General features: G+C 74.6%; 112 protein-coding genes, 1 pseudogene and 2 riboswitches (2 of these 115 running past the window's edge). Of the genes and pseudogenes, 63 read left to right on the forward strand and 50 right to left on the reverse strand.

Annotation, left to right across the window (positions count from 1 at the left end; all coding sequences use genetic code 11):
• Positions 1-289 carry the end of a lytic polysaccharide monooxygenase gene (locus tag OKX07_RS01005; protein WP_265630005.1) on the forward strand. Its footprint begins 812 nt before the window's first position, so the window shows 289 of its 1101 coding nt (coding positions 813-1101); its start codon lies beyond the left edge, outside the window; the stop codon is at positions 287-289.
• Between the two features lie 260 nt (positions 290-549).
• Complete coding sequence (locus OKX07_RS01010) at positions 550-2472, forward strand: NHL domain-containing thioredoxin family protein (RefSeq protein WP_265630006.1); 1923 nt, start codon at positions 550-552, stop codon at positions 2470-2472.
• A gap of 78 nt (positions 2473-2550) precedes the next feature.
• On the opposite strand, the gene OKX07_RS01015 is transcribed toward OKX07_RS01010, so the two are convergent.
• On the reverse strand, positions 2551-3981 hold the full coding sequence (locus OKX07_RS01015) for a sensor domain-containing diguanylate cyclase (RefSeq protein ID WP_265630007.1): 1431 nt from the start codon (positions 3979-3981) through the stop codon (positions 2551-2553).
• Positions 3982-4234: 253 nt separating this feature from the next.
• On the opposite strand from OKX07_RS01015, the gene OKX07_RS01020 reads away from it, so the two are divergent.
• Complete coding sequence (locus tag OKX07_RS01020; RefSeq protein WP_265630008.1) at positions 4235-5449, forward strand: lytic polysaccharide monooxygenase; 1215 nt, start codon at positions 4235-4237, stop codon at positions 5447-5449.
• 103 nt (positions 5450-5552) lie between these two features.
• Here the strand turns inward: OKX07_RS01020 and OKX07_RS01025 are convergent, their stop codons facing one another.
• From OKX07_RS01025 to OKX07_RS01035, 3 genes are all read right to left on the reverse strand, one after another.
• Entirely contained in the window at positions 5553-5780 is a 228-nt protein-coding gene (locus tag OKX07_RS01025) for a hypothetical protein (protein ID WP_265630009.1), read from the reverse strand.
• Positions 5781-5824: 44 nt separating this feature from the next.
• Complete coding sequence (locus OKX07_RS01030) at positions 5825-6841, reverse strand: hypothetical protein (protein WP_265630010.1); 1017 nt, start codon at positions 6839-6841, stop codon at positions 5825-5827.
• 239 nt (positions 6842-7080) lie between these two features.
• Positions 7081-7368 carry a DUF6458 family protein gene (locus tag OKX07_RS01035; protein WP_265630011.1) on the reverse strand — a complete coding sequence of 96 codons (288 nt, stop codon included), beginning with the start codon at positions 7366-7368 and terminating at the stop codon, positions 7081-7083.
• Between the two features lie 171 nt (positions 7369-7539).
• Between OKX07_RS01035 and OKX07_RS01040 the strand changes: the two genes are divergently transcribed.
• From OKX07_RS01040 to OKX07_RS01075, 8 genes are all read left to right on the forward strand, one after another.
• On the forward strand, positions 7540-7998 hold the full coding sequence (locus tag OKX07_RS01040) for a hypothetical protein (RefSeq protein WP_265630012.1): 459 nt from the start codon (positions 7540-7542) through the stop codon (positions 7996-7998).
• Positions 7999-8061: 63 nt separating this feature from the next.
• On the forward strand, positions 8062-9921 hold the full coding sequence (locus tag OKX07_RS01045) for a family 43 glycosylhydrolase (protein ID WP_265630013.1): 1860 nt from the start codon (positions 8062-8064) through the stop codon (positions 9919-9921).
• A gap of 39 nt (positions 9922-9960) precedes the next feature.
• On the forward strand, positions 9961-10512 hold the full coding sequence (locus tag OKX07_RS01050; RefSeq protein WP_265630014.1) for an NUDIX domain-containing protein: 552 nt from the start codon (positions 9961-9963) through the stop codon (positions 10510-10512).
• 149 nt (positions 10513-10661) lie between these two features.
• The gene (locus OKX07_RS01055) at positions 10662-11627 is read left to right on the forward strand and encodes a sugar phosphate isomerase/epimerase family protein (RefSeq protein WP_265630015.1); all 966 of its coding nucleotides are present in this window, start codon (positions 10662-10664) and stop codon (positions 11625-11627) included.
• Positions 11624-12514 carry an NAD(P)-dependent oxidoreductase gene (locus OKX07_RS01060; protein WP_265630016.1) on the forward strand — a complete coding sequence of 297 codons (891 nt, stop codon included), beginning with the start codon at positions 11624-11626 and terminating at the stop codon, positions 12512-12514. The genes OKX07_RS01055 and OKX07_RS01060 overlap by 4 nt, the downstream gene beginning before the upstream one ends.
• A complete protein-coding gene (locus tag OKX07_RS01065) occupies positions 12508-14427 on the forward strand; it encodes a dihydroxyacetone kinase family protein (protein ID WP_322746810.1) in 1920 nt (639 codons plus the stop codon). The genes OKX07_RS01060 and OKX07_RS01065 overlap by 7 nt, the downstream gene beginning before the upstream one ends.
• Entirely contained in the window at positions 14424-14891 is a 468-nt protein-coding gene (locus OKX07_RS01070; protein WP_265630017.1) for a ribose-5-phosphate isomerase, read from the forward strand. Before OKX07_RS01065 ends, OKX07_RS01070 begins: the two co-directional genes overlap by 4 nt.
• 257 nt (positions 14892-15148) lie before the next feature.
• A riboswitch (guanidine-III (ykkC-III) riboswitch) is annotated at positions 15149-15217 on the forward strand.
• Positions 15218-15229: 12 nt separating this feature from the next.
• Positions 15230-15559: a DMT family transporter gene (locus OKX07_RS01075; RefSeq protein WP_265630018.1), complete on the forward strand. Its 330-nt coding sequence runs from the start codon at positions 15230-15232 to the stop codon at positions 15557-15559.
• A gap of 18 nt (positions 15560-15577) precedes the next feature.
• On the opposite strand, the gene OKX07_RS01080 is transcribed toward OKX07_RS01075, so the two are convergent.
• From OKX07_RS01080 to OKX07_RS01090, 3 genes are read right to left on the reverse strand one after another with little or no spacing between them, the layout of a single operon-like run.
• On the reverse strand, positions 15578-15979 hold the full coding sequence (locus tag OKX07_RS01080) for a PIN domain-containing protein (RefSeq protein ID WP_265630019.1): 402 nt from the start codon (positions 15977-15979) through the stop codon (positions 15578-15580).
• On the reverse strand, positions 15964-16221 hold the full coding sequence (locus OKX07_RS01085; protein WP_265630020.1) for a type II toxin-antitoxin system Phd/YefM family antitoxin: 258 nt from the start codon (positions 16219-16221) through the stop codon (positions 15964-15966). The genes OKX07_RS01080 and OKX07_RS01085 overlap by 16 nt, the downstream gene beginning before the upstream one ends.
• A 43-nt stretch (positions 16222-16264) precedes the next feature.
• The gene (locus OKX07_RS01090) at positions 16265-18142 is read right to left on the reverse strand and encodes an ABC transporter ATP-binding protein (protein ID WP_265630021.1); all 1878 of its coding nucleotides are present in this window, start codon (positions 18140-18142) and stop codon (positions 16265-16267) included.
• A gap of 150 nt (positions 18143-18292) precedes the next feature.
• On the opposite strand from OKX07_RS01090, the gene OKX07_RS01095 reads away from it, so the two are divergent.
• The 3 genes from OKX07_RS01095 (at position 18293) to bla (ending at position 20409) form a co-directional block, all read left to right on the forward strand.
• Positions 18293-18832, forward strand: coding sequence for a MarR family winged helix-turn-helix transcriptional regulator (locus OKX07_RS01095; RefSeq protein ID WP_265630022.1), 540 nt, complete (start codon positions 18293-18295; stop codon positions 18830-18832).
• 99 nt (positions 18833-18931) lie between these two features.
• Positions 18932-19390, forward strand: coding sequence for a VOC family protein (locus OKX07_RS01100; protein ID WP_265630023.1), 459 nt, complete (start codon positions 18932-18934; stop codon positions 19388-19390).
• A gap of 44 nt (positions 19391-19434) precedes the next feature.
• Positions 19435-20409: a class A beta-lactamase gene (bla, locus tag OKX07_RS01105; protein ID WP_265630024.1), complete on the forward strand. Its 975-nt coding sequence runs from the start codon at positions 19435-19437 to the stop codon at positions 20407-20409.
• 161 nt (positions 20410-20570) lie between these two features.
• Here bla and OKX07_RS01110 read toward each other — a convergent pair whose 3' ends face one another.
• Positions 20571-21446 carry a metal-dependent hydrolase gene (locus OKX07_RS01110; RefSeq protein WP_265630025.1) on the reverse strand — a complete coding sequence of 292 codons (876 nt, stop codon included), beginning with the start codon at positions 21444-21446 and terminating at the stop codon, positions 20571-20573.
• A gap of 404 nt (positions 21447-21850) precedes the next feature.
• Between OKX07_RS01110 and OKX07_RS01115 the strand changes: the two genes are divergently transcribed.
• The 7 genes from OKX07_RS01115 (at position 21851) to OKX07_RS01145 (ending at position 30690) form a co-directional block, all read left to right on the forward strand.
• Positions 21851-23305 carry a pyridoxal phosphate-dependent decarboxylase family protein gene (locus tag OKX07_RS01115; RefSeq protein ID WP_265630026.1) on the forward strand — a complete coding sequence of 485 codons (1455 nt, stop codon included), beginning with the start codon at positions 21851-21853 and terminating at the stop codon, positions 23303-23305.
• Positions 23302-24663: a lysine N(6)-hydroxylase/L-ornithine N(5)-oxygenase family protein gene (locus OKX07_RS01120; RefSeq protein ID WP_265630027.1), complete on the forward strand. Its 1362-nt coding sequence runs from the start codon at positions 23302-23304 to the stop codon at positions 24661-24663. The genes OKX07_RS01115 and OKX07_RS01120 overlap by 4 nt, the downstream gene beginning before the upstream one ends.
• Positions 24660-25289 (forward strand): GNAT family N-acetyltransferase, encoded by a 630-nt coding sequence (locus tag OKX07_RS01125; RefSeq protein WP_265630028.1) that lies wholly within the window; start codon positions 24660-24662, stop codon positions 25287-25289. Before OKX07_RS01120 ends, OKX07_RS01125 begins: the two co-directional genes overlap by 4 nt.
• Positions 25286-27151, forward strand: a complete 1866-nt coding sequence (locus OKX07_RS01130; protein WP_265630029.1) for an IucA/IucC family protein — start codon at positions 25286-25288, stop codon at positions 27149-27151. The genes OKX07_RS01125 and OKX07_RS01130 overlap by 4 nt, the downstream gene beginning before the upstream one ends.
• 2 nt (positions 27152-27153) lie before the next feature.
• Positions 27154-29343, forward strand: coding sequence for a penicillin acylase family protein (locus OKX07_RS01135; protein ID WP_265630030.1), 2190 nt, complete (start codon positions 27154-27156; stop codon positions 29341-29343).
• Positions 29340-29966, forward strand: coding sequence for a GNAT family N-acetyltransferase (locus tag OKX07_RS01140; protein WP_265630031.1), 627 nt, complete (start codon positions 29340-29342; stop codon positions 29964-29966). Before OKX07_RS01135 ends, OKX07_RS01140 begins: the two co-directional genes overlap by 4 nt.
• Before the next feature lie 115 nt (positions 29967-30081).
• Positions 30082-30690 (forward strand): hypothetical protein, encoded by a 609-nt coding sequence (locus tag OKX07_RS01145; RefSeq protein WP_265630032.1) that lies wholly within the window; start codon positions 30082-30084, stop codon positions 30688-30690.
• A 108-nt stretch (positions 30691-30798) separates the two neighbouring features.
• On the opposite strand, the gene OKX07_RS01150 is transcribed toward OKX07_RS01145, so the two are convergent.
• Positions 30799-31443 carry a response regulator gene (locus OKX07_RS01150; RefSeq protein WP_265630033.1) on the reverse strand — a complete coding sequence of 215 codons (645 nt, stop codon included), beginning with the start codon at positions 31441-31443 and terminating at the stop codon, positions 30799-30801.
• On the reverse strand, positions 31440-32636 hold the full coding sequence (locus tag OKX07_RS01155; protein WP_265630034.1) for a sensor histidine kinase: 1197 nt from the start codon (positions 32634-32636) through the stop codon (positions 31440-31442). The genes OKX07_RS01150 and OKX07_RS01155 overlap by 4 nt, the downstream gene beginning before the upstream one ends.
• A 157-nt stretch (positions 32637-32793) precedes the next feature.
• On the opposite strand from OKX07_RS01155, the gene OKX07_RS01160 reads away from it, so the two are divergent.
• Positions 32794-33516 carry an ABC transporter ATP-binding protein gene (locus tag OKX07_RS01160; RefSeq protein ID WP_265630035.1) on the forward strand — a complete coding sequence of 241 codons (723 nt, stop codon included), beginning with the start codon at positions 32794-32796 and terminating at the stop codon, positions 33514-33516.
• Positions 33513-34400, forward strand: a complete 888-nt coding sequence (locus tag OKX07_RS01165; RefSeq protein ID WP_265630036.1) for an ABC transporter permease — start codon at positions 33513-33515, stop codon at positions 34398-34400. The genes OKX07_RS01160 and OKX07_RS01165 overlap by 4 nt, the downstream gene beginning before the upstream one ends.
• A 475-nt stretch (positions 34401-34875) precedes the next feature.
• Here OKX07_RS01165 and OKX07_RS01170 read toward each other — a convergent pair whose 3' ends face one another.
• Positions 34876-37173 carry a (Fe-S)-binding protein gene (locus OKX07_RS01170; protein ID WP_265630037.1) on the reverse strand — a complete coding sequence of 766 codons (2298 nt, stop codon included), beginning with the start codon at positions 37171-37173 and terminating at the stop codon, positions 34876-34878.
• 176 nt (positions 37174-37349) lie between these two features.
• Positions 37350-38864: a phytoene desaturase family protein gene (locus OKX07_RS01175; protein WP_265630038.1), complete on the reverse strand. Its 1515-nt coding sequence runs from the start codon at positions 38862-38864 to the stop codon at positions 37350-37352.
• Positions 38865-39267: 403 nt separating this feature from the next.
• Here OKX07_RS01175 and OKX07_RS01180 point away from each other — a divergent pair, with 403 nt between their 5' ends.
• Genes OKX07_RS01180 through mnhG form a run of 6 tightly spaced genes read left to right on the forward strand, consistent with a single transcriptional unit; the run spans position 39268 to position 46021 of the window.
• Positions 39268-42381: a Na+/H+ antiporter subunit A gene (locus tag OKX07_RS01180; RefSeq protein WP_265630039.1), complete on the forward strand. Its 3114-nt coding sequence runs from the start codon at positions 39268-39270 to the stop codon at positions 42379-42381.
• 11 nt (positions 42382-42392) lie between these two features.
• Positions 42393-42935, forward strand: a complete 543-nt coding sequence (locus OKX07_RS01185) for a Na(+)/H(+) antiporter subunit C (protein ID WP_265631769.1) — start codon at positions 42393-42395, stop codon at positions 42933-42935.
• Positions 42932-44539, forward strand: coding sequence for a Na+/H+ antiporter subunit D (locus OKX07_RS01190; RefSeq protein WP_265630040.1), 1608 nt, complete (start codon positions 42932-42934; stop codon positions 44537-44539). The genes OKX07_RS01185 and OKX07_RS01190 overlap by 4 nt, the downstream gene beginning before the upstream one ends.
• Positions 44536-45108, forward strand: coding sequence for a Na+/H+ antiporter subunit E (locus tag OKX07_RS01195; protein ID WP_265630041.1), 573 nt, complete (start codon positions 44536-44538; stop codon positions 45106-45108). The genes OKX07_RS01190 and OKX07_RS01195 overlap by 4 nt, the downstream gene beginning before the upstream one ends.
• Positions 45105-45638: a monovalent cation/H+ antiporter complex subunit F gene (locus tag OKX07_RS01200; RefSeq protein WP_265630042.1), complete on the forward strand. Its 534-nt coding sequence runs from the start codon at positions 45105-45107 to the stop codon at positions 45636-45638. Before OKX07_RS01195 ends, OKX07_RS01200 begins: the two co-directional genes overlap by 4 nt.
• Positions 45635-46021 (forward strand): monovalent cation/H(+) antiporter subunit G, encoded by a 387-nt coding sequence (gene mnhG / locus OKX07_RS01205; RefSeq protein ID WP_265630043.1) that lies wholly within the window; start codon positions 45635-45637, stop codon positions 46019-46021. The genes OKX07_RS01200 and mnhG overlap by 4 nt, the downstream gene beginning before the upstream one ends.
• A gap of 98 nt (positions 46022-46119) precedes the next feature.
• Here mnhG and OKX07_RS01210 read toward each other — a convergent pair whose 3' ends face one another.
• The 3 genes from OKX07_RS01210 to OKX07_RS01220 form a co-directional block, all read right to left on the reverse strand.
• Entirely contained in the window at positions 46120-47073 is a 954-nt protein-coding gene (locus OKX07_RS01210; protein ID WP_416220809.1) for a cation diffusion facilitator family transporter, read from the reverse strand.
• Complete coding sequence (locus OKX07_RS01215; RefSeq protein WP_416220810.1) at positions 47028-47414, reverse strand: ArsR/SmtB family transcription factor; 387 nt, start codon at positions 47412-47414, stop codon at positions 47028-47030. The genes OKX07_RS01210 and OKX07_RS01215 overlap by 46 nt, the downstream gene beginning before the upstream one ends.
• Positions 47415-47479: 65 nt before the next feature.
• Positions 47480-47758 carry a DUF4235 domain-containing protein gene (locus tag OKX07_RS01220; protein ID WP_265630045.1) on the reverse strand — a complete coding sequence of 93 codons (279 nt, stop codon included), beginning with the start codon at positions 47756-47758 and terminating at the stop codon, positions 47480-47482.
• A gap of 77 nt (positions 47759-47835) precedes the next feature.
• Positions 47836-47957: riboswitch (TPP riboswitch) on the forward strand.
• An 82-nt stretch (positions 47958-48039) separates the two neighbouring features.
• Here OKX07_RS01220 and OKX07_RS01225 point away from each other — a divergent pair.
• From OKX07_RS01225 to OKX07_RS01240, 4 genes are all read left to right on the forward strand, one after another.
• Positions 48040-49125 carry a thiamine ABC transporter substrate-binding protein gene (locus tag OKX07_RS01225; protein WP_265630046.1) on the forward strand — a complete coding sequence of 362 codons (1086 nt, stop codon included), beginning with the start codon at positions 48040-48042 and terminating at the stop codon, positions 49123-49125.
• Positions 49126-49135: 10 nt separating this feature from the next.
• Positions 49136-50869, forward strand: a complete 1734-nt coding sequence (locus tag OKX07_RS01230) for an ABC transporter permease (protein WP_265630047.1) — start codon at positions 49136-49138, stop codon at positions 50867-50869.
• Positions 50866-52023 (forward strand): ABC transporter ATP-binding protein, encoded by a 1158-nt coding sequence (locus OKX07_RS01235; protein WP_265630048.1) that lies wholly within the window; start codon positions 50866-50868, stop codon positions 52021-52023. Before OKX07_RS01230 ends, OKX07_RS01235 begins: the two co-directional genes overlap by 4 nt.
• 68 nt (positions 52024-52091) lie before the next feature.
• Complete coding sequence (locus OKX07_RS01240; RefSeq protein WP_265630049.1) at positions 52092-52844, forward strand: hypothetical protein; 753 nt, start codon at positions 52092-52094, stop codon at positions 52842-52844.
• Between the two features lie 63 nt (positions 52845-52907).
• On the opposite strand, the gene OKX07_RS01245 is transcribed toward OKX07_RS01240, so the two are convergent.
• Positions 52908-53426, reverse strand: coding sequence for a MarR family winged helix-turn-helix transcriptional regulator (locus OKX07_RS01245; RefSeq protein ID WP_265630050.1), 519 nt, complete (start codon positions 53424-53426; stop codon positions 52908-52910).
• Positions 53427-53482: 56 nt separating this feature from the next.
• On the opposite strand from OKX07_RS01245, the gene OKX07_RS01250 reads away from it, so the two are divergent.
• Positions 53483-54070, forward strand: a complete 588-nt coding sequence (locus OKX07_RS01250; protein ID WP_265630051.1) for an NADPH-dependent FMN reductase — start codon at positions 53483-53485, stop codon at positions 54068-54070.
• A 4-nt stretch (positions 54071-54074) separates the two neighbouring features.
• Here OKX07_RS01250 and OKX07_RS01255 read toward each other — a convergent pair whose 3' ends face one another.
• Positions 54075-55190: a GNAT family N-acetyltransferase gene (locus tag OKX07_RS01255; protein WP_265630052.1), complete on the reverse strand. Its 1116-nt coding sequence runs from the start codon at positions 55188-55190 to the stop codon at positions 54075-54077.
• A gap of 81 nt (positions 55191-55271) precedes the next feature.
• Between OKX07_RS01255 and OKX07_RS01260 the strand changes: the two genes are divergently transcribed.
• The 8 genes from OKX07_RS01260 (at position 55272) to OKX07_RS01295 (ending at position 60015) form a co-directional block, all read left to right on the forward strand.
• Positions 55272-55931, forward strand: coding sequence for a hypothetical protein (locus tag OKX07_RS01260; protein WP_265630053.1), 660 nt, complete (start codon positions 55272-55274; stop codon positions 55929-55931).
• Positions 55932-55972: 41 nt separating this feature from the next.
• Positions 55973-57202 carry an Nramp family divalent metal transporter gene (locus tag OKX07_RS01265; protein WP_265630054.1) on the forward strand — a complete coding sequence of 410 codons (1230 nt, stop codon included), beginning with the start codon at positions 55973-55975 and terminating at the stop codon, positions 57200-57202.
• A 203-nt stretch (positions 57203-57405) separates the two neighbouring features.
• Entirely contained in the window at positions 57406-57900 is a 495-nt protein-coding gene (locus tag OKX07_RS01270; RefSeq protein WP_265630055.1) for an Asp23/Gls24 family envelope stress response protein, read from the forward strand.
• A complete protein-coding gene (locus OKX07_RS01275; protein WP_265630056.1) occupies positions 57897-58211 on the forward strand; it encodes a hypothetical protein in 315 nt (104 codons plus the stop codon). Before OKX07_RS01270 ends, OKX07_RS01275 begins: the two co-directional genes overlap by 4 nt.
• 68 nt (positions 58212-58279) lie before the next feature.
• Positions 58280-58459 carry a DUF2273 domain-containing protein gene (locus tag OKX07_RS01280; protein WP_265630057.1) on the forward strand — a complete coding sequence of 60 codons (180 nt, stop codon included), beginning with the start codon at positions 58280-58282 and terminating at the stop codon, positions 58457-58459.
• Positions 58452-58871: an Asp23/Gls24 family envelope stress response protein gene (locus OKX07_RS01285; protein WP_265630058.1), complete on the forward strand. Its 420-nt coding sequence runs from the start codon at positions 58452-58454 to the stop codon at positions 58869-58871. The genes OKX07_RS01280 and OKX07_RS01285 overlap by 8 nt, the downstream gene beginning before the upstream one ends.
• Complete coding sequence (locus tag OKX07_RS01290; RefSeq protein ID WP_265630059.1) at positions 58868-59437, forward strand: DUF6286 domain-containing protein; 570 nt, start codon at positions 58868-58870, stop codon at positions 59435-59437. The genes OKX07_RS01285 and OKX07_RS01290 overlap by 4 nt, the downstream gene beginning before the upstream one ends.
• Positions 59434-60015: a hypothetical protein gene (locus tag OKX07_RS01295; protein ID WP_265630060.1), complete on the forward strand. Its 582-nt coding sequence runs from the start codon at positions 59434-59436 to the stop codon at positions 60013-60015. Before OKX07_RS01290 ends, OKX07_RS01295 begins: the two co-directional genes overlap by 4 nt.
• Positions 60016-60050: 35 nt before the next feature.
• Here OKX07_RS01295 and OKX07_RS01300 read toward each other — a convergent pair whose 3' ends face one another.
• The 3 genes from OKX07_RS01300 to OKX07_RS01310 form a co-directional block, all read right to left on the reverse strand.
• On the reverse strand, positions 60051-61322 hold the full coding sequence (locus OKX07_RS01300) for an RNA polymerase sigma factor (protein ID WP_265630061.1): 1272 nt from the start codon (positions 61320-61322) through the stop codon (positions 60051-60053).
• A gap of 136 nt (positions 61323-61458) precedes the next feature.
• Entirely contained in the window at positions 61459-61800 is a 342-nt protein-coding gene (locus tag OKX07_RS01305) for a YciI family protein (RefSeq protein ID WP_265630062.1), read from the reverse strand.
• Positions 61797-62177, reverse strand: coding sequence for a YciI family protein (locus OKX07_RS01310; RefSeq protein WP_265630063.1), 381 nt, complete (start codon positions 62175-62177; stop codon positions 61797-61799). Before OKX07_RS01310 ends, OKX07_RS01305 begins: the two co-directional genes overlap by 4 nt.
• 162 nt (positions 62178-62339) lie before the next feature.
• Here OKX07_RS01310 and OKX07_RS01315 point away from each other — a divergent pair, with 162 nt between their 5' ends.
• The 6 genes from OKX07_RS01315 to OKX07_RS01340 all read left to right on the forward strand — a co-directional run bounded on the left by OKX07_RS01315 (position 62340) and on the right by OKX07_RS01340 (position 68336).
• Positions 62340-62900 (forward strand): type 1 glutamine amidotransferase domain-containing protein, encoded by a 561-nt coding sequence (locus tag OKX07_RS01315; RefSeq protein WP_265630064.1) that lies wholly within the window; start codon positions 62340-62342, stop codon positions 62898-62900.
• Between the two features lie 155 nt (positions 62901-63055).
• Positions 63056-64552, forward strand: coding sequence for a hypothetical protein (locus OKX07_RS01320; RefSeq protein WP_265630065.1), 1497 nt, complete (start codon positions 63056-63058; stop codon positions 64550-64552).
• Positions 64553-64641: 89 nt separating this feature from the next.
• Positions 64642-65145 carry an NUDIX domain-containing protein gene (locus OKX07_RS01325; protein ID WP_265630066.1) on the forward strand — a complete coding sequence of 168 codons (504 nt, stop codon included), beginning with the start codon at positions 64642-64644 and terminating at the stop codon, positions 65143-65145.
• A gap of 115 nt (positions 65146-65260) precedes the next feature.
• Positions 65261-65467, forward strand: a complete 207-nt coding sequence (locus OKX07_RS01330; protein ID WP_265630067.1) for a hypothetical protein — start codon at positions 65261-65263, stop codon at positions 65465-65467.
• A gap of 111 nt (positions 65468-65578) precedes the next feature.
• Complete coding sequence (locus tag OKX07_RS01335) at positions 65579-67447, forward strand: DUF6895 family protein (protein WP_265630068.1); 1869 nt, start codon at positions 65579-65581, stop codon at positions 67445-67447.
• 178 nt (positions 67448-67625) lie between these two features.
• Positions 67626-68336, forward strand: a complete 711-nt coding sequence (locus tag OKX07_RS01340) for a DUF3800 domain-containing protein (protein ID WP_265630069.1) — start codon at positions 67626-67628, stop codon at positions 68334-68336.
• 146 nt (positions 68337-68482) lie between these two features.
• Here OKX07_RS01340 and OKX07_RS01345 read toward each other — a convergent pair whose 3' ends face one another.
• From OKX07_RS01345 to OKX07_RS01360, 4 genes are all read right to left on the reverse strand, one after another.
• A complete protein-coding gene (locus OKX07_RS01345) occupies positions 68483-68863 on the reverse strand; it encodes a hypothetical protein (protein WP_265630070.1) in 381 nt (126 codons plus the stop codon).
• Between the two features lie 54 nt (positions 68864-68917).
• On the reverse strand, positions 68918-69517 hold the full coding sequence (locus OKX07_RS01350; RefSeq protein ID WP_265630071.1) for a YdeI/OmpD-associated family protein: 600 nt from the start codon (positions 69515-69517) through the stop codon (positions 68918-68920).
• A 78-nt stretch (positions 69518-69595) separates the two neighbouring features.
• A complete protein-coding gene (locus tag OKX07_RS01355) occupies positions 69596-70141 on the reverse strand; it encodes a DinB family protein (protein ID WP_265630072.1) in 546 nt (181 codons plus the stop codon).
• 35 nt (positions 70142-70176) lie between these two features.
• A complete protein-coding gene (locus tag OKX07_RS01360; protein WP_265631771.1) occupies positions 70177-71457 on the reverse strand; it encodes an MFS transporter in 1281 nt (426 codons plus the stop codon).
• A gap of 74 nt (positions 71458-71531) precedes the next feature.
• Here OKX07_RS01360 and OKX07_RS01365 point away from each other — a divergent pair, with 74 nt between their 5' ends.
• The 4 genes from OKX07_RS01365 to OKX07_RS01380 all read left to right on the forward strand — a co-directional run bounded on the left by OKX07_RS01365 (position 71532) and on the right by OKX07_RS01380 (position 76526).
• Positions 71532-72164 (forward strand): maleylpyruvate isomerase N-terminal domain-containing protein, encoded by a 633-nt coding sequence (locus OKX07_RS01365; protein WP_265630073.1) that lies wholly within the window; start codon positions 71532-71534, stop codon positions 72162-72164.
• 121 nt (positions 72165-72285) lie between these two features.
• On the forward strand, positions 72286-72699 hold the full coding sequence (locus tag OKX07_RS01370; protein ID WP_265631772.1) for a BLUF domain-containing protein: 414 nt from the start codon (positions 72286-72288) through the stop codon (positions 72697-72699).
• 144 nt (positions 72700-72843) lie between these two features.
• Positions 72844-74739 (forward strand): ABC transporter ATP-binding protein, encoded by a 1896-nt coding sequence (locus OKX07_RS01375; RefSeq protein WP_265630075.1) that lies wholly within the window; start codon positions 72844-72846, stop codon positions 74737-74739.
• Positions 74736-76526, forward strand: coding sequence for an ABC transporter ATP-binding protein (locus OKX07_RS01380; protein ID WP_265630076.1), 1791 nt, complete (start codon positions 74736-74738; stop codon positions 76524-76526). Before OKX07_RS01375 ends, OKX07_RS01380 begins: the two co-directional genes overlap by 4 nt.
• 48 nt (positions 76527-76574) lie before the next feature.
• On the opposite strand, the gene OKX07_RS01385 is transcribed toward OKX07_RS01380, so the two are convergent.
• The 3 genes from OKX07_RS01385 to OKX07_RS01395 form a co-directional block, all read right to left on the reverse strand.
• Positions 76575-77048 (reverse strand): GNAT family N-acetyltransferase, encoded by a 474-nt coding sequence (locus tag OKX07_RS01385; RefSeq protein ID WP_265631773.1) that lies wholly within the window; start codon positions 77046-77048, stop codon positions 76575-76577.
• A gap of 81 nt (positions 77049-77129) precedes the next feature.
• Positions 77130-78902, reverse strand: a complete 1773-nt coding sequence (locus tag OKX07_RS01390; protein ID WP_265630077.1) for a putative bifunctional diguanylate cyclase/phosphodiesterase — start codon at positions 78900-78902, stop codon at positions 77130-77132.
• Positions 78903-79010: 108 nt separating this feature from the next.
• Positions 79011-79817 (reverse strand): SDR family oxidoreductase, encoded by an 807-nt coding sequence (locus OKX07_RS01395; RefSeq protein WP_265630078.1) that lies wholly within the window; start codon positions 79815-79817, stop codon positions 79011-79013.
• A gap of 131 nt (positions 79818-79948) precedes the next feature.
• Between OKX07_RS01395 and OKX07_RS01400 the strand changes: the two genes are divergently transcribed.
• Genes OKX07_RS01400 through OKX07_RS01410 form a run of 3 tightly spaced genes read left to right on the forward strand, consistent with a single transcriptional unit; the run spans position 79949 to position 81431 of the window.
• A complete protein-coding gene (locus tag OKX07_RS01400) occupies positions 79949-80488 on the forward strand; it encodes a universal stress protein (protein WP_265630079.1) in 540 nt (179 codons plus the stop codon).
• Positions 80476-81072: a CrcB family protein gene (locus OKX07_RS20365; protein WP_322746812.1), complete on the forward strand. Its 597-nt coding sequence runs from the start codon at positions 80476-80478 to the stop codon at positions 81070-81072. The genes OKX07_RS01400 and OKX07_RS20365 overlap by 13 nt, the downstream gene beginning before the upstream one ends.
• Positions 81069-81431: a fluoride efflux transporter FluC gene (locus tag OKX07_RS01410; RefSeq protein ID WP_265630080.1), complete on the forward strand. Its 363-nt coding sequence runs from the start codon at positions 81069-81071 to the stop codon at positions 81429-81431. The genes OKX07_RS20365 and OKX07_RS01410 overlap by 4 nt, the downstream gene beginning before the upstream one ends.
• A gap of 124 nt (positions 81432-81555) precedes the next feature.
• Here the strand turns inward: OKX07_RS01410 and OKX07_RS01415 are convergent, their stop codons facing one another.
• From OKX07_RS01415 to OKX07_RS01460, 9 genes and pseudogenes are all read right to left on the reverse strand, one after another.
• A complete protein-coding gene (locus OKX07_RS01415) occupies positions 81556-82863 on the reverse strand; it encodes a cellulose binding domain-containing protein (RefSeq protein WP_265630081.1) in 1308 nt (435 codons plus the stop codon).
• A 152-nt stretch (positions 82864-83015) separates the two neighbouring features.
• Positions 83016-83663 carry a class I SAM-dependent methyltransferase gene (locus tag OKX07_RS01420; protein WP_265630082.1) on the reverse strand — a complete coding sequence of 216 codons (648 nt, stop codon included), beginning with the start codon at positions 83661-83663 and terminating at the stop codon, positions 83016-83018.
• Positions 83660-84124: a GNAT family N-acetyltransferase gene (locus tag OKX07_RS01425; protein WP_265630083.1), complete on the reverse strand. Its 465-nt coding sequence runs from the start codon at positions 84122-84124 to the stop codon at positions 83660-83662. Before OKX07_RS01425 ends, OKX07_RS01420 begins: the two co-directional genes overlap by 4 nt.
• A gap of 123 nt (positions 84125-84247) precedes the next feature.
• On the reverse strand, positions 84248-84877 hold the full coding sequence (locus tag OKX07_RS01430) for an FMN-binding negative transcriptional regulator (RefSeq protein ID WP_265630084.1): 630 nt from the start codon (positions 84875-84877) through the stop codon (positions 84248-84250).
• Positions 84878-84983: 106 nt separating this feature from the next.
• Positions 84984-87029 carry a glycoside hydrolase family 11 protein gene (locus OKX07_RS01435; RefSeq protein WP_322746813.1) on the reverse strand — a complete coding sequence of 682 codons (2046 nt, stop codon included), beginning with the start codon at positions 87027-87029 and terminating at the stop codon, positions 84984-84986.
• Between the two features lie 293 nt (positions 87030-87322).
• On the reverse strand, positions 87323-88594 hold the full coding sequence (locus tag OKX07_RS01445; RefSeq protein ID WP_265630085.1) for a cellulose-binding protein: 1272 nt from the start codon (positions 88592-88594) through the stop codon (positions 87323-87325).
• 514 nt (positions 88595-89108) lie between these two features.
• Positions 89109-89792, reverse strand: a pseudogene (locus tag OKX07_RS20370) (glycoside hydrolase family 11 protein); the annotation flags it as partial.
• A 391-nt stretch (positions 89793-90183) separates the two neighbouring features.
• Complete coding sequence (locus tag OKX07_RS01455; protein ID WP_265630086.1) at positions 90184-91203, reverse strand: polysaccharide deacetylase family protein; 1020 nt, start codon at positions 91201-91203, stop codon at positions 90184-90186.
• 117 nt (positions 91204-91320) lie between these two features.
• Complete coding sequence (locus OKX07_RS01460) at positions 91321-92331, reverse strand: glycoside hydrolase family 11 protein (protein WP_322746815.1); 1011 nt, start codon at positions 92329-92331, stop codon at positions 91321-91323.
• A 350-nt stretch (positions 92332-92681) separates the two neighbouring features.
• Here OKX07_RS01460 and OKX07_RS01465 point away from each other — a divergent pair, with 350 nt between their 5' ends.
• Positions 92682-92963, forward strand: coding sequence for a sulfurtransferase TusA family protein (locus OKX07_RS01465; RefSeq protein ID WP_265630087.1), 282 nt, complete (start codon positions 92682-92684; stop codon positions 92961-92963).
• A 48-nt stretch (positions 92964-93011) separates the two neighbouring features.
• Here the strand turns inward: OKX07_RS01465 and OKX07_RS01470 are convergent, their stop codons facing one another.
• The 3 genes from OKX07_RS01470 to arsM all read right to left on the reverse strand — a co-directional run bounded on the left by OKX07_RS01470 (position 93012) and on the right by arsM (position 96135).
• Complete coding sequence (locus tag OKX07_RS01470) at positions 93012-93380, reverse strand: DoxX family protein (protein WP_265630088.1); 369 nt, start codon at positions 93378-93380, stop codon at positions 93012-93014.
• Between the two features lie 90 nt (positions 93381-93470).
• Complete coding sequence (locus OKX07_RS01475) at positions 93471-95225, reverse strand: cellulase family glycosylhydrolase (RefSeq protein ID WP_416220811.1); 1755 nt, start codon at positions 95223-95225, stop codon at positions 93471-93473.
• A gap of 145 nt (positions 95226-95370) precedes the next feature.
• On the reverse strand, positions 95371-96135 hold the full coding sequence (gene arsM / locus OKX07_RS01480) for an arsenite methyltransferase (RefSeq protein WP_265630091.1): 765 nt from the start codon (positions 96133-96135) through the stop codon (positions 95371-95373).
• Between the two features lie 104 nt (positions 96136-96239).
• Here arsM and OKX07_RS01485 point away from each other — a divergent pair, with 104 nt between their 5' ends.
• Both OKX07_RS01485 and OKX07_RS01490 read left to right on the forward strand, forming a co-directional pair.
• The gene (locus tag OKX07_RS01485; protein ID WP_265630092.1) at positions 96240-96620 is read left to right on the forward strand and encodes an ArsR/SmtB family transcription factor; all 381 of its coding nucleotides are present in this window, start codon (positions 96240-96242) and stop codon (positions 96618-96620) included.
• A gap of 76 nt (positions 96621-96696) precedes the next feature.
• Entirely contained in the window at positions 96697-97470 is a 774-nt protein-coding gene (locus OKX07_RS01490; RefSeq protein WP_265630093.1) for an SAM-dependent methyltransferase, read from the forward strand.
• Positions 97471-97530: 60 nt separating this feature from the next.
• Here OKX07_RS01490 and OKX07_RS01495 read toward each other — a convergent pair whose 3' ends face one another.
• The 3 genes from OKX07_RS01495 to OKX07_RS01505 are packed head-to-tail and all read right to left on the reverse strand — an operon-like array spanning position 97531 to position 99598.
• The gene (locus OKX07_RS01495; protein ID WP_265630094.1) at positions 97531-98007 is read right to left on the reverse strand and encodes a nitroreductase/quinone reductase family protein; all 477 of its coding nucleotides are present in this window, start codon (positions 98005-98007) and stop codon (positions 97531-97533) included.
• The gene (locus OKX07_RS01500; RefSeq protein WP_265630095.1) at positions 98004-98510 is read right to left on the reverse strand and encodes a MarR family winged helix-turn-helix transcriptional regulator; all 507 of its coding nucleotides are present in this window, start codon (positions 98508-98510) and stop codon (positions 98004-98006) included. The genes OKX07_RS01495 and OKX07_RS01500 overlap by 4 nt, the downstream gene beginning before the upstream one ends.
• Before the next feature lie 32 nt (positions 98511-98542).
• Positions 98543-99598, reverse strand: a complete 1056-nt coding sequence (locus tag OKX07_RS01505; protein WP_265630096.1) for a helix-turn-helix transcriptional regulator — start codon at positions 99596-99598, stop codon at positions 98543-98545.
• A gap of 100 nt (positions 99599-99698) precedes the next feature.
• Between OKX07_RS01505 and OKX07_RS01510 the strand changes: the two genes are divergently transcribed.
• Positions 99699-100121 carry a VOC family protein gene (locus tag OKX07_RS01510; protein ID WP_265630097.1) on the forward strand — a complete coding sequence of 141 codons (423 nt, stop codon included), beginning with the start codon at positions 99699-99701 and terminating at the stop codon, positions 100119-100121.
• 17 nt (positions 100122-100138) lie between these two features.
• On the opposite strand, the gene OKX07_RS01515 is transcribed toward OKX07_RS01510, so the two are convergent.
• Positions 100139-101302 (reverse strand): PQQ-dependent sugar dehydrogenase, encoded by a 1164-nt coding sequence (locus OKX07_RS01515; RefSeq protein ID WP_265630098.1) that lies wholly within the window; start codon positions 101300-101302, stop codon positions 100139-100141.
• A gap of 118 nt (positions 101303-101420) precedes the next feature.
• Between OKX07_RS01515 and OKX07_RS01520 the strand changes: the two genes are divergently transcribed.
• Both OKX07_RS01520 and OKX07_RS01525 read left to right on the forward strand, forming a co-directional pair.
• The gene (locus OKX07_RS01520; protein WP_265630099.1) at positions 101421-102137 is read left to right on the forward strand and encodes a TetR/AcrR family transcriptional regulator; all 717 of its coding nucleotides are present in this window, start codon (positions 101421-101423) and stop codon (positions 102135-102137) included.
• A gap of 181 nt (positions 102138-102318) precedes the next feature.
• On the forward strand, positions 102319-103146 hold the full coding sequence (locus OKX07_RS01525) for a hypothetical protein (RefSeq protein ID WP_265630100.1): 828 nt from the start codon (positions 102319-102321) through the stop codon (positions 103144-103146).
• Between the two features lie 211 nt (positions 103147-103357).
• On the opposite strand, the gene OKX07_RS01530 is transcribed toward OKX07_RS01525, so the two are convergent.
• Together OKX07_RS01530 and OKX07_RS01535 are read right to left on the reverse strand one after the other, a co-directional pair.
• On the reverse strand, positions 103358-104959 hold the full coding sequence (locus OKX07_RS01530; RefSeq protein WP_265630101.1) for an ABC transporter permease: 1602 nt from the start codon (positions 104957-104959) through the stop codon (positions 103358-103360).
• The gene (locus OKX07_RS01535) at positions 104956-105852 is read right to left on the reverse strand and encodes an ABC transporter ATP-binding protein (protein WP_265630102.1); all 897 of its coding nucleotides are present in this window, start codon (positions 105850-105852) and stop codon (positions 104956-104958) included. Before OKX07_RS01535 ends, OKX07_RS01530 begins: the two co-directional genes overlap by 4 nt.
• Positions 105853-105925: 73 nt before the next feature.
• Here OKX07_RS01535 and OKX07_RS01540 point away from each other — a divergent pair, with 73 nt between their 5' ends.
• Positions 105926-106513, forward strand: a complete 588-nt coding sequence (locus OKX07_RS01540) for a TetR/AcrR family transcriptional regulator (RefSeq protein WP_265630103.1) — start codon at positions 105926-105928, stop codon at positions 106511-106513.
• Positions 106514-106530: 17 nt separating this feature from the next.
• Here the strand turns inward: OKX07_RS01540 and OKX07_RS01545 are convergent, their stop codons facing one another.
• The 4 genes from OKX07_RS01545 to OKX07_RS01560 all read right to left on the reverse strand — a co-directional run bounded on the left by OKX07_RS01545 (position 106531) and on the right by OKX07_RS01560 (position 108614).
• A complete protein-coding gene (locus OKX07_RS01545) occupies positions 106531-107085 on the reverse strand; it encodes a dihydrofolate reductase family protein (protein ID WP_265630104.1) in 555 nt (184 codons plus the stop codon).
• A 20-nt stretch (positions 107086-107105) separates the two neighbouring features.
• Positions 107106-107573: a type II toxin-antitoxin system RatA family toxin gene (locus OKX07_RS01550; protein ID WP_265630105.1), complete on the reverse strand. Its 468-nt coding sequence runs from the start codon at positions 107571-107573 to the stop codon at positions 107106-107108.
• A gap of 52 nt (positions 107574-107625) precedes the next feature.
• On the reverse strand, positions 107626-107862 hold the full coding sequence (locus OKX07_RS01555) for a VOC family protein (RefSeq protein WP_265630106.1): 237 nt from the start codon (positions 107860-107862) through the stop codon (positions 107626-107628).
• A 236-nt stretch (positions 107863-108098) separates the two neighbouring features.
• Positions 108099-108614 carry a DUF4274 domain-containing protein gene (locus OKX07_RS01560; RefSeq protein WP_265630107.1) on the reverse strand — a complete coding sequence of 172 codons (516 nt, stop codon included), beginning with the start codon at positions 108612-108614 and terminating at the stop codon, positions 108099-108101.
• A 197-nt stretch (positions 108615-108811) separates the two neighbouring features.
• On the opposite strand from OKX07_RS01560, the gene OKX07_RS01565 reads away from it, so the two are divergent.
• Positions 108812-110326, forward strand: a complete 1515-nt coding sequence (locus OKX07_RS01565) for a SulP family inorganic anion transporter (protein ID WP_265630108.1) — start codon at positions 108812-108814, stop codon at positions 110324-110326.
• 43 nt (positions 110327-110369) lie between these two features.
• Here OKX07_RS01565 and OKX07_RS01570 read toward each other — a convergent pair whose 3' ends face one another.
• Positions 110370-111183 carry the 3' portion of a ribonuclease J gene (locus OKX07_RS01570; RefSeq protein ID WP_265630109.1) on the reverse strand. Its footprint extends 866 nt past the window's final position, so 814 of the gene's 1680 nt are visible here — the last part of the coding sequence; its start codon lies off the right edge, out of view; its stop codon occupies positions 110370-110372.

Genomic DNA, 111183 nt, shown 5'->3' on the forward strand with positions numbered 1-111183 from the left:
GACCCAGGCGCCGGGTGGTGCCTGCACCGCGACGGTCAAGGCCGCCAACACCTGGTCCGGCGGCTGGCAGGGTGAGGTCGTCGTGACCGCGGGTTCCGCCGCGATCAGCGGGTGGAAGGTCACCGTCGGTGGCGCGACCATCTCGCAGGTCTGGAGCAGCACGGCCAGCGGCAACGTCCTGACGAACGCCTCCTGGAACGGTTCGCTGGGTGCCGGTGCCAGCACGTCGGCCGGCTTCATCGCGTCGGGTGCTCCCGGTGCGCTGACCGCCACCTGCGCCGTGGCCTGACGCACCACCCCATGACCCGCCGGTCCTCGACCGACGGCAGCACCCCGCGGGGCACGACCAGCGGGTAGCAGGACCATGACGACCGGGCACGGCCATCCCTCCGGCTGTGCCCGGTCGTCGCACGTCGTGCGTCACCGCCCTCCGCCGAGTGCGGGGGATACGGCTCGAGTGCAGGGGAAACAACACCCGCACTCGGGCCGTATCCCCCGCACTCGCGTGGCAGGGGGGCTTGAGGAGGGATGGCCGGCGCGTCGGGGAGAATGTGCGGCGTGACGTCGACCCGTGCCACCCGGCTGCCCCGTGTCCGTGCCTCCGAGCTCGTCGGGCGGGGCTGGCTCAACACCGGCGGCAAGGACGTCGCGCTCGCGGACCTGCGCGGCAAGGTCGTCATCCTCGACTTCTGGACGTTCTGCTGCATCAACTGCCTGCACGTCCTGGACGAGCTGCGGGAGATCGAGGCGCAGCACCGCGACGTGCTCGTCATCATCGGCGTGCACTCGCCCAAGTTCGTCCACGAGGCGGACCCGGTGGCGCTCGCGGCGGCCGTCGAGCGGTACGAGGTGCACCACCCCGTGCTCGACGACCCGGACCTCGTCACGTGGCAGGCGTTCACGGCCCGCGCGTGGCCGACGCTCGTCGTCATCGACCCCGAGGGCTACATCGTCGCGCAGATGGCCGGCGAGGGGCACGCGCACGCGGTCGAGACGCTCGTGCGGGACCTCGTCGTCGAGCACGAGGCGAAGGGCACGCTGCACCGCGGCGACGGCCCGTACGTCGCGCCCGCACCGGAGCCGACGACCCTGCGGTTCCCCGCCAAGGCCGTCGAGCTGCCGGGCGGGACGTTCCTCGTCGCCGACGCGGGGCACCACGCGCTCACCGAGGTCGCGGCCGACGGCGAGACGCTGCTGCGGCGCATCGGCACGGGGGAGCGCGGCCTGGTCGACGGCGGCCCGGACGACGCGCGGTTCAGCGAGCCGAACGGCCTGTGCCTCGTGCCGGACGAGCTGCGCGGGCGCCTCGGCTACGACGTGCTCGTCGCCGACACCGTCAACCACGCGCTGCGCGGCGTGCGCCTGGCCGACGGGCACGTGACGACGGTCGCCGGCACGGGTGAGCAGTACATGGTGGGCGCGGTCGACAACGTCGCCCCGCTGACCGCCGGCGAGCCGGCACCTGTCGAGGGGGGCGTCGGCGACCAGTGGGCGCCGCGCCAGGTCAAGCTGTCCTCACCGTGGGACGTCGCGTGGTCGCCGCAGCTCGCGGCGTTCGTCGTCGCCATGGCCGGCAACCACACGCTGTGGGCGTTCGACGACGAGCAGGGGTCGCTGCGCCACCTCGCCGGGACGATGAACGAGGGGCTCGTCGACGGCGCGCCGCAGGACGCCTGGTACGCGCAGCCGTCCGGGCTGTCCGTCGCCGCGGACGGGCGCGTGTGGCTCGCGGACGCCGAGACGTCGGCCCTGCGGTGGCTCGACCCGGCCGACGGGTCCGTGCACAGCGTCGTCGGGACGGGCCTGTTCGACTTCGGTCACCGCGACGGCACGGGCGACCAGGCCCTGTTCCAGCACCCGCTGGGCGTCGCCGCGCTGCCCGACGGGTCCGTCCTCGTCGCCGACACCTACAACGGCGCGCTGCGCCGCTGGGTCCCGGGGGCGGACGGCGGCACGGTCTCGACGCTCGCGACGGACCTCGCCGAGCCGAGCGGGCTCGTCCTGCCCGCGGGCGACGCCGACCACGTGCTCGTCGTCGAGTCCGCCGCGCACCGCCTGACGCGCGTCCCGCTGCCCGCGGGCGCCGGCACGCAGGTCGACGGCGGCGCGCACCGCACGCAGCGGCCCGTCACCGAGATCGGCACGGACGTCGCGCTCGAGGTCGTGTTCCACCCCGCCGCCGGGCAGAAGCTCGACGACCGGTGGGGCCCGTCGACGTCCCTGCAGGTCGCGGCGACGCCGCCCGGGCTGCTGCTCGACGGCGGCGGCGACGACGTCGCGCTGACCCGCACCCTGCGCCTCGACCCGACCGTCGGCGAGGGCGTCCTGCACGTCACCGCACGCGCGGCGAGCTGCGACGCCGACCCCGCGATCGAGCACCCGGCCTGCCACCTGGCCGCACAGGACTGGGGCGTCCCGGTCCGCATCACGACCGGCGCCCCGACCACCCTGACCCTCCCCCTCCACGGCTGACCGGCACGAGGGACGAAGTGTGAAGGGTTGTTGCCGGGATCCGGCAACAACCCTTCACACTCTTGCGTGAGCTCGCGGTCAGGTCGACGCGGCGTCGTCGATCGCGATCGCGACGAGCGCGCGCAGGGCCGTCTGGACCTGACGGCCCGTCGACGCCGCTGCCGCGACCGCGACCTCGACCACCCACTCGTCGCGCTCGACCGTGAGCATCCGCGTCTCGGACGCGTCCGCCGGGCTTCCGCCGCGCGCGACCGTCGTGAACGTCTCCGACCCGGGCATGCGCTCGCGGACCGACCACGAGTCGCCGCCGAGCGTCTCGGTCGCGGCCGCGGCGAACGCGCACAGCCGCGGCACCACGGCGGGGGCCGCCGCGCCGATCGCGACCGCACCGCCCGCGGTCAGCCGCTCGACGGCCTGCACGGGGTCGGCGATGGGCGGGGTCGTGCGGGCACGGGCACGCGCCCGGCGCCGCTTGGCCTGGTACTGCGCCTGGTCCGCGCGGCGGAACAGGTGCCGCGCCTCGACCGAGCCCATGACGGCGGTCGACGCGATGCCGTAGGAGATCGCCGCGCCGTGGGGCAGCGGGAACTTCGCGACCGTCGTGGCCATCGTCGTCGCGACGACCTCGCGCGGCTGGTCCACCGTCACGAGGCAGAACTCGTCGCCGCCGATGCGCGCGGCAGTCGCCCCGGGGATCGCGTCGGCCGCGCGGCGCAGCACGTCCGCGACGGCGCGCAGCAGGTCGTCGCCCGCGTCGTGGCCCAGCTCGTCGTTCACGCGCTTGAGGCCGTCGACGTCGCACATCACGACGCACGTCTCCCGGCCCGAGCCCAGCGCGGCCTCCGCGGCCTGGTCGGCGGTCCGCCGGTTGGCCAGCCCCGTCAACGGGTCGTCCGCGATCATGTGCCGCATCTGCTGCTCGAGGTCGACGCGGGCGATCGCGCCCGCCGCGAGGGCGACCAGCACCTCGGCCGTCGCGACGTCGTCGGCGTGGAACAGCGGGGAGTCGAAGTCGCGCACCACCGTGAGCTGACCCCACACCGCGTCGTTGACGACGACGGGTGACGTCAGCGCGGAGGCGGCACCGACCTCGCGCAGCAGCTCGACCTCGACGCGGTCGCCCGCCGTCGTGTCGCCGGGGCGCACCGACCGGCCCTGGGCGTCGAACGCGTGCGCGACCCAGCTCTCGCGGTTGCGCAGCAGCGCGCGCAGCGCGGGGCGCTCGTCGGCGCGGTACGTGGAGCTGAGGAACTGGTGCCAGCGGGGGTCCTTGCTGGGCGGCTCGAGGTGCACGACGCGGCAGGTCTCCTGGGAGATCCGGGACACCGCGCACGCGTCGGCGCCGAGCACGTCGACCGCGGCCTGGGCCGCTGCCTCGACGACCTCCTCGATGCGCCGGCAGGCGTCGAAGCGGTGGGCGGCGACGGACAGCCCGCGCACGCCACCGAGGTCCGCAGCCGAGAGACCGCCCCGGTGCGCACCCTTGGCAGCCATGCCCCGTCGCGTCACGAGGCCATCATCGGGCCTCCACCCCCTATCCGCCGAGTGGCGTTCATGAGAGGTCGATGAGATCACTCGTCCGCGTGGCGGTCCCCACCGTCCCGAGAGAGGGGTGTTCCTCGTGCTGGAAACGTTTCGAGGCCTTGTCGGGGGCAGTCCCGGTCCCCACCCTGAACGCCACGTCCTGAACGCACGTCGCACCACCAGGTGCGCAGCCCCCGGCGGCGACCGACGCCGCTCGCGTGAGAGGGAACCCCCCGCCATGCCTCGACACCCCACCCGACGACGTGTGCTGGGCGGCGTCGCCGCCACCGCGCTCGTCGCGACGGCCCTGGTCGTCATCCCCACCGCTGCCCAGGCGCACGGCGGCCTCACCAACCCGCCCACGCGCACCTACGCCTGCTACGAGGACGGCCTGGCCGGTGGCCAGGCCGCCGGCGAGTCCGGCAACATGAAGCCGCGGAACGCCGCGTGCATCAACGCCTTCAACGACGGCAACTACTCGTTCTACAACTGGTTCGGCAACCTCCTCGGCACCATCGCCGGTCGCCACGAGACGATCGCGGACGGCAAGGTCTGCGGGCCCGACGCCCGCTTCGACGCCTACAACTCCCCGTCGTCCGCCTGGCCCACGACCCGGGTCACCGCCGGTCAGAGCATGACGTTCCAGTACGCCGCCGTCGCGCGTCACCCCGGCTGGTTCACGACGTGGATCACCAAGGACGGCTGGAACCAGAACCAGCCGATCGGCTGGGACAACCTGGAGCCCGCACCGTTCGACCGCGTGCTGAACCCGCCGCTGCGTGAGAGCGGCCCCGCCGGCCCCGAGTACTTCTGGAACGTGAACCTGCCGTCGAACAAGTCCGGCAAGCACGTCCTGTTCAACATCTGGGAGCGCTCGGACAGCCCCGAGGCGTTCTACAACTGCGTGGACGTCGACTTCGGCGGTGGCGGTGGCGTGACCCCGACGCCGACGCCCACCCCGACGCGGACGTCCACCCCGACGCCCACGCCCTCGGTGACGCCGACGTTCACGCCGACGCCCACCCCCACGCCGACGCGGACGTCGACCCCGACGCCCACGCCGTCCGTGACGCCGACGTTCACGCCGACGCCTACCCCGACCCCGACGCCCACCCCGACCCCGACGGTGCCGACGGACTCGGTGTGCGAGGTCGAGGTCGACGTGTCGAACGCGTGGCCCGGCGGCTTCCAGGGCAACGTCACCGTGTTCAACGCGACGATGGAGCCCGTCAACGGCTGGGACGTCACGTGGACCTTCGGCGGCAACGAGAAGGTGCTCCAGGCCTGGAGCTCGACCGTGACGCAGACCGGCGCGACCGTGTCCGCCAAGAACGTCGCGTGGAACTCGACGATCGCGCACCACAACGCGGTGTCGTTCGGCTTCATCGGCTCGGGCACGCCCCAGGCCGTGACGGCGGCGACTCTCAACGGCAACGCCTGCATCGTCCGCTGACACCCGTCGGCTGACCGCAGCGACGAGGCGCCCGCACCCTGGAGGGTGCGGGCGCCTCGTTCTGCGTGGCGTCAGGCGTGCGAGACGTCAGGAGTGCGTGACGTCAGGCCTGGGCGGTGACCGGGCCCGTCGGGCGGACGTGCACGGCGACACCGTGCACGCGCGCCGGCAGGTCGAGACGACGCGCGGCGACCGCGTCCCCCTGCACCCGGACCAGCAGGCCGTAGCCGTCGGCGTCGGGGGCGATCCCGATGCCGCTCACACCCGCACGGCCGCCGAGCACGGCCTTCAGCTCGTCCTTGGCCCGGCGGGCCTCGTCGAGGTCGGCCACTGCGCACCTCCTGTGCGCCCCGGGTGCGCGGGCCGCCGCCCGCGTCAGGCGAGCAACGTCGCGTCGAGCGCCCCGAGGACGGCATCGATGGGGTTGACGTACGTCAGCCCGCGACCATTGTCCCCCCCGGTCTCCGACCCGGCAAAGAGCAGCCCCAGCGCGACCCCGTCCTCGCGGTACACCAGCGACCCCGAGTCCCCGCCGCGGGAGAAGGGGGTGCGGCCCGTCCCCTCGATCTCGATCTGGTCGTCGAACCGCAGGTTGCCCAGGTCGTCGCCGTACCCGACGACGACGTCGTCGAGCTCGATCGCGGTGACGCGCCCCGCCGTGACGGAGGTCGTGCGGCCGATCTTGCCGACGTTCTCGCCACCCAGCGCGCGGGCCGTCGTCGTCACGGACCCGACCGGGTACGTCGCGTCGACCTCGTCGTCGTCGAGGAGCGCCAGCGCGGCGTCGACCAGCGCGGTCTCACCCGCGGCGAGCGGCACGAACGCCGCGAGGGTGCCGACGCGGTCGGCCGGGACGCGGCCGCCGTCCGCCGGACCGGGCTGCAGGATCAGGTCGCCCGCGCTCGCACCGGGGACGCCGGCCAGGACGTGGTGGTTGGACAGCGCGTGCAGCACGCCGCCGACCTGCACGAACGCTCCCAGCGTCCCGGCGGTCACGTCGCGGTGCGCGATCGAGACACCCGGGCGCAGCGGGCGGGCCCGGCCCGTCTCACCGAGCGCCTGCGCGGTCACCACGGGGGGTCGCGGGCCCGGCACCGGCCCGCCGAGGCGGATCCGGGGCGCGCTCGCGAGCGGCCGGATGCGGCCCGTCCGGCGCACGTCCACCCCGGGGCCCAGCTCGGCGGCGACCTTGCGCGCGATGCTGCGCACCCCCGGCAGGCCCAGGCGGTAGCGCAGCGCGATCGCGTAGCCGCCGTCCGCGCGCGGCGCGAGCCCCACGGACAGCAACGACCCCGACGTCACGGTCGTCGACGCCCGCACCGCCCGTCCCGCCAGCATGCGTGCCATCGCGGCGGCGTGCGCCTTCGCCTCACGTGCCTCGTCGTGGTCCATGCGGCCCCCTTCGTCGTCGCCCCCTGCCCACGTGCCGCGGGCCACCCGCGCCGACCGGGGTCGGTGCACGGGTCGCCCATTGTGTCCGGCTCGTCCGACATGTGCCGGGCGTGACCGCACGGCGGACCCGGGCCCGCGCCGCGGGTGCGCCGCCCGGGCACGACGAGGCCGGGCACGACACCCGGGCACGACGACGCCCCGCCCGGTCGTGCGTGGGCGGGGCGTCGGTCGCGCGGTCGTCAGGCGGTCGGGGGCAGCGGGGGCTCCTGCCGGCGCTCGACGGTCTCACGGTGCACCGTGGTCGTGCTCGGGGGCAGCGGGGGCTCCTCCCGGTGCTCGACGACCTGCCGGTGCGTGGTGTTGGCGCGCTGCGAGTTCATCACGATCGCGAGGACCAGCATGAGGGCACCGGCACCCATGCAGATGTAGCCGATGACCGTCAGGTCGATGCCCTCGAGCCGGTCGGAGATGCCGAACGAGAGGATCGCCCCGACTACCAGGAGTGCGATGCCGCCACCGATGCCCATGTCGCTCCTTCGTCGTGCGTCTGAGCGGGCCGTCGCGGTCCGCCTGCGTCGAGAGTCTGGTCCCGGTCGGCGGGTCCCGCACCTCGAACGGGCCAGCAGCGGCCGTCCGGGTGACGGGTCGGGGCAGCGGCTCGGGGTGCCGACGGACGCCGGCACCGGTAGACACGACGCATGGGAGTCGTCATCCGCTCGGCCCTGCTGGGCCTCGCCACCGGGGGTCGGTCGTCGGTCGCCCTCGCCGTCCCGGTGCACGTCGCGACGCGCGGCCGCGACGACCGGACCTCGCGGGCGCTGCGGCTGCTGACGGTGCTCGCCGTCGCCGGTGAGATCGTCGCCGACAAGCTGCCCGCCACGCCCAGCCGGCTGGCGTCGCCGCAGATCGCCGCCCGGCTCGTCGCGGGGGCCGCGGGTGCGGCCGCGCTCGCGGTCGTCGAGGGGCGGCGGCTGCCCGCGGTCCTCGGTGCGGTCGTCGCCGGTGGGGCCGGTGCGTTCGCCGGGTCCGTCGCGGGGGCGTCGTGGCGGCAGTGGGCGGCCGACGACGGCCCCGCCGCGCTGCACCCCGACGTGCGCGCCGCGCTCGTCGAGGACGTCGTGGTGCTGACCACGGCGCGCGCGCTCGTCGGTCGCTGAGAGGCGACCGAGACGTTTCGGGGGGTGTCGGTCGAAGCGCTTGCTCGCTACCGTCCGGGACTCATGGTCGTCGTCGCAGCACTCGCCCCCCGTCCCTGCCGACGTGCCTCCCGCCGCGCCGTCGCGCGCCGCGCCGTCGCCGCCGCGGCCGGGGTGCTGACGGCGCTCGCCGGGCTCGTGGTCCCCGCGGCCGCCGTCGCGCCCGCGACCACCGCCGCGCCGCCGAGCGTCCCCCTCCCGGACGGTGCCCTGGCCGTCGTCGGCGACACGACGCCGGTCCACGACCCCGCGCTCGTCGTCGAGGGCGACACGTGGCACGTCCTGGGGACCGGGCGCGCGAACCGGGAGAACGGCGGCACGATCCAGCACTGGGTGTCCCGCGACGCGGGCGTGACCTGGGGGTACGCGCGCACGATCTGGCCGACGATCCCGGCGTGGCTCGACCAGCGCATCACCGGACTCGACAACCTGTGGGCGCCGGAGGTGGTCGAGCACGACGGGACCTACTACCTGTACTACTCGGCGTCGCGCTTCGGCACCAACACGTCGGTCACCGCGCTGGCGACCAACACCACCCTCGACCCGGCCGACCCCGCCTACCGGTGGGTCGACCAGGGCGAGGTGATCGCGTCCCCGCAGTCCGGGCTGCCGGGCGGCATGGCGTTCAACGCGATCGACGCGGGCGTCGTCGAGGCGGACGGGAAGCCGTACCTGGTGATCGGCTCGTTCTGGCACGGGATCTTCCTGGTCGAGCTGTCGTGGCCCAGCGGCAAGCCGGTGGCGGGATGGAGGTCGACCGCGCGGCACCTAGCCGGTGGCCGCCCCGACGGCAACCCCGTCGAGGCGCCGTACCTGTACGCGCGCGACGGCTGGTACTACCTGTTCGTGTCGTTCGACGCGTGCTGCAGGGGGACCGACTCGACGTACAGGATCGCGGTCGGACGCTCGCGGTCGGTGACCGGCCCGTACCTCGACCGCACCGGGCGCAACCTCGCCACCGGGGGCGGGACGGTGCTGCTCGACCGGCACGGCGTGCAGGTCGGCCCCGGCGGACAGTCCGTGTCCCAGGACGTCCTGGCGTACCACTACTACGCGTCGAACGCGGCGGGCGTGCCGACGCTCGGGCTGCAGAAGCTGCGGTGGGTCGACGGCTGGCCCGTCGCCGACACGCGCGCCGCCGCGCCGGCCGTCACGACGCAGCCCGCAGACGCGTCCGTGGGCGTCGGCGGGACGGTCGCGGTGACGCTGGGCGCGTCCGGCGGGCCCGCTCCCGTGGCCGTGTGGCAGGCGTCCACCGACGACGGCCGCACCTGGGCGTACGTCGGCAATCAGCGCGTCGTCGACGGACGGTCGACGCACACGCTGCGCGACGTGCGCGTCGGGACGCAGGTCCGCGCGTATCTCGTCAACGCGAGCGGCACCGTCCTCACGCGCGCCGCGAGCGTGCGGACGACGGCCGCGACGCCGACCCCCACGCCTTCCCCGACGCCCACCCCCTCCCCGACCCCGACGCCCACCCCCTCCCCGACGCCCACCCCCACTCCGACGCCCACCCCCTCCCCGACGCCCACCCCGACCCCCACCCCGACGCCCACCCCCGCACCGGGCGGGACGTGCGCGGTCCGCTACACGGCCGCGAGCTGGGGCGACGGATTCACGGCGTCCGTGCGGCTGACGAACACGGGGGCGTCGGCGCTGACGTGGCGGCTCACGTTCGACCTGACCGCCGGGCAGCGGGTGACGCAGGGGTGGAGCGCGCAGTGGACGCAGTCCGGGGCGACCGTGCAGGCCACGGGCGCGTCGTGGAACGCGACCCTCGCGCCGGGCGCGTCCGCCGAGGTCGGCTTCAACGGCTCGCACACGGGCCACAACCCTGCTCCCACGTCGTTCGCCGTCGACGGTGTGCCCTGCAGCGCGGCCTGACGTGTCGGACGCCCTGCCCGCGCGGGTAGGTTCGGCGTCATGGGCTGGCAGACCGTCTCCTCGCGCGTCGTGTACGAGAACCCGTGGATCACGGTCCGCGAGGACGACGCCGTCGCACCCGACGGGAGCCCGGCGGCGTACGGCGTCGTCGAGCTGCGGCCGTCGGTGTTCGTCGTCGCGCTGACCGACGACGACGAGGTCGTGCTCGTCACCACCGACCGCTACACGACCGGGCCGGGATCCGTGGAGGTGCCCGCGGGCGGCACGGACGGGCAGGAGCCGCTGGTCGCGGCGCAGCGCGAGCTCGCCGAGGAGGCCGGGCTCGTCGCCCGCGACTGGACGCACGTCGGCACACTCGACGCGCTCAACGGCATCGCCCGGGCCGTCGAGCACGTGTTCGTGGCCCGGGGCCTCGCGCCGGTGACCGACGCCGCCGCGACCGCGCACGAGCAGGCGGCCGAGGGCATCACGGCCGTGAGGACGGTCCCGTTCGCCGACGCGCTGGCGATGGTCCGCTCCGGTGGGCTCCGCGACGGCGAGACGGTGGCCGCGCTCGCGCTCGCGGCCCTCCACCTCGGTCGCCTCGCCTGACGTGCGGCCGTGGGTCGGCTAGCGTGAAAGACGCAGCCCGGTGGCCGAGCTGGCCTCGACGACGAGGACGGAGGCTCGACGACGAGCAGCACCCTGCGGCCCCGCGCTGACGTCCCCCCGCTGGAGACAACCGAAGAGGTCCCGTCCGCATGAGCACGCCCGACACCCGTCCCACCAGCGCGCAGTGGCCGATCGCCGCCGCGATGCTCCCGTTCCCCGCGTCGCAGGACGCACCCGCGGACACCTGGGTCGACCACCTCGCGGAGGTCGCGTACGAGGGGTTCACCGAGGTGGACCTGACCGACTCGTGGGTCCGCGCCGGGGACCTGGCGCCCGCGCGCGTCGACGAGCTGCGTGACGCGCTGACGAGCGTCGGGCTCGACCCCGTCGCGCTGTCGGCGATCCGCCGCTCGGTGATCGACCCCGTGACGGGGGACGACAACCTCGCCTACTCGCACCGCACGATCGACGCGGCCGCCGCGCTGGGCGTCCGCGTCGTCAGCGTCGGGCTGCACCGGCCGCTGCTGCCCGCGCAGCGCGAGGCCTTCTGGTTCTGGACCGAGCAGGGCCCGGTCGACTCCAACGACGTCGACACCTGGGACCTGGCGGTCGGCCGGCTGCGCGAGCTGGGACGGCACGCCGCCGAGGTGGGCGTCGCCCTGTCGCTCGAGATGTACGAGGACACCCTGCTCGGCAGCGCCGCGTCGGCCGTGCGGCTCGTCCACGACATCGCCGACGACAACGTCGGCCTCAACCCCGACCTGGGCAACCTGTTCCGGCTGCACGGGCCCGTCGAGGACTTCCAGGCCGCCGTCGCCGCGTGCCTGCCCGTGTCGAACTACTGGCACGTCAAGAGCTACTACCGCGACGAGGACCGCGAGGCCGGCACGTACGTCGCGCTGCCGGCCCCCATGGAGATGGGTTCGGTGAGCTACCGCACGGCCATCCGCACGGCCGTCGACGCCGGGTTCACCGGCCCGTTCTGCGTCGAGCACTACGGCGGCGACGGGCTGTCGGTCTCGGCGCGCAACGCGCGCTACCTGCGCCGCATGCTCGCGGTCGCCACGGGCGAGGCCCGCGAGTCCGTCCTGCACGCGGTCGGGGGTGCACGATGAGCGCCCGTGTCGCCGTCCTCGGCCTCGGTGCGATGGGCCTGCCCATGGCGACGGCCCTCACCGGTGCGTTCGACGTCGTCGGGTTCGACGTCGCCCCGGAGCGCGTCGCGCTCGCCGTCGAGGCGGGGGCCACGGCCGCCGCCACGGTCGCCGAGGCGTGCCGCGGCACCGACGTCGTCGTCGTCGGGGTGCGGGACGGGGCGCAGCTCGACGCGCTCGTCCTCGGTGCGGGCGGCGTCGCCGACTCGCTGCCGACCGGCGCCGTGGTCGTCGTGACCTCGACCGTCGGGGAGTCGGCCGTCCGCTCCGTCGCCGACGCGCTCGCGGCCCGCGGCATCCGCTGCGTCGACGCGCCCGTGTCCGGCGGGCCCGTCCGCGCCGGCACCGGTGACCTGCTCATCATGGTCGGCGCCGACGACGAGGCCCTCGCGGCGGCCCGGCCGGTGCTTGAGGCCCTGTCGTCGTCGCTCACCGTCGTCGGCGGCATCGGTGCAGGTCAGCAGCTCAAGACCGTCAACCAGCTGCTCTGCGGCATCCACACGGCCGCGGCGTCCGAGGCGCTCGCGCTCGCGCACCGCCTGGGGCTCGACCTCGACGCGTGCATCGAGGTGCTGTCGCAGGGTGCGGCCGCCTCGTTCATGCTCGCCGACCGCGGCCCGCGCATCGCCGCCCAGCTGCGCGGCGAGACGCCGCCGCTGCGCTCGCGGCTCGACGTCATCGGCAAGGACATGGGCATCGTCGGCGACCTCACGCGGCAGCTCAAGATCGCGACGCCCGTCGCCGCGGCCGCCGAGCAGCTGTACCGGACCGTGTCCGCCGCGGGGCACGACGCCTCCGACGACTCGGTCGTCGCGACGCTGCTCACCGCGCAGGAGCAGGCGTGGTGAGGCCCCTGGCCGACGACCCGGCCCAGTTCGTCGACGACGCGCTCGACGGGTTCGTCGACCTGTACGCCGACCAGGTGCGGCGCGTGCCGGGCGGGGTGGTGCGGGCCGTGCCGGCGCCGCGGTCGCAGGTCGCCGTCGTCGTCGGCGGGGGGTCGGGGCACTACCCGGCGTTCTGCGGGCTCGTCGGGCCGGGGTACGCGGACGGTGCGGTGGTGGGCAACGTGTTCACGTCGCCGTCGACCACCGACGCGGTGTCCGTGGGCGCCGCCGCGGCCGGCGACGCGGGCGTCGTCCTGCTCACCGGCAACTACGCGGGCGACGTCATGAACTTCACGCTCGCGCGCGACGAGCTGCGCCGGCGCGGAGTGCCCTGCGAGTACCTCGTCGTCACCGACGACATCGCGTCCGCGCCCGTCGACGAGGTGTCGCGGCGGCGCGGGATCGCGGGCGACCACGTCGTGTTCAAGGTCGCCGGGGCTGCCGCTGCGGAGGGCGCGTCCTTCGACGAGGTCGTCGCCGCTGTCCGGCACGCCAACGACCGCACGCGCACGCTCGGCGTCGCGTTCGACGGCTGCACGCTGCCCGGCGCCGACGCGCCCCTGTTCACCGTGCCCGACGGGATGGTCGGGCTGGGGGTCGGGATCCACGGCGAGCCGGGGATCGGTGAGGTGCCCGCGTGCACCGCGTCCGAGCTCGCGACGCTGCTCGTCGACCGGCTGCTGGGCGAACGCCCCGCGGGGTCGGGGCCGCGCGTCGGGGTGGTCCTCAACGGACTGGGGCGGACCAAGTACGAGGAGCTGTTCGTGCTGTGGCGCGCCGTCCGCGCGCGCCTCGACGCCGCTGGCCTGCAGGCCGTGCAGCCGGACGTCGGCGAGCTCGTCACCAGCCTCGACATGTCGGGGTGCTCGCTGACGCTCGTGTGGCTGGACGACGACCTCGAGCGGTGGTGGTGCGCGCCCGCGCACACGCCCGCGTACCGGCGGGGGACGGTGGGCGCGGCCGGGACGGTCGGCGGTGCACCGGGTGGGTCGACGGGCGCGGGAGCCGTCGCGGCGGGGGACGCCGCCCCCTCGGACGCGGGCGCGTCGGACGGGGGTGCGTCGAACGGGGGTGCGTCGGACGGGGGCGCGTCGGACGAGGCGGGGTCGGACGAGGGCACGTCGCAAGCGGGCGTGTCGGACGAGGTCGCGTCAGGCCTGCCCACGTCGGGCTCGCCGACGTCCGGAGGCGCGCCGCGCGTCGTCGATGCGGCGGACGCCGCCGAGGCGCCGGTCGTCGTGGCGGCGCTGGGACGCGTCGTCGCGGTGCTGACGGAGCTCGAGACGGAGCTCGGGCGGCTCGACGCCGTCGCGGGCGACGGCGACCACGGCCGCGGCATGCTGCGGGGGGCCTCGGCTGCGGCCGAGGCAGCCGTGGCGGCGGCCGACGCGGGGCACGGCGCAGTCGCCTGTCTCCGGGACGCCGGCCGCGCGTGGGCCGACCGTGCCGGTGGCACGTCCGGCGTGCTGTGGGGTGCCGGCATCGGTGCCGCTGCGCACGCCCTGGCGGCGCGGCCCGTCGCCGATCCGTCGACGCGTGCGGCCGCGGCCGTCCGCGCGGGCGTCGCGGCCGTGGTCGCGCTCGGCGGGGCGAAGCCGGGCGACAAGACGATGGTCGACGCGGCCGAGCCGTCCGCGGCCGCGCTCGAGACCGCCGCCGCAGCCGGTGACCCGCTCGACGTCGCCTGGGACGCCGCTCTCGCCGCCGCGCGCGCCGCGGCGCAGGCCACCGCCGAGATGCGCCCCCGGCTGGGCCGCGCGCGTCCGCTCGCCGAGCGCAGCGTCGGCACCCCCGACCCGGGTGCCGTGTCCTTCGCGGCGGTCCTCGCGGCCGTCCGGCCCACCGGGGCATCCGAGGAAGAGGAGACGTCATGAGCGTGGCGAGGATCGTCGTCGGAGCCGACGAGGCAGGGCTCGCGTACAAGGACGTCCTGGCGGACCTGCTGCGGGCCGACCCGCGCGTCGAGGTCGTCGAGGACGTCGGCGTGCACGACGGTGACGACACCGCGTACCCGCACGTCGCGGTTGCGGCGGCGCGGCGCGTCGCGGACGGGAGCGCCGATCGCGCGCTGCTGGTGTGCGGCACGGGCCTGGGCATGGCGATCGCCGCCAACAAGGTGCCCGGGGTGCGGGCGGTGACCGCGCACGACGCGTTCTCCGTGCAGCGTTCGGTGCTGTCGAACGACGCCCAGGTGCTGTGCCTGGGGCAGCGCGTCATCGGTGTGGAGCTCGCCAAGACCCTCGTCCGCGAGTGGCTGGACCACGAGTTCGACCCGACGTCCGCGTCGGCCGCCAAGGTCGACGCCATCCGCGCCTACGAGCCCACCGACCCCACCTGACCCACCCGTCCCCCAACAGTCCGCGAGAGAGCAATCCAGCTCAGCCCCGCCGAGCCCCCACCCCCACCCCCGCGAGAGAGCAATCCAGTTTCACCGTCCCGAGCGCGGTACTCAGCAGCCGACCGCGGTACTCGTTGGTACCGCGCTCGGCGGTCGAGTACCGCGCTCGCCGGGGCTGTGCGGGCTCCGCAGGGGTGGAGGGTGGTGAGGTGCCGCACCATCCGGGCCGGGTGGGCGGTCGCGTGCGAGCATGGTGGTGGGCCCGCGTCAGCGCAGGTCCCCGGACGAGGGGCGCCGTACCCGGAGAGCGACAAGACGGCAGCCACCGGAGGTCTGCCGTGTCCGCCACGTCGGTCGCCTGGATCGTGCTCGTCGTGTCCGGGGTGCTGGAGGCCGTCTGGGCCACCGCCCTCGGCCGGTCCGAGGGCTTCACGCGTCTTGCCCCGACCGTCGTCTTCGGCGTCGCCCTGCTCGCCTCGATGGGCGGCCTGGCCTACGCGATGCGCGAGCTCCCGACCGGCACGTCGTACGCCGTGTGGGTCGGCATCGGAGCGTCGATCACCGTCGCCTACGCGATGGCGACGGGCGCCGAGACTGCGAGCCTGGTCAAGATCCTGCTGATCCTCGGGATCGTCGGCTGCGTCGTCGGCCTCAAGCTCGCCCACTGACGCCCGCGTGGGGTCGGGTCAGCGCGGGGTGTCGGAGCGCACACCCGGCAGGTCCGCGAACCGGGCGCGGGCGTCCAGCGACAGCACCGCGCGGTCGTCCTGTGCGGCGTGCGCCGCGATGATCAGGTCGTGGGCGCCGCGCGGCGTGCCCGTACGTCGGACGGCGGCGAGCAGACGCGCGTGCTCGGCGGCCGTCCGTTCGGTGTAGTCCAGCACCGTGAGGGTGTCCGTGATGACGGTGAGGACCCGGGCGCGCTCGGCGGCGCGTGCGGGGGTGTCGGCCAGCTCGATGCCGGTGCGGAACTCGGCGACGGTGATCGCCGCGATGGCGAGGTCGTCGTCGTCGAGCTGGGTGGTGTCGAAGCGGCCGCGCACGTAGGCGATCAGCGTCGTGGTGTCGAGGATCAGGCGTCGGCCCACGGGTCCCGCTCGGGCTCGGTGAGCAAGGCTGTCGCGGCGGCGATGTCGGCCTCGAACGCGTCGTCCAGGCGGGGGGTGTCCCGCAGCGCGGTCCGCAGCGCGCGGCCGGTGGTCGCGGCCACCGGCCGCAGCTCGGCGACGACGTGGCCCGCGCGGGTGATGCGGACGGTCTCCCCGCGCTCGACGGCGTCGAGCAGGTCGGAGAACCCGCGCGAGGCGTGGGTCGCTGTCAGGGTGCGCACGACAGCAGGGTATCCGATTATCTGATTCGTGCCCAGGTGCTGATCACGCAGCCGTCGGGCTCGGCGCGAACTGGGTGCGATAGAGGTCCGCGTACAGGCCGCCGCCCGCGAGCAGGGCGTCGTGCGTGCCCGTCTGGACGACGCGCCCCCCGTCCACCACGACGATGAGGTCCGCCTGGCGCACGGTCGACAGCCGGTGCGCGATGACGAGCGACGTCCGCCCGACGAGCGCCTCGTCGAGCGCGGCCTGCACGGCGGCCTCGGACTCGGAGTCCAGGTGCGCCGTGGCCTCGTCGAGCACGACGACGTCGGGAGCCTTGAGCAGCAGCCGCGCGATCGCGAGGCGCTGGCGCTCGCCGCCGGACAGGCGGTAGCCGCGGTCCCCGACGACGGTGTCGATGCCGTCGGGCAGGGACGCGACGAGGTCCCACACGTGGGCGCCGCGCAGGGCGCGCTCGATGTCGTCGTCGGTCGCCTCCGCGCGGGCGAAGCGCAGGTTGCCGGCGATCGTGTCGTGGAAGAGGTGCGCCTCCTGGCTGACGACGCCCACGGTGTCGCGCAGGGAGGCGGTCGTGACGTCGCGCAGGTCCACGCCGGCGATGCGGACGGCGCCGCGCGTCGGGTCGTACATGCGGGTGACGAGCTGCGAGATGGTCGTCTTGCCGGCGCCGGACGGGCCGACGAGCGCGACCATCGACCCGGCCGGCACCTGGAACGTGACGTCGTGCAGCGTGTCGGCGACGGCGTCGCGGCTCAGCGTCGCCACGGACTCGAGCGACGCGAGGGAGACCTCGCCGGCGGACGGGTAGCGGAACGCGACGTGGTCGAGCTCGAGGGTCGCGCCGCGGGTGGCGACGGCTGCGCGCAGGTCCGACGCGTCGGGCTTCTCGGCCACCGTCGGCTCGAGGTCGAGGACCTCGAGGACCCGCTCGAACGACACGAGCGCCGTCATGACGTCGACCTGGACGTTGGAGATCGCGGTGAGCGGGCCGTACAGGCGCCCGAGGTACGCAGCGAGCGCGACGACGACGCCCACGGTGAGCTCGCCGCGGATGGCGAGCAGGCCACCGACGCCGTACACGATGGCCGTCGCGACCGCGGCGACCGTGGTCAGTCCGATGCGGAACCACGTCGAGTACAGGGCGCGCTTGACGCCGATGTCCCGGACGCGGCCCGTCTGCTCCGCGTAGGCGGAGGACTCGCGGTCGGGGTCGCCGAAGATCTTCACGAGGTGCGCGCCGGCGACGTTGAACCGCTCGGTCATGGTCTGCGACGCCTCGGCGCCGAGCTCGTAGGACTCGCGCGTGATCGCGGCGATCTTGCGTCCGAACCACCGTGCGGGCAGCACGAACACGGGGACCAGGACGAGCGACAGGAGCGTGAGCTGCCACGACATCGACAGCATCGCGGCGAGCACGAAGACGACGGTGAGCGAGTTGCTCACCACGTTGGACAGCGTGGACGTGAACGCCTGCTGCGCACCGAGGACGTCGCCGTTGAGGCGCTGCACGAGCGCGCCGGTCTTGGCGCGGCTGAAGAACGCGAGCGGCATGCGCTGCACGTGGTCGAAGACGGTGGTGCGCAGGTCGTGGATGAGGCCCTCGCCGATGCGCGCGGACACCCAGCGCTCGGCCACGCCGAGGATCGCGGACACGACGGCCAGCCCTGCGACGACGGCGGCGATCCCGACGACCGTGCGGGTGTTGCCCGTCGCGATGCCGTCGTCGATGAGCCGCTGGAACAGCAGCGGGGTGAGCGCGCCGGCGGCGGCGCCGAGCGCGATGAGGACGAGGAAGACCGCGAGCTGAGCGCGGTAGGGGCGGGCGAACGTGAGGATGCGGCGCAGCGTGCCGGCCGCGAGGCGCTGACGCGCGACGCCGCGGTCCTGGCTGAAGCCGCGCATCCCGCGGCCGCCGGGCATGGGTCCAGGGTGGGTCAAGGGGACCTCCAGGGGTCGGAGGGCGCGGTGCGAGCCGCGCAACATGCTGAGGTTACCTCACGATGAGCAATGTTCACCTCTTGGGTATTCCCGGGTAGCCTCGGTGCCGTGCCAGGACGGGGAGGTGACGACGTGCCCGACGCCCCGTCGCGCCACGACGCGGCCCATCATGACGCTCCCCGCCACGATGCGGCGCGTCACGACGCAGCCCACCACGGCGCGGCCCACCGCGCGCGTCGGGACCCCGCCCGGCTCCCCGAGCCGTCCGAGGAGCTGCTCGAGCTCCTGCACGACGTGCTGCGCACCGCGCGCCGGGACGCCGCCGAGCGGCTCGGCCACGACATCACCCCCGGCCAGCTGCGCCTGCTGCGCACGCTCGACCGGTGCGACTGCCCGCGCAGGCTCGGGGAGCTCGCGGCCGCCCTCGACGTCGCGCCGCGGTCGGTGACGTCCAAGGTCGACCAGGCGGAGCAGGACGGCTGGGTCCGCCGCGTCCCCGACCCGGACGACCGCCGCGCGACGCTCGTCGAGATCACGGACGCCGGCCACGACCTGCTCGACCGGCTGTCGGCCCGGCGGCACGAGGGGGTGCGGGCGCGGCTCGAGGTGCTGGACGCCGATGAGCAGCGCACGCTGCTGGACCTCTTGCGCCGGGTTGCGAACGCCCCCTGACCCCGGATCGATGGAGCGCCTTCCACCGGCCCGCCACTGTCGCGTCCGAGGGCGCTCCAGTCATGCCTGTGTCGGCGGTCGGTGGCAGCATCGTGCGCCATGAGCGACGACGACCTCGCAACCGCACCCGCGCACAGCGCCGGGTCGTCGGCAGGGCGGCGGCCGATCCTGCGCGCCACGTCCGTCACGATCAGCACCGCGCACCCGCACGAGGCCGCCCACTTCTACGCCCGGCTCCTCGGGGGGCGAGTGGTGGTCGAGGAGGAGGCCGCCCCCGACGATCCCACCGGCATCACGTGGGCCCAGGTCAAGCCGCCCGAGGGCGAGGACGGGTTGACGATCAACCTGGAGCACGAGCGCGAGTGGTCGCCGCCGGTGTGGCCCGCCCGGGCCGGGGAGCAGCGCTCGACGCAGCACCTCGACGTGCAGGTCGACGACCTGGACGCCGCCGTCGCGTGGGCGCGGGAGTGCGGTGCGCGCGAGGCGGACGTCCAGCCGCAGGAGGAGGTCCGGGTCCTGCTGGACCTCGACGGCCACCCGTTCTGCCTGTTCCTCTGATGCGCCCGGCCGCGACCCAGCCGTCCCCTGCACAGAGGTCCCCGATGTCTCACGCGTCCGGTCCGAGCCGCCGGGGTGTCCTGCAGGTCGGCGCGCTCACGCTGCTGGTCGCTGCGTGCACCCCACAGCGCGGCCAGCGCGCGTCGTCGTCGCCCCCGACGGGGACGTCGACGCCGTCCGCGACGCCCGCCGCCGCCCCACCCGTCCTCGATCTCACGGCCGCGCTCGCGGACGTGGAGGCCCGGCACGGCGTGCGCCTCGGGCTGCACGCGGTGGACACCGCGCAGGGCCGCACGACCGGCCACCGGGCCGACGAGCGGTTCGCGTTCTGCTCGACGTTCAAGCCGCTCGCGGCGGCGGCCGTGCTGGCGTCCCGCGGGGTCGCAGGCATCGACGAGCCGGTCCCCGTGACGGCGGACGACCTCGTCGACTTCTCGCCGGTCACCGGGGAGCGGGTGGGCGGCACGATGACGTGGCGTGAGCTCGGCGACGCGGCGGTGCGGTACAGCGACAACACCGCCGGCAACCTGCTGCTGCGCGGTGCCGGTGGGCCTGCGGGTCTCACCGCGTACCTGCGCGGCATCGGTGACGAGGTCACGCGCAGCGACCGGTGGGAGCCGGACCTCAACGCCACGGCACCCGGCGACGAGCGCGACACGAGCACGGCCCGGGCGCTCGCGCAGACGTACCAGGCGCTCGTCCTGGGCGACGTGCTGAGCGCGCCCGAGCGCGACGTGCTCACCGACTGGCTGGTCCGGAACACGACGGGCGACGCACTCGTGCGCGCGGCAGCACGCCCGGGCTGGACCGTCGGCGACAAGACGGGCGCCGGCGCGTACGCCACGCGCAACGACGTCGCCGTCGTCTGGCCGGGGCCGCTCGGGACGCCGTGGGGCGCGCCGGTGGTGCTCGCGATCTGCACGGACCAGCCGTCTCCGGACGCCGAGCGCACCGACGCACCGCTCGCCGAGGCGGCCGCCGTCGTCCTGGACGCGCTGCTGGCGGCACGGACCGCCTGACGCGCACACCCGGCGATCCCGCCGGCCGGTATCGAGGTCGTGAGGCCGCGACCCACGGATCCGGTGGCTCATCGCCCGTGATGGGCTCACGAACCCGTGTTCGGCGGCTTCCCCGGGGGAATGAGCCGCCGAAGTGCGAGGTCGGCCGCCGGGGACGGGCCTCAGGTGAGCAGCGGGACCGTCAGGACCGTCGCGCCGACGACCGTCGCCGTGCCGACCAGCACACCGGCGGCCTCCCACGCCCGGGCCATCACCGCGTCGGCGTCGTACCCCAGTGCGGTCAGCGAGCCGACGACGACCGCGGCGCCCACGCCGTACGCCGCGTAGACCGCCAGCGGGCTGACCAGGATCCGCTCGCGCCACGAGCCCGTCCGCCCCAGGATCGGCACCGCGAAGTTGCCGCCCCGGCTCCACAGGTCGTTGAGCAGGGGCGTCGCCCGCCACCAGCGCGGCGGGCGCGGCTCCCACGGCCACAGCAGCGGCACGCCGCCGTCGGTCAGCATGTCGCCGGCGATGTGCACGGCGGCGCCCAGCCCGACGGCCACGGGCAGCCAGTCCCACTCGGTCGGCGCCGCCACGGTGATGAACCCCGCGAGCCCCAGCGCCAGCGCCCAGGCGTCGAGCCGACGCCGCGCGAGCCCCAGTGCGCGCGCGGCGAAGGCCACCAGCAGCAACGACAGCAGCCCCGCCCCGGCAGCGAGCTCCCCGAGCGTCTCCGTCGCGACGGTCACCTGCCCCGCTGCCCACGCGATCCCGACGAGCACAGCAACGCCCAGTACCGAGTGCGTGCCGTTGCGGTGCCCGCCCGCGAGGTGCCCGACGACGTCGCACACCCACTCGGAGACCGGCGGCAGCGAGTGCGCGATCGTCGCGTCGTGGTGGTCGGCGTCGGGTGCGAGGGCCGCGCCCGCGCACACCAGGGCACCCGTGACGACCCCGAGCGGCGACACCGGGTACCAGCCGAGCGTGTACGGCGCGGTCGACGCGACCGCGACCCACGCGGCCGCCCCGCACAGGGCGTGGTGGGCACCCTTCACCGGGTGGCCGGACCGATTGCGGGCGGCATGGGGTTGCGGTTCTCGGCGGGGCGCACGTAGAGCCTCCGGTGCGGCGGCTGCGGGTCACCGCAGGTCAGCGGGCTGGAAGTCGCCAACTTCAGCCGTCCGGGTGACACGCGTCAAGCGCCCGGTGTGTCCGGTGTGGGCGTGTCGTCCGGCGAGCGCGGCACACGACTGCCGAGCGCGGTGGGTACCAGTACCGCGCTCGACCGTCGAGTACCGCGCTCGGGGAGGGTGGCTTCTCTGCAGTCGGACGGCCGTCCTGTTCCTCGCGGACGGACCTTGACGCCTCGCCCGATTCACGTAGGTTAGCCTCGCCTCACTTAGGCATGCCTCACACGCTCCCGCACGCGGGACGCGTCCTGCGCAGGGGAGAACGACACGTGCACGAGCTGCTGTCCGCCGCGAGCGCCGACGCCTACGTCGACGCCATGCGCGGCACCGTCGACCGGGTCGCCGCCCGGTTCCGCACCACCACCCAGCCGTTCTCGGGTGCGAGCCGCGAACACCTCCAGGCGTTGGTCGACGCGGTCGACCTGGACGGCCCGGGTCAGGGGACGCCCGCCGCGCTGCGCGAGATCGACGAGCTGTTCGCCCAGCACGCGGTCTGGTTCCACGACCCCGCGTACGTCGCGCACCTGAACTGCCCGGTCGCCGTGCCGGCGGTCGCCGCGGAGGCCGTGCTCGCCGCGATCAACCCCAGCGTCGACACGTACGACCAGTCGACGGTCGGCACGCTCATGGAGCGGCGGATCGTCGCCTGGACCGCCGCGCGCATCGGCTTCCTCGCCGGCGGCGGGGTGTTCACGTCCGGCGGCACGCAGTCGAACCTGCAGGCGCTGCTGCTGGCGCGGGAGCACGCGCTCGCGACGACGCCGGGCGTCGACCTGCGCGACCTCGTCGTGCTCGCGACCGCGTCCAGCCACTTCTCGGTGCAGCGCTCGGCGTACCTGCTGGGCCTCGCGCCCGACGCGGTCCGCCTCGTCCCCGTCGACGAGCGCGGCCGCATGCGCCCCGACGCGCTGCGCATCGCGCTGCGGCACGTGGCGGACGCCGGCCGGCACGCCGCGGCCGTCGTCGCGACGGCCGGGACGACGGACCGCGGGTGCGTCGACCCGCTCGCCGGCATCGCGGACGTGTGCGACGCGGCCGACGTGTGGCTGCACGTCGACGCCGCGTACGGCTGCGGGCTGCTCGTCAGCCGCACCCGGCGGCACCTGCTCGACGGCATCGAGCGCGCCCGCTCCGTGACGGTCGACTTCCACAAGGCGTTCTTCCAGCCGGTGTCGTCGTCCGCGCTGGTCGTGCGGCACGCCGCCGACCTGCGGCTCGTCGCGCACCACAACGACTACCTCAACCCCGCGGGCGAGGACGAGCCCAACCAGGTCGACGTGTCCCTGCAGACGACGCGCCGGTTCGACGCCCTCAAGCTGTGGGCGACGCTGCGCGCCCTGGGGGCGGACCGCATCGGGGAGATGGTCGACGCGACGATCGACCTGGCGGCGGCCGTCCACACGCTCGTCGACGCCGACCCCGACCTGCAGCTGCTGGCGCCCACCGACCTGTCGACCGTGATGTTCCGCTACCAGCCTGCCGGCCTCACCGACGCGCACGCCGACGCGCTCGTCGCGCAGGTGCGCCGCGTCCTGTTCGACTCGGGCCGCGCGCTCGTCGCCCGCACGACGCTCGACGGTCGTCCGTGCCTCAAGCTCACGCTGCTGGACCCGGGCCGGACCGTCGCGGACGTGCGGCACGTGCTCGAGCTGGTCCGGCAGGCGGCCGCGGCGCTGCTCGAGGGCCACGACCTGCTGCGCCCGGCCGTGGCGGTGGCGCGATGAACGCGGACGCCCCCGTCCACGACCTCGTCGGCGTCGGCATCGGCCCGTTCAACCTGGGCCTCGCCGCCCTGGCCGCGCCGCTCGACCTCGACGCCGTGTTCCTAGACCGCGCCGCGGAGTTCCGCTGGCACCCGGGCATGATGCTCGACGGCGCGACGATCCAGGTGCCGTTCCTCGCCGACCTGGTGACGATGGCCGACCCGACGAGCCCGTACTCGTTCCTCAGCTGGCTCAAGCACACCGGGCGGCTGTACCCGTTCTACATCCGCGAGAGCTTCTACCCGCTGCGCGCCGAGTACGACGCGTACTGCCGGTGGGTCGCCGGCCGGCTCACCACCCTGCGCTGGGGGCGCACGGTCACGTCCGTCGAGGTCGACCCGCACGACGCGGACCTGTACGTCGTGCACGCGCGCACCGCCGATGGCGTCGAGTCCTACCGGACGCGGCACGTCGTCCTGGGCGTCGGCACGCAGCCCGTCGTGCCGGCGGCGCTGCGGGGGCTCGACGGGCCCGTCGTGCACTCGTCGCAGTACCTGCCGCACCGCGACCGGCTGCGCGCGGCCGGGTCGGTGACGGTGGTCGGCTCGGGGCAGTCGGCCGCGGAGATCTACCGCGACCTGCTCGACGCCACCGGCCCGGGCGGCCCGCGGCTGGACTGGGTGACCCGCTCGCCGCGGTTCTTCCCGATGGAGTACACCAAGCTGACGCTGGAGATGACGTCGCCGGAGTACACCGACCACTTCCACGCCCTGCCGACGCCCGTGCGGGACCGGCTCGCGCGCGAGCAGCGGGCCCTGTCCAAGGGCATCAGCGCCTCCCTCGTCGACGACATCTACGAGACCCTGTACCGCATGAGCGCCGCGGGCCCCGTGCCGACGACCCTGCTGACGGACACCGAGGTGCTCGACGCGACCTGGGACGGCGCGCAGTACACGCTCCGGCTGCGGCACGGGCAGCTCGACGTCGAGCACGAGCGCACCACCGAGGCCCTCGTGCTGGCCACGGGCTACGCCGCGCAGGTGCCGGACGTCGTGGCACCCATCGCCGACCGCCTCGACCACGACGAGCACGGCCGCCTGGCCGTCGCCCGCGACTACTCCGTGGACGGCGGGCGCCGGCGCGTCTTCGTGCAGAACGGCGAGGAGCACACCCACGGCGTCACCGCCCCCGACCTGGGGTTCGGCGCGTGGCGGTCGTCGACGATCCTCGCGGCGGTGTGCGGACGTGAGGTCTACCCGCGCGAGCAGCGCATCGCGTTCCAGGAGTTCGGCGTGCCGGCGGGGATCGCGCCCGGTACCCCACCGCCGCCGGCCGGCACCGTCGCGTCCGTCGCGTTCGCGGGCGGGGTCGCCCCGTGACGTCCTGGCGCTCCATGGAGACCGAGCCGCTGTCGGCGCAGACGGTCCGCGACGAGGCGTGGAAGCGGATCGGCCCGATCCGCCTCGACCGCGTCGTGCCGGAGCGCGACGCGCAGGTGCTGCACCACTGGCTGACGCACCCCGCGTCGGCGTTCTGGCAGATGCAGGGCCTGGGGCTCGACGACGTCCTGCGGTACGAGCAGCGGCTCGCGGACTCCACCGACGAGCACGCGTGGATCGGCCGGGTCGCCGCACGCCCCACGTTCATGGTCGAGACGTACGACCCGGCACGCGTGCTGCTCAAGGGCGTCTACCGCTCGCGCACCGGCGACGTCGGCATGCACCTGCTCGTCGCGCCGCCCTCGGGCGCCGCGCTGCACGGGCTCACCGACGCCGTGATGGCCGCCACGCTGCGGTTCTGCTTCGGCACGCTGCGCGCCCAGCGTGTCGTCGTCGAGCCCGACGTGCGCAACACCGCCATCGCCGCCAAGAACGCCGCCGCCGGGTTCCGGGTGGTCCGCGAGATCGAGCTGCCCGGCAAGCGCGCGGCGCTGTCGGTGTGCACGCGCGAGGACTTCGCGGCCAGCCGGCTCGGCGCCACCACGACCGACGAGGACCACCGATGACGCTCACCGACCTGCCCGTCGCGCCACCGGCGACCCGTCGACCGCCGCACCCCGCCGACCACCTCACCCCGGAGCACCTCGCGGCCGCGCAGCGCCACCTCGTCGCGAAGGCACTCGCGGAGCTCGCGCACGAGCGGCTGCTGGTGCCGCGGCTCGACCGGGCCTCGGCCGCCGCGCCCGTGTCCGTCGCCGCCGCGTCCGCCGACGACCCCACGCGCCCGTACGTCCTCGCGCTCGACGCCCCCGACGGCAGCGCCGTCGTCTACCGGTTCCGGGCACGCCGGCTCGCGCTCGAGCACTGGGCGATCGACCGCGCAACCCTGACCCGCGAGGTCGCAGGCCGGCCCGCGCCGCTGGACGTCCTCGACCTGGTGCTCGAGCTGCAGCCGCTGCTGCAGGTCCCGGACGAGCTGCTCGCGCTGTACCTGGAGGAGCTGTCCTCGACGCTCGCCAGTGCCGCGTACCGACGCGCGCACGGCGGCCCGTCGAGCGCCGCGCTGCTGCACGCCGACCTGGCGACCGTCGAGCAGGCCATGACCGAGGGCCACCCGTCGTTCATCGCCAACAACGGGCGCATCGGCTACGGCGTCACCGACCACGACGCGTACGCCCCCGAGGCGGGCCGGCCCGTGCGCCTTGTCTGGCTCGCCGCCCGACGCGCCGTCAGCCACGTCGCCACCGGCGCCGGGCTCACCGAGGACGCGCTGTACCGCCACGAGCTCGACGACGCCACGCGCGCGCGCTTCGCGGACCGCCTGCGCGACCTCGACCTCGACCCCGACGACTACCGGTACCTGCCCGTCCACCCGTGGCAGTGGGAGCACCGCGTGGCCGTGACGTTCGCCCCCGACGTCGCCCGACGCGACCTCGTCCTGCTCGGCGAGTCCGACGACACGTACCGCGCGCAGCAGTCGATCCGCACGTTCCTCAACGTCGACCGCCCCGACCGGCACTACGTCAAGACGGCCGTCGCGATCCAGAACATGGGGTTCCTGCGCGGGCTGTCGTCGGCGTACATGCGGGCGACCCCGGCGATCAACGACTGGGTCGCCGACCTCGTCGACACCGACCCCGAGCTCGCGGCCTGCGGCGTGCGCGTGCTGCGCGAGCGCGCGTCGATCGGCTACACGGGCGACGTCTACCACCGCACGCCACGCCCCAACGCGCACCGCAAGATGCTGGCGGCGCTGTGGCGAGAGCAGCCGTTCGCGTTCCTGGCCCCCGGGCAGCGGGCGACGACGATGGCCGCGCTGCTGCACCGCGACGCCGCGGGCGACGCCTTCGCGACCGCGGCCGTCCGGGCGTCGGGGCTCGACCCCGCCGAGTGGCTGCGCGCCTACCTGCGCGTCTACCTGCGCCCGCTCGTGCACTGCCTGCGCGCCCACGACCTGGCGTTCATGCCGCACGGCGAGAACGTGCTGCTCGTGTGGCAGGACCACGTGCCCGTCGGCGCGCTGCTCAAGGACATCGGCGAGGAGGTCGCGGTCCTGTCCGACCGCACCCTGCCGGCCGCGGTCGAGCGCATCCGCGCGGTGGTCGACGACGACGAGAAGGCCCTGGCGATCTTCACCGACGTGCTCGACGGCGTCCTGCGGCACCTCGCGGCGATCCTGGTGACCGACGGCGTGCTCACCGAAGACGCGTTCTGGGGCGTCGTCGCCGAGACCATCGACGCGCACCACGCCGACCACCCGGACCTGCCGTCCGGCGTCGACCTGCGCGCGCCCCGGTTTGCGCACTCGTGCCTCAACCGCCTGCAGCTGCGCAACACCCTGCAGATGGTCGACCTGGCCGACCAGTCGGCGTCGCTGATCTACGCCGGGACGCTCGCCAACCCCGTCGCGCGCGACGAGGGCGCCTGACGATGCCGTTCGAGGTGTTCCGCGACGCCTGGGGCGTGCCGCACGTGCGCGCGTCCGACGAGCTCGCCCTCGCCCACGGGCAGGGGTGGGTCACGGCGCGCGACCGCACGTGGCAGGTGCAGACCGACCGCTGGCGCGCCGAGGGGCGCCTGGCCGAGCACCTCGGCGAGGCGGGCGTCGCCTGGGACGTCGTCGCGCACCGCCTGCGCCTGCCGGACACCGCGCAGCGCGCGTACGCGGCGCTCGGCGACGAGGACCGCGCGTGGGTCGACGCCTACACGGCCGGGGTGAACGCCGGGCTCGCGTCGGCGCCGCGGCCCGTCGAGGTCGACGAGCTCGACCGCGTCCTCGGCGGCACCACCCTCGACGACCCGTGGCCCGCGTGGGCGCCGCTCGGCGTCTTCCTCGTCGACCACGCCCTGTTCTCCACGTTCCCGCGCGTGCTGTGGCACGACCACGTCGTGCGCGCCGCCCGGCACTCCGGCCACCCCGGGCTCACGGACGTCGACCCGCTGGACCTCGTGCGGCTGTTCGACCCCGCGTCCGACGGGCCGAGCAGCGGCTCCAACGCGTGGGCGCTGCACGGCGCGCGCACGCAGTCCGGGGCGCCGCTGCTGGCGGGCGACCCGCACCGCGTCCTCGAGCTGCCCGGCCCGTACCAGCAGATCCGGCTCGCGTGCCCGCAGTACGACGTGCTCGGCCTTGCCTTCCCCGGCGTGCCCGGGCTGCCGCACTTCGGTCACACCGGCGGCGCCGCGTGGGGCATCACCAACGCCGCCGCGCACGCCGCCGAGGTGTACCGCGAGCTGCTGAGCCGCGTCGACCACGGCTGGGAGGCCCTCGGACCGGACGGCTTCGAGCCCGTCGAGCGGACGTCCGCGCACGTGCTCGTCCGCGGCGGCGAGCCGCTCACCGTCGACGTGCTGGAGACCGCGCGCGGTCCCGTGGTCGTGCGCGGCATGCCGCCCGGGCGCGCGATCGACCAGGACGACGTCACGACGGGTGCGGTGCCGCAGGTCGGGCTGGAGGAGGCGCGGTCCGTGCGCCTGCAGCCGCGCGTCGAGGCGGACCTCGGCTTCGCGTCCCTGCGCCCGCTGCTGCGTGCCCGCACCGCGCACGACGTCGCCGCCGCGCTCGCGGGGTGGGTCGACCCCGTCAACCGCGTCCTGGCCGCCGACGCGGACGGCACGGTCCTGGCGTTCGACGCGGGCCTCGTCGCCGACCGTGAGCCCGACGACCGGCAGCTGCCCCTGCGCGCGTGGGACCCCGCGCACGCCCCCCGGCCGTGGCGGGCGCTCACGCCGCCTCGCGAGGTCACCGACGTCGCGGTCGACGCGAACGAGTGGCCCACCGCCGCGGACCGCGACCACGGCAGCGTGTACGCCCCCGACCGCGCCGTCCGGCTGGCGCACCTGCTGGCCGAGCGACCCGTGTGGCGCGTCGCTGACCTGATCGACGTCCACGGGGACACGCACTGGGCCGGCGCCGGGCGTCTGCTGCGGCACGTCGTCGACCTCGACGGGCTGAGCCCGGCGGGCGGCGCGGTCCGCGACCACCTGCTCGCGTGGGACCTGCACATGGACGCCGAGTCCCCGCAGGCCGCGCTGCTCGCGGACCTGCGCGCCGCGCTCGTCGTCCGGCTCGTCGCGGAGCCGGTCGTCGTCGCGCTCGCCGCCCCGCACCACGCCGGCCCCGCGTTCGACGCCTGGTTCAGCCTGTGGGGTCGGGTAGGGGCGGCGCTCGACGGCCTGCTCGGCCGCGCCGACCTGGGCATCGACGGGCCGGCGCACGTGCGGGCCGCGCTGGAGGAGGTCGCCGCGCGGCCCGACGGCGGCACGTGGGGCGGCCGGCACACCGTGCTCCCGGCGCACGTGCTGGCCGACGTGCCGGGGGCGCACGTGCCCGCCGTGCCCGCGCTGCCGCTCGGCGGCGACCAGGACACCGTCCGCTGCACCGGGACCGTGCCCGGCGTGACCGACCGGGCCTTCCGGGGGTCGGTCGCGCGGTGGGTGTGGGACCTGGGGGACCGGTCGCGCAGCCGGTGGGGGGTGCCGTTCGGCACCAGCGGTGACCCCCGCAGCCCGCACTTCGCGGACCAGCACCCGACGTGGGCCGTCGCGGGGACGGTCGAGGTCGTCACCGACTGGGAGCGGCTGACACCCGAGGCGCTGCCCGCGGGGGTGGGGTCGTGAGCGTCGGGGCGACGGGGGTGACGGCAGCAGCGGTGACGGGGCTGACGTCAGGCTGGGCGAGGCTGCCCGGCGGGACGGTCCTCGACGAGCGGGCAGTCGACGGCCTCGGCCTCCTGACCACCGCGCTGCTGGACCTCGACGCCGACCTGCCGACGCTGCACGCGTGGTGCACGGCGCGGGGCACCGGGTTCTGGGGGCTGGGCGACCTGGGCGTCGACGACCTGCGGGACACGTACGCGGGGCTGGCCGCGATCGACCACCACCACGCGCTGCTCGTCCGTCTCGACGGCACGCGGGTCGCACTCGTGCAGGCGTACGAGCCGGCGCTCGACCCGGTGGGCGAGGTGTACGACGTGCAGCCCGGTGACCTGGGCGCGCACGTGCTCATCGGTGCCAGGCCCCCGCGTCCGGTCGCCGGGTACGCACCGCGGTTGGTGCGGGAGATGTGCCAGGTGCTCGCGGACCGGACGGGTGCGACGCGGATCGTCGGCGAGCCGGACGCACGCAACACCGCGTTGCTGCGCGTCGTGGAACGCGTCGGCTTCGTCCTGGGCCCGGAGGTCGACCTGCCCACCAAGCGCGCGCGCCTGACGTCCTACGAGGTGACGCCTGCCGGCCGCTGACTGCGGCGTTCAGCCCGACGCCTGACGTGCCGATGCCACCACGATGCGGCAGCCTGAGCCGCTGTCAGGCGTGCTCACGCAGCCCGCTCGAGCCGAAGAGAGTCCGGGGACCCTCATGGAGAAGTCGCACGCATCCAGGACGGCGCTGTGGCTGGTGGTGGCCGTGTGCCTCGGGGCGCTCCTGGCGTACGGGGTGATGCGAGCGTTTCCCGACCTCTCCCTCTTCGGCTCGGGCTCCGAGGAGCGTGACACCCGGGTCGTCAGCTCGATCACCCGGGAGGAGCAGGTCGTGCTCCTGAGCCTGGGGATCGAGGGCATCGCCGAGCAGACCGAGCGGGGCTCGTTCCTCGGCATGGACGTCCCCGGGAGCGGGCGATCGTCGTTCGTGCAGTACGGGTTCAACGCCAAGCTGGGCATCGAGGGCGGGGACGTGCGGATCGTCCAGACCGGTGAGGACGAGCTGCTGATCTCCATCCCCGAGTTCATCTTCATCGGGCATGACGACGAGAGCTTCCGGACCGTCGTCGAGGACAACGGCGTCCTCAGCTGGGTGACCCCGGAGATCGACGTCGTGGAGATGATCAACACCATCCTCGACGAGGACGCTCAAGGGGAGTACGTCGAGGAGAACACGGAGATCCTGGAGGACCAGGCCAGGGTCTTCTACACCTCGATCGTCGCGGGCATCGACCCGACGATCACCCTCAGCTTCGAGTTCCGCTGAGGTACGTCGCCCGTCCGGCCGGGAAGTGGTCACCGCCGTGATGCCGCAGTCGTGAAGTGGGCACCTGTGTGACCACTCCGCGACCGCCAGGGCCCAGATCACCAGTGCTCAGAGCAGTCCCAGCTCCAGTGCGCGCAGCGCCGCCCGGGTCCGGTCGCGGACGCCCAGCTTGAGCAGCACGGCCGATACGTGGTTCTTCACGGTGCCGGGTGCCAGGTGCAGCGCGTCGGCGATCTCGCGGTTCGCCCAGCCCGCGGCGACGAGCCGCAGCACGTCGAGCTCACGCGGCGTCAGCGGCTCGGGACGGTCGATGCCGTCGAGCGGCGCGGCGGGCCGGTCGACCAGTGCGCGCAGCAACCGCTCGGTGACGGCCGGCTGCCACAGCCGCCCGCCCGACGCGACCGCCCGCACCGCGTCGAGCAGCTGCTCGAGCGTGACGTCCTTCAGCAGGTAGCCGCGGGCTCCGGCGGACAGCGCACGGGCGACGAGCGCGTCGTCGTCGAACGTGGTCAGGACGAGCACCGGCGTCGGGTCGTCGCGGTCGCGCAACGCCGCGAGCACCGCGATGCCGTCACGCCGCGGCATCTGCAGGTCGAGCAGCAGCACGTCGGGCCGGTGCGCGGCGACGAGCGCGAGGGCCGCGTCACCGTCGTCGCCCTCCGCGACGACCTCGACGTCGTCCGCCAGCGCCAGCAGCCCCGCGATGCCGCGCCGGACGAGGGTCTGGTCGTCGGCCAGCACCACGCGGATCACGTCGGCACCCGCGCCACGAGCCCGAAGCCGCGGCCCGGGCCGGGGTCGACGTCGAGCGTGCCCCCCAGCGCCTCGATGCGCTCGCGCATGCCGCGCAGCCCGTGACCGGGGGTCCAGGCGGTCGCGCCACCGCCGTCGTCGCGCACCTCGACGACCGTCGCCGCGCCGTCGTCGGACCGCGCCACCCGGACGTCGAGGTGGGTGGCGCCCGCGTGCCGCAGCGTGTTGGTCGCGGCCTCCTGCACGCAGCGCACGACGACGACGCGGTGCGCCTCGGCGAGCGGCAGGCCGGGCTCGACGTCGAGCGCGACGTCCAGCCCCGGGACGTCCAGCACGTCCCGCAACGCCTCGGTCAGGCCGCTTGGCGCCGTGCGCAGCTCACCCACCACGGCCCGCACGTCCTGCAGCAGGTCCTTGGCGACGCCGCGTGCCCGCACGACGTGGGTGCGGGCCTCGTCGCCGGCGGTGTGCGTCGCGATCTCGAGCTCGAGGGCGAGCGCGGTGAGCTGGTGCCCGACGACGTCGTGCAGGTCGCGCGCGATGCGCAGGCGCTCGGCGTCGCGGGTGGACGCGCCGAGAAGGGCGCTGGTGGCGCGCAGGTCCGCGTGCGCCGCGGCCAGCTCGGCGTGGGCGGCCGCCAGCGACGCGTGGGCGGCGTCGGCGTCCGCCCGGGCGCGGGCCTCGCGGTCGGCGGCACGGACGACGGCCGTCGCGAAGAACTGGAACGCGCCGTACACGGCCGTCGTGAACGCGGCCCCGAGCAGCTCACGCCCGCCGAGCAGACCGCCGACCGCGATGACGACGGTCTGCGCCGCGATGAGACGGGTCACGCCCGCCGGTCGGTACGCGTCCGTCGCGCTGACCGCCGTGACCACGAAGAGCACGGGCGTCCACTCGGCCGCGGGGTGCGCGAGCCACGCCACCGACGTCGCCACCGCACCGACCGCCACCAGCACGCTCGACGGGGGCCGGCGGCGCACCGGACCGACGTCGAGCGCGAACGTCGCGACGACCACCAGGTACGCCACCCACCACACGACGCCACCGGTGCCGAGCGGGTCGGGTGCGAGCACGTCGAGGGCGAGCTGCGCGACGCCGACCGCGGCCACGGCGACGGCCCCGGCGCCCGCGCCCGTGTCCGCCCCGGACCGGGACCGGCGGGCCCCGGGCGCGTCGTCCGGATCGCCGCCCACGCGCCGATGCTAGGTCCGGCCCCCGGCCGCTGTCCCCTGCCGGAGGTCATGGTCCGCACCGGTGACGTCCGGCACGTCCGCCGGGGCCGCCCGCTGCCTAGCGTCGAGAAGGACAGGCGGCCCGTCCGGGCGACCTGCGAAGCAGGGGAGGTGCGCGATGCCGGCCGTGCTGGAGCTGCACGACGTGCGCAAGGAGTACGCGGGGGTGCCCGCGCTCGACGGGCTCGACCTGGAGGTCGGGGCCGGTGAGGTGGTCGCGCTGCTCGGGCCCAACGGCGCGGGCAAGACGACGACGTTCGAGCTGCTGCTCGGGCTGGCGCGCGCCACGTCCGGCGACGTGCGCGTGCTGGGCGCGCCGCCGGGTGCGCGCCGCGGTCGCGTCGGCGCGATGCTGCAGGCCGCGGGCCTGCCGGAGCAGGTGACGGTGCGCGAGCTGGTCGCGCTCGTCGGGCGGGCGTACCCCCGCGCGTACGACGTGGACGAGGTGCTCGACCGCGCCGGCCTGGCGCGGCACGGCGGGCGGGTCGTCACCGGGCTGTCCGGCGGGGAGCGGCAACGCGTGCTCCTGGCGATGGCCCTGGTCGGCGCACCGGACCTGCTCCTGCTGGACGAGCCGACCGCCGCCATGGACGTCGCCTCCCGGCGGTCGTTCTGGCAGCGCACGCGCGAGTCCGTCGACGACGGCGCCACGGTGCTGCTCGCCACGCACGACCTCGTCGAGGCGCGGACCGTCGCCGACCGTGTCGTCGTGCTCGCGGCCGGGCGGGTCATCGCCGACGCCGCGCCCGACGCGCTCACCCACGACGGGCGCGACGACCTGGAGGACGTGTTCCTCGCACTCACGCGCGAGAGCACCACGGAGCAGGAGGAGGACCGATGACCGCCGTCCCGACACCCCGGGCCGCGACCGCCGCCCGGACCGCCGCCGACGCGGCGGTCGCCCGCGCCGACCGGCCCGTCGCGCACCGCAACGGCGGGCGCGCGGGCCTGCTGGGGCTCGCGCTCGTCGTCCGGCTGCGCTCGTCGATGCGCAACGTCGAGTTCGCCGTCGGCGCCGTCGCCGTCCCCGTCCTGCTGTACGGCATGTTCGGGCTGCCCAACGCGTCGTCGACGCTGCCCGGCGGCACGCGCGTCGGCCTGGCGATGCTGGTCTCGCTCACCGCCTACGGGGTCGTGTCGCTCGCGCTGTTCACGTTCGGCGAGGACGTCGCCAAGGAGCGGGGGCGGGGGTGGATCCGCACGTTGCGTGCGACGCCGTTCCCGACCGGCGTGCACCTGTGGGCCACGGCCCTGGGGTCGCTCGTGCACGCGGCGATGGTCGTGGCCGGCACGTGCCTGCTCGCGGCGACGGCCGGCGGGGTGCGGCTGGACGCCGGGCGGTGGGCGGCGTTCGCCGGCTTCATGACGGTCGGCGTCCTGCTGTTCAGCACCCTCGGCTTCGCGATCGCGTTCCTGGCCCGCCCCCGGGCGGCAACGGTCGTCGCGAACCTGCTGTTCCTGCCGCTGTCGTTCGCGTCGGGCTTCTTCATGCCGCTGGGCGAGCTGCCGGCGATCGTCGGTGACGTCGCGCAGTGGCTGCCGACCTTCCACTTCGGTCAGCTCGCCTACCGGATCGTCATGCCCGCCGACGACGTCGCCTTCTTCACCGGCGCACCGACCCAGCCCGTCGCGGTGCACGTCGCCTGGGTGCTGGGCAGTGCGCTGGTCCTGGGCGCCGTCGCCGTCCTCGCATCCCGCCGCGAGGCGGTGACCCGGCGGGTGTGAGCGGGGCCGGGGCGGCAGGTCGCGGAACTGGTCACATCTGCACCGCCGCGGGCCGGAAGTGGTCACCTGTGCGACCACTTCCGGTGAGCGGCTCGGCTCAGGCGCGGGTCAGCGCGTTCCGCGACGGGCGGGTCCGAGCGACCGGCACAGCCGTCACCAGGATCCTGCCCCCGGTCTCCCGGTTCACGAAGGGCGCGAACCACGGCGCCAAGAAGCAGACGGTCATCGACAGGCTCACCACGTTGTTCGACCGCTTCTCGACCTGTTGTGACGACGGTCGTCCCACAGCGACGTTCCCGTCATCGCCTCGATGCCCAGTCCCGCGATCACGCTCGCGCACGGGCGACGGCCAGGTCCACGGCATCGGCTCCGGTGGTCAGCTACCAGGAGTTCAGACGCCGGGCCGCAAGTGGTCACGTCCCTGCGGGTCGGAGGCCGGAAGTGGTCGCCGATGTGACCACTTCCGGCCCCCGCCTCAGCTCCGGTCCGCCAGGCGGTCGCGGAGGAGGACGGCGATGTCCGCCACCTCCGGGACACCGACGGTGGGCCGGGCCGGCCCCGACGGCCCGGCGGGTGCCCGAGTACCCGTTGCGCCTGCCCCGGGTGTCGGGTGGGTGCCCCCGACGGCCGGCGTCGTCCCATCCGCAGCCCCGTTGTTCCCGTCCGCCGACGCCCGCGCGTGCGCCGCGACGCCGTCGCTGAGCATCACCGTGCAGAACGGGCAGGCGGTGGCGATGGCGTCGGCGCCCGTCGCGACGGCCTCGGCCGCGCGGACCGTGCCGATGCGCTCGCCGATCGACTCCTCCATCCACATGCGCGCCCCGCCGGCGCCGCAGCAGAACGACGTCTCGCGGTTGCGCGGCATCTCGGCCAGCGTGACGCCGGCCGCGGCCAGCAGCTCGCGCGGCGGCTCGTAGACCTGGTTGTGACGGCCCAGGTAGCAGGGGTCGTGGTACGTGACGGTGCTGCCCGTGCCGTCGTCGCCGGTGCCCGGCGCGAACCGCAGTCGGCCCTCCGCGACGAGCGTGTTGAGCAGCTGCGTGTGGTGCACGACCTCGAACCGCCCGCCCATCGCGGGGTACTCGCGCGAGATCGTGTTGAAGCAGTGCGCGCACGTCACGACGATCCGCTGCGCGCCGACCTCGTTCAGGGTCTCGACGTTCTGCGCCGCGAGCATCTGGTAGAGCGCCTCGTTGCCGGCCCGACGGGCGGGGTCGCCGGTGCACGTCTCGCCGTCGCCGAGCACCGCGAACGTCACGTCGGCGGCGTGCAGCAACTCGGCCACGGCGCGCGTGGTCTTCTTGGCGCGGTCCTCGAAGGCGCCCGCGCACCCGACCCAGAACACCCAGTCGACGTCGGCGGCCGACTCGACGTCGGCACCGATGACCGGCACGTCGAACGGCAGGTCCTTGGCCCAGTCGAGGCGCTGCCGCGCGGGCAGCCCCCACGGGTTGCCGCGCCGCTCCATCTTGGTGAACGTGCCGCCCAGCTCGGCCGGGAACGCCGACTCCATGAGGGTCTGGTAGCGGCGGATGTCGACGATCGTGTCGACGTGCTCGATGTCGACCGGGCACTGCTGCACGCACGCGCCGCACATGGTGCAGGCCCACAGGGCGTCGGCGTCGATGACGCCCGACCCGACCAGGTCGACGCCGAGGTGCGGGTCGGCGACGGCCTCCGGCGACGCGCCCACCGCCCGCGCCGCCTGCACGTACGGTGCCGTCGCCGCCGCATGGTCGCGCAGGGCCAGCACCAGCAGCTTGGGGCTCAGCGGCTTGCCCGTCGCCCAGGCCGGGCACTGGTCCTGGCAGCGGCCGCACTCCGTGCACGTCGCGACGTCGAGCAGTCCCTTCCACGGCAGGTCCTCGACCGCGCCGACGCCCAGGCGGACGTCGTCGGGCAGGTCGTCGACGGCCGTCAGGTCCAGCGGCTCGCCCGCGGCGTCGCGCAGGGGCGTCAACGGACCCAGCGCGGGCGCGCCGTCGGGGTTCCGCTGGGCGTACACGTTGACGATCGCGAGGAACCGGTGCCACGCGACGCCCATCGTCGGCTGCAGCCCGACGACCACGAACCACGTCATCGACACGAGGATCTTGACGAGCGCCACGACGACGACGGCCGTCACGAGCGTGTCGGCGTCCGCCGCCGCCCACGACGCGCCGAACCACGCCGTCAACGGGAAGTGCAGCGCCGTCGCCCACGGCTCACCGTCCTGCACGCCCAGCGCGTACTCCAGCCCGCGCAGCGCGAGCACCGCGACGACGACCAGCAGGATCGTCGCCTCGACGACGTACGCCCACACCTGGTTCGACCCGAAGAACCGCGACCTGCGCTGCACCGCCTCCGACGCGTCCGCGCGCGGACGCACCCGCTGCCGCAGCACCGTCAGGTAGCTGATCCCGAGCAGGCCCAGCCACGCGAACGCCTCGATCGCCCACTCCAGGGGGACGAAGTGCGCGAGGAACGGCAGGCCGTACCGCGGGTCGACGAGCTGCCCGTACCCGGTCAGCAGCGTCACGACCAGCACGGGGAACGACACCATCACCACCCAGTGCGCCACCCGCACTACGGGGCGCTGCTGGAACCGCCCGTGGCCCAGCACCTGGCGCACGAGCGTCGCCAGCCGGGGCCCGACGGGCGCCCAGCGTCCGGGCAGCGGCCGTCCGATCCGGACGGTCCGCACGATGACGACGACGCCGCGGGCGAACACCGCCACACCGACGACCGTCGCGAGCCCGGCCAGCACGAGCGCCACCACCTGCGTTGCGTTCACGCGGTCAACCTAGCGCCCGCCCCCCACCCCGATGACCCGCCCACGACCGACGCCCCCGCCACCCCCACCCGTCGAACTCGCGGCTCGGCGGCTTCCGGGGCTGGTGGCCGCCGTCGATCCAGCCCGCGCCCGTGGGTGCCCGGGGCTGGATCGACCTCCCGCGAGGCGGGTGGGGGTCAGGGGATGAGGTCGGCAGGGTGGGCCCGCAGGCCGAAGCGGTCGCGCAGGGCCGTGGCGGCCGCCCACCAGCCGGCCATGCCGTGCACGCCGGGGCCCGGGGTCGCCGACGACGAGCACAGGTACAGCCCGGGCACGCGCGTCCGCCACGGCGTGGGGGACAGGCGGGGCCGGGCCAGCAGCCGGTACATCGTCGTGGTGCCGCCGGTGATGTCCCCGCCCGGCAGGCTGCGGTTGTCGTCGGCGAGCCGCGCGGCGGGCGTGCCCCAGGAGTCGACGACGAGGTCGCGGACGCCCGGCGCGTGCCGCTCGATCTCGTCGAGGACCGCCTCGCGCGGGTCCAGCGGGGAACCGTTGGGGACGTGCGCGTACGCCCACACGACGCTGTGGCCGTCCGGTGCGCGCGACGGGTCGAACACGGTCGGCTGCGACAGCAGCACGTACGGGCGCTCGGCGTGCAGCCCGCGCCGCACGACCGCCTCCGCGCGGGCGATCTGCCCCCACTCGCCGCCCAGGTGCACGGTCGACGCCTCGCCCACGCGCGGGTCCAGCCACGGGACGGGAGCGGACAGCAGCAGGTCGGCCCGGGCGACGCTGCCCCCGCGCGGCAGCACCCGCGGGACCTGCCCGTGGTACGCGTCCGGCGTGATGCGCCGCAGCTCCTCCGTCGTCACGTCCGCCAGGACGATGCGGGCGTCGGACAGATCCCGGACGTCGTCGACCCGGCGGCCCGTCTCGACGCGCCCGCCGTGCGCCTCGAGGTCCGCGACGAGCGCGTCGGCGACGCGCTGCGCACCCCCGACGGGCAGCCCCCAGCCGCGGACGTGGGCGTGCAGCGCGAGGACGACGCCGGCGGCGGCCGCCGCGAGCGACCCCAGCGGCTCCCCCGGGTGCGCGAGCACCCCGGCGAGGAGGGCGCGCGCGTCGCGGCCCTGGACGCCGAGCGACGAGCCGTACCGCGTGGCCGTCAGCGTCGCGGCGCCCAGCAGCGCGAGCGCGACGGGGTCGTGGGGCACGCGCACGACGGGGGAGAGCGCGACGCGGGTGATCGCGTCGGCGCGCTCAACCAGCGGCGCGAACGTGCGGCGCCACGCCGCACCGTCGCGGCCGAGCCCCGCGGCGGTCGCCTCGAGGTCCCGGTACGCGAGCACCGCCGTCGCGCCCAGCGGGTGGGCGTAGGCGACGTCCGGGACGACGTACGGCACACGGTCCGTCAGGCCCCACGCGCGGAAGAACGGCGACGCGAGCCCGAGCGGGTGCACCGCCGAGTACATGTCGTACGTGGTGCCGCCGCGGCGCAGGGACCGCACGCCCCCGCCCGCTGCCGGCTCGGCCTCCAGGACGACGACGCGCAGGCCCGCGCGCGCGAGCGTCACGGCCCCCGCGAGCCCGTTGGGGCCGGAGCCGACGACGTAGGCGTCGGGCGTCACGGGGTCGCCCCAGGGGCCGGCGCCGGGGGTGTGCGGCGGCCGGTTGCGGTCGGTGCTGCGGCGCGGGAGCAGGCCATGATCCACCCTCGCACGGGGGTCGCCCGCGCGCCGGGTCGACGCCGGGGACCGGTCGGTGGGGTGCGCGCGGGACGTGTCCGGCCCGGCGGGTGACGTCGCACACGTCCGTCGCCCGACGGGTCGCCCCGCCGGGCCGACGAGCGCACGGTTGGTAGCATCGGCACGTCCCCCGCACCCACCACGACGCGTCTGACCAGCACGGACCCGCAGCCGACGACGCGGGACGCCGGGCCGGTCGCAGCGCGCCGTCCGCGGTGGCACCCGGCGACCGTGATCCGTCGACGCCGTCGGGTCGCACCCACCGGCCGCGACCCGACCGACCGCCACCCGGCGGGCCACGACCCACGACCACCACCCGACCGACCAGGACCCGACCGACCACCCGCCCCCGACACGGACGGAGCCGGACGTGCTGCTGCTGCTGACGATCCACCTCGCAGCGGCCCTCGTCGCGCCCGTGCTCTTCCGCCTGTGGGGACGACGGGCCTTCTGGGCCCTCGCGCTGGCGCCCGCGTCGGCGGCCGTGTGGGCGCTGAGCTGGACGACCGAGGTGCGGGCGGGACGCGGCCCGACCGAGTCCGTCGAGTGGATCCCCGCGCTCGGGCTCGAGCTGAGCTTCCGCCTCGACACGCTGTCGTGGCTGATGACGGTCGTGGTGGGCGGTGTAGGCGCGCTCGTGCTCGTCTACTGCGCCGCCTACTTCTCCCCGACGGCGTCGGGCCTGGGACGGTTCGGCGGCGTGTTCACGGCCTTCGCCGGGTCGATGCTCGGCCTGGTCACGGCCGACGACATGCTCCTGCTGTTCGTGTTCTGGGAGCTGACGACGGTGACGTCGTACCTGCTCATCGGGCACTACGCGGACCGCAAGGCGAGCCGCCGCGCCGCCATGCAGGCGATCATCGTGACGACCGCGGGCGGCCTGGCGATGCTCGTCGGCGTCGTCATCCTCGGCCACGCCGCCGGGTCGTACTCGCTGTCCGGGCTCATGGCCGACCCGCCCGCGACGTCCCCGGTCGTCGTCGCCGCGGTCGCGTGCCTGCTCGCCGGGGCCGCCACCAAGTCGGCCCTCATCCCCTTCCACTTCTGGCTGCCCGCGGCGATGGCCGCACCCACGCCCGTCAGCGCCTACCTGCACGCGGCCGCCATGGTGAAGGCCGGCGTGTACCTGGTGGCCCGGTTCGCCCCCGCGTACGCCGAGCTGCCGCTGTGGCGCTGGACGATCGTCGTGCTGGGCACCGGGACCCTGCTGCTCGGCGGGTACCGCGCGCTGCGCCAGCACGACCTCAAGCTGGTCCTCGCGTTCGGCACGGTCAGCCAGCTCGGCCTGATCGTCCTGCTCGTCGGGCTCGGCACGCAGGAGACGGCGCTGGCCGGCCTCGCGATGCTCGGCGCGCACGCGATGTTCAAGGCGGCCCTGTTCCTGGTGGTCGGCACGGTCGACGTCGCGTGCGGCACCCGCGACCTGCGGCGCCTGTCCGGCGTCGGCCGCACGCTGCCGTGGACCGCGCTCGCGGGCGGCCTGGCGATCGCGTCGATGATCGGCCTGCCGCCGTTCGCGGGCTACGTCGCCAAGGAGGCGGGGCTCGAGGGCGTCGTGCACCTCGAGGACGGCACGATCGGCTGGATCGTGCTCGCGGCCTTCGTCGTCGGGTCGGCGCTGACCGTCGCGTACGGCCTGCGCTGGTGGTGGGGCGCGTTCGCGACGAAGGACGCGCTGGTCCCGCAGTCCAAGACGCAGGACTCCGAGGGCGTCGCGACGACGACGTCGCTGGCCGCGGGCGGTGACGAGTCCGTCGAGCCCGCGCCGGTGACCCGGCCGTCGTTCCTGCTGACGGCGCCGGCGCTCGTGCTGTCGTTCCTGGGCCTGGGCGTGGCGGTGCTGCCGCAGCTCGGCGAGCACCTGCTGGCCCCGTACGCCGCGACGTACCCGCTGGGCGAGCCGGGGCACCTGCTGCTGTGGGGCGGGTTCGGCCTGGTGCTGTGGCTGACGGTCGGCATCCTCAGCGCCGGCGGGCTGCTGTTCCTCGCACGCGACAAGATCGAGCGCTGGCAGGCGCGCGTGCCGCACCTGCTGGAGGCGGACCTCACGTACCGGCGGTCCATGCGCCGGCTCGACGACCTCGCGGCCGACGTCACCGCCGTCACCCAGCGCGGCTCCCTGCCCCTGTACCTCAGCGTCATCCTCGTGGCGTGGGTGGCCGCGGTGGGCAGCGCGCTGGTCACGGGCACGACGTTCCCGCAGGAGGTGCGGGCCTGGGACTACACCGCGCAGACGGCGTTCGCGGCCGCGTCGATCGTCTCGGCGATCCTCGTCGCACGCGCCCGCCGACGCCTCAAGGCCGTGATCCTCGCCGGGATCAGCGGGTACGCGGTCGCCGGCATGTTCCTGCTGTACGGCGCGCCGGACCTCGCGGTCACGCAGGTGCTGGTGGAGACGGTCACGCTGGTCGTGCTCGTCCTGGTGCTGCGTCGCCTGCCCCCGTACTTCTCGGACCGTCCGCTCGCGGGGTCCCGGTGGCTGCGCCTGGGGCTGGGCCTGGCGGTCGGGACCGTGGTGGCCGGCGTCGCGCTCGTCGCCCCGTCGGCCCGCGTGCACGCGCCGGTGTCCGCGGACTTCGCGACCGAGGCCTACGAGTTCGGCGGTGGCAAGAACATCGTCAACGTGACGCTCGTCGACATCCGCGCGTGGGACACGATGGGCGAGATCTCGGTGCTGCTCGTCGCGGCCACCGGCGTCGCCTCGCTGGTGTTCCTGTCCGCGCGCGGCGGCCGGATCTTCCGCGAGCGCGAGGCGCCCGCCGACCGCGCCGTGTGGGGCGGCACCCCGGACCCGATGGCCACGCTGCGCCGTCCGCGCGCCGCAGCGCCGGCCTCCGCGCCGGCCCCCGAGCCCGTGCCCGCCGCCCCCGCGACGCCCGCGCGCGGCACCGCGCGCCCGGTCGGGTCACGCGCGCGGGAGTGGCTGCGTGCGGGCCGCACGGTCGCGCCGCAGCGCCGCTCCGTCATCTTCGAGGTCGTCGTGCGCCTGCTGTTCCACACGATGATCGTGTACTCGGCGTTCCTGCTGTTCAGCGGCCACAACCAGCCCGGCGGCGGGTTCGCCGCGGGGCTCGTCACGGGCATCGCGCTGGCGGTGCGCTACCTCGCGGGCGGGCGGTACGAGCTCGGTGAGGCGGCGCCCGTGCAGCCCGGTGTGCTGCTGGGGCTCGGCCTGTTCCTGTCCGCGGGCGTCGGGCTGGCGGCGCTGGTCGTCGGCGGCACCGTGCTGGAGTCCTGGATCCTCGAGTTCAGCCTGCCGCTGTGGGGTGAGGTCAAGCTCGTGACCAGCCTGTTCTTCGACGTGGGGGTGTACCTCGTCGTGGTGGGGCTCGTGCTCGACATCCTGCGCAGCCTGGGCGCCGAGATCGACCGGCGCGCGGAGTCCGGCGAGGACGACGTGCCGGACCACGCCGTCGGCGGCGACGAGCTCGTGATCGCCCACATCCCGGCCCTCGGTGGGGACGACCCGGGGGTGGTCCGGTGACCGACGTCGTCATGAGCCCCAACATCGTGTTCGTCATCACGATCGGCGCGCTGTTCACGGTCGGGGTGTACCTGGTGCTGGAGCGCAGCCTGACGCGCATCCTGCTGGGCATCATCCTGCTGGGCAACGGCACCAACCTGCTGATCCTCGTGGCGGGCGGCGCCGCGGGGTCGCCGCCGCTCATCGGCGTCGAGTCCGACCGGCCCATGAGCGACCCGCTGCCGCAGGCCCTCATCCTCACGGCCATCGTCATCACGCTCGGCCTCACCGCGTTCCTGCTGGCCATGGCGTACCGGTCGTGGCAGCTGCACCGGCACGACGAGGTGCAGGACGACGTCGAGGACCGGCGCATCGCCCGGCTCGCGGCGCGCGACGAGCGCGCGTTCGAGGACGACGACACCGAGTCCGACGGCGAGACCCTCGACGAGGAGGCCGCGAGCGCCCGCGACGAGACCGACGAGGGCGGGCCGTTCGACGCCCACCGCTCGCACGACGCCCACCGCGCGCACGGCACGCACGACGGCCACGGCACGCAGGGGGAGGAGGGCCGGTGACCGACTGGAGCTGGCTCGTCCCCCTGCCCGTCGTGCTGCCGCTCTCGGCCGCGGGCCTGGCCCTCGCGCTGTACCGCCGGCCGAAGCTGCAGCGCATCGTGTCGCTCGCGACCCTGACGCTCGTGGCGATCGTCTCGGCGGCGCTCCTCGTGCTGGCCGACTCCGGACCCCTCGTCGTCGAGGTGGGCGACTGGGCCGCGCCCGTCGGCATCAACCTCGTCGCGGACCGCCTGTCGGCGCTCATGCTGACGGTGTCGTCCGTCGTGATCCTGTGCGTCCTGGTGTACTCGCTCGCGCAGGGCCGCGAGGACGGGGAGCAGTTCGCGCCCATCTCGATCTTCCACCCGACGTACCTGGTGCTGTCCGCGGGCGTCGCGAACGCGTTCCTGTCCGGTGACCTGTTCAACATCTACGTCGGCTTCGAGATCCTGCTCGCGGCGTCGTACGTGCTCATCACGCTGTCGGGCACGGCCGAGCGCATCCGCGCGGGCACGATCTATGTGGTCGTCGCGATCCTGTCCTCCGTGCTGTTCCTCGTGGCGATCGCCGCGGTGTACGCGGCCGTCGGGACGCTCAACCTTGCGCAGCTCGCGATCCGGCTGCCCGAGATCGACCCCGGGGTGCGGCTGGTGCTGCAGTCCATGCTGCTGCTGGCGTTCGGCATCAAGGCGGCCGTGTTCCCGCTGTCGGCGTGGCTGCCCGACTCCTACCCGACGGCGCCGGCCCCCGTCACGGCGGTGTTCGCGGGCCTGCTGACCAAGGTCGGCGTGTACGCGATCATCCGCACGCAGTCGCTGCTGTTCCCCGGCGGGGCGCTCGACGACATCCTGCTGTGGGTGGCGCTCGCGACGATGGTCGTCGGGATCCTGGGCGCCGTCGCGCAGGACGACATCAAGCGTCTGCTGTCGTTCACGCTGGTCAGCCACATCGGCTACATGATGTTCGGCATCGCGCTGGGCAGCACGCACGGGTGGACCGCGGCGATCTACTACGTGGCGCACCACATCACCGTCCAGACGGCGCTGTTCCTCGTCGTGGGGCTCGTCGAACGCTTCGGCGGGACGACGTCGCTCGACCGGCTCGGTGGTCTGGCGAAGATGACGCCGGTGCTGGCCGTGCTGTTCTTCGTGCCCGCGATGAACCTGGGCGGCATCCCGCCGTTCTCCGGGTTCCTCGGCAAGGTGGGGCTGCTGGAGGCGGGCGTCGAGCTGGGCACACCGCTGGGGTACACGCTGGTGGTGGGCGCCGTCGTGACGTCGCTGCTCACGCTGTACGCCCTGATCAAGGCGTGGAACAAGGCGTTCTGGCAGAGCCCGCCGGAGGAGCTGCCCGCCAACAACGTCCCGACGATGATGGTCGCGCCGACCGCGGCGCTCGTCGTGTTCAGCCTGGCGCTGACCGTCTTCGCGGGCCCGCTCTACGCGTACACGGCCCGCGCCGCGCAGACCCTCGCGGACCGCACCCCGTACATCGAGGCGGTCCTGCCCGACGGCATGCGCGGCGACGGCGAGTCGCAGCGCGCCGCCGACGAGGCGACCGACGACCCCACCGACCCGGACGACGCGACCGACGAGGCCGCGCGGCAGGAAGGCGGCGACGGATGAGCCTGCACCCGCGGCGCACCGGCTGGCACTTCCAGGGCGCGACGATCCTGTGGCTCACCGTCGTGTGGGTGCTGCTGTGGGGCGACGTCACATGGGGCAACATCGTCAACGGCGTGCTGCTGGGCGTGCTGGTGACCGCCGGTCTGCGCATGACGCCCGTCGACTTCCGCGGGCGCGTGCACGTGTGGCCGCTGCTCGTGCTGCTGGGGACGTTCCTCGTGGACCTGGTGCGCGCGTCGTTCGAGGTCAGCATGGTCGCGCTGCGGCCCCGGTACACCCCGCGCGGTGCCGTGATCTGCGTGCAGCTGCGCAGCCACTCCGACCTGTACCTCACGTTGACGGCCGAGCTCGTCTCGCTCGTCCCGGGGTCGATCATCGTCGAGGCGCACCGGCTCACCGGGCGGCTGTACGTCCACACCCTCGACGTCGAGACCAGCGGCGGCATCGAGCGCGCCCGGCACCACGTCCTGGAGCAGGAGGCGCGGCTGCTGCGCGCGCTCGCGTCGGACGCGGAGCTCGCGGAGGCCGGACTGTCGCGCAGCACCCGCGTCCCGGAGGCAGCCCGATGAACGTGTTCGACGTGGTCGTCCTGGTGTGCGGCGTGCTGCTGACCCTCGGTGCGACGTTCGCGGTGGTCCGCGCAGAGAAGGGGCCGTCGACGCTCGACCGGACGGTCGCGCTCGACATCGTCGTCACGACGATGATCGCCGCGGTCGCGCTGTACGCCGCGTACTTCCGGCGCGCGGACGTCGTGCCGCTGCTCGTGGTGCTGTCCCTCGTCGGGTTCGTCGGGTCGGTGACGGTCGCGCGGTTCGTGGCCGTCGAGCCCGAGGGCGAGGGTCGGGTCCGCACGCGGGAGGAGGTCGCCGCCGAGGAGGCGGAGCGCAGCCGCCTCGAGCAGGAGGAGGAGGCGTCGCGGCGCCGTCGCCGGCGGGTCGCGGAGGACGAGGCGATCGCGGCGGGCGTCGTCGTGCAGGACCCCGCGACGGGTGCGGTGCTCGCGCCGCGGACCGGCGACGACCACGGCTCGCGGGACTCCGTCGAGGCCGAGCCCGACGACGAGCACCACGGCGGCCCCGCCGACGAGGAGACGCGATGACACCGGAGCAGTGGGGCACCGTCGCGGACGTGCTGTCGGTCGTCTGCCTGCTGGGCGGCGCGTTCTTCGCGTTCGCCGCGGGCGTCGGCGTCCTGCGCTTCCCGGACCTGCTGGCCCGCATGCACGCGGGGACGAAGCCGCAGGTGCTGGGTCTGATCCTCGTGCTCATCGGGTTGGCGCTGCGGCTGCGCGAGGGCGGCGCGGTGTGGGCGTTGCTGCTGGTCGCGGCGTTCCAGATGCTGACGGCGCCGGTCGCGGCGCACATGGTCGGCCGCGCGGGGTTCCGCACCGGCAAGGTCCGCCAGGACCTGCTGGTCGTCGACGAGCTGACGCGTGACCTCGACGAGGGTCGCACGCGCGGCCCGCACCCCGACGACGACTGACCGAGCGCCCACCCCCGCGAGCGCGGCACTCGACGGCCGAGCGCGGGGGAAACAGGTACCGCGTTCGGCAGTCGTGTACCGCGCTCGGCGGTGCCGGGTCAGTCGTGGTGGGCGCCCTCGTGGGGGCGGTGGCCGGCCGGTTCGAGCTGGAACGTGCAGTGCTCCATCGCGAAGTGCGCGCGCAGGCAGCCGTCGAGGGCGTCGAGGACCTCGCCCGGGCGACGCCGGTCGATGCACTCCTCGTCGACGACGACGTGCACGGACAGCGCGGCGACGCCGCTGGTGATGGTCCAGGCGTGCAGGTCGTGCACGTCGACGACGCCCGGGACCTCGCGGATGTGGTCGCGCACCGCGTCGAGGTCCAGGCCCCGCGGCGTGGCCTCGAGCAGGACGTCGACGACCTCGCGCAGCAGGTGCCACGCGCGCGGCAGGATGAACAGGCCGATGGCGAGGGACGCGATCACGTCGGCGCGCGTGTACCCGGTGGTCGCGATGACGATCCCGGCGACGACGACGGCGGCGGACCCGACGAGGTCGCCGAGCACCTCCAGGTACGCCCCGCGCAGGTTGAGGCTCTCGTGCTGCCCGTCGCGCAGCAGCAGCAGGCACACGAGGTTCGCGGCCGCGCCGACGACCGCCACGGTGAGCATGACGCCGGTCGCGACCTCCGGCGGGTCGTCCCACCGGCCGACGGCCTCGACGATCACCCACACCGCGAGCGCGCCCAGCAGCAGCGCGTTGGCCAGGGCGGCGAGGATCTCGGCGCGCTGCAGCCCGTAGGTCCGGGCCTTGGTCGCGGGACGGGTCGCCAGGGTGCTGGCGACGAGCGCGATGGCGACGCCGGTCGCGTCGGTGAGCATGTGCCCGGCGTCGGCGAGCAGCGCGAGGGACCCGGACACCAGGCCCCCGACGACCTGCAGGCCGACGACGCCGAGCGTGATCGCCAGCACCAGGACCAGGCGCCGCCGGTGCCGGTGCGTGGCGGTGCCGTGGTGGTGGCCGGCACTCACGGCGTCGCCGCCGCCCGCGTCGCCGTCCCGGACGTCGGGCACAGCGTGACCGCGTCGCCGGTGAGCGCCAGCAGCCGTTCCGCGGACGCGAGCAGGTCGAGCAGCGCGTCGGGGTGCGTGAGGGAGAAGACCGAGGCCCGGCCCTGCGGTCGCGACGTCACCAGGCCGCAGTCGCGCAGGCACGCCAGGTGCTTCGAGACCGTGGACTGCGCGAGGCCCAGGTGCTCGGTGAGGTCGACGACGCGGTGCTCGCCGAGCGCCAGGTGGCGCAGGATCGTCAGGCGGGACGGGTCGCTGAAGCCGTGGAACAGGCACGCGGCCGCGTCGAGCGCGCGCTCGTCCGCCCGCGTTGGGACATCGTGTTCAGCCTCTGTCATCGCCATAGGGCGATGCTAGACGCCACAGGCTTCTCCCGCCAGGGCCTGCTCGCCCTGGGGGAGGGTGGCCGTCAGCCCAGGCGGTTGCGGCTCACCCGGCCGGCGAACTTCGCCGCACCACGGGTGGCGGCCACGCGCGACAGCGCGACGGCGGCACCGGTGATCGCGGCGGCCGCGGCGACCTCGCCGAACTTGATGTCCTCGGAGGTGGAGTCGGGTGCCGGGGGCTTGTGGCCCCGGGTCTTCTCCCACACCGAGTCGATGATCTTCTGCACGGCCCAGGCCGCGGCGAGCGCGACACCCATGCCCACGGCCTTCGCCGCGATCGACTGCTTCTTGTCGTCGTCCATCCCTGTGCCTCCTCGTCGTCGCCTGCACGGACGCTACCCGGCATCGGGTCATCCCACAGGTCGGGGTTAGGATCGGCGGCGAACGACAGGGGAGCGTCAGGTGCCGGCGACGGCACGAGGACGCTGAGAGTGCGGACCGCCGCAGACCCTCGAACCTGATCCGGTTGGTACCGGCGTAGGGAGTCGGGCTTTCTCTCCTCCCGTGCTCGTCGTGCCGTGGGGCTCGTCCCGCGCGGGACGACGGCCGCGGGACCCCTCCGACGACGGAGGAGCACCACCTCATGACCACCCCCCGCGGCACGCGTGCCGCCCTGGCCGCCGCCACCGCGGTCGCGGCCCTCACCGCCTGCTCGGCCGTCGGCAGCGCCGAGCCCGCCGCCACCGGCACCGGCGACGGGTCCGGCGGCACCGTGACCCTCGTGACGCACGAGTCGTTCGCGCTGTCCGAGGGCCTCCTCGACGGGTTCGAGGCCGAGTCGGGCCTGAGCGTCGAGGTCGTGCAGCAGGCCGACGCGGGCGCGCTGGTCAACCAGCTCGTCCTGACCAAGGACAACCCGCTGGGCGACCTGGTGTTCGGCATCGACAACGCGTTCGCGTCGCGCGCGCTCGACGAGGGCGTCGTCGTGCCCGTCGACGTCACCGCGCCCGCCGTGCAGGACGCCGCGGGGTACGCCGTGCCGGGCGACGACGCGGGCGCCCTCACGGCCGTCGACGTCGGCGACGTGTGCCTCAACGTCGACACCGCGTGGTTCGCGGCGCAGGGCGTCCCGGCGCCGACGACGCTCGAGTCGCTGCTCGACCCCGCGTACCGCGACCTGCTCGTCGTGCCCGACCCCGTGACGTCGTCACCCGGCCTGGCGTTCCTGCTCGCGACCGTCGGGGCCTTCGGCGAGGACGGCTGGGTCGACTACTGGGCGGGCCTGCGGGACAACGGGCTGCAGGTGGCCGACGGCTGGAGCGAGGCGTACTACACCGACTTCACGGCCGGCGGGGGTGACGGACCGCGGCCCGTCGTGCTGTCGTACGCGTCCTCGCCGCCGTACACCGTCCCCGAGGGCGCAGACGCGCCGACGACGGCCGCGCTGCTCGACACGTGCTTCCGCCAGGTCGAGTACGCGGGCGTGCTGGACGGCGCCGCAAACCCCGAGGGCGCCGCCCTGCTGCTCGACTTCCTGCTGTCCGACGAGGTCCAGGCCGACATCCCCGTGTCGATGTACATGTACCCCGTCAGCTCGGCCGTCGACCTGCCCGCCGAGTGGGAGAGCTGGGCGCCGATGGCCGACTCCCCGTTCGAGGTCGCACCGGCGGACGTCGCCGAGCACCGCGAGGAGTGGCTGACCACGTGGTCCGACACCGTGATCGGCTGACCCGGTCCGCATGACCACGACGCTCGCGCAGGCGACCGACCGGCCCCCCGCGGCCGGTCGGGCCGCCCGCGCGCGTGTCGGTCGGGTGCTGCCGGCGGCGGGCTGGGCGCTGGCCGTCGCCGTCCCCGTCCTCTTCCTCGGCGTGTTCTTCGTCCAGCCGGTCGTCGAGATCGTCGGGCGCGGGTTCGTCGACGACGGGCGTCTGGACCTGACGGGGTTCGCCGACGTGCTGTCCCGGCCGCGCACGTGGCGCGTGATCGGGCAGACGCTCGCGCAGGCCACCCTGGGCACCCTGGGCGCGGTGGTGCTCGGCGTGCCGGGTGCGTACCTGCTGTACCGCTGCCGGTTCCCCGGTCGCGACGCGCTGCGGGCGTTCGTCACCGTGCCGTTCGTGCTGCCGACGGTCGTCGTGGGGGTCGCGTTCCGCTCGCTGCTCGTCGACGGCGGCCCGCTGGGCGGGCTCGGGCTGGACGGGACGCTGACCGCGATCGTGCTCGCGCTCGTGTTCTTCAACTACGCCGTCGTCGTGCGGACCGTCGGTGGGCTCTGGGAGCGGCTCGACGAGCGCACCGAGCAGGCCGCGCGCGCGCTCGGCGCGTCGGGGTGGCGCGTGCTGTGGACCGTGACGCTGCCCGCCCTCGGGCCGGCGATCGCAGCGGCGGCATCGCTGACGTTCCTGTTCTGCGCGACCGCGTTCGGCACCGTCCTGGTGCTCGGCGGGCGTCGGTACGGGACGGTCGAGACGGAGATCTGGGTCCAGACGACGCAGTTCCTCGACCTGCGCGCCGCGGCGGTGCTGTCGGTCGTGCAGCTCGTCGTCGTCGGCGCGGCGCTGGCCGTCACGGGGCGCGCGCGGGCTCGGACCGAGCGCGCCCTGAGCCTCGCGGAGCCGGGTCGCGGCGCGCGGCCCGTGCGACTGCGCGAGCCCGTCGACGCGGTCGCGGTGGGGGTCACCGCCGTCACGGTGCTGGGCCTGCTCGCGCTGCCGCTGGTCAACCTCGTCGTCCGCTCGCTGCGCACGCCGACGGGCTGGGGGCTCGACCACTACGCCGCGCTCGCGGTGCCGCAGGACACCCTCGCCGTCAGCGCCTGGCAGGCGGCCGGCACGTCCGTGCGCACGGCGGTCGACGCGACCGTGATGGCCCTGGTGGTCGGTGGGCTGGTCGCGCTCGTGGTGTCCCGGCGCCCGCGCCGGGCCGCCGGTCGACGTGCCGTCGCCGGCCTCGACGCGCTGTTCATGCTGCCGCTGGGGGTCTCGGCCGTGACGGTCGGCTTCGGCTTCCTCGTGTCCATGGACGCGCCCCTGGGCCTCGACGTGGACCTGCGGACCAGCCCGGTGCTGATCGCGGTCGCGCAGGCCGTCGTCGCCGTGCCGCTCGTCGTGCGCACCGTGCTGCCGGTGCTGCGCGCGATCGACCCGCGTCAGCGCGAGGTCGCCGCGACGCTCGGCGCACCACCCGGCCGGGTGCTGCGTTCGGTCGACCTCGCGGTCGCGGTCCGCGCCGTCGGCCTCGCGCTGGGGTTCGCGTTCGCGGCGTCGCTCGGGGAGTTCGGGGCGACGTCGTTCCTGGCGCGCCCGCAGGACCCGACGCTGCCCGTCGTGATCTTCCGGCTGCTCGGGCGGCCGGGTGCGGAGAACTACGGCACCGCGCTGGCCGCGTCGGTGCTGCTCGCGGCGCTGACAGCGGGCATCGTGGCCGTGTGCGAGCGGCTGCGCCGCCCGGGGATCGGAGGTACCTGGTGAGCGACGGTCTGCAGGTCGAGGGCGTCGTCGTGCGCTATGCCGGTGCGTCGGGCGCGGCGGTCGACGGCGTGGACCTCACCGTGCCGACGGGTGAGGTGCTCGCGCTGCTCGGGCCGTCGGGGTGCGGCAAGTCGTCCCTGCTGCGGGCCGTCGCGGGGCTCGAGCCGGTGGCCGCGGGCGACGTCGCGTGGGACGGGGTCTCGGTGGCCGACGTGCCCGTGCACCGCCGCGGGTTCGGGCTGCTCTTCCAGGACGGGCAGCTGTTCGCGCACCGCGACGTCGCGGGCAACGTCGCGTACGGGCTGCCCGGGCCGGAGCGTCGCGACCGGCCGGCACGGGACGCGCGTGTCGCCGAGCTGCTGGACCTCGTCGGCCTGCCGGGCACGCAGCGCCGCGACGTCGCGACGCTGTCCGGCGGCGAGCGGCAGCGCGTCGCCCTCGCGCGCGCCCTGGCCCCCCGCCCCCGCCTGCTGCTGCTCGACGAGCCGCTGTCCGCGCTCGACCGGGCTCTGCGCGAGCGCCTCGCGCTCGACCTGCGCGAGGTGCTGGTCGCGACCGCCACGACCGCGCTGTTCGTCACCCACGACCAGGACGAGGCGTTCGCCGTGGCCGACCGCATCGCCGTCATGGACGCCGGCCGGCTGCTGCAGGTCGCGCCGCCGGCCGTGCTGTGGTCCCGGCCGCTGTCGCGGCGCGTCGCCCAGTTCCTCGGGTACGAGGCGTTCGTCGCGGTCCCCGGGCCGGGCGACGACGTGGCGCCGGCGGTCCACGCGCTGGTCACGGCCGTGCGCTCCGCAGGCGTCGCCCTCCTCCCCACCGGCGGCGTCCTCGCGCTGGCAGCGGGCGCGTTCGTCGTCGTCCCCGCCCCCACCCCCGTCACCCCCACCCCCACCCCCGTCACCCCCACCCCCGTCACCCCCACCCCCGCCGACCGGAACGTGGCTCCCCGAATGGAGCTGCATCCGGGGAGCGGTGTTGCGGCGGGCGGGGTCGTGCGGCTGCTGCGGTCGCGGCGCGGGCGCACCGAGGTCGTCGTCGACGTGCCCGGGGTGGGAGTCGTCAGCGCGCTCGCGCCCGCGGGCTGGACGTCGGCGCCCGGGGAGCAGGTCGCGCTGCGCGCGGACGCCGCTGCGGTCGCGGGCCTGCCCGGCTAACGTCGGGGGCACCCGGGTCGCGGACGCCCCCGCGCCCGTCGCCGATCGACTCAGCGAGGTGGAAGACCATGACGCTCGAGCGCCGCGAGGTCGTCTCCGTCGACGTCCACGCCCCCGTCGCAGCAGTGTGGGACCACCTGCGCGACCCGCACCTGCTGCGCCGGTGGTTCGGGTGGGACTACCCGGGTCTCGACGCGGAGATCCGCCAGATCTTCCACGACGAGGCGCGCGAGGAGGTCGACGACGACGCCGGCACGCGGACGCTCGTGTGGCGCAACGGCGACCGGATGGTCGTCGCCGGGCCCGCCGACGCGCCGCACGCGCACGTCACGGTCACGCGCACGAGCCACGACGGGCTGTCGTCGTTCGACGGCGTCTTCGACGAGATGGACGAAGGGTGGCTCCAGTTCACCCACCAGCTCGCGTTCGCCCTGAAGGTCCACCCGGGCGAGGACCGCGTGACGCTCCAGTCGCACGACCTGGACGCGGGGGACAGCCGGTCCCCGCTGCTGTTCCGGGCGGGCCTGCACGGCGTGCGGGGCCTGCCCGTGGGCGCGCACGTCGAGGCGACGCGCCCCGACGGGTCCCGCGTGGGCGGCACGGTCGTCTACAAGGGCGAGCACCAGGTGGGCATCCACCTGCACGGGATCGCCGAGTCGCTGCTCGTGCTCGTCCTGCGGCCCGCGGCCGTGCGTCCCCCGCACGGGACGGTCGACGCGACGCTCTCGACGTACGGCCTGGACGACGCGATCCTCTCCGAGGCCCGGCGACGCTGGGCAGGGTGGTGGGAGAGCGGGTCGCCGGCGCGAACCGGGGCCTGACGCCGGGGCGGTGCACGCCCGGGCGGTCCACTGCGGTGCGTCTGCGGTGCGTGCCGCGGCGCCTCAGGCGTCCTCGGGCGGGGGTACCGGCGGTCCGAGCGCGTCGACCACCTGCGTGGCGAGCGCCGCGAACGCCGCCTGCTGGGCGGGGTCGAGCGCGTCGAGGAACCGGTGCCGGACCGAGCGCACGTGCCGGGGGGCGGCCGCGTCCACGACGCGCCGCCCCTCGTCCGTGAGCGTGACGGCCGGCCCGGCGGGTCCGGGGGCGTCGGGCCGCTCGACGAGGCCGCGCGCCTCCATGCGGCGCAGCTGGTGGGCGAGGCGGCTGCGCGTCCACAGCAGCCGGTCGGCGAGCGTGCGCAACCGCCAGTCGGTCTCGGGGGTCTCCGAGAGCGTCGAGAGCACGTGGTAGTCGGCATCGGACAGGCCGGAGTCGGTCCGCAGGTCGGCGGCGACGGCGGCGTCGAGCAGCGTCGTCAGGCGCCGGTAGGCGGTCCAGGTCGCGGCCTCGTGCGCGGTGAGCCATGCCGGCTCGTCGGTGCCGGGAGCGGGGTCCGCGACGGTCGGTGCGGGGTCGGGCATACCCGAGGGTACGCCCCGTTGACGTGTCAGCGCCGGGGTGGCTAGTGTCCGTTGACATGTCAACCCATCGTGCGCCCGTCCTGCAGGTCGTCGTCACCAGCACCCGTCCGGGCCGCATCGGCGGGGTCGTGGGGAGCTGGTTCACCGACGTGGCCCGCGCCCACGGGGGCTTCGACGTGCGCGTCAGCGACCTCGCGACCCTTCCGCTGCCCCTCCTGGACGAGGAGGCCGAGCCGTGGGAGCGGCGGTACACCCACGCCCACACCCTCGCCTGGAGCGCCGCGGTCGAGCAGGCCGACGCCGTCGTGTTCGTGCTGCCGGAGTACAACTCCTCGTTCCCCGCATCGGCGAAGAACGCCGTCGACTGCCTGTTCCAGGAGTGGCACGACAAGCCCGCAGGCATCGTCTGCTACGGCAACACGTCCGGCGGCCTGCGGGCCGCGCTCGCGTTCCGCCCGGTGCTGTCGACCGTCGGCATGACGGTGCTGCGCCAGCAGGTCACCCTGCAGCACGCCGGTCGGCTCGTCGACGGGGACGTCCTGCGCGCGCAGGACGACCACGACGCCGCGGCCACGGGCATGCTCGACGAGCTCGCCCGCGTCGCACCGCACCTGGCCGCGCTGCGCGGGGCGCGGACCGCCTGAGCCGTCAGGCCGACGGCTCCAGCGTCCGCTGCCACACCCCGCTGCCGCCGGCGGGCCGGAAGCCGAGCGCGATGTTGATCGCGAGCATCCAGCGGTTCTCCTCGGCGTTCCACGTGCTGACGCGTCGGACGGCCGGGCGGTGCTCCGCGAGCTCGCGCAGCTGGACGGTCTTGGCGAGCATGCCGAGCCGGTGCCCCCGGTGCTCGCGGAGCACCAGGGTGTCCTCCTGCCAGACGAACGCGTCCGTGTGTGGGGGGAGCATGAACGCCGAGTACGCCGCGAGCCGACCCGTGGGGACGTGCTCGATCGCGGTCGTCAGCAGGCGCTCGTCGCGCCCGAGCGCCTCGGCGTCGTCGGACCGCACGCGGTCCGCGTCCCAGAGCTCCTCCTCGACGTCCAGGCCCGCGGTCGGCTCGTCGGTGCTCATGCGGGTGTGCAGCTCGGCCATCTGCGTGACCCAGGCGTCGGGTGTCGCGTCCCACCAGGTCACGGGCCGGTAGTCGGGGCCTGCGGCCTGCGCGGCCGCGTCGTGGTGCGCCGCGAGGACGTCCGGGTCGACGGGCAGCTCGAGCCGCGAGTGCCGGGCCACCTGCTCCAGGTCCCACCCGTGGGCGAGCGCGAACCGCACGGACGGGTCGTCCGCGGCGACACGCCCCTCGCCCGTGGGCGCCGCCAGGGTGCCCGGGCCGGGCGGTGGCTCGACGGCCTGCTCGGTCTCGCTCATCAGGCGCGTACGCCCCGCGGCCCGCGCCACGTCGAGCGCCGCGGCGTGCAGGGCGGAGCCGATGCCGCGGCGGCGGGCGGTGCGGCGCACGCCCAGGTCCAGCCAGCCGGTGTGCGTGTTGTCCGTCAGGGGCAGGTCCATCCGGGCGATGCCGAGCACCTGCGCCGGGTCGGCCGGGTCCGCATCGTCGTCGACGGCGACGAGCCGCACGCGCCGCGCGTACTCCTGGTGCCGCAGCTGGGACAGCGCGCGGGCGGGGGTCGTCGCGAAGTCGTCGGTGCCCCACACCTCGCGCGTCAGCTCGTTCTGCGCGGCGACCAGACCGTGCAGCAGCGTCGCGTCGGCGTCTTCGAGGGACGTCGGCACGGGGACCTCACGCACGGACCACGTCGTCATGGATGCCACGATCCTCGTCGCCCGGGCCGGCGTCGACGCCTTTACCGGGCCGCACGCCCGGGGCGGGCATAACCTGCCGGGATGCCGTGGTGGGAGGTCGTGGGGTGGGCCGGGTCCGTGCTGGTCGTCGTGTCGCTGATGCAGGCGCGCGTGTGGCGGTTCCGGGTGATGAACCTCGTGGGCGCGGTCCTCGCGACCGCCTACAACGCGGTGTTCGAGATCTGGGCGTTCGCGGCGATGAACGGGGCCATCGCCGTCATCGACGTCTACTGGCTGGTGCGGCTGCGCCGCGAGCGGTCCGACGCCGACGTGTACGCGGTCGTCGAGGTCGCGCCCGACGACGCGTACCTGCTCCACGTGCTCGCGGTCCACGGGGCCGACGTCGCGCGCCACCGCACCGTGCCCGCCCACGACGTGGTCGCGGGCGACGCGCCCGTGGGCGGTGCGGCGGGTGCGGAGATCGCGTTCCTCGTCGTGCGCGGCGACGAGACCGTCGGCGTCGTCCTGGTGCGCGACGCGGGGGACGGCACGGGGGTCGTCGCCCTGGACTGGGTGACGCCGCGGTTCCGGGACTTCACTCCCGGGGAGTTCGTCTACCGGCACTCGGACGTGTTCGCCGGGCGCGGGCTGCGCAGGCTCGTCGTCCCGTCGGCGCCGCCGGGTGCCGTCGCCTACCTCGAGCGCGTGGGGTTCCGGCGCGTCGACGACCGCTCGTGGGAGCGGCTGGTCGCCACACCCTGATCCCCGGTCGTTTACGGGCGGGCGATGTGTAGAGTTCGGACGTGCGAACTTTGAGTGCCCGGGCGACGAGCGCGCGCGTGCCGGTCCTGCTCGGTCCCGCGTTCGTCGCCGCCGTCGCGTACGTCGACCCCGGCAACGTCGCCGCGAACCTGACCGCCGGCGCGCGCTACGGGTACCTGCTGCTGTGGGTGCTCGTCGCCGCCAACGCCATGGCCGTGCTCGTGCAGTACCAGTCGGCCAAGCTCGGGCTCGTCACCGGGGAGTCGCTGCCCGCCGTCCTCGGCCACCGGCTGCGGCGCGGGCCCCGCCTCGCGTTCTGGGTGCAGGCCGAGGTCGTCGCCGCCGCCACCGACGTCGCGGAGGTCGTCGGCGGGGCGATCGCCCTGTACCTGCTGTTCGGCGTGCCGCTGCCGCTGGGCGGGGTGCTCATCGGTGCGGCGTCCATGGTGCTGCTCGCGACGCAGGACCGGTACGGCCAGCGCCGGTTCGAGGCCGTCGTCGTGACGCTGCTCGCCGTCATCGCCGTCGGGTTCCTGCTCGGCCTGCTGCTGGCGCCCCCCGACGCGGGCGGTGTCCTGAGCGGGCTCGTCCCGCGGTTCGACGGCGCCGACTCCGTGCTGCTGGCCGCGAGCATGCTCGGCGCGACCGTCATGCCGCACGCGATCTACGTGCACTCCGCGCTCGTGCGCGACCGGCACGGCCGCCCCCCCGAGGGCGAGGGGCGCCGCCTCCTGCTGCGGGCCACGCGCTGGGACGTGGCCGTGGCCCTCGTCGTCGCCGGGGCCGTCAACATCGGGCTGCTGCTGCTGGCCGCCGCCGGGCTCCAGGGCACCGCCGGGACCGACTCCATCGAGGGCGCGCACGCCGCGATCGTCACCGCGCTCGGCACGGGCGTCGGCATCGCGTTCGCGGTCGGGCTGCTCGCGTCGGGGCTCGCGTCGACGTCGGTCGGGGCGTACGCGGGCGCGACGATCATGGAGGGCCTCCTGCACCGGCGGATCCCGCTGCTGGTGCGTCGCGTCGTGACGATCATCCCCGCCGTCGTCCTGCTGGCGGTCGGCGCCGACCCCACGTGGACGCTCGTCCTCAGCCAGGTCGTCCTCAGCTTCGGCATCCCCTTCGCGCTCGTCCCGCTGGTCCGGTACGGCCGCGACCGCAGCCTCATGGGCGCCGACCGCAACGGCCCGTGGCTGCACGCGGTGCTGTGCGTCGTCGTCGGGCTCGTCGTCCTGCTCAACCTCGCCCTCCTGGTGCTGCTGCTCGTCGCCTGACGGCCCGGCGGGTGGCGACCGACGGACGCGCCCGTAAGGGGCGAAGGCGATGATTCCCCCGTAACGTGATCTACATCACGTTCAACGGACCGTGACGTCGCTGCGGCGGAGGGCACTCCACCAGTGTCGACGTCTCCCTCCGCACCGGCACCGGGAGACGACGGCACGTCCGCACGATTCGGACCACCGCACCAGGAGCACCGATGAGCGAGCAGACGACCACCTCAGTCCCCGCGACGGAGAACCGCCCGTCCCGGGTCGGCAACACCGGCACGAAGGGCCTGGCCCACCCCACCCCGCTGCAGACCGAGTTCGGCTCGACGACCATCGCCGACGGCGTCGTCGCCAAGATCGCCGGCATCGCGGCCGGCGACGTCGCCGGCGTCTACGCGCTCGGCGGTGGCGCGGCGCGCGCGTTCAGCGCGATCCGCGAGCGCATCCCGGGCGGCACCACCAACCACTCGCAGGGCATCAGCGTGGAGGTCGGGGAGCAAGAAGCCGCCGTCGACGTGGACCTGGTCGCCGAGTACGGCGTCTCCGTGGTCGACCTCGCCGAGGGCGTGCGGCGCAACATCATCACGTCCGTCGAGCGCATGACCGGACTGCGCGTCATCGAGGTGAACATCGCCGTGAACGACGTGCACCTGCCGCAGGACGACCCGCAGCCCGAGCCGCCGCAGCAGCCGCGCGTGGGATGAGCGGCACCTGGCCCGACCCACCGACACCCGGCACGCCCCACCCCGCGGAGACCGCGGCGGTGGCCGCGCTCGCGGTCCCCGGCGTCGTGGGCCTGTTCCCGGGCACGTTCGGGGAGATCGCCACCCACCTCCCCGGTCGTCGGGTGCCGGGGGTACGGACCCGGTCGGGACCCGACACGGCCACGACCGAGGTCCACATCGTCGCCCTCCTGGGGCGAGACCTGCGCCAGCTCGCCGGCGAGGTGCACCGCGCCGTGCGCGACGCCGTCGGTGGCGACGTCCGCGTCGTCGTCGAGGACGTTGCCGTCTGACCACCGGACGCAGGCCGCCCGACCACCGGACGCAGGCCGCCCGACCACCCCGAACCGAGGAGCACCCCATGTCCCTGTCCCTGGCCGGTCTGCTGACCGGGCTGCTGCTCGCCCTGGCGGCGATCATCGGCGGTTTCAACGGCTTCCTGCTCGCCCTCGTGATGGGGGCGGTCGGCTGGGCGGTCGGCGCGCTCGCGGAAGGCAGGTTCGACCTGACCGCGCTCACGGGCGGCAGCCGCCGTGGCTGACACCCGAGCCGACCCCGACACTGACGCCGACGCCGACACCGACGCGGAGACCGACGCACCGCCCGCGGCCGGCGCGGACGTCCGCGGCACGCTGACCGTCAGCGACCGGGTCGTGCAGAAGGTCGCCCTGAGCGCGGCCGCACGAGTGCCCGGCGTCGCGGTGGCGACGAGCTCCGGCCTCCTGGGACGCGACCTGCCCCGGGCGTCGGCACGGACCCACGGCACGCGCGCCCAGGTCGAGGTGGACGTGGCGCTCGCCTGGCCCGCACCGGCCGCCGCCACCGCCCAGCGGGTGCGGGCTGCCGTCGCGGACGCCGTGGCCCGGTACACCGGCGTGCGGACCGACCGCGTCGACGTGCGCGTGGTCGCCGTCACCGACCCGGCACCCGTGGCCGTCGAGCGTGTGCGATGAGCGCGCCCTCGGACGGCGTCCCGTACGCGCAGCCGCGGCCCGTCGGGCCCGTCGGTTGGGTGGGCGTCGTGCTGGCGGTCGTCGTCCTGGGCGTCGCCGCGGTGCTCCTGCACGACGGCCTCGTCGCGCTCGGCGCGCTCGGTGGCGACCCGTGGGTGCTCACGGCCGCCGACGCGGTCGGACGGGTCGAGCCCACCTGGCAGGTCGCCCTCGTCGGCGCCCTGCTCGCGCTCGCGGGTCTGCGCCTCGTCGTCGTCGCGCTGCAGCGGCGCCGCCGGCCGGGGATCCCGCTGACCGCGGGCGGCGGGCAGTACCTGCTGGGTCAGGACGTGGCCCGGCTCGCGTCGGGAGCGGCGTCGCAGGTCGACGGCGTCCTCGACGTCAAGAGCACCTGGGGCAGGCGCGCCGTGACCGTCCACGCGACGACCGACGGTGGCGAGGAGGTCGACGGGAGGATCCACGTGGCCGTCGTCACGCGACTGGATGCGCTCACGGATGCTCCTCGCGTCGTGGTCCGGACCCGGCGGAGTCGCACGGACGACCCGGCCCCGGCGGGTGAGCGATGACCCGCGGCGTGCGGTCGGTGAACCGCGTGGCCGCCTTCGTCGTCGGCCTCGTCCTGCTCGTCGTCGGTGTGGCCGCCGTCCTGTGGTGGACGGGCACGCTGGGCGACGTGTGGGCGGCAGCGCCCGACGCGCTCGACCCGCGTGCCGCGGACGAGGTCACGGGCGCCGGGTGGTTCGGTGCCGTCGCGACCGCGTCCGGCGTCGTCCTCGCCGCCCTCGCGCTGTGGTGGCTGGCGGCCCACCTCGCCTCGCCGCGCGTCGGCACGCTGACGCTGCCCGGGTCGGACGCGTCGGGGCGGCTCACCCTCGACGGTGGGTCGTTGGCCGGCCACCTCGCCGAGCAGGCGCGGCGCCTGCCCGGCGTGGTCGGGGCTCGGTCCGTGGTGGACCTGGAGCGGGGCCGGCACGTCCTGGTGACCACGCTCGACGTCGACCCGGAGGCCGACCTGCCGACGCTCGCCACCGACGTCGCGGACCTGATCACGCGCGCACGGGACGTCCTCGGGATCCGCGGCCTGTCGGCACGCACACGCCTGGCCGTGCAGCGCCGGTCACGGGGCGGGCCGCGCGTGCGCTGACCGCGGGGTCGGTGCGCGATCCTCGCCCGTGGCCGTCAGCCCGTGGCCGTCGCCCGCGCCTCGGCGAGGCGGGCCTCCAGGTGGTGGCGCTCCGCGGTGTCCGGGACGAGGGCGAGGGCCCGCTCGAGCTCGGCGACGGCCTCGGGGCCGCGGCCCGCCCGCAGCAGCAGCTCGCCGCGCACGGCGGGCAGGCGGTGGTGGTGCGGCAGGGCGTCGTCGAGGCCGTCGAGCAGCGCCAGCCCCGCCTCGGCGTCGACGGCCTCGGCGACGGCGACGGCCCGCGCGAGCCGCACGACGGGTGACCCGGTGCGCGCCTCCAGCAGGGCGTAGACGCGCGCGACGACGTCCCAGCGGGTGTCCGCGGCGGTCGGGGCCGTCGCGTGCTCGGCGGCGGCGAGGGCCTGCAGCCGGTGGTCCTCGGCGAGGCCGTCGAGCGGCGGCAGAGCCCCGAGCAGGGTCATCGCCTCCGTGATGTCGTCGGTGTGCCAGCGGGTGCGGTCCTGGTCGGGCAGCAGGACGAGCCGCCCGTCGTCGTCGAGCCGGGCGTCGCGCCGCGAGTGCTGCAGCAGCATCAGCGCGAGCAGCGCGTGCACGCGCGGCGACCCACCGAGCAGCCCGTCGAGCTCGCGGGTCAGCCGCACCGCCTCGTCGGCGAGGTCGACGCGCAGCCCGCCGGGCACGTCCGCGGGCTGGTACCCGGCCGTGAACAGCAGGTACAGCACGGTCGTCACGGCGTCGAGCCGGTCGTCGAGCTGCACGGCGGGCGGCACGACGAACGGCACGCCCGTCGTCGCGAGCCGCCGCTTGGCACGCGTCAGCCGCGCCGACATGGCGGTGTGCTGGACCAGCTGCAGCCGCGCGATGTCCGCGGTCCCCAGCCCCACGACGAACCGCAGGGTCATCGCCACCCGGTCCGCCGGTGCGAGCGCCGGGTGGCAGCAGGCCAGCACCAGGCGCAGCTGCTCGTCGGCGACGTGCGCGCCGGGGTCCTGCGTCGCGGCGGCCAGCGCACGCATCTCGTCGTCGACGACCATGAGGGGCTCCTTGCGTCGGTGGACCGACTGCGCGCGCAGCCGGTCCAGGACGCGGCGGCGCGCGGCGGTCAGCAGCCACGCGCCCGGGTTGGTGGGTACGCCGTCGCGCGGCCAGGTGCGCGCGGCGGCCTCGAAGGCGTCCCCCGCGGCGTCCTCGGCGAGGTCGGGGCTGGCGAACTGCGCGACCAGCAGCGCGACGACGTGCGACCAGTGCGCCCGCCACGCGGCCCCGAGCGCGACGGCCGCGTCGTCGGTCCCCCCACCCCCGCCCACCGGAACCTCACTCCCCGTCCGACCGGTCATGACGTGACAGGTGTTCCGCTCGCGGGGCGGCGACTACGCCGACCGGAACACCGGTCCCCGTCTGGGACGTCAGGACGTGAGTGGTGTTCCGGTCGGCGGGTGGGGGTCACGGTTCGACGCACTCGCGGATCTCGTGGGTGGCCTCCGGGAGGTGGTGGAGGAGGTTCAGGAGCGTCTGCTCGTCGGGGGTGTCGACGAGGTACAGGCCGCCGAGCTGCTCGGTGGTCTCCGCGAACGGCCCGTCGGTCACCGCCACGTCGTCGCCGACGCGCCGGGCCGTGCGAGCCGACGCGACGCCGGCCAGCGCCTCGCCGACCTCGATGCGCACGCCCGCGGCCTGCGCGGCGTCCGAGAACGCCCGGTGCCCGACGTCGTACCGGGCGCGCCCGGCCTCGTCGAGACCGGCCCAGACGCGCTCGTCGTCGTAGATCAGGACGACGTACCTCATGCGGCACCGGTGTGCGCAGCCGCGTCGTACACCGCCACCGGCCGCAGCTCGAGCGTCCCGCCGTCGTCCATGACGAGCGGCGCGGCCAGCCGCAGCAGCCCGTCGGGGTCGGCCGTGCGGATCAGGTAGAACCCCCCGAGCTGCTCGGTCGTCTCCGCGTACGGCCCGTCCGTGACCTCCGGCCCGTTCTCGGTGACGCGCAGCAGGCGCGCCGTCGCGGCACCGGAGAGCTCCTCGCCGCCGACGATCTCGTGCCCGTTCGCGGCGCACGCCTCGGTGAACTTCCCGTGCTCGGCGAACGCCGCCTCGAGGTCCTCGCACGCGTCGGGGTCGCCCCACAGCAGCAGCGCGTAGGTCGGTGTCGTCGTGGTCGTCATGTCACCCTCCAGGTCCCGGGGCACCCACTGTGCCCGTCTTCCCTCATGACGCGCGAGGGTCGGCGATTTCGACGCGCCCGTGCGGGTGCGGGTCGGCGCACCTGCGGTCTACGGTGGCGGGCGCCCGGCCACCCCGGGCTCCTTCGACCCCGAGGAGGCACCATGTCCGGAACGGACCTTCGCGGCCGCCGCGTCCTGGCCGTCGTCACCAACTACGGCGTCGAGCAGGACGAGCTCGTCGTCCCCGTGGAGCACCTGCGCGCCGCGGGTGCGACCGTCGACGTCGCCGCGGTCGACGACGCCCCGGTCGAGACGCTCGTCGGTGACCAGGACCCCGGCCGCACCGTGCTGCCGACGACGACGCTCGGCGGGGTCGACCCCGACGCCTACCACCTGCTCCTGATCCCGGGGGGCACGCTCAACGCCGACAGCCTGCGCCTGCAGGACGAGGCGGTGCGGCTGGTGCAGGCGTTCGCGTCGTCGGGCCGGCCCGTCGCGGCGATCTGCCACGGCCCCTGGCTGCTGGTCGAGGCCGGCCTCGTCGAGGGCAAGCGGCTGACGTCGTACCCATCCCTGACGACGGACGTGCGCAACGCCGGCGGGACGTGGGTCGACGCGGAGGTCGTCACCGACGACGCGCGCGGCTTCACGCTCGTCACGTCGCGCACCCCCGAGGACCTCGCCGCGTTCCTGCGCGAGGTCGACGCGGCGCTCGCGGTCTGACGCCCGCCCGTCGACACGCGCGCTCGTGCGCCCGTCGACGTGACGGCGGAACGTTCCACCCCCGCCAACCCCCTCGGACGCGGACGAACCGGACATCCTGTCCCGGTACAGCGAGGCCGATCGCCCGCTGGTCCACCGAACCCGAGGACTCCTTGATGACGTCGACGTCGCGCGCCCTGGCTGCTGCCACCACCGCACTGACCGCCGCCCTGTCCGCCCTGGCGCTCGCAGCGCCGGCGGCTGCGACCGGCCCGACCGCCACCGCGGCTGCCGCCACCGTCGCAGGCGCGACCTGCGACGGGGGCACCTGCCAGTACGTCTTCTCCGGCGACATCGCCGCGCCGCAGACGTTCGTGGTGCCCGAGGGCGTCACGCAGATCACCGCCGACCTCGTCGGAAGCAAGGGTGAGTGGCGTGGCGGCCAGATCCCCGGCCCGGGCGGCACCCTGCGGACGATCGTCCCCGTGACGCCGGGTGAGTCCTTGACCGCGCAGGTGCCGCGCGTGCAGTGGGGGGCCTGGTTGGAGGTCCTGACGTACTACCCCAACCGCAGGTCCGACCAGACGGCGGCTCACGAGGGCGGGGAGCTGGCTGGCCTCTACCGGGGGACGGGGCCGGGCGCGACGCCGCTCGCCGTCGCCGGCGGCGGCGGCTCCGCAGGTTCGGCCGGCCACGGCGGGGCCGGCGGTGGCTGGCACCCGAACCCGGCCGAGACCCTGCACGGCCAGGACGGCACCGGCATCGGGGCGGGCTTCGGTGCGTCGCCGACGCAGGGCGGCGGCGTGTACACCGGCCGCGCGGTCTACCGCGGGGGTACCGGGCAGGGTCCCGCAGGCGGGCCCGGTGGCCGCGGGGTCGGCGGCTGGGCCGGCTACTACCAGGTCGGCACCGCGTGGACGGCGACGTCCGACGGCGGCATGGGCTGGTACGGCGGGGGTGGCGGCTCGTTCGTCAGCTCGAACCGTGAGATCGGCGGCGCGGGCGGCGGCTCCGGCTACCTCGCGCCGGGTCTCACCGCGCAGCAGGTGCCGGCCTCGACGTTCTCGTCCGTCGGTGTCGCCGCCGGAGGCGTCCTCCTCGAGTGGGCGGCGCCCCCGGAGCCGGTCGTGACGCCGGACCCGGTGGTGACGCCGGAGCCGGTCGTGACGCCGGACCCGGTGGTGACGCCGGACCCGGTGGTGACGCCGGACCCGGTGGTGACGCCGGACCCGGTCGTGACGCCCGACCCGGTCGTGGCGCCGGACCCGGTCGTGACGCCGGAACCGGTCGTGACGCCCGACCCGGTGGTGACGCCCGACCCGGTCGTGGCGCCCGACCCGGTCGTCACGCCGACGCCGGTCGTCGGCGCGCTGCCGGTGGATGCCACGCCGGAGCCCACGCCGACCCCTGCCACCGTCGTCGCGACGCCCACGGCCGGCGTCGCGACGCCCACGGCCACCCCGGCCCCCGCAGCCGGCACCGGGGCGACCACGTCCGCCGTCCCGGCCGAGCGGTCCGAGGTCCTGGCCGCCACGGACGCGGCACCGCGCGGAGTCCTCGCTGCGACGGGGGCCAAGGTCACCGGCCTGGCGATCCTCGCGACGGCGCTCATCGGCATCGGCGTGGTCGTGCTCCGCGTGCGCGGCAGCCGTCGCGCGACGGACGCACGCTGACGCCCACGACGGTGCGGGTCGGGGCTCGGCCCCCGGCCCGCACCGTCGTCGTCCCGCGTCGTGCCCCGCGCGCGCGGCAGGATGACGTCATGCCCGTCACCAGCGCCGCACTCCTCCTGCACCACGGTCGCGGTGCGGACGCCCACGTGCTGATCGCGCACATGGGCGGGCCGTTCTGGGCCCGCAAGGACGAGCGTGCCTGGTCGATCCCCAAAGGGGTCGTCGAGCCGGGCGAGGACGTCGAGGCGGCCGCGCGGCGCGAGTTCGCCGAGGAGCTCGGCGTCCCGGCCCCGGACCTGCCGGTGCGTGACCTCGGGCCGTTCCGCTACACCTCCGGCAAGGTCGTGCACGTGCTGGCCGTCGAGGTCCCCGCCGCGCTCGTCGGGTCGCCCGACGACCCCGCGTCCCCGGACCTGACGACGCGTCCCGGCACCAGCACCGCTCAGGTCGAGTGGCCGCCGCGCTCCGGCCGGCGCATCGACGTCCCCGAGGTGGACCGCGCGGTGTGGTTCGCGCTGCCCCGGGCGCGCCCGCTGCTCGTCCTGGGCCAGCAGCCCGTGCTCGACGCGCTCGTGGCCGCCACCACCCCCTGACCCCGGATCACCCCCCGACCCCGGATCACCCCCGGCTTCGCCCGCGGCGCCGTATCTGCCGGCACCACCCCGGCACCTCCTTCTCGAACGCCACGCACGGGGGGAGGTGATGGCAGTGGCAAACGCAGAGCAGGCCCGCAAGGCCCTGGATCTCCTGCGCAGCAGCGAGATCGTGAACCTCGAGATCCCGGTCTCCCGGCTGACGGACTCGGTCAGCAAGCTCGACGAGGTCGCCGGCTACGTCCTGGCGTGGGAGAAGTACGTCCTCGTGGTCGCGGACTTCGCGCAGGACGTGGTGACCAACCCCGTCGTCCGGGGCTGAGGCCCCTCGGGCGGACGCGACGACGCGTCCGACACCCCGCTGCCCCGGGTCACCGTCGACCCGGGGCAGCACCGCGCGCCGACACCGTCGGCACCCTCACCGGAGGACCCCATGACGCAGGTGCAGGAAGCCCCGCGCACCACCGCGGGCACGGGAGCCCGCGCCGTCGCGTGGCTCGCCCAGCACGCGGACCACCTCGACCCCGCGCTCGCGGACCCGACGACCGAGCTGTTCGCCCGCAAGGCGCTCGTCGAGGTCGCGCTGCTCGTGGGCTTGCGCGTCCGCCTCGACCCGACGCCGCTCGACGCCGACCACCGCCGGCTCCTGGACGTCGTCGCGGACGTCGCGGCCCGCCCGTCCTACCGCGAGCTCGCCGCGCGCGACCGTCGTGCGCTGCTGCTGTACGCGGGGACGTACGCCGCGCTGCGGCTGTGCGGACGTGAGGACCTCGCGTTCCGGCACGTGCTGGAGCGCGCGGTGCGCGGCCGGTACGCGACGGCGTTCGAGCGCGTGCCCTACCGGCACCTGGACCTGCTGCACACCCTCGAGCTCGCGGACCTGCCGCACGACGCGCCCGGCCTGGACGTCGCCCTGCCGCTGACCGTGCTGGCGTGCGACCCGAACGTGCTGGAGCTGACGACCGCCGACACCTACGCGGTCACGCACGCCGTGTTCTACGCGAGCGACTTCGGGTGCCGTGACGTCACGTGGCCCGCCGGCACGGACGCCGCGCGCGCCGCCGACCTGCTGCGGGCGTGCCTCGCGCTCGCCCGGGCCCGCGAGGACGCGGACCTCGTCGGGGAGCTGCTGATGTGCCTGACGTGCCTCGGTGCCGCGCCCACGCCCGCGGACGACGACGCCCGCGCGTGGCTGCGCGCCTGGCAGGAGCCCGACGGACGCGTCGAGGGGCCGCAGGGCGTCGTGCCCGCGCGGCTCACGCAGGCCGACCCCGCGTGGTCCCGGTGGGCGACGGCGTACCACACGACGATCGTCGCGGCCCTCGAGGACCTGCTGCACCGCTGCGCCCCGGCGGCCCACCCCGCCCCGGCGCCCGCCGGCGCGGTGTCCGGCGCGCGGCCGCTGTGGGTCCGGCACGGCGGCCCCCGGCCCGACGCGGGCGCCGGTGCCGCGGCCGTCGACGTGCCCGCCGCGGTGCGCTGCGCGGCCGACTGGCTCGACGCGCACGTCCCGGCCGCGGACCTGCGCGCCGCAGCCTGGACCGTGCAGGCGCGGACGGCGCTCGGCGACGAGACCGCCGCCCGGACCCGGCTCGCCGCGGCCCTCGCGGGCGACGACGTGGCGCACCGGCTCGGTGCCGTCCCCGGGGACGTGGGCCTGCACGTCGTGGAGCTCGCCGCACGCCTCGGCCCGGCGCCCGCGCGTGCGGGGACGTGCGTGGTCCGGCCGCTGCCCGGGCCGCTGGCCGAGCTGCTCGGGACCGCCGAGGACGTCCTGGCCGACGTGCCCGTCACCGACACGAGCTTCGACGCCGTGCGCGAGCGCATCGCCGCCGCGCGCGGCGGGCGATGGTGGACGGGGTACGTGGACGCGCTCGCGGGGGTGGGCGACGGGGGCGATCTCCGTCCCGGGGGCGGCGCCGACGGTGCCGCCGACGACCCGGCCGCGCGTCGCGTCCGCGCCCTCGCGCTCGCCGGCGACCTGGTGCGGCGCGGCCGCGCCCCGCACGTCGCCCCGGATGTCGCCGCCGGCGCCACGTCGGTGCTGGTCAGGGCGGCGGCGGACGCCGTCGCGGAGTACGACCTGGGTGCGCTGGCCGTCCTGGTCCGCGGGCTGGTCCGGCTGCCGGCGGTGCCCCGGCGCGTCGTCCGCGACGCCGTGGAGTGGCTCGTGGGTCAGCAGCAGCTCACCGGCGGCGTCGGCGCACCGCTGGGCGACGACCCCGCAGAGCGTGACGCGCTCGTCGCGCAGTGGACGCTGCTGGCGCTGCCCGCGCTGCTGGAGGGTGCCGCGCTGGCGTGAGGTCGGACGGGATCGCGACGGCGTGCGGCAGCACCGGCGTCGCCAGAGTCTGTTGATGATCGCCGCGGTCGCCACACGAGCAGGGGTACGGTCGACCAGGCGACAGATAGCCCATCACCACGACAGGCCGCGATCGGCCGGGCGAGGACAACCGACGATGGCGGATGCGGATGCGCACGTGTACCCGTCCGCGCTTCTCCTGGCGTATGTGGACGAGTCCTACACCGTCGACCGGTTCTATCTCGGCGCCGTGGTCGTCGATGGTGCGGCGGCCTCGCGCATAGAGACCGGCCTCGATGCGATCATGCGCGACTACAGCGGGAGGTTCGGCCTGGCAGCATCCACAGAGATGCACGGCAACCCGTTGTTCCAGGGCAAGGAGGAGTGGCGCAACGTCCCGACGCGCGTCCGCATCAACGTCTACGAGAGGGCGATGGAGGTGGTCGGCGGGTCCGGCGCCCGGGTCGTGCTCCGGGGAATGAACGTCCGTCGACAGCGAGAGCGATACGTCGATCCCCACCCTCCCCATGAGGTGGTCCTCGGCCATCTGCTCGAGCGGGTGAACGACTACGCCGGGTCGGCGGGAGCGCACGCACTCGTCCTTGCTGATGAGGTACACACTCACGAGCGGCACCGCACGAACTTCCGCCATTTCCGCGCCGGCGGGACGCCCGGATACCGCAGCACTGTGCTTCGACGACTGATCGACACCATTCACTTCGCGCCGTCGAACCACTCTCGTCTTCTTCAGGCGGCTGACCTCGTGACGTTCATGCACCGACGTCGGTGCACTCACACAGAGCCCGACGCCCGTGCGCAGGCAGCCAACGACGCGATCTGGTCGCATGTGGCGCCGGTCATCTCGCACGAACTCTGCTGGGAGCCCTAGGAGCACGAGAGCCCCGTACCGGTGAGGTACGGGGCCCAAGGCGATGCGGGAGGCCCGAGGGCGTCCTGCAGGTCCGATCGTACACGCGTGCTCCCGCAGGAGGTGGGACGACGGCGCCCGCGACGAAGCGATGTCGCCGAGCCTCGTCAGGACACCGTGCGCCCCTGCTCCAGCAGCGCCAGCAGCGCCGGGTCCCGCTGCTCGGGCCACCCGAACCCGACCTCGTCGTCCCACGGCACGGGGTCGCCGTCGACGCCGACCTGCCAGGACGTGCCCGGTAGGGCGCGTCGCACCTCGGTCAGGGCGCGGCACCAGTGCGCCAGGCCGAGGAGGGTGGCGAACGGGTCCTGCGCGGGCAGCGTGGTGGTGCCGTGCAGGGCACCGTCACCGGGGTGGGAGAGCGTGAGCAGCTCCGCCTCGAACGGGAACGCTGCGTTGTGGGCGGCGACCAGCCCGCGGGCGACGGCGATCTCGTCCGGGCTCAGGGCGAGCGATCGGGTGGCGCTGTAGTGCAGCCGGACTGCCATGAACCGGAACGATACGGGACAGACCGGGCGCGCAGGGGATTTCCTGGACGCTTGTCACAGACCGTCGGGGCGCCGCTTCTGCGGGGAGACGGTGCGCCCCTCGGCGAGGTCGGCCACGAACGCCGCGATGAGGCGTGCACGCGTCTCGGGGCGCTTGGCCTGGCCGATGCGGATCAGGATCGAGAACCGGTTGCCCGACGTGAGCACGTCGAACCAGGCGCGCGCGGCGGGGACCGCGTCGAGCGCGGCCGTCAGGTCGTCGGGGACCTGGATCGTCGCGGGGCCCGGGTACGCGGCGGCCCACCGGCCGTCCGCCTGGGCCGCGCGGACCTGCGCACGTCCCGCGTCCTGCATGCGGCCCTCGCCCTCGAGCCGTGCGACGCGGTCGACGTTCACGACGGACCACGCGCTGCGGGCGCGCCGCGGCGTCATGCGCTGGAAGGTGCTGCCCTCGTCGCGGCGTCGCGCCTGCCCGTCGATCCACCCGAAGCACAGCGCCTCCTCGACCGCCTCGACGTACGTCAGCGCGGTGACGTCGCCGCCCTTCTTGTGCAGGACGAGCCACACGCCGGTCGTCTGGGCGTGGTGCGCGGCGAGCCACGCACGCCACGCGCTCGCGTCGGGGAGCAGCAGCTCCGGCAGGTCGTCGGCCACGACGCCATCCTGCCGCGCCCCGCCGACACGCACGCTGCCGACACTCACGCGCTGCCGACACTCACGAGCTGCCGGCACTCACTCCCCGGTGGCGCCGTCGACCGCCTCCCGCAGCAGGTCGGCGTGACCGTTGTGCCGCGCGTACTCCTCGATCATGTGGACCAGGATCCAGCGGAGCGACACGGGCTCCCCGGTGCCGCGGTGCCGACGGCGTGACTCCTGGTCGAGACCGCCCGACGCCAGCGCGACCGCCACGGTCCGCTGCGAGCGCGCCACCGCCGCGTCCCACAGCGCACGCAGCTCCTCGGGCGTGTCGTCGGCGGCGCTCGTCCACTCCCAGTCGCGGTCCGCGGCCCAGTCGGCCGACGCCCACGGCTCGACGCGCGCGTCGAGCCACACCTCCGAGAACCAGTTGTCCTCGACCATCGCCAGGTGCTTCATCAGCCCGCCGAGCGTCATGGTCGACGGCGGCAGCGGGCGGCGCAGCGCGTCCGCGTCGAGCCCGTCGACCTTGACCAGCAGCGTGCGCCGGTGGAAGTCGAGGAAGCCCAGCAGCGTCCCCGCCTCGTCGGTCCGGTGCGGGGGCTCGCCGCGCTCGGTGGTGAGGGGCTCCGGGTCGTCCATGGTCGCGAGCCTGCCAGAGTCCTCCGACACGCGCGTCAGGCGTCGACGCCGGGCTGCGGCGTCGCACCGGCCGCCCCCTCCGGCGTCGCCTGCGCGTCGGTGTGCGCGACGTGGCGCAGCTCCCGCCAGATCAGCACGACGAACACCGCCGACCCCACGGCCGCGAACCAGAACGGCGCCGTCACGCCCCAGTGCTGCGCGAGCACCCCGCCGATCGCGGCACCGACGACCAGCCCGCCGAACACCCCGATGAGGTTGACGCTGTTGACGCGGCCCTGCAGGACCAGCGGGACCGCCCGCTGGCGGATCGTGATCGACGTCGTCCCCCACACGAACGCGTGCGCGCCGAACACGAAGAACACCGGCATCGCCACCCACGGGCTGGTGGTCAGGGCGAGCGCCAGGTGCGTGAGGGTCTCGACGACGAGCCCGATGCGCAGCAGGGCCGCGAGGCTGACGCGCGCGGTGAGCCACCCGTAGCAGGCGACACCCACCAGGCCGCCGAGCCCCACCGTCGTCGTCACCAGGCCGAACCCCACGTCGCCCAGGCCCAGGCGCTGCTGCGCGTACAGCACGAGGACCGACCAGGCGGCCCCGAACGTCACGTTGAAGATGAGGATCGTCAGGACGAGCGTGCGCACGGCAGGGTGCCGCCACGTCCAGCGCACACCCTCGGCGATGTCGGCGCGGACGGTCCCGCGCTCGTGCGCGGCCCGGACGTGGGTGGGCAGGACGACCCGCGACACGAGCACGACCCCGGCCGCCATGAGGACGGCCGCGGCCGCGAACGGCGAGAACTGGCCCGCCGCGAACAGCGCCGCCCCCAGCGGCGGCCCGGCGAGCTGGTTGAGGCCGATGAACCCGGCCTGCGCGCGGGCGTTCGCGATCGCCAGGTCGTCGCGGTGCACGACCATCGGCACGAGCGTCCCCGAGACGTTGTCGGCGAACGTCTCGGCGGTCCCGAGCAGGAACAGCGCGGTCAGGACGAGCCAGATCGGCGCGGCGTCGACGGCGACGCACGTCGCCAGCACCGCCAGCACCGCGACGCGCACGGCGTCCATCGTCATGACGAGCCGGCGCCGGTCCACCCGGTCGGTGACCGCGCCGGCCCACAGGCCGAACAGCAGCGGCGGCAGCCACCCCAGCAGGGCGGCGAGGGCGACGAGGAACGCCTCGTCGGTGCGCGACGCGACGAGCAGCGGACCGGCCGCGAGCACCAGGCCGTCGCCGAGGTTCGACGACCACGACGACCCGAGCAGCCACCGGAACTGCCGGCCGAGGCGCTCGGGCAGGGCGGTCTCTATCACGCGCGCCAGCACGTGCGTCAGGCTAACCGGCGCCGTCCGCGCGCCCTTCCTTCATATCGGGGCTTCCTGCCAGACTTCTGCGCATGACGTCCCGTGACGACGCGTTCCTGCAGGCCGCCGACGTGGCCATCGCCCTCGTCGACCGCCCCGAGGTCGCGGCCCGCTGGTCCCGTCCCAGCGTGCTGGCGGGCCTGAGCGTCGGCGCGCTGGCCGTCCACCTGGGCCACCAGGTGGTGCGGGCGGCGCAGATCGTCACGCGCGAGCCCGGCGACCTGCCCGTGCTGGCCGATGCCGACGAGCACTACGCGCGCTCGGCGTGGCCGACGGCCGCACCACAGGACCCGGTGAACGACCGCACCCCCGACGAGGAGGCCGCGCTCGCCGGCCCGGCGGCGCTCCGCGACCGGCTGGTCGAGCACCGGGAGATCGTGCGGGACGCCGTCACCTCGGGCACGGCGAGCGACGTCGTGCCCGTGCCGTGGGCGGGCTGGGCGATGCGCCGCGAGGACTTCCTGCTGACCCGGCTGCTGGAGATCGTCGTGCACGCCGACGACCTGGCGGTGAGCGTCGGCGTGGACACCCCGGCGCTGCCCCCGGAGGCCTTCGACCCCGTGCGTGACCTGCTGGTTCGGATCGCGGTCGCGCGGCACGGGCAGGCGCGGTTCGTCGCCGCCCTGACGCGGCGGGAGCGCGCGCTGCCGATCCACGTGTTCTGACGCGGCGGGGTCCCGCTCGATCAGACGCCCCGATGGGCCGAGTGGGCCTTCCGCTGCGTGTGGGACGCTGGGTCTGCCCGCAGGGTGCCGTGCACGGCCCATCTAGACCATCGGAGGCGTGATGCTGGCACAGATGCTCTACTTCAGCGAGGCGGTCGACCCCGGCAACGTCGGAATCCTCAAGATCCTCGAGAACGCCCGGAAAAACAACAGCTCAGCGCACGTGAGCGGAGTTCTCCTGTTCGACCGGAACTACTTTCTCCAGTGCCTCGAGGGAGGCCGGGAGGCGCTCACCACGCTCTTCGCCAGGATCGCCGCAGACGAACGGCACACGCACGTCACCCTGATGTCGATGCACGAGATCGGGGAACGCGACTTTCCCGACTGGACCATGGGCTACGTCAGCTCGTCACCCACCCTGACGAAATCCCTGGCACGCTTCCTGCCCACGGACCAGTTCGCCCCGGAACGTATGAGCTGCGCCTCGGCCACGGGTCTGATGAAGTCCCTCCGCGCCACGCAGGGCACGGTCTAGCGACGCACCAGCCGCGGTCTCCACCGCCTCCGGATCGAGCCGCGATCGAGCGCGGGATGCCCGTTTCGCGTTGTCCTCGGACCCCCGCGGCCCTAGGTTCGCCGGTGCGGCGGGGGACGTCGGCGGCGAGGCAGGGGTGCACGGGTGACGATCGAGGCGGACACGGGACCGGACGCGGTACGGCCCACCCTGCGCGGGCTGGGCCGCCGGTGGCGGCAGCGTCGCCAGGCCGCCGCGCACCTGCGCCGCCTCCTGCCGTACGCCCGGCCCGGCCTGGTGGCGGCCACGGTCGTGGTGCACCTGGTCGCGGGTGCCGCGCCGGTCGCGTTCATGGCGGGGACGGGCTTCGCGCTGGCCCGCGTCGTCGCCGGCGAGCCGGCGACGGGCTGGCTCGCGGTCGCGCTCGTCGCGTTCGTCGTGCAGCAGCTGCTCGCACCCGTCCAGCTCGTGATGTCGCGCAAGGTGCAGCGGCGCGTCGACGCCGCGTGCATCGAGCGGCTGACGTCGTTCGCGTTCCACGGCGCGACGCTCGCGGGCCTCGAGCGCCCCGACGTCGCGGACCGCCTCGCGCAGGCCGAGGAGGCGTTCGAGCAGTGGACGCTGACCCCCGGCGCGGCGCTCGAGGGCGCGCTCGCGCTGACGGCGCGGTACACCCAGCTCGTGGGCGCGGTCGCGCTGCTCGCCGTCGTGGTCGGTCCCGGTGCCGCGGCCGCGGCCCTCGTCGTGGCGCTCGTCGCGCGCTTCGGGCAGACCGAGGGCTTCTTCCGCTGGGGTCTGCTGATCCGCGCGTTCGGTCCGCTGCGGCGTCGCGTGACGTACGTGCGTGAGCTGGCGACGGGGACGCGCGCCGCCAAGGAGATCCGCACGCTCGGCCTCGTCGGGTGGCTCGAGGACCGGTACGTGGCCGAGAACCGCGCGGTGCTGGAGCCGATGTGGCGGTGGCGGCGCCAGGTCTACGGCGCGCCGTTCGTCGCGTACGCGCTGGTCGCGGCCGTCGGGTCGGTGGTCGCGCTGCTCCTGGTCGCGCGGTCGGGTGCCGACGTGGCGGCCGTGAGCATCGCGGTGCAGGCCGTCGCGCTGTGCGGCCGGTTCGGCGTGATCTTCCCGGAGTCGGACGTCAAGCTCGTCTACGGGCGCGGTGCGTGGGAGGCGATGCTCGAGCTCGAGGACGCCGCCCGACGCACAGGCGCACCCGCCGCGGGCGGCGGGCCGGTCGTCCGCCCGGAGCGGGAGATCGCCCTGCGGGACGTGCGGTTCGGGTACCGCCCCGACCGCCCGGTGCTCGACGGGCTCGACCTCGTCCTCCCCGTCGGCACGTCGACGGCGCTGGTCGGCGTCAACGGCGCGGGCAAGACGACGCTCGTCAAGGTGCTCACCGGCATGTACACGCCGGACTCGGGGACCGTCCGCGTCGACGGGACCGACCTGCGCGGGCTGGACCCCGAGGAGTGGCAGCGCACGTTCGCCGCCACGTTCCAGGACTTCCTGCGGTACGAGCTCACGCTGCGCGAGAACGTCGCGATGGGGGCGATCGCCCACGTCGACGACGACGCCGGCGTGGCCGCCGAGCTGCGGCGCGTGGGCCTGGGGGACTGGCTCGACGGCCTGCCGGGCGGGCTCGACACCCCGCTGACCCGGGCCGTGCCGGGCGGCCGGGACCTGTCCGGCGGGCAGTGGCAGCGCGTCGCGCTCGCGCGGTCGCTGTTCGCCGTGCGGCACGGCGCCGGCGTGCTGGTGCTCGACGAGCCCACGGCGCAGCTCGACGCGCGCGGCGAGGCGGAGTTCTACGACACGTTCCTCGACCTGACGCGCGGCGTCACGAGCCTGGTGATCTCCCACAGGTTCTCCACCGTGCGCCGGGCCGACCGGATCGTGGTGCTGGACGGCGGGCGGGTCACCGAGGCCGGCACGCACGACGAGCTCGTCGCGCACGGCGGCGAGTACGCCCGGATGTTCGAGGTGCAGGCGCGGCGGTTCGCGGACGGGGCCGTACCGGGCGGGCCCGGGCGCACCGGCGACATCGTGGAGGTGGCCCCGTGAACGAGGTCCTGTTCGCCCTGGGCCGGCTCCTCGCGATCGCGTGGCGCCTCGACCGGCGCCGGTTGCTGATCGGCGGTGGGCTGCTCGTCGCCGGGTCCGTCGCGACGCCCCTCATGGCCGTCGCGGTGGGACGGCTCGTCGACGCCGTGCTCGACGGCGCCGGCTCCACGGCCGCCGTCTGGGCCGCCGTCGCCGGCCTCGCGCTGACCGGCGAGCTCATGCTCGGCCACTTCGCGCACCTGTCGTACTTCGCGCTCGCGGAGCTCACCGAGGAGCGCTTCAACCGCGACCTCGTCCGGCTCGTCAACGGCACCGACCACCTCGACCACACCGACGACCCCGCGTTCGCGGACCGCGTCGACCTGCTGCGGCAGGACGTCATGCAGGTGCGCACGACCGTGCAGTCGGGCCTGCAGCTCGGGGCGACGGCCGTGCAGGTGCTGCTCACCGCGGTGGTCCTGAGCACCGTCTCGCCCTGGCTGCTGCTGCTCGCGCTCGTCGCCGTCGTCCCGGTGCTGCTGGGCCGACGCGCCGAGACGGACCTCGAGCAGGTGCGCGAGGCGCAGTCCCCGACGACGCGCGGCATCCGCCACCTGCGCACGCTCGCGACGAGCCCCGCGTCGCAGAAGGAGATCCGCCTCAGCGGGGGCGCGGACTTCCTGCTCGCGCGGCAGCGCGCGCTGCTGGAGCGGTACGACGACGCCATGACGGGCGCCGACGTGCGGTACGCGCTGCTGCGCACCGTCGGGCAGCTGGTGTTCGGCCTCGGGTACATCGCCGCGGTCCTCGGGGTGTTCGCGCTGGCCGGGCAGGGCCGCGCGAGCGCCGGGGACGTCGTGCTGACCGTCACGCTGGCCACCCAGCTCAGCGTGCAGATGGCGACGGGCATCGCGCTGCTCGGGTCGGTGCACCGCGCCGCGGTGGGGCTGCGCCGGTTCCTCGCGTTCGAGGCCGAGGTCGCCGCGGGTGTCGCGCCCCGCGCGGGGGCGGCCGTCCCGGACCGCACGGGCGACGGCATCCGGCTCGAGGGGGTGACGTTCCGGTACCCCGGGGCGGCCGCCGACGCCCTCACCGACGTCGACCTGCACCTGCCCGCCGGGACCTCCATCGCCCTCGTCGGCGAGAACGGGGCGGGCAAGAGCACGCTCCTCAAGCTCCTGACGGGCCTGTACCGGCCGACGGCGGGGCGCGTCCTCGTCGAGGGCGTCGACCTCGCGGACGTCGAGCCCGGGGCCTGGCGCGCCCGCACCGCGGCGCTCTTCCAGGACCTGGCGCGCATCGAGCTGTCGCTGCAGCACAGCGTCGGGGTCGGCCGCCTCGCGGACGTCGACTCCGCGGCCGCCGTCACCGCCGCGGCCGACCGGGCGGGCGTCGGCGCGCTCGCGGCGGAGGTGGGGCACGACGGCGTGGTCGGCACCGGGTACGCCGAGGGCCGTGACCTGTCCGGCGGGCAGTGGCAGGGCGTCGGGTTCGCGCGCACGCTCATGCGCACCGACCCGCTGCTGCTGGTGCTCGACGAGCCCGCCTCCGCGCTCGACGCCATGGCCGAGCAGCGCCTCGTCGACGCCTACCGGGCGGTCGCCGCCGACGTCGCCGCGCAGGTCGGGGGCGTCACCCTGTTCGTCACGCACCGCATGTCGACCGTCCGCCTCGCCGACCGCATCGTCGTGCTCGACCACGGCCGCGTCGTCGAGCAGGGCACGCACGACGAGCTGGTCGCCGCGGGCGGACGGTACGCCGACCTGTGGGCGATGCAGTCCCGCGCCTACGCGACGACGACGGAGTGAGCCGGCCTGCCGGTTCGCAGCCCGTGACGGCGTGAGGCGTCGGGGACCTCAGGTGTCCCCGACGCCTCGACCCCGTCGGTCGCCGTCGGTCGTGCCGACGTGCGGCTCGAGCAGGAGCGCCATGTACTTGCCCGGCTCCGTCGCGGCGAAACCGAACCGCTCGTACAGGCCGTGCGCGTCCGCGGTGGCCAGCACGACGCGGGGCAGGCCGAGCCCCTCCAGGTGCGCGACGACGCCGGCGACGAGCGCGGTGCCGATGCGGTGGCCGCGCTCGGTCTCGTCGACGAAGACGTCGCACAGCCACGCGAACGTCGCACCGTCGGTGACGACGCGCGCGAAGGCGACCTGCCGGCCCGACGCCCGCTCGAGGACACCGAAGCAGAGGGACGCGTCGACCGCGGCGTCCTGGACGTCGCGGGCGCGGCCGCGCGCCCAGTAGGAGCGTTCGGACAGCCAGCGGTGCACGGTCGCCCGGTCGACGTCCGCCCGGTCGGAGGTGAAGCGGTAGCGGGCCGTGTCCATGCCGGGCGCGTCCTGGCGGGCCTGCGTGGTCTCGTCCGTCGTCACCGGCGCGACGTTACCGGGCGGCCGCACCGCCGGGTGTCACCCGCCCGGCGTCACCCGCCCGACGCCACCGGCGGCGCCGCCCACCACGCACCACGGCAGCGCGGCGAGCTCCGCGACCGGCTGCGGGCGGGCGAACCAGTACCCCTGCGCCGCCGGGCAGCCGAGCTCCTCGAGCAGCCGAGCCTGCTCGGGCGTCTCGACGCCCTCGGCGATGACGAGCATGTCGAGCTCGACGCACATGCCGAGCAGTGCGCGGACCATGACGCTGCGGCGTGCGGACGTCGTGAGCGACGAGACGAACTGGCGGTCGAGCTTGAGGAAGTCGGCGGGCAGCTCGTCGAGGCGGCTCAACGAGGAGAAGCCGGTGCCGAAGTCGTCGATCGCGATCCGCACACCGCCATCGCGCAGCGCGCGCAACGCGCGCAGGGCGGCCGGGCCGGACGCCTCGACGACGCTCTCGGTCACCTCGAGGACGAACTGCGTCGCCGGCCAGCGGGCCGACTCCAACGCGCCGAGGACGCGCGCGGCGTAGCCCTGCCCGACGAGCTCGCGTCCCGACACGTTGATCCCCATCTGCACAGGGCGGGCCCAGGCGGTCTGCAGCGTGTGCGCGTCGGCGCACGCGAGCGCGAGGACCTGGGCGCCGAGCTCGTCGATGAGGCCCCCGTCCTCGGCTGCGGTGACGAACTCCGTGGGCGGCACGGGTCCGCGGCGGGGGTGGTCCCACCGGGCGAGCGCCTCCACCCCGACGACGCGCCGGGACGACAGCTCGACGATCGGCTGCAGCGCGACGCGCAGGTCACCGGCGGCCAGGCTGCGGGCGAGGTCGTCGGCGAGGGACAGCCGCCGCCGCTCCGAGAGCACGGTGCGCCCACGCCCCGCGGCCTTCGCCGCGTACAGGGCGGTGTCCGTGCGCCGCAGGACCTCGGCGCCCGTCTCGCCCTCCACGTGCTCCGCGACCCCGCAGGAGGCGGGTGTCGGCGCGCTCGCGCACAGCCGCTCCGCGATGGCCAGCGCCTCGGGCCCGGTGCTGCCGGGCAGCAGCACCGCGAACTCGTCGCCGCCGCGGCGGCCCAGCACCATGCCCGGCACGTCGATCCCGCACCACGCGGCGGCGGTCGCCCGCAGCAGCTCGTCGCCGGCCGCGTGGCCCTGCGCGTCGTTGATCCGCTTGAAGTGGTCGATGTCGATGAGTGCGAGCGACAGCGGCTGCCCGCGGCGCTCACGGCGGTCGATGGCGTGCCCGAGCGCGGCGTCCCAGCCGCGCCGGTCGGTGAGCCCCGTCAGCGCGTCGACCCCGGACGTCGCCGCGTGCCGGGCGAGGACCCCGACGACCCCCGCGACGCCGCCCCACAGCACGGCGTACGCCGCGCACACCAGCGGTGGGACGTCGTGCACGGCCAGCAGCGGCACGACCTGGCACACCCCGGCCAGCGCGACGACGAGCCACGCGTCCCGCCGGCGCAGGAACAGGGCGGACTCGATGCCGACGAGCGTCGAGACCGACGCGGACGCGAGCGCGAGCGTGAGGGTCGGCGCGAGCGTCGTCCCGACGCCCAGGACGGCCGCCGCGGCGAGCACGGTCAGCGCGATGCCGCGCGGCCGGATGCGGTGCCCGACGAGCAGCAGGGCCGGCCCGGTGAGCGCGGCCACGAGCGCCAGCACCAGCAGGGGAGCCCCGCGGGGGCCGTCCACGAGGACGACGTCGGCGGCGAGCAGTGCCGCAGCGACCCCCCCGACGGTGAACAGGACGGCGGTCGTGCGCACGAGGACGTCGGACGTGCCGGTGAGCATCGACGGTGGTGCCACCACCCCACCCTCCGGCCCCGGCCGGTGCGCGTCCAGGTCTGGCGGCCAACGGGATCCCTCCTGCGGCCCAGGATCACCCGCTCACCACCCGGGTGGCGGTGCCACGCCTCACCAGCGGCGGAAGCCGCCCTCGGTGGACAGGACCTGCCCGACGACCCACCGCCCGGCGTCGGAGACGAGCCACGCGATGAGCCGCGCGGGGTCGTCGGGCTCACCGAACCGGCCGCCGGGGAAGTGCGCGAGCACGGCGTCGAGCGCCTCGGGCGGGCGGTCGGCGGTGTCGACGTCGAGGTACCCGGTGTTCACCGGGCCCGGGTTGACGGTGTTGAGCACGATGCCGCGCGCGACGAGGTCGTCGGCGACCGACGCGGTGAGGCCGGCCAGCGCCGCCTTCGACGTGGCGTACGCGATCTCGCCCCGCATCGGCCCGTGCCCCTGGCCCGACGTCATCCACACGACCCGGCCGCCGGTCCGGCCGTCGTGCTGCGCAGCGAAGGCCTTGGTCGCCAGGATCGTCGAACGGGTGTTGACCGCCCAGTGCGCGTCGAGGCTCTCCGCGCTCTGCTCCGCGAGCGGGCCGTCGCCGCCGCTGCGCGCGTGGTTGCAGACGAGGACGTCGAGGTGGCCCAGCGCGGCGCCGGCGCGCGCCACGAGCTCCTCGCCCGCGGTCGGCGCCGCCAGGTCGAGGGACGTCGCGGCGAGCCGTGCGCCCGGCTGCAGCTCGGCCTCGAGCTCGGCCAGCAGCGCGTCGACGTCGTCCGCGCCCCACGGCTGGGCGGCGTCGTGCGGCGCCCAGTGCTGGACGACGAGGCTCGCGCCCGCGCGCGCCAGGCGCGACGCGATCGCGAACCCGATGCCGCGGCGCCGGCTCACCCCGGTGACGACGGCCGTCCGCCCGTGCAGGTCCTCGCTCATGACCGCGACGGTAGGTGGCGCGCGGCGGTGACGCCACGGGATTGGCCGCGCGTACGCTGGGGCGCGGCGGCAGGGGGGCCGATCCGGGTCCCGCGACGCGCAGGCGGGTCGTCGCCCGCGGGAGGGTGGTCATGGACACCGGCGCAGTGCCGCAGCCCGCGCTCGAGCGCATGGTCGACCCGGCCGGGCACCCGCTCGTCGTCGGCGTCGTCCCCGGTCAGGACCCGCTCGTGGCCCGCACCGCCGCGGCCTGGGGTCGTGCGGTCGGCGCACCGTACCTGCACCTCGCGTACGTCGACCCGGCCCGGTACGTCGTCCAGGAGCGACCCGACGGCTCCGTCGCGCACATGTCGCTGGACCCCGACGGCCTCGACGACGCGTGGCGCGCGACCCGCGAGGAGCTGCGGGGGCAGGCGGCCGAGCAGCTCAGCGGCGAGGGCGTCGTGTGGCGGCTGCACTACCTGGCCGGCCGGCCAGACCGCGCGCTCACGCACCTGGCCCGGGCCGTCGACGCGTCCGCGATCGTCGTCGGCAGCCGGTCCGGGCGCCTGCGGGAGCTGCTGGAGGGCTCGATCGCGCTGCACCTCGCGTACCACCAGCACCGGCCCGTGCTGACGGTGCCGCTGAGCGTCGTCGACTGGAAGGACCCGCGGGCGCCGTGGCAGGGCTGACCCCGCCCGCCGCCCGGCACGTCCCGACCGCCCTGCCCCTGCCCGCCGCGGCGCTGCTGGTCGGCGCGGGCGGCAGCGTCGGCGTGCTGGTGCGGGCGCTCCTCGAGCAGGCGTGGCCGCCCGTGCCCGGTGCGTGGCCGTGGACGACGTTCTGGATCAACGTCACGGGCTCGTTCCTGCTCGGGGCGCTGCTCGGGACGCTGCAGCGGGGCCCCGACGTGGGACGTCGGCGGGCCGTGCGGCTCGGGCTCGGCACCGGGGTGATCGGCGGGTACACGACGTACAGCACGTTCGTGCTGGAGGTCGAGGGGCTGCTCACCGGCGGGCACGTCGTCGCCGGCATCGCGTACGCGCTGGTCAGCGTCGTGCTGGGGGTCGCGGCGGCCGTCGCCGGGACCGTCGTCGCGGGGCGGGTGGCCGAGCGGCTGCGTCCGACGGCGGACGACGAGCCGGCCGGCGGCGGGGTCCGTGACGGGGCCCGTGACGAGGCCGGCGACGTGACCGGCGGCGTGACCGGCGACGTGACCGGCGGCGCGGCCGGTGGCGGTGCCGGTGACCCGGACGCCGTCGGGGAGGCGCCGTGATCGTCGTCCTCGCGCTCGCGGGCGGGCTGGGCGCGGCGTCCCGGTTGCTCGTCGACACGTGGGTCGCACGCCGCTGCCGCGCACCGGTGCCGCTGGGCACGGTCGTCGTCAACGCCACCGCGTGCCTGCTGCTGGGCGCGCTCACCGGGTGGGCGCTGGCGCACCCCGGCCACGACGGGCTGCGCGCCGTGCTCGGCATCGGGTTCCTGGGTGGCTACTCGACGTTCAGCACCGCGAGCGTCGAGGGGGCGCGCCTGCTGCTCGGCGGCCGCGGGCCGGCCGCGGTGCTGCACGCCCTGGGGATGCTGCTCGTCTGCGTGGCGGCGGCCGTCCTGGGTCTCGCGCTCACGTCGCCCTGACGCCTGACGCACTGACGCCCTGACGCCCTGACGCCCTGACGCCCGGACGCCGCACGCCGGGCGCGGGGAGGAGTCCCGCGCCCGGCGTGATCCGGCGGTCGATCAGGTCATGCGGTCGGACGGGTCAGGCGGTGCAGGTCGGCGACAGGCTCGTCGGCGGCGCGCCGCTCCCGATGAAGCCGAACGTGGTGGTCCCGCCGGCCGGCAGGTTGCCGTTCCAGGCGGCGTTGCGGACGACGGCGTTGTCACCCGTCGGTGCGTACACGCCGCTCCACAGCTGGTCGACGCGCGCGCTGCTCAGCGACCAGGCCACGCTCCAGCCGGTGGTCGGGCTGCCACCGGCACGCACCGTGACCTCACCCTGGTAGCCGCCGGGCCACGCGTTCACCGTCGTGTACGTCGCGGAGCAGGCGCCCGCCGGCGTCGGGGTGGTGGACGGGGTGGGAGTCGGCGTCGGCGACGGCGTACCGGTCGGGCCGGTCGGCGTGGGGGTCGGCGTCGGTGTGGGCGTGGGGGTGGGAGTCGGCGTGGGAGTCGGCGTCGGCGTCGGTGTGGGGGTCGGCGTCGGTGTGGGTGTCGGGTTCGTCGACGTCAGCGCGGAGAAGAACGACCAGATCTCCCCGGGCACGTGGGACTGCTGCTGGTTGCGGTCGCGGGCGTCCCACTGGTGGTCGCTGTCGTTGGCGATCCACACGACCGGGAACCCTGCGCGGCAGGTGTAGGTGGTCTTGGTGTGGGTGCCGCTGCCCTGGGCGGGCTCGGGGGCGTTCTGGGCGGTGCAGCCGTTGTTGCGCAGTGCGCGGTCACGCAGTGCGCGTCCCTGGGAGATGTTCAGGACGGAGTCGGCGATGCCGTGGGACCCGAGGTAGGCGATGGGTGCGGTGCCCCCGGCGCAGCCGGAGAGCTGGGCGCCGTTCAGGACGGCCACGGCGCGGAACACGTCGGCCCGGGCGCAGGCCAGGGCGTTGCTCATGCCGCCGCCGTAGCTGAACCCGGTGGCGAAGCGCTGCGTGGTGTCGATGCACAGCGCGGCGTCCAGGGTGCGCAGCAGGTCGTCGATGAACGTCACGTCGCGCCCGTTGGTGTTCGGCCAGGCGTTGTCGATGCCCTGGGGTGCGACGAAGATCGTGCTGTTGTTCGCCAGCGGCTTCAGGCCGTAGAAGTTCTGGTTCACGACGTCCTGCGACGTGCCGTGCCACCAGTGCAGGCCCACGACGAGGCGGTACTGCTTGTTGGGGTCGTAGCCCGCGGGCACGTCGAGGCGGTACTGGCGGGACTGCCCGCCGCTCGTCAGGGTGTGGTTGCCGGTGGTGAGCCGGGGGGACGAGCCGCAGCCGGCGGTGGCCGCGGCGGGCACGGCACCGCCGGGCAGCGCGGACGCGGGTGCGGTGATGGTGCCGAGCGCGAGCACCGCGACGGATGCTGCGAGCACCGCCCTCAGGTGTCGTGACGGGTTGCGGAGTCTCACGGTGGTTCCTCCCTGCCGGGGCGCCCCGGCAGCGGTGCCAGGGACGTGGTCCGCCGTGAGCGCGCGCAGCGGCACTCCCGGCTGGGGCGAATGTAGCGATACACCACCCCTGGTCATCAGGTAGCGAAACGCTTCGCCTGGACCTCGTCCGTGGTGGGCTCGGCGCCCCGCGACCACACCAGGGCGTACCGCCACAGCGGCAGCCGGCGCCACCGGACGCCCGGCAGCACCTCGCGCGCGGCCGCACGCACCTCGGTGTACGTGTGGGGCCGCTGCCACGACGTCGGGGCGGTGTGCTCCCAGTAGTTCCGGGTGCGGCTCAGCACCTGGTGCTGCACGACGCCCGCCACCTCCCAGGGGATGTCCCGCGGCCCGGTCGAGCGCGCCAGCCCGATGACGACGAGCGTGCCGCCGGGAGCGGTGAGGTCGGCCAGCCGGCGCAGGCCCTCGGCGGTGTCGGGCAGGTGGTGCAGCGTGGCGATCGACGCGACCACGTCGAACGACGCGGGCGCGAACGGCGCTGCCATGACGTCACCGCGCACCCATGCGACGTGGGGGTCGTTCTCCTGGGCACGGGTCAGGACGTCCGCGTCGACGTCGATGCCGACGACGTGCGGGACGCGTCGGCGCAGGTCGGCGGCGAGAAGCCCGTCGCCCGTGCCGACGTCGAGCGCGGTGCGCGCGTGCGACGGGACCGCCGCGAGCACGAGCGGGTGGTAGTGCAGGTTGTGGTTCCACCGGGGAGCGGTGCCGGGGGCGCTCATCGGGCTGCGCCGACGGGCGGGCGGCCCGGTGCGTACGCCATGAACGCGGTCTTGGTCTGCGAGGTCAGACCGCACTCCCGGTAGAAGGCGTGCACGTCGGCGCCGGTGGCCGACGTCTGGAGCATCACCTTGTAGCAGCCGGCGTCCCACGCGAGCTGCATCACCTGGGCCATCAGCCGGCGACCGACGCCGCGCCGCTGCACGGAGGCGTCGACGGCGACGTTCTCGACGACCGCCCAGGGCCGGCCTTCGCGCGTGAGGTTGGGCACGACGACGAGGCAGGCGGTCGCGACGACGGCACCGTCGTCCTCGAGGACCAGGATGTCCGTGCCGGGCGTGTCGATGGTGCGCTGCAGGATCCGGCGCCCCTCGTCCACCGGGACGGGGGGTTCGTCCGGGTGCAGGACGCCGTAGAGGCGCTGGACGTCGGGCAGGTCGTCGAGCTCAGCGGCACGCAGCACCCCCAGAACCTACCGACCCCACCCGCGAGAAGCCCGCGCGAACCACGACTTGGGTGGCTCATAGGGGCTCTTGAGCCGCCCAAGTCGTGGTTCGACGGGGGCTCAGGCGGGGTAGGGGACCGGTCAGGCGCGGGGGCCGGTGCGGTGCATCGCGTGGGCGACCGCCGCGGCCTGGGGGTCGCCCTCGGCCGTCAGGCCCGCGACCACGCCCGCGTGGTCCGGTGCCGAGCGGTTCTGGCTGAGCTTGGCCTTGGCCTCGACGCGCTCGACGAGCACCTCGATGCCGACGACGGCCCGCAGCTGCTTCTCGACGAACCCCGCGGGTGCGTCGGTGACGTGCCAGCGGTCGGCGCGGCCGGACTCGTGCTGGTCCGTGAGCAGGGTGACCGCCTCGTGCAACCACGCGGCGTCGGTGCGCACGCGCGCGCGGCCCGTGAGGTGCACGGCGGAGTAGTTCCACGTCGGCACCATGCGGCCGTGCTCGGCCTTGCTCGGGTACCAGGACGCCGACACGTACGCCTGCGGCCCGGTCACGACGGCCAGCACCGGCGCGTCGTCGCCGATGGTCCGCCACTGCGGGTTGGCGCGGGCCATGTGCAGGACGAGGCGGTCCCCGTCCCACACGACGGGGAGCAGGGTCGACGTGGGGTAGCCGTCGGTGCCGACGGTCACCAGCTCGGCTGAGCCGGCGGCCGCGACGAGCGCGCGGATCTCGGAGTCGTCGTCGAGGGCGTTGAAGACGGGGACGTACACCCGCCGAGCGTAGCGGGGGCTGCGTCGACCGGGCCGGGCGTCGTGAACGGCTCGGGGCCGTCCGCCGGAGTGCTCCGGCGGACGGCCCCGAGGGTCCTGCGGTGGGTCAGCGTGCGGTGCAGCTGGCCGACGGGACGGCGCTGTTGCCGCCGGAGTAGAACGTCACGCCGAAGCTGTTGTTGCCGGCCGACGTCAGGGTGTTGCCGGAGCGGGTGGCGTTCCAGGAGCTCTGGATCGACTGGCCCGAGCCCGGGTTGACGGTGACCGACCAGCTCGAGGCGCCGGACACGGTGTAGGTGACGTTGAAGCGGTCGCCCCACGACTCGGCCTTGGTGCCGGTGACGGTGCACGCGCCGGTGCTGCCGCCGCCGGTGTTGCCACCGCCGGTGCTGCCCCCGCCGGTGTTGCCGCCGCCGGTGCTGCTGCCGGTCGGGGCGACCGCGCGGCCGGTGGACGGCGAGATGTGGCCCGTGCACAGGTTGCGCGACTGCAGGTCCTGCAGGATGCCGGGCAGGGCCTGGATCGTGTTGGTCGGCCAGTCGTGCATGAGGATGACCTGGCCGTTCGTCAGACGCTGCGCGGCCGAGCGGATCTGCTGCGCCGAGACGTTGTTGTAGTCCTGCGAGTCGACGTCCCACGTGACCACGCGCAGGCCGAGACCCGACGCGACCGAGTTCACGGTGTTGTTGACCTCGCCGTACGGCGGACGGAAGATCTGGGGCGTCACGCCGGCAGTGTTCTGGATCGCCGTCTGGGTGCGCGAGAGCTGCGACTGCACGTCGCTCTGGCTCTGCTGGATCAGGTGCGGGTGGTCCCAGCTGTGGTTGCCGATCTGCAGGCCGGCGTTCTTGTAGGCCTGCATGAGCGAGGCGTTGTTCTGCGCGTTGGAGCCGGTCGGGAAGACGGTGGCCGTCGCGTTGCCGGCCCGCAGGGCGCTGATGAGCTGGTTCGTCGTGGCGGCCGTGGGGCCGTCGTCGAACGTCAGGGCCACGTAGCCGCCGGTGCAGCTCTGCGTCGCGCCGCCGCCGGTGTTGCCGCCGCCCGTGTTGCCGCCGCCGGTGTTCCCGCCGCCCGTGTTGCCGCCGCCCGTGTTGCCTCCGCCGGTGCTGCCGCCCGCGGCCGTGCACGAGGCGGACGGCGTGGCGCTGTTGCCGCCGGAGTAGTACGTCACGCCGAAGGTCTGGTTGCCGGCCGACGTGAAGGTGTTGCCCGAGCGGGTCGCGTTCCAGGAGTTCTGGATCGACTGGCCCGATCCCGGGTTGACCGTCACCGACCAGCTGGTGGCGCCGGAGACGGTGTAGCTGACGTTGAAGCGGTCACCCCACGACTCTCCCGCGACGGGTGTCGCGGTGACGGTGCAGCCGTTCGAGGTCCCGCCACCGGTGTTCCCGCCGCCGGTGTTCCCGCCACCCGTGTTCCCGCCACCGGTGTTCCCGCCGCCGCCGCCCGCACCCTCGGACACCGTGATGTTCGAGTTGCCGGAGGACTGGTAGCCCTCGGTCGCCATGATCATGTAGTTGTGGTTGCCCAGCTGCATGCCCTTGGACGCCCAGGCGGAGAAGTGGTTGCCGGCGGTGATGGTGCCGCCGACGCGCTTGGACTGGCGGACCGACCAGAACTGCTTGAACGTCGAGCTGTTGCCCTCGATGGAGGGGGCGTTGACGCGGGTGGTCTCGTAGATGTCGTAGGTGCCGCCGTCGGTGGTGACGGTGCCCTTGTGGGTGCCGGTGGGCCGGTAGGTGCCCCAGGAGTCGACGATGTAGTACTCGATCAGCGGGCCGTTGGTCCACCCGTACAGGGTGAGGTAGGCGTTGCCCGAGGGGTTGAACTGGCCGGAGTAGTTCACGACCTTGCCGCTGTCGCCCTTGGACCAGCCCTTGCCGATGACGAAGTTGCCGGTGTTCGACCAGTTCGTCGTGTAGGCGCCGCCGCCGTTCATGTTGGAGGAGACGGTGCCCTGGCTGTCGGTCCAGAACGAGTACCACAGGCCGTCGGTGCCGGTCTGGTTGGTCGTGATCGTCGCCGCGACGGCGGGCGCGGCGGCTGCGACGCCGCCCACGGCCAACGTGGCAGCGGCGACCGTGCCCAGGAGGGCGCGCAGGGTGCGCTGCCCCCGCCTGGCCGGTCGGGCTGTGTCGAGGATGTCGAGCATCGCGGAGCTCCTTTGTGCGGCAGATCTGTGGACCGGAGGGGAGCGGGCGGGGCGGGGGCGCTCACCGGCTCGTGCCCGGTGCCGCGGACGCAGGTGCGCGTCGTGCGGTCCGGGCGTTGCCAGTCTGGCCGGGGCGAATCCGCAGGTGAACGGCCCGAGCGACGTGCAAATCGTTTACGCAGCGTCGGTGCACCCGCGGGGGTGGACGTCGGGAGGACGCGGCGACGCCCGCCGCCCGTGCCGGGGGTCCGGCCGGGAGGCGGGCGTCGTGGACGCATCGCTCGTCGTGGTCGTCAGGAGCAGACGCCCCAGGGGATCCAGTTGATGTTCTGCGAGCCCTTGTAGTACGTCACGCCGAAGCTGTTCGTGCCGCTCTGGCGGAACGTGTTGCCGGTACGGGTGGCGCCCCAGGAGTTCTGGATCGACTGTCCCGAGTTCGGGTAGACCGTCACGGTCCAGCTCGACCGGCCGGAGACCGTGTAGGTGACGTTGAAGCGGTCGCCCCACTCCTGGCCGCGGGCCCAGCTGACGGTGCAACCGCCCGGGTTGGGAGTGGGTGTCGCGGACGGCGTGGGCGTCGGCGTGGCTGTCACGGACGGCGTCGGGGTGGGTGTGACCGACGGGGTGGGCGTCGGCGTGGGAGTCACGGACGGCGTGGGCGTCGGGGTGGGCGTCGTCGACGTCAGCGCGGAGAAGAACGACCAGATCTCCCCGGGCACGTGGGACTGCTGCTGGTTGCGGTCGCGGGCGTCCCACTGGTGGTCGCTGTCGTTGGCGATCCACACGACCGGGAACCCTGCGCGGCAGGAGTAGGTGGTCTTGGTGTGGGTGCCGCTGCCCTGTCCGGGCTCGGGGGCGTTCTGGGCGGTGCAGCCGTTGTTGCGCAGTGCGCGGTCGCGCAGGGCGCGTCCCTGGGAGATGTTCAGGACGGAGTCGGCGATGCCGTGGGACCCGAGGTAGGCGATGGGGGCGGTGCCCCCGGCGCAGCCGGAGAGCTGGGCGCCGTTCAGGACGGCCACGGCGCGGAACACGTCGGCCCGCGCGCAGGCCAGGGCGTTGCTCATGCCGCCGCCGTAGCTGAACCCGGTGGCGAAGCGCTGCGTGGTGTCGATGCACAGCGCGGCGTCCAGGGTGCGCAGCAGGTCGTCGATGAACGTCACGTCGCGCCCGTTGGTGTTCGGCCACCCGTTGTCGATGCCCTGCGGTGCGACGAAGATCGTGCTGTTGTTCGCCAGCGGCTTCAGGCCGTAGAAGTTCTGGTTGACCACGTCCTGGGACGTGCCGTTCAGCCAGTGCAGGCCGACCACGAGGCGGTACTGCCGGTTCGGGTCGTAGCCCGCGGGCACGTCGAGCCGGTACTGGCGGGACTGCCCGCCGCTGGTGAGGGTGTGGTTGCCGGTGCTCAGAGCCGCGGCCCTGCCGCACCCGGCAGTCGGGGCGGCCGCGATCGGGCCGCCGGGCAGCGCGGTCGCGGGCAGGGCGGCGGCGAGGCCGCTCACGGCGAGCGCAGCGGTCGCAACCAGCGCTCCCCAGCGGCGTCGGGTGGTGGGTCTGAGATGAGGCACGATCTCTCCTTGCTGTCGGGCGGACCGGCGTTCTCGCCGGTCGAGCCGGTGAACGTTCACAAGCGGGTACGGGTCGTCCTTGCCATCAGTGCGGGACGGGGGAACACGCGAGGCGTGAGGGGATGTGCGAGCGCATCCCCTCACGCCTCGGCGCGCAGGCCCGTCAGGAGCAGATGCCCCAGGGGATGTAGTTGATGTTCTGCGAGCCCTTGTAGTACGTCACACCGAAGCTGTTCGAGCCGCTCTGGCGGAACGTGTTGCCGCTGCGGGTGGCGCCCCACGAGTTCTGGACGGACTGGCCCGAGTTCGGGTAGACCGTCACGGACCAGTTCGACCGGCCGGACACGGTGTACGTGACGTTGAAGCGGTCGCTCCACTCCTCGCCCCGGGTCCAGCTGACCGTGCAGCCGTTGGTGGTGTTGCTGCCGCTGTTGTTGCCGCCGGTCGAGCCGCCGCCGGTGTTGCCGCCACCACCGTTGTTGCCGCCGCCGCCGGTCGAGGGCGAGCCCGTGCCGACGGTGATGTTCGAGTTGCCGGAGGACTGGTACCCCTCGGTCGCCATGATCTGGTAGTTCTGCGAGCCGAGCTGCATGCCCGCCTGCGACCAGGCGTTGAAGTGGTTCTGGGCGGTGATGGTGCCGCCGACCCGCTTGGACTGGCGCACGGACCAGTACTGGTTGAAGGTCGCGTTGCCCTGGATGGACGGCGCGTTGTAGCGCGTCGTCTGGTAGATGTCGTAGGTGCCGCCGTCGGTCGTCACGGTGCCCTTGTGGGTGCCGGTGGGCCGGTAGGTGCCCCAGGAGTCGACGATGTAGTACTCGACGAGCGGGCCGGTGGTCCACCCGTACAGCGTCAGGTAGGCGTTGCCGGACGGGTTGAACGACCCCGAGTAGGACACCGCGCGGCCGGTGCCGGTCTGCCAGCCCTTGCCGATGACGAAGTTGCCGGTGTTCGACCACTGCGTCGTGTAGTTGCCGCCGTCGTTCATGCCGGACGAGACCGTGCCAGGGCTGTCGGTCCAGAAGGAGAACCAGTAGCCGCCGCTGTTGCCGGTCTGGTTGCTGTTGACGGTCACCGCTGCGGCGGGGGTCGCGAGGGCGACGGTGCCGGCGATCAGGGCGCCGGCGGCGACGACGCCGAGAGCGGCGCGGAGCCGGCGGCGGGTCGTGGAACGGGGCAGAGCGAAACTGTCGGACATCGGAGCACTCCCTTGTGCACGCGTCGAGCGGACAGGTCCTCGATCCGCGGTGCTCGGGGCGGAGTCGCCGGTCGAGGCACCGGACCGTGACGGGTTGCGTGAGATGAGGTCCGGCCGGTGTCCAGACAGTGTCGCCGCGCGCGCGGCAAAGATGAACAGGAGGCAGGGCTGCTTTATCGTTTAACCACTGGACCGGGTCGCGCCGGTCCGACGTGCGCGCGAGCTCCGCACCGGGTGGCGGGCCGTCGAAGCCGGGCATCCGGCGGGCCGAAAGAACGAGGGCCAGGCGTCGCAACATTCGAGACGCCCGGACGTGAAAGCCGACTCGGTGCGCGCTCCGCGCCGGACGGGCGGGGCCGCGGACCGTGCCGCGACCCCGCCCGTCGGGCTGCTACGCGCAGACGCCGGTGGGCGTCCAGTTCACGTTGTTGCTGCCCTTGTAGTACGTGACGCCGAAGCTGTTGGAGCCGTTCGGGGTGAAGGTGTTGCCGTTGCGGTTGGCGCCCCAGGCGCTCTGGATCGACTGCCCGTTGCTCGGGTAGACGGTGACGGACCAGTTCGACTTGCCGGTCACGGTGTAGGTGACGTTGAAGCGGTCGCCCCACTCCTGGCCCTTGGTCGCGGTCGCGGTGCAGGAGCCGGTGCTCGGGGTGGTGGGGTTCGCGGTGGGGTTCGTGGTCGGGTTGGTCGTGGGGTTCGTGGTGGGCGTGCCGGAGGCGGCGACCGCGCGGCCGGTGGACGCGGAGATGTGGCCCGTGCACAGGTTGCGCGACTGCAGGTCCTGCAGGATGCCGGGCAGCGCCTGGATCGTGTTCGTCGGCCAGTCGTGCATGAGGACGACCTGGCCGTTGGACGCGCGCGACACCGCCGAGCGGATCTGCTGCGAGGACACGTTGTTGTAGTCCTGGGTGTCGATGTCCCAGGTGACCACGCGCAGCCCGAGGCCGGAGGCCGCCGAGTTCACGGTGCTGTTCGTCTCGCCGTACGGCGGGCGGAAGATCTTCGGGGTCACGCCGGCCGTGTTCTGGATCGCGGTCTGCGTGCGCGAGAGCTGCGACTGGACGTTGGCGGCGCTCTGCTGGATCAGGTGCGGGTGGTCCCAGCTGTGGTTGCCGATCTGCAGGCCGGCGTTCTTGTAGGCCTGCATGAGCGAGGCGTTGTTCTGGGCGTTCTGGCCCGTCGGGAAGACGGTGGCCGTCGCGTTGCCGGCCCGCAGCGCGTTGATGAGCTGGTTCGTCGTGGCGGCCGTGGGGCCGTCGTCGAACGTCAGGGCGACGTAGCCGGACGAGCAGTCCGCGGCGCTGGCCGACGGCGCCAGGGCGAGCCCGCCAGCGAGGACCGCGCTGGTGGCGGTGAGGCCCGCGAGCATGCGCAGCGAGCGCTGCCGGCGGGGGTGAGGGGTGAGGGTCACGGGGATGCACTTCCTCGGGGTGAGACGGGGAGAAGTCCGTCGGCGGCGTTGTCGACGGGCCGGGACGTGCCCAGGGGGTGCCGGGCCTCGAAGGACCCGGCACCCCCTGTCAGGCCGCTAGGAGCAGACGCCGGTGGGCGTCCAGTTCACGTTGTTGCTGCCCTTGTAGTACGTCACGCCGAAGCTGTTGGAGCCGTTCGGGGTGAAGGTGTTGCCGTTGCGGTTGGCGCCCCAGGCGCTCTGGACCGACTGGCCGTTGCTCGGGTAGACCGTCACGGACCAGTTCGACTTGCCGGACACGGTGTAGGTGACGTTGAAGCGGTCGCCCCACTCCTGGCCCTTGGTCGCCGTCGCGGTGCACGACGAGCCGCCGGTGTTGCCGCCGCCGGTGTTGCCACCGCCCGTGTTGCCGCCACCGGTGTTGCCGCCGCCGGAGGAGGTGCCCGTGCTGACGTTGATGTTCGAGTTGCCGGAGGACTGGTAGCCCTCGGTCGCCATGATCATGTAGTTGTGGTTGCCCAGCTGCATGCCCTTGGACGCCCAGGCGGAGAAGTGGTTGCCGGCGGTGATGGTGCCGCCGACGCGCTTGGACTGGCGGACCGACCAGAACTGCTTGAACGTCGAGCTGTTGCCCTCGATGGAGGGGGCGTTGACGCGGGTGGTCTCGTAGATGTCGTAGGTGCCGCCGTCGGTGGTGACGGTGCCCTTGTGGGTGCCGGTGGGCCGGTAGGTGCCCCAGGAGTCGACGATGTAGTACTCGATCAGCGGGCCGTTGGTCCACCCGTACAGGGTGAGGTAGGCGTTGCCCGAGGGGTTGAACGACCCGGAGTAGTTCACGACCTTGCCGCTGTCGCCCTTGGACCAGCCCTTGCCGATGACGAAGTTGCCGGTGTTCGACCAGTTCGTCGTGTAGGCGCCGCCGCCGTTCATGTTGGAGGAGACGGTGCCCTGGCTGTCGGTCCAGAACGAGTACCACAGACCGTCGGTGCCGGTCTGGTTGGTCGTGATCGTGGCCGCCGCGGCGGGGGTCGCGAGGGCGACGGTGCCTGCGACCAGGGCGCCGGCGGCGAGCGCGGCGAGGGACGCGCGGAGCGTCCGGCGACGGGTGGAGACGAAAGTTTCGGTCATGCTTGGTGCACTCCCTTGAGCTTTGGGGAAGAGGGACGGTGACGGGATAGTCGGCTCGGAGCTCCTCTGGTCGGGCCGACGGTGCGTTCCCCACGGCTGTGTCTGACGGCGTTGTCCGACATCGAAACCGATATCCACGCAGCCTGGACCGTGGGAGCGGGCCCAACGTACCCGCCATTCGGGCGATGAAATGTTTAGGTACTCGCGCTCACGGGAAACGCTTGCTGTTCGAGTACACGGACGAGTGACAGGAGTCAACCCTCTTCATTCACCCATCAGGGGACCGAAAAGTTTCGGTGCCGGAGGTGCCGCCGACAGGCGCGCCCGTGCCAGGCGCTAGCGTGACGACCATGGACGCCGTCGTGACCCTCGACGGTGGCGACCTCGGGTGCGCCCGTCTGCTGCTGCTCCTGCGCGACCGCGTGGCGACGCTGCCGGCGGGCTCGGTCGTGCACCTCGTGACCGTCGATCCCGTCGCGCCCATCGATCTGCCGGTCTGGTGCCACATGACCGGGCACGCGTACCTCGGGACCGTCGACGGCACAGAACGTCCGACGTACGCGGTCCGGGTCGCGCGGCGGCCGGTCGCGACCGACGCGAGCAACCCCTGGCGAGCGGGCGGCGGGGGCTGACGCCCGGCTCGGCCGAGCACGACCTAGCCCGGCCGAGCACGACGTAGCTCAGCCGAGCAGCACGACGAAGCCGAGCACCGCGCTGACGAGGCTCAGCACACCCAGGGCCACCGCGGGTGCGGGTGACTCGGAGCGGCGGACGTGGACGACGACCGCCCCGACCATCGTCCCGGCGAGCGCCACCGCCGCCACCGGTGCCAGCACCGGAGCGATGCCGGTGGCCAGCGGCAGCACGAGCCCCAGGGCGCCGAGCACCTCGGCGACGCCGATGAGCGTGACCTGGCGGGACGTGAAGCCCTCCGTCCAGGTCATGCCCGCGTCGCGCAGCTGCTCGTTGGTGCGGGTCACCTTGAGCAGGCCCGCACCGAGGAAGGCCAGCGCGAGCAGTCCGTTGACGATCCAGAGCGCGACGAGCACGGGACTCTCCTCACCATGTGGGCCGCGCGGTCGCGGCGCCGGGCGCTCAGCATGGCCGAGCGCCCGGCGGTCCGCTCCGGCATCTCGCGGTCAGCCGGCCGCGCCCGTCGTCCCGGCCGGTGCTGCCGTCCCGGCCGGTGCTGCCGCGCCCGTCACCGCGGCGCCGTCGCGCTGGACCGTGTACGTGACCGTGTCGCCGCTCCAGAAGTGGAACGTCAGTGTCACCGGGACGCCGTCGGTGGTCTCGGCGAAGAACGCCGGGCGCAGGACGATCCGGCCGGCCTCGGTGTCGGGGGCGAACGTCACGTCGAACTCCTTGTACGACGTCCAGGAGTGCGGGCCGGCGTTCGAGCCGTCGGCGTAGCGGGCCTCCATGGTCGCGAGGCGGTCGCCGTTGAAGGCCGTCGGGACGGCGAAGTCCTCGGTGGTGCCGGTGGCGGACGCGAGCACCGGGGTGTCGGCTGCGACGACGTCGACGCGCCACGGGACGCCGCGGTCGAACCGCACGTGCAGCTCCGCGTGCTCGCCGTACGCGCCGTCGCCGATCAGGCGGGTGAGCAGTGCGGCCGGGAGGGTGAGCGTGTCACCGGTGAGGGTGTAGTCCGTGCCCGACCTGAGCTTCTTCTTCCCCAGGTACAGGCCCGTGAATCGGCGCCCGTTCGGCTGCAGCGTCACGACCTGGTCGCTCACGGCACCCGGGCGGACGAACACCTGGTCGGTCGACGCGACGCCCGAGCGGCCCTTCCAGCTGGACGCGACCTGCGCGAACAGCTCCGGGTCCTTCCAGCGGTACGTCGTGCGGTCGAGGTGCTGGCCGTTGTCCCACCACATCGTGGTGACGGCGGCGGTGCGCGCCTGGTGGCCGAGCTCCTCGAAGAACTTCAGCTTCTCGCCCTGCTCGATGGTCCCGGTGTGCCGGTCGAAGCCCAGCAGCCCGTACTCGCCGAGGATCACGGGGACGCCCTGGTCGACGAACGTGGTGCGGACGCGGTCGAACGTGCCGGTCATGTCGGCCATCGCCGCCGCGTCGAACCGGGTGCCGCCCGCGACGTTCACGCTGAACGGCCAGTAGCCGTAGAAGTGGAACGTCGCCGCGAGGTTCGGGTCGTCGAGCGTCGCGAACGTCGCGGCCAGCGCGTCGAGGCGCGGCTGGTCGGCGTTGGTGTGCAGCGTCGGCAGCACCAGGACGCGGTCCGCGTTGTGTCCGCCGGTGCCGCGCACGACGTCGTGGAACGCGATGTTCAGCTCGTCGAGCAGCGCGTACGCCTGTGCGTCGTCGACGCCGGCGAACTGCGGCTCGTTGATGCTCTCGAGCAGCAGCGTGCGGGGGTGGTCGCGGAACCGGTCGGCGATCTGCTGCCACGTCGCGGTGAGCTGCGTGAGCACCTCGTCGTGCCGGGTGCCCATCTCGTGCGTCCACATCCACGAGTCGTGGTGGGCGTCGAGCAGGACGTACAGACCTTCGGCGAGGGCGAGGTCGACGACCTCCTCGACACGGTCGAGGACGACGGGGTCGATCGTGTGGTCGGGTGCCGGGCCCTGGTGCTGCCCCCAGGTGACGGGGATGCGCACCGAGTCGAAGCCCTGCTTCTCGAGCCGGTCGAACAGCTCGCGCGTGACGCGCGGGTTGCCCCATGCGGTCTCGTCGGCGCCGACCGCGTCGAGCGTGTTGCCGAGGTTCCAGCCGGGCTGCATGTCGGCGACGACGGCGGCGGCGTCGGCCGGGGGTCGGCCGTGGCCGGGCCCGTGGCCCGGTCCGGCGGCGGCGGGCGCGACGGTCGCGGCGGTCACCGCCAGCGCGGTGGCGAGGGTCGCGAGGGTCGTCGTACGTCGTCTCACGGGCATGCCCTTCGGTCGGGGCCCGCCGGGTGCGGCTCGTCGTCGAGCTCCCGCGGCAGGTGAGCGTCGAAACGCTTCGCTGCACGCTAGGAACCCGACGACGCCGCTCCCACCCTGTGAAACGCATAGCCGGTGGAACGTGGGACGCGGCTCAGGCCCCGGGCCTCCGTGCCTGCACGATCGCCCCGTGCATGCCGTCGGCCACCGGGTGCGTGAACGTCACGGTCGCGTCGAGGAAGCCGGCCGCCGCGAGCCCGTCGAGGTATTCGCCGCGCGACAGCGCCCCGGCGATGCACCCGACGTACGAGCCGCGCTCCGCCCGCTGCTCCGGGCTCAGGTGGTCCTCGGCGACGACGTCGGAGATGCCGAGGCGCCCGCCGGGGACCAGGACGCGGAACGCCTCGGCCAGCACGGCCGGCTTGTCCGGGGACAGGTTGACGACGCAGTTGGAGATGACGACGTCGACGCTCGCGTCCGGCAGCGGGAGGTCCTCGATCGTGCCGCGGTGGAACGCCACGTTGGTCGCGCCGGCCTTCGCGGCGTTGGCGCGCGCGAGCTCGAGCATCTCGTCGGTCATGTCGACGCCGTGGGCGAAGCCCGTGGGGCCGACGCGGCGGGCGGACAGCAGCACGTCGATGCCGCCGCCGGACCCGAGGTCGAGCACCCGCTCGCCCTCGCGCAGGTCGGCGACGAGCAGCGGGTTGCCGCACCCGAGGGAGGCGGCGACGGCCTCCACGGGCAGGGCGTCGGTGTCGTGGGCCGCGTAAAGGGCGGCGCCGAAGCGCTCGTCGACCTCGGGGGCGTTCGGCCCCCCACAGCTCGTGGCGCTGTCGCTGCCGCAGCAGCCGCTCGTCGCGCCGACCTGCGTCGCCGCCCGTGCGTACCGCTCGCGCACCTGGTCCCGGATGTCCGCCATCACTACCTCCATGCATCGAAGTTCGTCGATGGCTCAACGATGGACCTATCCATCGACCCCTGTCAATATCGACATCCGACGATGCGTGGGCGAGACTGGTCGGCATGACCGTCGACCTCGGACTCGTCGCGACGACCGGCCGCGCCTGCTGCACGCCGGTCACGGGGGAGCCGCTGAGCGCCGAGGCCGCCGACGACCTGGCCCGGTCCCTCAAGGCGCTGGCCGACCCCACACGGCTGCGACTCCTGTCGATCATCGCGGCGCACGAGGGTGCGGAGGCCTGCGTCTGCGACCTCACCGAACCGGTCGGCCTCTCGCAGCCGACGGTCTCCCACCACCTCAAGGTCCTCGCCGACGCCGGCCTCGTCACGCGCGACAAGCGCGGCGTGTGGGCGTACTACGCGCTCGTCCCGGGGGCTGTCACCGGCCTCACGGCGCACCTCGCCGCCCACCTCGAGGCCTCGCTCGGCACTCCCGCCCGCTGACCACGGCGCGCGGCGCACGCCGCACGCCGCGTTATCCCGTTGCGACGACCGGCGCGGCAGTGGTTCGGTGCGGGTCGTGACCGCACTCGAAGGCCTGCGGACCGGGCGCCACCCCCGGTCGTCCACCTACGACGCCGCCTGGCTGGTCGGGCTGGACATGGGCCCGAACCCGTTGTGGCTGCTCGAGGACCTCGCGCAGGACCTGGGCCTGCGACCCGGCATGCGCGTGCTCGACCTCGGCTCGGGTCGCGGCGCCACCTCGGTCTTCCTGGCCCACGAGTTCGGCGTGCAGGTCGTCGCGGCCGACCTGTGGGTCTCGCCCGACGACGCCGCCGCGGTGTTCGCCGCGGCCGGGGTCGGCGACCGGGTGCTCGCCGTGCGGGCGGAGGCCCATGCCCTGCCGTTCGGCGCCCGCAGCTTCGACGCGGTCGTCAGCATCGACGCCTTCGAGTACTTCGGCACCTCCGAGCACTACCTGCCCTCCCTGGCGCGGTTCGTCGTGCCCGGCGGCGGGATCGGCGTCGCCACCCCGGCGCTCCGGACCGAGGTGGGCGACGTGGAGGCGCTCCCGCCGCACGTCCGCGCGTGCGTCGGATGGGAGGCGCTGGCCTGGCACACCCCGCGGTGGTGGGAGCAGCGCTGGGCGGCGACCGGGGCGGTCGACGCCGTCCGGGCGCGCTGGCAGGACGACGGCTGGCACGACTGGCTGGTCTGGCAGCGGGCCGTCGCCGAGGCGTCGGGGACGCAGGAGGACGGCGTCCTGGCGATGCTCGAGGCGGACCAGGGCCGGCACATCGGCTTCACGCTCGTCACCGCGCGGGCGGTCGCCGGCCCGTCGTCGACACCATGACCTGACCCTCTGCCGTCCGGCGCTCTGCCGTCAGGCGCTCTGCCGTCCGGCGCTCTGCCGTCAGGCGGCGTCGGGGCGGCGGCGGAGCCGGACGACCGGGAGCTCGCGGTCCGTCGCCTCGGCGTACTTGCCGAACTGGGGCCCCGCAGCCGTGAGGTCGGCCCACGCGCGGGCACGCTCGTCGTCGTGCAGCTGCTCGGCGGTGACGTCGATGCGCTGCCCGTCCAGCTCGATGCGGACGCGGTCCGGGTGCGCCGCGAGGTTGTGGAACCAGGCGGGGTTGCGGACCTGGCCGGCGGCGGAGGCGACGACGAGCCACGTGCCGTCCCCGCCGGGGAACCACGCGAGGGGCGTCGAGCGCTCCTCCCCGCTCTTGGCCCCGACGGTGGTGAGCACCAGGACGTCCATGCCGCCCATGAGGGCGCGCCCGCCGGTGGAGCGCACGCGGCGGGCGGTGAACCGGTTGACCAGGCGGACGACCGGCGCCGGCAGGGGGAACCGGGCGCCGCGCGTGCCGGTGGGGGTGTGGAAGCTCATGGTGGGGTCCTGTCTGTCGGAAGGGGTCGGACCGGTGCGGGCGCGGGCTGCGGGTCGGCAGCGGTGACGATCGTGCGGGTGCACGCGTCGTAGCGCGTCCGGTCGGGCGGGGGCAGCGTCGCCACGACGTCGTCGAGGCACGTCGCCAGCTCGGCGTGGAACGCGTCGCACGCCGACGCGCCGGCGGGGGTGACGACGACCTGGGTCGCGCGGCGGTCGCCCGGCACGGGCTCCCGCCGGACCAGGTCGCGTGCGGCGGCCCGGTCGACGAGTCCCGTCAGGGCGGGCTTCTCGACGCCGAGGTCCTGCGCGAGGGCGGTCATGCGGCACGGGCCGTCCGTCAGCAGCGCGAGGAGCCGCGCCTGCATCGGGGTGAGCCCGTGCCGGTCGGCCACGGCCGTCACGCGCGTGTGGACGAGCAGCGCGAGGCGGGCGAGGGGGTGCGTCAGGTCGGCGCCGCAGGAGCGCTGCGCCGTCCGGGGGTTCGAGGCCGTCTCGCTCACCCCGCGAAGGTACATGGCACGAACAGTTCGTGTCACGTACTTTCGCGGGGAGCGTCGGGCGCCGATGGCTCGCCCATCGGGCCGGGGCGGCCGGCGCGCGCGTAGCGGGTCGCGAGACGGTCGAACGCGTCGCGCAGCTCGTCGGGGTCCTCGACCCGCACGTCGGCGTCGAAGCGCCCGAGCTGCGCGGCGAGCGCGGTCCACGACCAGGACCCCGCCCGCAGGCGGCAGCGCCCGTCCCCGAGGTCCTCGACGACGCCGTCACCCGCGAACGGCAGGACGTCCCGGGCAGGCGCGTCGAGGACGACGGTGCCCTGGCACGGCCACGTGCCGCCCGACGTCGCCCCGGTGAACCGCGCCGCGAGCAGCTGCCGCACGTCCCCGCCGGGCACGGTGCGCGGCGCGAACCGCGGGCCGGTCGGGGTGCGCGGCGTCATCCGGTCGACCCGGAACACGCGCCAGTCCGCGCGCTCGAGGTCCCACGCGACGAGGTACCAGCGCCCCAGGGCGGCGACCAGGTGGTGCGGCTCGGTGCGCCGCGGGCCGGCGGGCGTGCCGACGGGCGCGGCGACGTCGGAGGCGTCGGGGCCGCGGCCGCCCGCGTAGTCGAACCGCAGGACCTCCCGCGTCCGGACCGCCGACGACACCGCGACGAGCACGTCGGTCGGGACGGCCGCGGGTGCGCGCGTGCCGTCCGGCGCGGTGTCGAAGGCGAGCGCCTCGGCCCGCCGCCGCAGCCGCGGCGGCATGACGCGGCGGATCGTCGCCAGCGCGCGCTCGGCGGCCTCGTCGGCGTGGGTGCCCAGCAGCGGGACCGCCTGCAGCGCCACTGCGATCGCCGTGACCTGGTCCTCGTCGAGCAGCAGCGGGGGCAGCTCGGCGCCGGCCTCCAGGCGGTACCCGCCGACGGACCCGCGGTCCGCGTGGACGCGGTAGCCCATCTCCCGCAGCCGGTCCACGTCGCGCCGCACGGTGCGCGGGCTGATGCCGAGGCGCTCGGCCAGCACGGGTCCGGGCCAGTCGCGCGGGGTCTGCAGCAGCGACAGCAGCCGCAGCAACCGCGTGGTGGTCGTGCCCGATGTCCCCATGGGTCGAACCTAGGCGCCATCAGGCCAGGAACTGACCTGATGCCAGTGCATCGTCAGGGGTGCCGGGACGTCCCCGGCGCGTCGTGAACGAGGAGCACCCATGACCATCAGCACCACCACCCACCTCAACTTCCGCGGCGACGCGCGCGCGGCGCTCGAGCTCTACGGGTCCGCGTTCGGCGGCGACGCGACCGTCGTGACGTACGCCCAGGCGGGCGCCGTCACCGACCCCGCCGAGTCCGACCAGGTCATGTGGGGCCAGGTCGCCTCACCCGCCGGCTTCCGGGTGATGGCGTACGACGTGCCGTCGCACACCGCCTACGAGCCGGGCGTGAACCCCGTCTTCGTGTCCGTGCGCGGCACCGACGCGGACGAGCTGCGCCGGTACTGGGACGGCCTCGCGGAGGGCGCCACCGTCCGCGTGCCCCTCGCGCCCGCGGCCTGGTCGCCGCTCTACGGCATGGTCACCGACCGCTTCGGCGTGACGTGGGTGCTCGACGTCGAGGTCGCCTGGGCGGGCTGACCGGCGGGCGGCCCCCGCTACCCGGCGACGAGCTCGACGCGCAGGATGCGGTCGTCGCCGGGGCGCGGCGGGGTGCCGCCCCAGGTCGCGCGGTCCGTGTTGGACGTGACGAGCCACAGCGCGCCGTCGGGCGCGACCTCGACCGTGCGGATGCGGCCGTGCTCGCCGGTGAACCACTCGACGGGGTCGCCCGCCGGGCGCGGGCCGTCGACCGGGAGCTGCCAGAGGCGCCGGCCGCCGAGCGCGCCCAGCCAGATCGACCCGCCCGCGTAGGCGACGCCGGACGGCGACGCGTCGTCGGGGTGGAGCGTGAAGACGGGAGGCTCCCCGTGGTCGCCCGACGTGCCCTCGGACGCAGGCCAGCCGTAGTCGAGCCCGGGCCGCAGGACGTTGAGCTCGTCCCAGGTGCGGTGCCCGAGCTCGGAGGCGTACGCCGTGCCGTCGGGGCCGAACGCGATGCCCTGGACGTTGCGGTGGCCGGAGGAGTAGATGGGGGAGTCCGCGGGGTTGTCGTCGGGGATGGTCCCGTCGGTGGCGATCCGCAGGACCTTGCCGTTGAGCGAGTCGCCCGCGGCGGCGTTGGCCGGGTCGAAGGCGTCGCCGGTGCCGATCCACAGGTGGCCGTCGGGGCCGATCCGGAGCCGCCCGCCGTGGTGCCGGTCGGCGGTCTCGATGCCGTCGAGCAGGACGCGGTCGACCCGCAGGGACCGCAGGTCGTCGGCGAGGGTGAGCGCGAGGACGCGGTTGGTCGGCGAGGAGGACGCGTAGGCGTAGACGGTCCGGTCCTCGTCGAAGTCCGGGGACGCGACGATGCCCAGGAGCCCGCCCTCGGAGGTGACCGCGACCCCGGGGACGAGGCCGACGACGCTCGGCGCCCCGCCGCCCGGGGGCAGGTGCAGGATCTCGCCGGTCGAGCGGCTCGAGACCAGGGCGGCGCCGTCGGGCAGGAACGTCAGCCCCCACGGCATGACGAGGCCGGTGGCCACCTCCGTCACGTCGCCGGGGACGAGCCGCGGGCCGGCGGGCGGAGCGGACGAGCCGGACGGCGCCACCGACGGGGCGGGGGCTGAGGGTGCGACCGACGTGGCGGCGGGCGTGGCGCTGCCCGGCGTGCACGCGGCGAGCAGCAGGGTGGCGGCGGTGACCGCGGCGGCTGCGCGCGGGCGGGGGGAGGGGGGCATCGTCGGCTCCTGTCGCGGCGGGTTATCGGTGATAACTACGACGCTAACATATCGCCGTTAACTGTCCACAGGTTGCGGCGGTAGTAGCGAGGTCGCCCGGAACTGTTAGCGTCGCTACGTGAGTGAGACCGTGCGGGCCCGGATCATCGACGCAGCACTGCGCCTGCTGGACGACGGCGGGCCGGAGGCGATGTCGACGCGCGCCGTCAGCGCCGCGGCCGGGGTCCAGGCCCCGACCCTCTACCGCCTCTTCCGCGACAAGCAGGGGCTGCTCGACGCGGTCACGGAGCACCGGTTCGACGAGTACCTCGCCGACAAGACGGACCGCCCCCGCGCCGAGAACCCGGTGGAGGACCTGCGCCGCGGCTTCGACCTGCACGTCGGCTTCGGGCTCGCGAACCCCGCGGTGTACGTCGCCGTCTACGGCGGAGCCCCCCGCCCGGACGGCCCCGCCCCCGCCGTGCTGCGCGCGGAGCAGGTCCTGCTGGCGATGATGCGGCGGGTCGCCGCCGCGGGACGCCTCCGCGTCGACGAGACCACCGCGGCCCACGTCCTGCACGCCGCGGGCCGCGGGACGACGCTGCTCCTCATCTCGACGCCCCCGGACGAGCGCGACCTGCGGCTGCCCGAGATCGCGCGCGAGGCGGTCATCGCCGCCATCACCACCGCTGCGCCCGCCGCGTCCGGCGGGTCGGCTGCGCCCGGCGAGCCCGCCGCGGAGCCGCTCGCGGTCGCGGCCCGCACGATCCGCGCGGCCCTCCCCGACGTCGGTGCCCTCAGCCCCGCGGAGAAGGACCTCCTCGCGGAGTGGCTCGACCGCCTCACCCCACCCTGACCCCCCGCCCCCCGCCCCCCGCGAAAGTGTGAAGCCTTGATGCCGGATCCCGGCAACAAGGCTTCACACTCTGCGACTCCGCCCGATCGCGCAGCCAAACGTTTCGCTCGGGGACCCACCCGTGAGCGGCTGCCTAGCATCCGAGGGGTCCCCCACCCTTCGACGAACGGTTGGTGCGCGCATGAGGACGATCCGAACCCTGGTCACCGTGGCGGCGCTCGCCGTCGCCACGCTGGTGGTGGCACCGGCCGCGACGGCGGGCAGCGAGCTCGACGGGGGCCGCGGCCCCGGGCACGGACCCGGCGACCGCGGTCCGTGCGCCCGCACGGACGCGCTGTTCTGCGAGGACTTCGAGTCCGAGCCCGTCGGCGGTGCAGCGAGCCTCGACTGGGGCGTCGACACCCGGCACGGCACGCTGAAGGTCGAGCGCGCCGGACGGGCCGGCAAGGTGCTGCGCGTGCACACCGAGGGCAACGGGTACGCGTTCCTCAAGGTGGTGGACTTCGCGGCCGCCGAGAACACGTTCTACGGGCGCCTGCGGATCAAGGTCGACGACTTCCCGACGGCGCCGGACTGGGCGCACTTCACGCTCGTCGAGATCACCGGGTCCGGCAGCGACGAGGTCGTCCGCCCGCTCGGCGGGCAGTTCGCCCCGACCGTCGGCCCCGACGCGACGTTCTGGGGCATCGGCGCCGACGGGGGTCCGACGGGCGACTGGACGAGCTGGCGCGAGTCCGCGCCCACCGTCGAGGACCGGTGGCAGTGCGTCGAGTTCGAGTGGTACGCCCCGGAGAACCGCGTGTCGGTGTGGTTCGACGGCGTCCCGCAGCCGGACCTGACGGTGTCCACCTCCGAGCACGGCGGCGCGGACACGGACTTCGTCCTGCCGACGGCCGACACCGTGAAGATCGGCTGGCAGCTCTACCAGGGCGGTCCGACGCCGGACCACTTCGACGTCTGGGTCGACGACATCACGCTCGCGGCCGACCGCGTCGGCTGCGCGCGCTGACCCAAGCCCCACCCCTCACCGCGAGAGGTCGATCCAGCCTCGCCTGCCGGGCCGGATCGACCTCTCGCGGGCTGGGTGTGGGGGAGAATGTCGTCGGACGCGGGCTCCTGTCCCGACCATCGCTGAGAGGCGGCAGGAGCCCGCGTTCGTCGTCCGCGTCTCGCCGTGCGTCTCGCCGTGCGTCTCGCCGTGCCCGTCGTCGCCGACGGGCTCAGCGGGCCAGGTCGCGGTGGCGGAAGCCGGCGAAGCCGACGGCCACCAGGCCCGCCGTCACGAGCGTGATCCAGCCCAGCCCCGACCAGTCAGGGGCGACGACGGTGATGACGGGGACGTGCCAGAACGGGCTGATGCCGAGCACCCAGTCGTCGAGGCCGAACGTCGGGCCCAGCAGCGTCAGGACGAACGACGCGAGCACGCCCGCCCAGGCCGCGAGGCTCGCGGCGGGCCGGGCGCCGACGACCGCGACCGACAGCGCGACGACCGTCCAGACGGCGGGCACCGTGGCGACGGCCTGGACCAGCACCTCGGCGAAGGACACCCCGATGTCCGCGCGGGACGCGAGGACGGCCACCAGCGTGCCCGCGACCAGCACGTTCACGGTCGACACGGCCAGGGCGAGGGCGACGTGGCTCGCGTAGCAGCGGGCACGCGTGACGGCACCGGCGAGCAGCGGCTCGACGCGGTCGTCCAGCTCCTCCGCGCGCAGCCGGAGCAGGATCTGCACGCCGGGGACGGTCGCGACGATCCCGACGAGGCCGAGGACGGTGCGCACGAACACGCCGGTCAGCTCGTCGGGCGTGGTGGCGCCGGACGCCAGGATCTGCTGCACGCCGGCGTTGCCGGTCACCACGTCGCTGATCGACGTCGTGAAGTAGCCGAAGACCACGCCCAGGGCGACGAACGCGATCGCCCACGTGACGACCGGCGCGCGGTTCACGCGCACGGCGAGGCGCCACGTGCTGCGCGCGGTGCCCCGCGCAGGGCCGGGGCGGGGCGCGATCGACCCCTGGCCGAAGTCGCGGCGCGCCTGCAGGACGAACGCCACAGCGACCAGGGTCCCCGTGAACGCCACCGCGAGCAGCAGCGGCGCCCAGTGGTCGCCGCTCGCCGGGCGGGTCTCGAGCGTCCAGCCCAGCGGGTTCGCCCAGATCGTCCACGCGGGGGCGTCGAGCGCCGCGCAGAACCCGCGCAACCCGAACAGCACGCCCAGCGTCCCGATGGCGAGCGAGCCGGCCGTCCGGGCGTCGGACCCGAGCTGCGCGGTGACGGCCGCGAGGCCGGCGAACATCCAGCCGCTCGCGGTGAACGTCGCGCCCAGCAGCAGCGACGACTCCCAGCCCCCGCCGCACAGCGCCGCGACGACGCCCGCGACGACGCCGGCGGCCAGCGACCCGACGAGCGCGAGCGCCACGCCCGCCACGAGCCGCGCCGAGCGCCCCATGACGCCCGACGCGAGCAGCTCGGCCTGTCCCGAGTCCTCCTGCGCGCGCGTCGCCCGGGTGACGGCGATGATCGCACCGAGCGCGACGAGGAAGCCGCCCAGGGCCAGGGTGCGCCACGCGTTGAACCCGTCGACGGTCGTCAGGTCGTGCGCGGGCCCGAAGATGAGGCTGAGCGCGGGGTTCGCGTCGATCGCCGCGGCCAGCAGCCGGCGCGCGGCGAGGTCGGGGAAAACCCAGGGGTAGACGACGACCGACGACGCGGTGAGCAGCGTCGCGATCGCGACCCAGGGCGCGAAGTGCCGGCCGTCGTGCCGGACGGTCGCGTGCAGCAGGGGCCGGGTCCCCGTCAGGGCGGTGCCGACGGCGCTCATCGCGTGCTCCCGTCGTCGCCGTAGAGGCGCAGGAACAGGCTCTCGAGCGACGGCGGCGCGACGGTGAGCGTCGTGATGCCGTAGGGCGTCAGGGTGGCCATCGCGTCGCCGACGTGGGCGGAGTCGACGGTCGCGACCAGGCGGTCCCCGTCGAGGTGGGTGCTGCCCAGGGTGCCGAGCGCGGCGGCGTCGGGCGCGCGCGTCAAGGTCGCGTGGATGGTGGTGCGGGTCTGGCCGCGCAGGTCGGTGAGCGTGCCGGACTGCACGATGCGCCCGTCGCGGATGATGCTGATCCGGTCGGCCAGGCTCTCGATCTCGGCGAGGATGTGGCTCGAGAGCAGCACGGTCGTGCCGCGCTGCTTCGCCTCCCCGATCACCTCCTGGAACACGTTCTCCATGAGGGGGTCCAGGCCGCTGGTCGGCTCGTCGAGCACCAGCAGCTCGACGTCGGACGCGAGCGCCGCGACGATCGCGACCTTCTGCCGGTTGCCCTTGGAGTACTGCCGGCCGCGCTTGGTGGGGTCGAGCTCGAAGCGGTCGAGGAGGTCCGCGCGGCGCTGCTCGTCCAGGCCGCCGCGCAACGCGCCCAGCAGGTCGATCGCCTCGCCGCCGGTCATGCTCGGCCACAGCGAGACGTCGCCGGGGACGTACGCGAGGCGCCGGTGCAGCTCGACGACGTCCCGCCACGGGTCGCCGCCGAGCAGCCGGACCGTTCCCGCGTCGGCCCGCAGCAGGCCCAGCAGCACGCGGATGGTCGTGGACTTGCCCGCGCCGTTCGGGCCCAGGAAGCCGTGGACCTGTCCCCGCTCGACGTGCAGGTCGAGGCCGTCGAGGGCGCGGAACCGGCCGAACGACTTGGTCAGGCCCTGGATGTCGATCACTGCGTCGCTCATGGAACCAGTGAACTCCACAGGCGGGGAATTCCACAAGAGGGGAACTCCACACGAGAGGACTTAGGATCGGCTCATGGCCGGCGAACGCGCGCGACCCACCGGCCGTCGCCCGGGGGACTCGGGCACCCGCGACGCGATCCGCGACGCCGCCCTCCGGCTGTTCGCGGAGCACGGCTACGACGGCGCGTCCGTCCGTGCCATCGCCGCCGCTGCGGACGTCGACCCCGCGCTCGTCCGGCACTTCTACGGCGACAAGGAAAGCCTCTTCGCCACGGTCGTCGCCGACCAGACCGGCATCGCGCCCGTGCTCGCGCAGGCCGCCGCCGCCGACGGGGCCACCGCGGGGCGCGAGTTCGCCGACGCCTACCTGGGTCTGTGGGAGCGCCCGCTCGTCCGCCCGATCCTGCTCGCCCTCGTCCGCTCGGCCACGACATCGCCGCGAGCCGCGCACATGCTGCGCGAGATGCTCGGAGCGCGCGTACGCGAGGCGTCGGGCGGCGACCCCGAACGGGCGCGGCGGCTCACGCTCGCCGGGGCGAGCCTCCTGGGCATCGCGGTCGCACGGCACGTGGTCGGCGTCGGCCCGATCGCCGACCTGGCGTACGACGACCTCGTCGACCAGGTCGCACCCGCGGTCCAGCAGTACCTGACGGGGGACTGAACCGGTCCGTCGGCGCCTCAGCGCACCGCGTAGCGCAGCATGACGACGCCGCCGTCGAAGCGACGCTCCGCCAACAGCTCCAGGTCCAGGCGCACGTCGTCCGGGTACACGCGGGTGCCGCCGCCCAGGATCGCGGGCCCGACGTAGAGCTGGATCTCGTCGACGAGGCCGGCGCGCAGCGCGTGGGCGGCGATCGTCGGGCCCTCGATGATGAGGTCCCCCGCGGACCGCTCCTTGATCTCGCGGACGCGGTCGACGTCGAACGTCCGCTCGATCCGGGTGCGTGCCGTGGGCACGGACGTCAGCGTCGTCGAGAACACGACCTTCTCGCCCCGCTGCCACCACGCGGCGAACGCCTTGCCCTCCGCGGACTCGGCGAGGGTCGGGTCGGTCTCCCAGACCTGCATCTCCTCGTACATGCGTCGCCCGTAGAGGTGCGTCGTGACGTCGGCCATCGCGTCGGTGATGAAGGCGTGGAAGCCCTCGCTGACCGGCATGAAGTCGTAACGACCCTGCGCGTCGTTGACGTACCCGTCGAGCGACCCGGAGAGGGCGTAGAGGAGTCGGCCCATGGTCCCCACCGTAGCGAGGGTCACCGGACCGCCGCGAGCACCTGCGGGTCGGCGCAGCCGCGCGCGAACCCGGCGATCCGCCGGTCGACGTCCCGCTGCAGCACGACGCGCCCGACCCGCTCCGCCACGGGCGCCAGCCACCGCGGCCGGCACGTGAAGCTGTACCGCCACGCCGCGCGCGTGCCGCCGTCCGGCAGCGCCGTGAAGCGCCACCCGCCGGCCATGACCGCGAAGAACCACGGCCCCTCGACCATCCTCATGCCGACGTTCGTCGGAGGGTTGTAGGAGACGTACTCGCTGACCATCCGCAGCCCCGTGCGGTGCAGCGTGAGCGTCCGGACGCCCTTGGCCGGGGTCGTCGCGCCGTCGAGGAACGCCTGCCGACGGATGAACGGGTCCCAGCGCAACCGGACTGCACCCGTCGTCTGGGACACCGCGAAGGCGACGTCGGGGGTGACGGGGACCTCGACGGTGGACTCGACGATCATCCCGCCGACAGTAGGCGTCACGGGCGTCCGCGCCTCCCGAGGCGGGCCCTCGTCAGCCGGATGCCACCAGCTCGACCTCGAACCCGTCCGGGCCCTCGAGGTACGCGGCATAGTGGTCGGGGCCGCCCGCATGGGGGTGCCGGTCGGGGAAGAGGAGCGTCCAACCGTGCTCCTGCGCGGTGACGGTCAGGGCATCGACGTCCTGCGACGCCCCGGCGTGGAACGCGACGTGGTTGAGTCCCGGACGACGGCGCTCGTGCGGCGTGCCGACGACGCCGCGCGTCGACATGCGCTGATCCTGCACCAGGCGACGCGGGTGCCGGACCTGGTGAGTCGGGCGGTGACCTCACGACGGAGTGCAGCGTTCGGGACCTCATGTGTCCCCAACGCTGAACAGGACAGACTGCGCGACGCAGGCGGCGACCGACACCCGGTGATCGCCGACGGCGGCGAGTTCGAGCCCGGACCCGCCCTGCTGGTCGACGCCCTCGAGGCGACTGCCGGTCGTCACTGACGTCGGCCGCCTCAGTCCTCCTCGACGAGCGCCGTCCACCGCAGGTGCACGTCGAGCGGCAGGCCGTCCTCGGTGTGCTCGTCGTCGACGTGGGCGCCGGGCACCGCGCGGCGCATCGCCTGCGGGACCGGCCGCGCGACGGGTGCGCCGTAGTCGTCCGTCCAGTCGATCTCGTCGTCGTCCGTCGGGTCGAACGCGATGCCGTGGTCGGCCCAGAAACCGGCGTCGTACCGCTCCTCGATGGTCCGCAGCAGCTCCCACGTCGGACGCTCGTAGTCCGCCGTGTCCTCGGCCGACGCGTACCGGGAGTAGTAGCAGGCGCCGAGGATCCAGTACGCGGCCAGCGCGGTGGCGCGGTCCGTCGTCGGGTCGTCGAGCACGAACCGGATCGTCGCGTCCCCGCTGTCGTAGCTCGTGCGTCGGACGAACGTGTGCCGCTGCTGCGCCGTCGCGGAGCGCAGGAAGTCGCGAAGGAACAGCTCGGGCTCGTCGAGCGGTGCCTCGGGCTGCGGCGTCGGGGTGCTCACGTCGGGAGCGTAACCCTCGCGTCGGGCGCCGGCTCGACGGGGTGGGTGGCGCCCGTCGCGTGGAGCCTGCGCCGGCGACGACACCCGACCCTTACGTCAAGGTAGGGTGCCGGGGGCGCGTCGTCGCGCCCCCCACCCAGACCTCGCCGCACCCGCGGCCCGGGCGTGCGCGCCCACGTGATGAACGGATCGACCGCGTGACGACTGCCGTGCCCACCACCCCGCACGTCCCCGAGGCCGCCGAGGTCCACTCGGTGCGTGCCGCCCTGCGCTCGCCGCGCCGCCTGCGCACCGAGGTCCTCGCCGGGCTCGTCGTCGCGCTCGCGCTGATCCCCGAGGCGATCTCCTTCTCGATCATCGCCGGCGTCGACCCCCGGGTCGGCCTGTTCGCCTCGTTCACGATGGCCGTCTCGATCGCGTTCCTCGGCGGACGACCCGCGATGATCTCCGCCGCGACCGGCGCGATCGCGCTCGTCGTCGCACCGATCGTCCGGGAGCACGGCCTGGACTACCTGCTGGCCACCGTGATCCTCGGCGGCGTCATCCAGGTGGTGCTCGGGCTGACGGGCGTCGCGCGGCTCATGCGGTTCGTCCCGCGCTCGGTGATGATCGGGTTCGTCAACGCGCTGGCCATCCTCATCTTCCTGGCCCAGCTGCCGCACCTGACCGACGTGCCGTGGGCCGTGTACGTGCTGGTCGCCGTCGCGCTCGCCCTCATGGTCCTGCTGCCGCGGTGGACCAGCGTCGTCCCGGCGCCGCTCGTCGCGATCGTCGTGCTGACGGCGTTCACCATGGTGACCGCGCTGGCCGTGCCGACGGTCGGCGACGAGGGCGAGCTGCCCCGCTCGCTGCGGTCCCTGCTGATCCCCGACGTCCCGTTCACGCTCGAGACGCTGCGGATCATCGCGCCCTACGCGGTGACCGTGGCGATCGTCGGGCTGCTCGAGTCGCTGCTGACGGCCAAGCTCGTCGACGACGTCACCGACACGCACTCGGACAAGACCCGCGAGAGCTGGGGCCAGGGCGCGTCCCAGATCATCACCGGCTTCTTCGGTGGCATGGGCGGCTGCGCGATGATCGGCCAGACGATGATCAACGTGAAGGCGTCGGGTGCGCGGACCCGGATCTCGACGTTCCTCGCCGGGGTGTTCCTGCTCGCGCTGGTCGTCGGCGCGGGCGACCTCGTCGCGCAGATCCCGATGGCGGCCCTCGTCGCCGTCATGGTCGTCGTCGCGGTCTCGACGTTCGACTGGCACTCGCTGCGCACGCTGCGGCGCATGCCGCGCAGCGAGTCCGTCGTCATGCTGACGACCGTCGCGATCACCGTCGCCACCCACAACCTGGCGTACGGCGTCGTCGCGGGCGTGCTCGTCGCGATGGTGGCCTTCGCGCGACGCGTCGCGCACCTCACCGAGGTCGTCCGGCTGGACGACAGCGACGACGACGGCGAGGCCGTCTACGCCGTGACCGGTGAGCTGTTCTTCGCGTCGTCCAACGACCTCGTCTACCAGTTCGACTACGCGGGCGACCCGCAGCGCGTCGTCATCGACATGGCCGACGCGCACATCTGGGACGCGTCGACCGTGGCGACCCTCGACGCGATCCGCACCCGGTACGCGCGCAAGGGCAAGGAGGTCGAGATCATCAACCTCGACACCGACAGCGCCCGCCGGCACGAGCGCCTCGCGGGGCGGCTCGGCCAGGGGCACTGACCCGGGGGACCTGACCCCCGGGGCACCGCCCCGGGGGGTCGCGTCAGGAGTCGAGCGTCACGGCCACCACGACGGGCTGCGGGCCGCCGCGCCGACGCAGCACCCGCTCGGCCGCGCGTCGCACCAGCTGGTCCAGCGCGTCGGTGTCGGTGAGCGCACCCTTGGGCGCGTTCTGCAGGGCCGTGCGGATCGCCTTGTCGACCGCGGCCTGCGCGTCCTCGGCGTGCGCGACACCGGTCGAGATGAGCTCGACCGGCTCGGCGAGGTTCGCGGCGTCGGCGTCGACGACCGCGACGACCGTCACCACGCCGCCGTCACGCAGCTCCCGGCGCTGTGCGAGCAGCCGCTCGTCGGTGCGTCCGACGACACCGTCCTCGACGTACACCTCGGCCGCGGGCACGCTGCCGACGACCTTGGCGCGCCCGTCGATCAGGTCGATGACGTCACCGTCGCGGACCACCAGGACGTTCTCGGGTGCCATGCCCGTGCGCAGCGCGAGGTCCGCGTTGGCGCGCAGGTGCTTGGCCTCGCCGTGGATCGGCATGACGATGCGCGGGCGCAGCACGTTGTACAGGTAGACCAGCTCGCCTGCGCTGGCGTGCCCGGAGACGTGGACGCGGGCGTTGCCCTTGTGCACGACGCGCGCCCCGCGGTCGGTCAGCCGGTTGATGACCCGGTAGATCGCGGTCTCGTTGCCCGGGATCAGCGACGACGCCAGCAGGACCGTGTCGCCCTCGCCGACCTCGATCTGGTGCTCGCCGCGCGCCATCCGCGACAGCGCCGCGAGGGGCTCGCCCTGGGAGCCCGTGCAGATGTACGCGACCTTGTGGTCGGGCATGCGCTCGAGCTGCTTGGGG

The sequence above is a fragment of the Cellulomonas sp. S1-8 genome, assembly GCF_026184235.1.
Taxonomy (GTDB): Bacteria; Actinomycetota; Actinomycetes; order Actinomycetales; family Cellulomonadaceae; genus Cellulomonas.

Coding starts and splice junctions, on each gene's coding strand:
- OKX07_RS01010 (WP_265630006.1), top strand. CDS start 550: ATGTGCGGCGTGACGTCGACCCGTGCCACCCGGCTGCCCCGTGTCCGT.
- OKX07_RS01020 (WP_265630008.1), top strand. CDS start 4,235: ATGCCTCGACACCCCACCCGACGACGTGTGCTGGGCGGCGTCGCCGCC.
- OKX07_RS01030 (WP_265630010.1), bottom strand. CDS start 6,841: ATGGACCACGACGAGGCACGTGAGGCGAAGGCGCACGCCGCCGCGATG.
- OKX07_RS01035 (WP_265630011.1), bottom strand. CDS start 7,368: ATGGGCATCGGTGGCGGCATCGCACTCCTGGTAGTCGGGGCGATCCTC.
- OKX07_RS01040 (WP_265630012.1), top strand. CDS start 7,540: ATGGGAGTCGTCATCCGCTCGGCCCTGCTGGGCCTCGCCACCGGGGGT.
- OKX07_RS01045 (WP_265630013.1), top strand. CDS start 8,062: ATGGTCGTCGTCGCAGCACTCGCCCCCCGTCCCTGCCGACGTGCCTCC.
- OKX07_RS01050 (WP_265630014.1), top strand. CDS start 9,961: ATGGGCTGGCAGACCGTCTCCTCGCGCGTCGTGTACGAGAACCCGTGG.
- OKX07_RS01055 (WP_265630015.1), top strand. CDS start 10,662: ATGAGCACGCCCGACACCCGTCCCACCAGCGCGCAGTGGCCGATCGCC.
- OKX07_RS01060 (WP_265630016.1), top strand. CDS start 11,624: ATGAGCGCCCGTGTCGCCGTCCTCGGCCTCGGTGCGATGGGCCTGCCC.
- OKX07_RS01070 (WP_265630017.1), top strand. CDS start 14,424: ATGAGCGTGGCGAGGATCGTCGTCGGAGCCGACGAGGCAGGGCTCGCG.
- OKX07_RS01090 (WP_265630021.1), bottom strand. CDS start 18,142: ATGCCCGGCGGCCGCGGGATGCGCGGCTTCAGCCAGGACCGCGGCGTC.
- OKX07_RS01100 (WP_265630023.1), top strand. CDS start 18,932: ATGAGCGACGACGACCTCGCAACCGCACCCGCGCACAGCGCCGGGTCG.
- bla (WP_265630024.1), top strand. CDS start 19,435: ATGTCTCACGCGTCCGGTCCGAGCCGCCGGGGTGTCCTGCAGGTCGGC.
- OKX07_RS01120 (WP_265630027.1), top strand. CDS start 23,302: ATGAACGCGGACGCCCCCGTCCACGACCTCGTCGGCGTCGGCATCGGC.
- OKX07_RS01130 (WP_265630029.1), top strand. CDS start 25,286: ATGACGCTCACCGACCTGCCCGTCGCGCCACCGGCGACCCGTCGACCG.
- OKX07_RS01135 (WP_265630030.1), top strand. CDS start 27,154: ATGCCGTTCGAGGTGTTCCGCGACGCCTGGGGCGTGCCGCACGTGCGC.
- OKX07_RS01145 (WP_265630032.1), top strand. CDS start 30,082: ATGGAGAAGTCGCACGCATCCAGGACGGCGCTGTGGCTGGTGGTGGCC.
- OKX07_RS01160 (WP_265630035.1), top strand. CDS start 32,794: ATGCCGGCCGTGCTGGAGCTGCACGACGTGCGCAAGGAGTACGCGGGG.
- OKX07_RS01165 (WP_265630036.1), top strand. CDS start 33,513: ATGACCGCCGTCCCGACACCCCGGGCCGCGACCGCCGCCCGGACCGCC.
- OKX07_RS01185 (WP_265631769.1), top strand. CDS start 42,393: ATGAGCCCCAACATCGTGTTCGTCATCACGATCGGCGCGCTGTTCACG.
- OKX07_RS01195 (WP_265630041.1), top strand. CDS start 44,536: ATGAGCCTGCACCCGCGGCGCACCGGCTGGCACTTCCAGGGCGCGACG.
- OKX07_RS01200 (WP_265630042.1), top strand. CDS start 45,105: ATGAACGTGTTCGACGTGGTCGTCCTGGTGTGCGGCGTGCTGCTGACC.
- mnhG (WP_265630043.1), top strand. CDS start 45,635: ATGACACCGGAGCAGTGGGGCACCGTCGCGGACGTGCTGTCGGTCGTC.
- OKX07_RS01215 (WP_416220810.1), bottom strand. CDS start 47,414: ATGGCGATGACAGAGGCTGAACACGATGTCCCAACGCGGGCGGACGAG.
- OKX07_RS01220 (WP_265630045.1), bottom strand. CDS start 47,758: ATGGACGACGACAAGAAGCAGTCGATCGCGGCGAAGGCCGTGGGCATG.
- OKX07_RS01225 (WP_265630046.1), top strand. CDS start 48,040: ATGACCACCCCCCGCGGCACGCGTGCCGCCCTGGCCGCCGCCACCGCG.
- OKX07_RS01230 (WP_265630047.1), top strand. CDS start 49,136: ATGACCACGACGCTCGCGCAGGCGACCGACCGGCCCCCCGCGGCCGGT.
- OKX07_RS01240 (WP_265630049.1), top strand. CDS start 52,092: ATGACGCTCGAGCGCCGCGAGGTCGTCTCCGTCGACGTCCACGCCCCC.
- OKX07_RS01245 (WP_265630050.1), bottom strand. CDS start 53,426: ATGCCCGACCCCGCACCGACCGTCGCGGACCCCGCTCCCGGCACCGAC.
- OKX07_RS01250 (WP_265630051.1), top strand. CDS start 53,483: ATGTCAACCCATCGTGCGCCCGTCCTGCAGGTCGTCGTCACCAGCACC.
- OKX07_RS01255 (WP_265630052.1), bottom strand. CDS start 55,190: ATGACGACGTGGTCCGTGCGTGAGGTCCCCGTGCCGACGTCCCTCGAA.
- OKX07_RS01260 (WP_265630053.1), top strand. CDS start 55,272: ATGCCGTGGTGGGAGGTCGTGGGGTGGGCCGGGTCCGTGCTGGTCGTC.
- OKX07_RS01270 (WP_265630055.1), top strand. CDS start 57,406: ATGAGCGAGCAGACGACCACCTCAGTCCCCGCGACGGAGAACCGCCCG.
- OKX07_RS01275 (WP_265630056.1), top strand. CDS start 57,897: ATGAGCGGCACCTGGCCCGACCCACCGACACCCGGCACGCCCCACCCC.
- OKX07_RS01280 (WP_265630057.1), top strand. CDS start 58,280: ATGTCCCTGTCCCTGGCCGGTCTGCTGACCGGGCTGCTGCTCGCCCTG.
- OKX07_RS01290 (WP_265630059.1), top strand. CDS start 58,868: ATGAGCGCGCCCTCGGACGGCGTCCCGTACGCGCAGCCGCGGCCCGTC.
- OKX07_RS01295 (WP_265630060.1), top strand. CDS start 59,434: ATGACCCGCGGCGTGCGGTCGGTGAACCGCGTGGCCGCCTTCGTCGTC.
- OKX07_RS01305 (WP_265630062.1), bottom strand. CDS start 61,800: ATGAGGTACGTCGTCCTGATCTACGACGACGAGCGCGTCTGGGCCGGT.
- OKX07_RS01310 (WP_265630063.1), bottom strand. CDS start 62,177: ATGACGACCACGACGACACCGACCTACGCGCTGCTGCTGTGGGGCGAC.
- OKX07_RS01315 (WP_265630064.1), top strand. CDS start 62,340: ATGTCCGGAACGGACCTTCGCGGCCGCCGCGTCCTGGCCGTCGTCACC.
- OKX07_RS01320 (WP_265630065.1), top strand. CDS start 63,056: ATGACGTCGACGTCGCGCGCCCTGGCTGCTGCCACCACCGCACTGACC.
- OKX07_RS01325 (WP_265630066.1), top strand. CDS start 64,642: ATGCCCGTCACCAGCGCCGCACTCCTCCTGCACCACGGTCGCGGTGCG.
- OKX07_RS01335 (WP_265630068.1), top strand. CDS start 65,579: ATGACGCAGGTGCAGGAAGCCCCGCGCACCACCGCGGGCACGGGAGCC.
- OKX07_RS01345 (WP_265630070.1), bottom strand. CDS start 68,863: ATGGCAGTCCGGCTGCACTACAGCGCCACCCGATCGCTCGCCCTGAGC.
- OKX07_RS01355 (WP_265630072.1), bottom strand. CDS start 70,141: ATGGACGACCCGGAGCCCCTCACCACCGAGCGCGGCGAGCCCCCGCAC.
- OKX07_RS01365 (WP_265630073.1), top strand. CDS start 71,532: ATGACGTCCCGTGACGACGCGTTCCTGCAGGCCGCCGACGTGGCCATC.
- OKX07_RS01370 (WP_265631772.1), top strand. CDS start 72,286: ATGCTGGCACAGATGCTCTACTTCAGCGAGGCGGTCGACCCCGGCAAC.
- OKX07_RS01385 (WP_265631773.1), bottom strand. CDS start 77,048: ATGGACACGGCCCGCTACCGCTTCACCTCCGACCGGGCGGACGTCGAC.
- OKX07_RS01395 (WP_265630078.1), bottom strand. CDS start 79,817: ATGAGCGAGGACCTGCACGGGCGGACGGCCGTCGTCACCGGGGTGAGC.
- OKX07_RS01400 (WP_265630079.1), top strand. CDS start 79,949: ATGGACACCGGCGCAGTGCCGCAGCCCGCGCTCGAGCGCATGGTCGAC.
- OKX07_RS01420 (WP_265630082.1), bottom strand. CDS start 83,663: ATGAGCGCCCCCGGCACCGCTCCCCGGTGGAACCACAACCTGCACTAC.
- OKX07_RS01435 (WP_322746813.1), bottom strand. CDS start 87,029: ATGCTCGACATCCTCGACACAGCCCGACCGGCCAGGCGGGGGCAGCGC.
- OKX07_RS01460 (WP_322746815.1), bottom strand. CDS start 92,331: ATGACCGAAACTTTCGTCTCCACCCGTCGCCGGACGCTCCGCGCGTCC.
- OKX07_RS01465 (WP_265630087.1), top strand. CDS start 92,682: ATGGACGCCGTCGTGACCCTCGACGGTGGCGACCTCGGGTGCGCCCGT.
- OKX07_RS01475 (WP_416220811.1), bottom strand. CDS start 95,225: ATGCCCGTGAGACGACGTACGACGACCCTCGCGACCCTCGCCACCGCG.
- arsM (WP_265630091.1), bottom strand. CDS start 96,135: ATGGCGGACATCCGGGACCAGGTGCGCGAGCGGTACGCACGGGCGGCG.
- OKX07_RS01485 (WP_265630092.1), top strand. CDS start 96,240: ATGACCGTCGACCTCGGACTCGTCGCGACGACCGGCCGCGCCTGCTGC.
- OKX07_RS01495 (WP_265630094.1), bottom strand. CDS start 98,007: ATGAGCTTCCACACCCCCACCGGCACGCGCGGCGCCCGGTTCCCCCTG.
- OKX07_RS01505 (WP_265630096.1), bottom strand. CDS start 99,598: ATGGGGACATCGGGCACGACCACCACGCGGTTGCTGCGGCTGCTGTCG.
- OKX07_RS01510 (WP_265630097.1), top strand. CDS start 99,699: ATGACCATCAGCACCACCACCCACCTCAACTTCCGCGGCGACGCGCGC.
- OKX07_RS01515 (WP_265630098.1), bottom strand. CDS start 101,302: ATGCCCCCCTCCCCCCGCCCGCGCGCAGCCGCCGCGGTCACCGCCGCC.
- OKX07_RS01525 (WP_265630100.1), top strand. CDS start 102,319: ATGAGGACGATCCGAACCCTGGTCACCGTGGCGGCGCTCGCCGTCGCC.
- OKX07_RS01530 (WP_265630101.1), bottom strand. CDS start 104,959: ATGAGCGCCGTCGGCACCGCCCTGACGGGGACCCGGCCCCTGCTGCAC.
- OKX07_RS01535 (WP_265630102.1), bottom strand. CDS start 105,852: ATGAGCGACGCAGTGATCGACATCCAGGGCCTGACCAAGTCGTTCGGC.
- OKX07_RS01540 (WP_265630103.1), top strand. CDS start 105,926: ATGGCCGGCGAACGCGCGCGACCCACCGGCCGTCGCCCGGGGGACTCG.
- OKX07_RS01545 (WP_265630104.1), bottom strand. CDS start 107,085: ATGGGCCGACTCCTCTACGCCCTCTCCGGGTCGCTCGACGGGTACGTC.
- OKX07_RS01550 (WP_265630105.1), bottom strand. CDS start 107,573: ATGATCGTCGAGTCCACCGTCGAGGTCCCCGTCACCCCCGACGTCGCC.
- OKX07_RS01555 (WP_265630106.1), bottom strand. CDS start 107,862: ATGTCGACGCGCGGCGTCGTCGGCACGCCGCACGAGCGCCGTCGTCCG.